General features: G+C 64.5%; 78 protein-coding genes (2 of these 78 cut by a window edge). 47 read left to right on the top strand and 31 right to left on the bottom strand.

What is annotated here, in order from left to right:
* Positions 1 to 788, bottom strand: the 5' portion of a protein-coding gene (locus IVB48_RS26185; RefSeq protein WP_027565590.1) for an ABC transporter substrate-binding protein. The gene continues 301 nt to the left of window position 1, outside the view; 788 of the gene's 1,089 nt are visible here — the first part of the coding sequence; its start codon is at positions 786 to 788; the stop codon falls past the left edge of the window.
* A gap of 290 nt (positions 789 to 1,078) precedes the next feature.
* Between IVB48_RS26185 and IVB48_RS26180 the strand changes: the two genes are divergently transcribed.
* Both IVB48_RS26180 and IVB48_RS26175 read left to right on the top strand, forming a co-directional pair.
* The gene (locus tag IVB48_RS26180; RefSeq protein ID WP_247357819.1) at positions 1,079 to 2,164 is read left to right on the top strand and encodes an NAD-dependent epimerase/dehydratase family protein; all 1,086 of its coding nucleotides are present in this window, start codon (positions 1,079 to 1,081) and stop codon (positions 2,162 to 2,164) included.
* A gap of 120 nt (positions 2,165 to 2,284) precedes the next feature.
* On the top strand, positions 2,285 to 3,262 hold the full coding sequence (locus IVB48_RS26175; protein WP_247404291.1) for a prolyl oligopeptidase family serine peptidase: 978 nt from the start codon (positions 2,285 to 2,287) through the stop codon (positions 3,260 to 3,262).
* Positions 3,263 to 3,728: 466 nt separating this feature from the next.
* On the opposite strand, the gene IVB48_RS26170 is transcribed toward IVB48_RS26175, so the two are convergent.
* From IVB48_RS26170 to IVB48_RS26150, 5 genes are all read right to left on the bottom strand, one after another.
* The gene (locus tag IVB48_RS26170; protein ID WP_247404288.1) at positions 3,729 to 5,057 is read right to left on the bottom strand and encodes a Gfo/Idh/MocA family oxidoreductase; all 1,329 of its coding nucleotides are present in this window, start codon (positions 5,055 to 5,057) and stop codon (positions 3,729 to 3,731) included.
* Between the two features lie 203 nt (positions 5,058 to 5,260).
* Positions 5,261 to 6,061, bottom strand: coding sequence for a phytanoyl-CoA dioxygenase family protein (locus IVB48_RS26165; protein ID WP_247290141.1), 801 nt, complete (start codon positions 6,059 to 6,061; stop codon positions 5,261 to 5,263).
* A 97-nt stretch (positions 6,062 to 6,158) separates the two neighbouring features.
* Positions 6,159 to 6,836 (bottom strand): GntR family transcriptional regulator, encoded by a 678-nt coding sequence (locus tag IVB48_RS26160; RefSeq protein WP_247404285.1) that lies wholly within the window; start codon positions 6,834 to 6,836, stop codon positions 6,159 to 6,161.
* 190 nt (positions 6,837 to 7,026) lie between these two features.
* Positions 7,027 to 7,839 carry an alpha/beta hydrolase gene (locus tag IVB48_RS26155; protein WP_247404282.1) on the bottom strand — a complete coding sequence of 271 codons (813 nt, stop codon included), beginning with the start codon at positions 7,837 to 7,839 and terminating at the stop codon, positions 7,027 to 7,029.
* A gap of 2 nt (positions 7,840 to 7,841) precedes the next feature.
* The gene (locus IVB48_RS26150) at positions 7,842 to 8,660 is read right to left on the bottom strand and encodes an alpha/beta hydrolase (RefSeq protein ID WP_247404280.1); all 819 of its coding nucleotides are present in this window, start codon (positions 8,658 to 8,660) and stop codon (positions 7,842 to 7,844) included.
* Between the two features lie 136 nt (positions 8,661 to 8,796).
* Between IVB48_RS26150 and IVB48_RS26145 the strand changes: the two genes are divergently transcribed.
* Positions 8,797 to 9,339, top strand: a complete 543-nt coding sequence (locus tag IVB48_RS26145) for a methylated-DNA--[protein]-cysteine S-methyltransferase (protein ID WP_027565581.1) — start codon at positions 8,797 to 8,799, stop codon at positions 9,337 to 9,339.
* A gap of 17 nt (positions 9,340 to 9,356) precedes the next feature.
* Here IVB48_RS26145 and IVB48_RS26140 read toward each other — a convergent pair whose 3' ends face one another.
* Both IVB48_RS26140 and IVB48_RS26135 read right to left on the bottom strand, forming a co-directional pair.
* Entirely contained in the window at positions 9,357 to 10,901 is a 1,545-nt protein-coding gene (locus IVB48_RS26140) for an acyl-CoA synthetase (RefSeq protein WP_247404277.1), read from the bottom strand.
* 149 nt (positions 10,902 to 11,050) lie between these two features.
* Positions 11,051 to 12,223 (bottom strand): acetyl-CoA C-acetyltransferase, encoded by a 1,173-nt coding sequence (locus IVB48_RS26135; RefSeq protein ID WP_247404274.1) that lies wholly within the window; start codon positions 12,221 to 12,223, stop codon positions 11,051 to 11,053.
* A 107-nt stretch (positions 12,224 to 12,330) separates the two neighbouring features.
* On the opposite strand from IVB48_RS26135, the gene IVB48_RS26130 reads away from it, so the two are divergent.
* From IVB48_RS26130 to IVB48_RS26095, 8 genes are all read left to right on the top strand, one after another.
* Positions 12,331 to 13,035 carry a TetR family transcriptional regulator gene (locus IVB48_RS26130; protein WP_007615253.1) on the top strand — a complete coding sequence of 235 codons (705 nt, stop codon included), beginning with the start codon at positions 12,331 to 12,333 and terminating at the stop codon, positions 13,033 to 13,035.
* Positions 13,036 to 13,101: 66 nt separating this feature from the next.
* Positions 13,102 to 13,860 carry an SDR family NAD(P)-dependent oxidoreductase gene (locus IVB48_RS26125; RefSeq protein ID WP_007615252.1) on the top strand — a complete coding sequence of 253 codons (759 nt, stop codon included), beginning with the start codon at positions 13,102 to 13,104 and terminating at the stop codon, positions 13,858 to 13,860.
* 186 nt (positions 13,861 to 14,046) lie between these two features.
* On the top strand, positions 14,047 to 14,853 hold the full coding sequence (locus tag IVB48_RS26120; RefSeq protein ID WP_247404271.1) for an enoyl-CoA hydratase/isomerase family protein: 807 nt from the start codon (positions 14,047 to 14,049) through the stop codon (positions 14,851 to 14,853).
* 43 nt (positions 14,854 to 14,896) lie between these two features.
* Positions 14,897 to 16,768, top strand: coding sequence for an AMP-binding protein (locus IVB48_RS26115; RefSeq protein ID WP_247404268.1), 1,872 nt, complete (start codon positions 14,897 to 14,899; stop codon positions 16,766 to 16,768).
* A 110-nt stretch (positions 16,769 to 16,878) separates the two neighbouring features.
* A complete protein-coding gene (locus IVB48_RS26110; RefSeq protein WP_247404265.1) occupies positions 16,879 to 18,006 on the top strand; it encodes an acyl-CoA dehydrogenase family protein in 1,128 nt (375 codons plus the stop codon).
* Positions 18,007 to 18,020: 14 nt separating this feature from the next.
* Positions 18,021 to 19,265: an acyl-CoA dehydrogenase gene (locus IVB48_RS26105; protein WP_247404262.1), complete on the top strand. Its 1,245-nt coding sequence runs from the start codon at positions 18,021 to 18,023 to the stop codon at positions 19,263 to 19,265.
* Positions 19,266 to 19,402: 137 nt separating this feature from the next.
* Entirely contained in the window at positions 19,403 to 20,647 is a 1,245-nt protein-coding gene (locus IVB48_RS26100; protein WP_247404259.1) for an acyl-CoA dehydrogenase, read from the top strand.
* A 139-nt stretch (positions 20,648 to 20,786) separates the two neighbouring features.
* A complete protein-coding gene (locus IVB48_RS26095) occupies positions 20,787 to 21,485 on the top strand; it encodes a nitroreductase (protein WP_247404256.1) in 699 nt (232 codons plus the stop codon).
* Positions 21,486 to 21,604: 119 nt separating this feature from the next.
* On the opposite strand, the gene IVB48_RS26090 is transcribed toward IVB48_RS26095, so the two are convergent.
* Positions 21,605 to 22,153, bottom strand: coding sequence for a sigma-70 family RNA polymerase sigma factor (locus IVB48_RS26090; protein WP_007597240.1), 549 nt, complete (start codon positions 22,151 to 22,153; stop codon positions 21,605 to 21,607).
* Positions 22,153 to 22,383 (bottom strand): NepR family anti-sigma factor, encoded by a 231-nt coding sequence (locus IVB48_RS26085; protein ID WP_027565572.1) that lies wholly within the window; start codon positions 22,381 to 22,383, stop codon positions 22,153 to 22,155. Before IVB48_RS26085 ends, IVB48_RS26090 begins: the two co-directional genes overlap by 1 nt.
* Positions 22,384 to 22,604: 221 nt before the next feature.
* Between IVB48_RS26085 and IVB48_RS26080 the strand changes: the two genes are divergently transcribed.
* The 6 genes from IVB48_RS26080 to IVB48_RS26055 all read left to right on the top strand — a co-directional run bounded on the left by IVB48_RS26080 (position 22,605) and on the right by IVB48_RS26055 (position 27,561).
* Positions 22,605 to 23,411: a response regulator gene (locus IVB48_RS26080; protein WP_027565571.1), complete on the top strand. Its 807-nt coding sequence runs from the start codon at positions 22,605 to 22,607 to the stop codon at positions 23,409 to 23,411.
* A 163-nt stretch (positions 23,412 to 23,574) separates the two neighbouring features.
* Positions 23,575 to 24,174: a nuclear transport factor 2 family protein gene (locus tag IVB48_RS26075; protein ID WP_247404254.1), complete on the top strand. Its 600-nt coding sequence runs from the start codon at positions 23,575 to 23,577 to the stop codon at positions 24,172 to 24,174.
* A gap of 260 nt (positions 24,175 to 24,434) precedes the next feature.
* Positions 24,435 to 24,848 carry a hypothetical protein gene (locus IVB48_RS26070; protein ID WP_027514096.1) on the top strand — a complete coding sequence of 138 codons (414 nt, stop codon included), beginning with the start codon at positions 24,435 to 24,437 and terminating at the stop codon, positions 24,846 to 24,848.
* 122 nt (positions 24,849 to 24,970) lie between these two features.
* Complete coding sequence (htpG, locus tag IVB48_RS26065; protein ID WP_247404251.1) at positions 24,971 to 26,848, top strand: molecular chaperone HtpG; 1,878 nt, start codon at positions 24,971 to 24,973, stop codon at positions 26,846 to 26,848.
* A 128-nt stretch (positions 26,849 to 26,976) separates the two neighbouring features.
* Entirely contained in the window at positions 26,977 to 27,258 is a 282-nt protein-coding gene (locus tag IVB48_RS26060; RefSeq protein WP_247404248.1) for a DUF3551 domain-containing protein, read from the top strand.
* Between the two features lie 33 nt (positions 27,259 to 27,291).
* Entirely contained in the window at positions 27,292 to 27,561 is a 270-nt protein-coding gene (locus IVB48_RS26055) for a DUF3551 domain-containing protein (protein ID WP_247404245.1), read from the top strand.
* A 44-nt stretch (positions 27,562 to 27,605) separates the two neighbouring features.
* On the opposite strand, the gene IVB48_RS26050 is transcribed toward IVB48_RS26055, so the two are convergent.
* Complete coding sequence (locus IVB48_RS26050) at positions 27,606 to 28,313, bottom strand: SGNH/GDSL hydrolase family protein (protein ID WP_247404243.1); 708 nt, start codon at positions 28,311 to 28,313, stop codon at positions 27,606 to 27,608.
* Between the two features lie 261 nt (positions 28,314 to 28,574).
* Here IVB48_RS26050 and IVB48_RS26045 point away from each other — a divergent pair, with 261 nt between their 5' ends.
* From IVB48_RS26045 to IVB48_RS26025, 5 genes are all read left to right on the top strand, one after another.
* Positions 28,575 to 30,389 (top strand): long-chain-acyl-CoA synthetase, encoded by a 1,815-nt coding sequence (locus tag IVB48_RS26045; protein WP_247404239.1) that lies wholly within the window; start codon positions 28,575 to 28,577, stop codon positions 30,387 to 30,389.
* Between the two features lie 139 nt (positions 30,390 to 30,528).
* Positions 30,529 to 30,774, top strand: coding sequence for an acyl carrier protein (locus tag IVB48_RS26040; RefSeq protein WP_007597226.1), 246 nt, complete (start codon positions 30,529 to 30,531; stop codon positions 30,772 to 30,774).
* Positions 30,761 to 32,143, top strand: a complete 1,383-nt coding sequence (locus IVB48_RS26035; protein ID WP_247404236.1) for a fatty acid--CoA ligase family protein — start codon at positions 30,761 to 30,763, stop codon at positions 32,141 to 32,143. Before IVB48_RS26040 ends, IVB48_RS26035 begins: the two co-directional genes overlap by 14 nt.
* The gene (locus IVB48_RS26030) at positions 32,136 to 32,858 is read left to right on the top strand and encodes an SDR family NAD(P)-dependent oxidoreductase (RefSeq protein WP_247404234.1); all 723 of its coding nucleotides are present in this window, start codon (positions 32,136 to 32,138) and stop codon (positions 32,856 to 32,858) included. The genes IVB48_RS26035 and IVB48_RS26030 overlap by 8 nt, the downstream gene beginning before the upstream one ends.
* A 125-nt stretch (positions 32,859 to 32,983) precedes the next feature.
* Complete coding sequence (locus tag IVB48_RS26025; RefSeq protein WP_247404231.1) at positions 32,984 to 33,199, top strand: hypothetical protein; 216 nt, start codon at positions 32,984 to 32,986, stop codon at positions 33,197 to 33,199.
* 4 nt (positions 33,200 to 33,203) lie between these two features.
* Here IVB48_RS26025 and IVB48_RS26020 read toward each other — a convergent pair whose 3' ends face one another.
* A complete protein-coding gene (locus IVB48_RS26020) occupies positions 33,204 to 33,629 on the bottom strand; it encodes a ribbon-helix-helix domain-containing protein (protein ID WP_247404229.1) in 426 nt (141 codons plus the stop codon).
* Between the two features lie 177 nt (positions 33,630 to 33,806).
* On the opposite strand from IVB48_RS26020, the gene IVB48_RS26015 reads away from it, so the two are divergent.
* Positions 33,807 to 34,946: a DUF3095 domain-containing protein gene (locus IVB48_RS26015; protein WP_247404226.1), complete on the top strand. Its 1,140-nt coding sequence runs from the start codon at positions 33,807 to 33,809 to the stop codon at positions 34,944 to 34,946.
* Positions 34,947 to 34,950: 4 nt separating this feature from the next.
* Here IVB48_RS26015 and IVB48_RS26010 read toward each other — a convergent pair whose 3' ends face one another.
* From IVB48_RS26010 to IVB48_RS26000, 3 genes are all read right to left on the bottom strand, one after another.
* A complete protein-coding gene (locus IVB48_RS26010) occupies positions 34,951 to 35,385 on the bottom strand; it encodes a DUF2147 domain-containing protein (RefSeq protein ID WP_247404223.1) in 435 nt (144 codons plus the stop codon).
* Positions 35,386 to 35,490: 105 nt separating this feature from the next.
* On the bottom strand, positions 35,491 to 36,876 hold the full coding sequence (locus IVB48_RS26005; RefSeq protein WP_247404219.1) for an MATE family efflux transporter: 1,386 nt from the start codon (positions 36,874 to 36,876) through the stop codon (positions 35,491 to 35,493).
* Between the two features lie 82 nt (positions 36,877 to 36,958).
* The gene (locus IVB48_RS26000; RefSeq protein WP_247404217.1) at positions 36,959 to 37,486 is read right to left on the bottom strand and encodes a GNAT family N-acetyltransferase; all 528 of its coding nucleotides are present in this window, start codon (positions 37,484 to 37,486) and stop codon (positions 36,959 to 36,961) included.
* 237 nt (positions 37,487 to 37,723) lie between these two features.
* Between IVB48_RS26000 and IVB48_RS25995 the strand changes: the two genes are divergently transcribed.
* From IVB48_RS25995 to IVB48_RS25945, 11 genes are all read left to right on the top strand, one after another.
* Entirely contained in the window at positions 37,724 to 38,320 is a 597-nt protein-coding gene (locus IVB48_RS25995) for a superoxide dismutase (RefSeq protein ID WP_007615200.1), read from the top strand.
* Positions 38,321 to 38,550: 230 nt separating this feature from the next.
* On the top strand, positions 38,551 to 39,162 hold the full coding sequence (locus IVB48_RS25990; RefSeq protein ID WP_247404214.1) for a permease: 612 nt from the start codon (positions 38,551 to 38,553) through the stop codon (positions 39,160 to 39,162).
* Positions 39,159 to 39,659, top strand: a complete 501-nt coding sequence (locus tag IVB48_RS25985) for a hypothetical protein (protein WP_247404211.1) — start codon at positions 39,159 to 39,161, stop codon at positions 39,657 to 39,659. The genes IVB48_RS25990 and IVB48_RS25985 overlap by 4 nt, the downstream gene beginning before the upstream one ends.
* A gap of 43 nt (positions 39,660 to 39,702) precedes the next feature.
* Positions 39,703 to 39,954 (top strand): hypothetical protein, encoded by a 252-nt coding sequence (locus IVB48_RS25980; protein WP_247404209.1) that lies wholly within the window; start codon positions 39,703 to 39,705, stop codon positions 39,952 to 39,954.
* Positions 39,955 to 39,956: 2 nt separating this feature from the next.
* Entirely contained in the window at positions 39,957 to 40,712 is a 756-nt protein-coding gene (locus IVB48_RS25975; RefSeq protein ID WP_027565554.1) for an ABC transporter ATP-binding protein, read from the top strand.
* A 6-nt stretch (positions 40,713 to 40,718) separates the two neighbouring features.
* Positions 40,719 to 41,588: a metal ABC transporter permease gene (locus IVB48_RS25970; protein ID WP_007597190.1), complete on the top strand. Its 870-nt coding sequence runs from the start codon at positions 40,719 to 40,721 to the stop codon at positions 41,586 to 41,588.
* Positions 41,589 to 41,593: 5 nt separating this feature from the next.
* The gene (locus IVB48_RS25965; protein WP_247404206.1) at positions 41,594 to 42,457 is read left to right on the top strand and encodes a metal ABC transporter substrate-binding protein; all 864 of its coding nucleotides are present in this window, start codon (positions 41,594 to 41,596) and stop codon (positions 42,455 to 42,457) included.
* Positions 42,458 to 42,511: 54 nt separating this feature from the next.
* Complete coding sequence (locus tag IVB48_RS25960) at positions 42,512 to 43,567, top strand: GTP-binding protein (RefSeq protein WP_247404203.1); 1,056 nt, start codon at positions 42,512 to 42,514, stop codon at positions 43,565 to 43,567.
* Positions 43,567 to 44,586 carry a WD40 repeat domain-containing protein gene (locus IVB48_RS25955; protein ID WP_247284730.1) on the top strand — a complete coding sequence of 340 codons (1,020 nt, stop codon included), beginning with the start codon at positions 43,567 to 43,569 and terminating at the stop codon, positions 44,584 to 44,586. The genes IVB48_RS25960 and IVB48_RS25955 overlap by 1 nt, the downstream gene beginning before the upstream one ends.
* Positions 44,587 to 44,616: 30 nt before the next feature.
* Positions 44,617 to 45,333: an MgtC/SapB family protein gene (locus IVB48_RS25950; RefSeq protein ID WP_247284729.1), complete on the top strand. Its 717-nt coding sequence runs from the start codon at positions 44,617 to 44,619 to the stop codon at positions 45,331 to 45,333.
* Positions 45,334 to 45,433: 100 nt separating this feature from the next.
* Complete coding sequence (locus IVB48_RS25945) at positions 45,434 to 45,769, top strand: hypothetical protein (protein ID WP_247284728.1); 336 nt, start codon at positions 45,434 to 45,436, stop codon at positions 45,767 to 45,769.
* A 113-nt stretch (positions 45,770 to 45,882) separates the two neighbouring features.
* On the opposite strand, the gene IVB48_RS25940 is transcribed toward IVB48_RS25945, so the two are convergent.
* The 5 genes from IVB48_RS25940 to IVB48_RS25920 form a co-directional block, all read right to left on the bottom strand.
* The gene (locus IVB48_RS25940; RefSeq protein ID WP_247404200.1) at positions 45,883 to 47,325 is read right to left on the bottom strand and encodes a homospermidine synthase; all 1,443 of its coding nucleotides are present in this window, start codon (positions 47,323 to 47,325) and stop codon (positions 45,883 to 45,885) included.
* 48 nt (positions 47,326 to 47,373) lie between these two features.
* A complete protein-coding gene (locus IVB48_RS25935; RefSeq protein ID WP_247284726.1) occupies positions 47,374 to 47,763 on the bottom strand; it encodes a RidA family protein in 390 nt (129 codons plus the stop codon).
* Positions 47,764 to 47,898: 135 nt separating this feature from the next.
* Complete coding sequence (locus IVB48_RS25930; RefSeq protein ID WP_247284725.1) at positions 47,899 to 48,486, bottom strand: N-acetyltransferase; 588 nt, start codon at positions 48,484 to 48,486, stop codon at positions 47,899 to 47,901.
* A gap of 132 nt (positions 48,487 to 48,618) precedes the next feature.
* Complete coding sequence (locus IVB48_RS25925) at positions 48,619 to 49,761, bottom strand: type III PLP-dependent enzyme (protein WP_027565545.1); 1,143 nt, start codon at positions 49,759 to 49,761, stop codon at positions 48,619 to 48,621.
* A 669-nt stretch (positions 49,762 to 50,430) separates the two neighbouring features.
* Positions 50,431 to 50,685 (bottom strand): hypothetical protein, encoded by a 255-nt coding sequence (locus IVB48_RS25920; RefSeq protein ID WP_007597166.1) that lies wholly within the window; start codon positions 50,683 to 50,685, stop codon positions 50,431 to 50,433.
* A 135-nt stretch (positions 50,686 to 50,820) separates the two neighbouring features.
* Here IVB48_RS25920 and IVB48_RS25915 point away from each other — a divergent pair, with 135 nt between their 5' ends.
* The 3 genes from IVB48_RS25915 to IVB48_RS25905 are packed head-to-tail and all read left to right on the top strand — an operon-like array spanning position 50,821 to position 54,621.
* Positions 50,821 to 52,902, top strand: coding sequence for a M3 family metallopeptidase (locus tag IVB48_RS25915; RefSeq protein ID WP_247404197.1), 2,082 nt, complete (start codon positions 50,821 to 50,823; stop codon positions 52,900 to 52,902).
* Between the two features lie 4 nt (positions 52,903 to 52,906).
* A complete protein-coding gene (locus IVB48_RS25910) occupies positions 52,907 to 53,539 on the top strand; it encodes a DUF1007 family protein (protein WP_247404194.1) in 633 nt (210 codons plus the stop codon).
* Complete coding sequence (locus tag IVB48_RS25905) at positions 53,536 to 54,621, top strand: nickel/cobalt transporter (RefSeq protein WP_247404192.1); 1,086 nt, start codon at positions 53,536 to 53,538, stop codon at positions 54,619 to 54,621. The genes IVB48_RS25910 and IVB48_RS25905 overlap by 4 nt, the downstream gene beginning before the upstream one ends.
* A gap of 46 nt (positions 54,622 to 54,667) precedes the next feature.
* On the opposite strand, the gene IVB48_RS25900 is transcribed toward IVB48_RS25905, so the two are convergent.
* Positions 54,668 to 55,066 carry an MAPEG family protein gene (locus tag IVB48_RS25900; protein ID WP_027565541.1) on the bottom strand — a complete coding sequence of 133 codons (399 nt, stop codon included), beginning with the start codon at positions 55,064 to 55,066 and terminating at the stop codon, positions 54,668 to 54,670.
* Between the two features lie 79 nt (positions 55,067 to 55,145).
* On the opposite strand from IVB48_RS25900, the gene hemH reads away from it, so the two are divergent.
* From hemH to IVB48_RS25880, 4 genes are all read left to right on the top strand, one after another.
* Entirely contained in the window at positions 55,146 to 56,183 is a 1,038-nt protein-coding gene (gene hemH / locus IVB48_RS25895; protein ID WP_247404187.1) for a ferrochelatase, read from the top strand.
* 25 nt (positions 56,184 to 56,208) lie between these two features.
* Entirely contained in the window at positions 56,209 to 57,183 is a 975-nt protein-coding gene (locus tag IVB48_RS25890; protein WP_247404184.1) for an ABC transporter substrate-binding protein, read from the top strand.
* 272 nt (positions 57,184 to 57,455) lie between these two features.
* Positions 57,456 to 58,457: an SPFH domain-containing protein gene (locus IVB48_RS25885; RefSeq protein WP_247284718.1), complete on the top strand. Its 1,002-nt coding sequence runs from the start codon at positions 57,456 to 57,458 to the stop codon at positions 58,455 to 58,457.
* Between the two features lie 70 nt (positions 58,458 to 58,527).
* Entirely contained in the window at positions 58,528 to 58,974 is a 447-nt protein-coding gene (locus IVB48_RS25880; RefSeq protein ID WP_007597152.1) for an NfeD family protein, read from the top strand.
* A gap of 111 nt (positions 58,975 to 59,085) precedes the next feature.
* Here IVB48_RS25880 and IVB48_RS25875 read toward each other — a convergent pair whose 3' ends face one another.
* Positions 59,086 to 59,424 carry a helix-turn-helix domain-containing protein gene (locus IVB48_RS25875; RefSeq protein ID WP_247404181.1) on the bottom strand — a complete coding sequence of 113 codons (339 nt, stop codon included), beginning with the start codon at positions 59,422 to 59,424 and terminating at the stop codon, positions 59,086 to 59,088.
* A 72-nt stretch (positions 59,425 to 59,496) separates the two neighbouring features.
* Here IVB48_RS25875 and IVB48_RS25870 point away from each other — a divergent pair, with 72 nt between their 5' ends.
* On the top strand, positions 59,497 to 60,051 hold the full coding sequence (locus IVB48_RS25870; protein WP_247404178.1) for a carboxymuconolactone decarboxylase family protein: 555 nt from the start codon (positions 59,497 to 59,499) through the stop codon (positions 60,049 to 60,051).
* A 109-nt stretch (positions 60,052 to 60,160) separates the two neighbouring features.
* On the opposite strand, the gene IVB48_RS25865 is transcribed toward IVB48_RS25870, so the two are convergent.
* Complete coding sequence (locus IVB48_RS25865) at positions 60,161 to 61,168, bottom strand: KpsF/GutQ family sugar-phosphate isomerase (RefSeq protein WP_027514060.1); 1,008 nt, start codon at positions 61,166 to 61,168, stop codon at positions 60,161 to 60,163.
* A gap of 191 nt (positions 61,169 to 61,359) precedes the next feature.
* Here IVB48_RS25865 and IVB48_RS25860 point away from each other — a divergent pair, with 191 nt between their 5' ends.
* Complete coding sequence (locus IVB48_RS25860; RefSeq protein WP_247404175.1) at positions 61,360 to 63,126, top strand: outer membrane beta-barrel protein; 1,767 nt, start codon at positions 61,360 to 61,362, stop codon at positions 63,124 to 63,126.
* A gap of 202 nt (positions 63,127 to 63,328) precedes the next feature.
* On the opposite strand, the gene IVB48_RS25855 is transcribed toward IVB48_RS25860, so the two are convergent.
* Entirely contained in the window at positions 63,329 to 64,780 is a 1,452-nt protein-coding gene (locus IVB48_RS25855; protein ID WP_247404173.1) for a glutamate synthase subunit beta, read from the bottom strand.
* A gap of 145 nt (positions 64,781 to 64,925) precedes the next feature.
* The gene (gltB, locus tag IVB48_RS25850) at positions 64,926 to 69,659 is read right to left on the bottom strand and encodes a glutamate synthase large subunit (RefSeq protein ID WP_247404171.1); all 4,734 of its coding nucleotides are present in this window, start codon (positions 69,657 to 69,659) and stop codon (positions 64,926 to 64,928) included.
* Between the two features lie 492 nt (positions 69,660 to 70,151).
* On the opposite strand from gltB, the gene IVB48_RS25845 reads away from it, so the two are divergent.
* Positions 70,152 to 70,904, top strand: coding sequence for a hypothetical protein (locus IVB48_RS25845; protein WP_247404169.1), 753 nt, complete (start codon positions 70,152 to 70,154; stop codon positions 70,902 to 70,904).
* Positions 70,905 to 71,146: 242 nt separating this feature from the next.
* Here the strand turns inward: IVB48_RS25845 and IVB48_RS25840 are convergent, their stop codons facing one another.
* Both IVB48_RS25840 and IVB48_RS25835 read right to left on the bottom strand, forming a co-directional pair.
* Positions 71,147 to 71,917 carry an alpha/beta hydrolase gene (locus tag IVB48_RS25840; protein ID WP_247404167.1) on the bottom strand — a complete coding sequence of 257 codons (771 nt, stop codon included), beginning with the start codon at positions 71,915 to 71,917 and terminating at the stop codon, positions 71,147 to 71,149.
* A 309-nt stretch (positions 71,918 to 72,226) separates the two neighbouring features.
* A complete protein-coding gene (locus IVB48_RS25835; RefSeq protein WP_007597127.1) occupies positions 72,227 to 72,688 on the bottom strand; it encodes an Hsp20 family protein in 462 nt (153 codons plus the stop codon).
* Positions 72,689 to 72,908: 220 nt separating this feature from the next.
* Between IVB48_RS25835 and IVB48_RS25830 the strand changes: the two genes are divergently transcribed.
* Positions 72,909 to 73,856 (top strand): alpha/beta hydrolase, encoded by a 948-nt coding sequence (locus tag IVB48_RS25830; RefSeq protein ID WP_247284709.1) that lies wholly within the window; start codon positions 72,909 to 72,911, stop codon positions 73,854 to 73,856.
* A gap of 135 nt (positions 73,857 to 73,991) precedes the next feature.
* Here the strand turns inward: IVB48_RS25830 and IVB48_RS25825 are convergent, their stop codons facing one another.
* Both IVB48_RS25825 and IVB48_RS25820 read right to left on the bottom strand, forming a co-directional pair.
* The gene (locus tag IVB48_RS25825) at positions 73,992 to 76,757 is read right to left on the bottom strand and encodes a di-heme-cytochrome C peroxidase (RefSeq protein WP_247404164.1); all 2,766 of its coding nucleotides are present in this window, start codon (positions 76,755 to 76,757) and stop codon (positions 73,992 to 73,994) included.
* Positions 76,758 to 76,932: 175 nt separating this feature from the next.
* The gene (locus IVB48_RS25820; RefSeq protein WP_247404161.1) at positions 76,933 to 78,729 is read right to left on the bottom strand and encodes a tetratricopeptide repeat protein; all 1,797 of its coding nucleotides are present in this window, start codon (positions 78,727 to 78,729) and stop codon (positions 76,933 to 76,935) included.
* Positions 78,730 to 78,975: 246 nt separating this feature from the next.
* On the opposite strand from IVB48_RS25820, the gene IVB48_RS25815 reads away from it, so the two are divergent.
* On the top strand, positions 78,976 to 79,608 hold the full coding sequence (locus IVB48_RS25815; RefSeq protein ID WP_247404159.1) for a LysE family translocator: 633 nt from the start codon (positions 78,976 to 78,978) through the stop codon (positions 79,606 to 79,608).
* Between the two features lie 6 nt (positions 79,609 to 79,614).
* On the opposite strand, the gene IVB48_RS25810 is transcribed toward IVB48_RS25815, so the two are convergent.
* Complete coding sequence (locus tag IVB48_RS25810) at positions 79,615 to 80,367, bottom strand: sulfite exporter TauE/SafE family protein (protein WP_247404156.1); 753 nt, start codon at positions 80,365 to 80,367, stop codon at positions 79,615 to 79,617.
* An 89-nt stretch (positions 80,368 to 80,456) separates the two neighbouring features.
* On the opposite strand from IVB48_RS25810, the gene IVB48_RS25805 reads away from it, so the two are divergent.
* Positions 80,457 to 81,347, top strand: coding sequence for a LysR substrate-binding domain-containing protein (locus IVB48_RS25805; protein WP_027565523.1), 891 nt, complete (start codon positions 80,457 to 80,459; stop codon positions 81,345 to 81,347).
* 6 nt (positions 81,348 to 81,353) lie between these two features.
* Here IVB48_RS25805 and IVB48_RS25800 read toward each other — a convergent pair whose 3' ends face one another.
* On the bottom strand, positions 81,354 to 81,435 hold the end of the coding sequence (locus IVB48_RS25800) for a tripartite tricarboxylate transporter substrate binding protein (protein ID WP_247404153.1). The gene runs 884 nt beyond the window's last position; only the last 82 of its 966 coding nucleotides appear in the window; the start codon falls outside the window, past its right edge — the gene reads right to left on this strand; its stop codon occupies positions 81,354 to 81,356.

Below are 81,435 nucleotides of genomic sequence, written 5' to 3'. Positions count from 1 at the left end.
GCGGCCTGGTAGTGCTTCGGCAGCGTGTTCCACTTGTCGAGATTGATGATGTTGTGACCCTGGCCGGTGCCTTCCCACCAACCCGGATAGTAATAGTACTTCGCAACCTTCACGAAGCCGAGCTTCTCGTCGTCATAGGGTCCGACCCATTCGGCGGCATCGAGCGTGCCCTTCTCCAGCGCGGGATAGATGTCGCCCGCCGCGATCTGCTGCGGCACGCCGCCGACCTTGGCGATGATCGTGCCGGCAAAACCGCCGACCCGGAATTTCAGTCCCTTGAGATCGTCGATCGACTTGATCTCCTTCCGGAACCAGCCGCCCATCTGCGCGCCGGTCGACCCGGTCGGAATGCCGATGGAGTTGTATTCCTTCAGCAGATTGTTGATCAGGTCCTGGCCGCCGCCCCACTGCAGCCACGAAATGTGCTGGCGCGTGTTCAAGCCGAACGGCAGCGACGTGCCGAACGTGAAGGCGGGGTTCTTGCCCCAATAATAGTACAGCGCGGTGTTGCCCATCTCGACCGTGCCGTTGGCGACGGCGTCGAGCACCTGCAGGCCCGGCACGATCTCACCGGCGGCGAATGCCTGGATCTGGAATCGATTGTCCGTGATCTCGGCGACGCGCTTGGCGAAATACTCGCAGCCGCCGTAGAGCGTATCGAGCGCCTTCGGCCAGCTCGCGGCATATCGCCATTTGATCTCGGGCATCGACTGCGCGATCGCCGGCGCCGCGACGGCACTCGCGGCCAGGCCCAATCCGCCTGCCGTCAGGAATTTACGACGTTCCATGCGCTTCCCTCCGTTAAGTCGATGCTTCGACCTGGGGAACGATCTTGGTGTCGTCTTGTCTTTGTCGACGCTCGACGTTTTCTGTTGAGACGTTGTGGCGTTTCCGAACGGCCCTTGCGGGCACTGGGAGATGGAATTCCGATCGTTGCGGTTCCGCGCGCGAGGATGACCGGGCGCTTCGCCGGAATCAAGCCTCATCGGCGCCTCGCAGCTGCGAAGACCGGCCTGACGCAAGTCGGGCCTGCACGCGATCTGCTATTCAGTCGCGCCAAAACCAGGGAGGCTCGCACATGACGGGCAAGAAAGTCGTGGTCGCCGGAGCGAGCGGTCTCGTCGGCAATGCCGCGTTGCGACACTTCGGCCTGGCGGGAGGGTGCGATGTGATTGCCCTGTCCCGGCGGAAGCCGCGCGACCTCTATGGTGCCCGTCATGTCCCGATCGACCTGACCAGTGCAGCGGATTGCGAGCGCGCCGCATCGGAACTGAGCAGCGCAACGCATCTGATCTACGCCGCGCTCTACGAGGCGCCGCAGCTCGTCGACGGCTGGCGCGACCCGCAGCAGATCAAGACCAACGATTTGATGCTGCGCAATTTGATGGGTGCGCTCGAGCCTGTGGCGCCCCGCCTCAGGCATGTCGCCCTGTTGCAAGGCACCAAGGCCTACGGCGTCCACGTTCGCCCCTTGGCTGTGCCAGCCCGCGAAGGCCGCTCCGAAATGTACGAGCAGCCCAACTTCTATTGGGCGCAGGAAAACTTCCTGCGCGACCTCCAGACCGGCAAGAGCTGGCATTGGAGCATTCTGCGGCCGGTGCTGATCGTCGGCCTCGCCATGGGCGGCGCCATGGATTTGATTCCGCCGCTCGGCGTCTATGCCGCGATGCTGCGCGAGCAGGGCAGGCCGCTCGATTACCCCGGCGGCGCCGCGCGGGTGGGGCAGGCCGTCGATGTCGATCTCCTCGCCCGCGCCATCGCCTGGTCGGGCGAGGCCGAGGCCGCGCGCAACGAGGCCTTCAACGTGACCAATGGCGACGTCTTCACCTGGGAGAACATCTGGCCTGCGGTCGCCGATGCACTGGAGATGAAGCCAGGCAAGCCGGTCCCGCTGTCGCTCGCGAGGGAATTCCCGAGCTGGGTCGCTCCCTGGGACGCGTTGCGCCGCAAGCACGACCTTGCATCGCCTGCGTTGGCCGAATTCGTCGGCCTCTCGTTCCAATACGCCGACTATAGCCTGCGCTACGGCCAGACCGAATCCGGTCCGCCCTCGATCGTCTCAACCGTGAAGATCAACCGCGCCGGCTTCACCGAGATGATGGATACCGAGGATATGTTCCGGAAGTGGTTCAGGCAGGCGAAGCAAGAGCGGCTGCTGCCTTGAGGCAGAACCAAAGCCGATATGTCGGGGATGGTTGCCCAAGTCAGTTTGTGACCCGAAGGCGACATAATCGGCTGGTTCAACTAGCCATTGTGAAGGTCCTCTGCCCGCGCGGAGCCAAGAATGCGTCGCGTTATTTTGTTGTCTGCTCTCTATTTCTTCCTTGAACTGGCGGTGGCGAACGCGGCGGGGGTCAAAAATTTTGACATTCCTGCTGACGGGGCGGGACCGGGGATCAGGCTGCTTGTTTGGACACCTTGTGCGGAGACCCCGCGAGAACTGGATGCCCGTGGCGCCATTTTCCTCGCAGTCCCCGGATGCGCAGTGACAGGCGAAAAGCTTCCCCTCATCGTGATATCGCACGGCAGGCGAGGATGGTTCGGCGGCCACCATGACACTGCGGCGGCCTTGGCCGACGCGGGCTTTGTCGTCGCTGCGCTCAATCATCCCGGTGACACTTGGCGCGACACTAGCCGTACCGATAGCCTTTCTGTGCTGGTGGAGCGGCCTGCGGACATTAAGCGGCTGATTGACTACATGCTCGATAGTTGGCCCGACGCGGCGCGCATCGACGCTCGGCGTATTGGTCTCTACGGATTTTCGTTTGGCGGCTATACGGGTCTTGCTGTCGTCGGTGGTAATCCCGATTTGCGAAAGGGCCTGCCCAGTTGCGCGACGTCCAGCCTGCTGGCCTGTAAGCAGCTTGAAAGCGGTGAGGCACCCAGTCAGCCAGTCACGTCCGATCCGCGCGTGAGGGCCGCTGTCATCGTTGATCCATATCCGGCATTTGTGTTCCCAGAGAAGGACCTGAAGGAAGTAGCGGTCCCGGTGCAGTTGTGGAGTTCCGATGTCGCCCAAAACGCTGACGGCCTGTCTGGATGCTGTGCGGCAGCGATCAAACAACGGCTTCCGATGCTGGATTATCACTTCGTAACAAACGCCAAACACTTCTCTTTCCTTGCCACCTGCAGCCCGAAGGAAGTGCAGGGTAATCCGACGGCTTGCACCGATGCGCCGGGTTTCAACCGCAACGATTTTCATCAACAGCTTCACGCTGAGATGATTGGTTTTTTCCGTAAGCACCTTGGTGAAAACCAGTAGACGTCGCAGTAGGTGGGCCGCGCGGGCCTGCCAATGTCGCTGATTGGCCCATCGCTTCGGTTGACGTGGGGCAGCTACATGTCAGTTCACAGGGGCTGACCGGAAATTTGCGGCTGAGCTCGAAACCAACGCGATTGACCCATTGTGGATTTTTTTTGAACAGGCTTACCCTGCGTCCGTTCGGATACTGAGTCCTTGAAACAATGCGCGGATCGGTGCACTGTTACGGTGCGTGGCGAGAAGATCATGTGGACGTTCTTAACCGGCCTTTGCCTTTTCGTCGGGCTTGCGGCGGCTGCGCTATGGTTTGGGCAAAGGGCCAGACGGCGTTTCCCAAAAGCCTATGGGGCAGTTGACAAAATCGTTTCCAGCATCGAACTTCTTTTCATCGTGGCAGTGTTTTTGTAGTGTTTTACATGACACGTTGACGGGCTGCCGCCATAAGCTTTGATCCACCAATTTCGATTTATGAACGCACGGCCTGATCTGCACTTACGAACGCCGCTTCCATTGCCTTCCGCGTCTTGATCGTCTCGTTGCCTGCGTCGAACTCGACATCGCTCCAGCGCACGATCTCGCCATGGCCGACGTCGTGCTTCAGCTTCAGCCGATGCGCCAGCCCGATCGGCAGCGCGCCGGCCTTGAGGCTCGCGGCCGCCGGCACCAGCTTGCCCCACACCGTGTAGCCGCCTTCGCCGTCCAGCATCTCGCCGGCGCGCAGATTGCGTTTTGCCACGGCGGCGACGTCGCCGCGGAAACCATGGGGCTGCCCGGTCGGCTCGCCCCGCAGGGCTGCCGACAAGACCGAGATGTTCAGCTCAAGGCCGATCAGATGGTAGGGCTTGTACATCGCCGCGTACCGTCCGCTGCCGTCGGTCTTCAGGCCGTACTGCCTGAAGCAGTCGGCCGCGTAGTCGTTCGGCGCCTCGAGCACGACGTAAACGCCCCAGCGCAGATCGCGAAACACCGGCCTTCCGTCGCGCTCGAGCGAGGAGACCACCTCTACGACGCCCGATCGCTCCAGCACGCCGCCTTTGCTGCGCGGCCGCATGATATGCGGGAGGTCGTCGACGCCGCAGGGTGGAAACAGCAGACCCTCTGCAGGCACGTCCAGTCCGCAGGCGTTCGCAATCGCGGCCATCTCGATCGCCGATTTGGTGCCGTCGAGGAAGGAGTTGAACATCTGGGGATTCATCCCGGCCGATTGCGCCTCGCCCGCGGACAACCCGTAATGCTGCCAGACGCTGTCAGGCGTCACGTCGTGATAGGCCGGCAGATATTTCGTGCCTTTGCCGGCGGCGACCACGTGAAAACCGGTGGCGCGAGCCCAATCCACCATCTCCGCGGTCAGCGCCGGCTGGTCGCCATAGGCGAGCGAATAGACCACGCCGGCCTTGCGGGCTTCCTCGGCGAGCAGCGGACCCGCCAGCACATCGGCCTCGACATTGACCATCACGATATGCTTGCCGGCCGCGATCGCCGCGCGGGCGTGCTTGATGCCGACGGCCGGATTGCCGGTCGCCTCCACCACCACGTCCATCGCGCCGCCGGCAATGGCGCGCGCGCCGTCGTCGGTGAAAACAGTGGCGGCGATCCGCGCCGCGTCCCATCCCACGGTGCGGCAGGCCTCGCGCGCGCGGTCGCGATCGATGTCGATGATGATGGGCACCTCCAGTCCCGGCGTGTGGGGCACCTGCGCCAGGAACATCGAGCCGAATTTACCGGCGCCGATCAGCGCCACACGGACGGGCTTGCCGGCGGAAGCGCGGGCCTGGAGGAGGCGGAAGAGGTTCATGGGACGGTCCTGCGAGGCAGAAATTGGTGAGGGGCGTGTTTCTATCAGATCGTCATGGCCGGGCCTGACCCGGCCATCCACGTCTTGCCGGCAGCGATCGTCTCAAGGCGTGGATCCCCGGGCCTTTGCGTCGCCGAAGCGGCTTCGGCCGCGCAGGCGGGACAAGCCCGGCCACGACGACCGAGGATGTTTTGCGAGTAAGTCTACTCCGCCGCCTGCCGCGGCGCACGGGCGAGCCGGACCAGCGCGTCGTCCTTCACCGTCTTGATCGGCGCAAAATCGCGATGCGCGATGTACTCCGGCCGCGTCGGGGTGCGGATGTAATTCGAAACCGCGTTCAGCGTCAGGTACACGATCTTGCGCGGGTAGGGCGTGATGTTGCCCGCCGAGCCATGCACGAGATTGCCGTGGAACATCAGCATGCCGCCCGGCTTGCCGGTCGGCGCCACGATGCCGCCCTGCTTGACGAGGCGCGTCACGGTCTCCTCGTCCAGCGTCCACAGCGGATAGGAGGTCGTCGCGAGGTCGTGCGAGGCCTTGAGGTCGCCGGCGTTCTGGCTCTGCGGCACCAGCATCAGCGGGCCGTTGATCGGCATCACCTCGTCGAGGAAGATCGCGATGTTCATCGCGCGCGGCTCTGGCATGCCGTCGTCGCGCTTCCACGTGCCGTAATCCTGGTGCCATTGCCAGACGTCGCCGGTGAAGGCGGATTTTGCGTTGATCTTGAACTGGTGCATGTAGACCTGCTCGCCGAACAGCTGCTCGACCGGGTCGATCATGCGGGGATGCGCGCCGAGGATGCCGAAGGCCTCGTTGTAGAGATGCGCGGCAAAGGCGGTGCGCGGCGCGCCGCTCTTCTCGCGCCAGACTTCCGGCCGGTTTGCGTCATAGATGGCGACCGCCTCGCGCGCGAGAAGATCGACCTCCTCCGGGCTGAACAATTCGGGCAGGAACAGCCAGCCCTCGCGGTGGAAGAACTCCAATTGCTCCTGGGACAGTTTCACGGCGCATCCTCCTTGGTTTGTTTGTTTTTTTATCGTGCTTCTCTGTCGTCATGGCCGGGCTTGACCCGGCGATCCACGTCTTTGGCGGTGGTGGCTGCTACGCCGCCGCCTCTTCCGTCGCCCTCAATCTCTCCTCGGTCATCCGTCCCGCCGTCTGCGCGTGCGCAAGCGCCGCACGTTCGGCCGCCTTCGCATCGCCCGCGAGAATGTGTCCGGCAATGTCGGCATGCTCGGCCCAGGCACTGCCGCGATAATCGAGCTCGGACAGCACCGTCGCCATCGAGCGGCGCATATGCGGCCATTGCGGTGTAATCGTCTCTTCGATCACGGGATTGCCGGCGAGCCGATAGATCGCGCGATGAAACTCGACGTCGAGCGCGATCAGCTCGGCGAGCGTGGTCTTGCCATCGATCCCGCGCCCGGCGGCGAGCGCCGCCTCCAGCCGCGCGCGTCCCGCCGCATCGCTTGCAGCGCGCTCCCCTGCAAGCCGTGCCGCCAGCGCATCGATCGCGCCGCGCACCTCGTAGAGCTGGCGGATGCGTGCGGGATCGAGCTGGGTGACTTCAAAGCCGCGCCGGCCGCTTTCGGCGACGAGTCCCTGCCGGTGCAATAGGTGCAGCGCATGCGACACCGGCTGGCGCGACACCCCGAGCCTGTCGGCGAGCTCGTTCTGCCGGATGCGCTGGCCGGGCTGCAGCGTGCGGTCGGAGATCGCCTCCAGGATCCGCGCATAGACCTGGTCGATCAAGTTCGGAAGCGGGTCGAGAGGGATCACGCCGGCAGCTCCGAGGATGATGACAGGGAATACGGCATTCCGTATTCGAAGGTACGGCGAGAGGATAGGGGCGTCAAGCGCGGCCAATGCCTCGTCCGACCCTGTTTTGGCGCTTCGCCAAGCCATTGATATTGCTGGGCTCGGCTACTGTGCATGGGGTTGTTTTCAAGGAAAAGAGATGTGAGGCCGCCTACTCCGCGAGGAACGCGTTCACCGCCTCGCCGAACTCCAGCGGCGCCTGCTCGAACATCCAGTGCCCGGCATTGGGGATCACGGCCGTCTTGGCCCCCGCGATGTGCTCGGCCAGCACGCGCCACATCACCGACAGGCTCCCCGTCGTCGCGCCGCCGCCGATCAGCAGCGTCGGGGTCCTGATCGCCTGCGCGTCCGCGAGCGTGTAGGGCCTGCGCTGCTCGTTGATCTGGCCGAGGAAGGTGATCGCGTTGTCGCGCAATTGCTGCTTCGCCGCCGCCGGCACGCGCCGCCATGTGCCGTCGCCTTCGATGCCTTCGTAGAAGTTCTGCAGCGCGCTCTCGATGTCGCCGGCGCGGATCATCTCGACCGAGCGCGCCGTGCGCGCCGCCAGCGGCGGATGCGCGGGCGTGCCTGCGGGCACCGGCAGGCTGGCATCGAGATCGCCGCCGGGCTCGGCCAGCACCAGTTTGCGCAACAGATCCGGCCGCGACTGCGCCACGCGAAACGCGATGTGGCCGCCGCGCGAATGGCCCATCAGATCGACCGGCGCGGGTTCGACCTGCTCGATGAAGGCGATCACGTCAGCGACGTGCTGGGCCATCTTGTAATCGTCGCCGACGGCATCCCAGTGCTCGGGAAAGAAATGCCGCAGGCTGACCGAGATCACGCGATGCGATTTCGACAGCGGACCGAGCACGGAGTACCAAGTGCGGAAATCGCCCAGCGTGCCATGCACGCAGACCAGCGGCGGGCCTCGTCCCACTTCGAGATAGGCCATGTCGTAACCATTGATACGAAATGTCTGCATGATCAGCCCGCCAGGAAATCCAGCACCACTTCGGAGTATTTCTGCGGCGCCTGCTCGAACATCGGGTGCGTTGCGTTCGGGATGACCGCTGTCTTCGAGTACGGCACATGCGCCGCCAGCGCATGCAGCACTTTCGGCAGCAGGCCCTTGGTCCGTGCGCCCAGGATGAACAGCGTCGGCATCGTAATGGACTCCGCGTCCGCCTTCGAGAATGGCGGGCGGTTGTCGCGGACCTGACCGATCAGCGTGAACGCATTGTCGCGCAGGTTCTGCTTCACCAGCGCCGGCAGCCGCGGCCAGGTGCCGGCGCCTTCAAGCGTGTCGACGAAGACGGCGAGGCCGCCATCGACGTCGCCGGCCGCGATCCTCTCGGCCGAGGCCGTGAACCGCGCCAGCAGCGGCGAGGGACCGCCGGCATAATCGGGGTCGAGGCTCGCATCGAGTTCGCCGCCGGGCTCGGCCAACACCAGCCGCCGGAGCAGCTCCGGCCGCCGCTGCGCCACCCGGAAGCAGATGTGCCCGCCCCGGGAATGGCCCATCAAATCGACCGAACCGAGGTCGAGTTCCTCGATGAAGGCGATGACGTCCTCGACATGCTGGGCGATCGAATAGGTGTCGCCGACGCCATCCCATTGCGCCGGGAAGAAGTGCCGCAGGCTGACGCAGATCAGCCGGTGCCGCTGCGACAGCGGCCCGAGCATGCAGCCCCAGACACGAAAGTCGTTGAGCGAGCCATGAACGCAGACCAGCGGCGGCCGGCCTCGGTCTTCGCCCACGTCGAGATAGGGCATGTCGTATCCGTTGACGTGGAGGCTTTGCATTCTGGGCTCGCGAACAGGGGGCGGAACTCCTGTGCAAGATTCCCGGAAACCGGGTGGATCGCAACTATTTCCAAGCCTAGATTTGAGCTCAGTTCACATTGGAGGCATGCGAGGGAACGCAAGCCAGGGACCAAACATGACCGACCAGCATTTTGCCCTGTTCGATAGCAAGATCGGCCTGTGCGCCATTGCCTGGGGTCCGCGCGGCATCAACGGCACGCAACTGCCGATGGGCGGTGAGCAGAAGATCCGCACCCGCATCAGCCAGCGCCATGCCGACGCCAGCGAGGCCGAGCCGACCGTCGAAGTGCAGCAGGCGATCGACCGCATCACAAAACTGCTCGCGGGCGAGCCGGATGACCTCACCGACATCCCGCTCGATCTCGACGGCGTGCCCGACTTCAACCGCGGCGTCTACGCGATCGCCCGCACCATTCCGCCGGGCAAGACCGTCACCTATGGCGACATCGCCAAGCAGCTCGGCGGTGTCGAGCTGTCGCGCGACGTCGGCCAGGCGCTCGGCCGCAACCCGTGCCCGATCGTCGTGCCCTGCCATCGCGTGCTGGCGGCCGGCAACAAGCCCGGCGGCTTCTCCGCCAATGGCGGCGTAGTGACGAAGCTGAAGATGCTGGAGATCGAAGGCGCGCTGGTGAACCACACGCCGAGCTTGTTCGACTGAGGCGATGATGCCGCGGGCTATATCTTCGCCGCCGCCTTCGGCCAATATTTGTCGCGTAAATGCCGCTTCACCAGCTTGCCGGTCGGCGTGCGGGGCAGCTCGGCTTCGAAATCGATCGAGCGTGGGCATTTGATCGTCGAGAGGCGGCTCTTGCAGTAGGCGATCAGGTCGGCCTCGAGCTCCTTGCCGGCGCGCTTGGGATCGTGCGGCTGCACCACCGCCTTGACCTCTTCGCCCATCTCCTCGTTCGGCACACCGAAAACGGCGACGTCGGCGACTTCGGGGTGGGTGATGAGCACGTCCTCGGTCTCCTGCGGGTAGATGTTCACGCCGCCCGAGATGATCATGTAGGACTTGCGGTCGGTCAGAAAAAGAAAGCCGTCTCTGTCGAGATAGCCGACGTCGCCGAGCGTCGACCAGCCTTTTGCGTTGTAGGCCTTCTTCGTCTTCTCGGGATCGTTGTGATAGGTGAAAACCGGCGCATCGGCGAAATAGACCGTGCCGATCTCGCCCGTCGGCTGCTCCTCGTCGTTCTCGTCCAGAATCTTGATCTTGCCGACCACGGCGCGGCCGACGCTGCCGCGGTGCTCCAGCCATTCTTTCGAGTTGCAGACGGTGACGCCGTTGCCTTCGGAGCCCGCGTAATACTCGATCAGGATCGGCCCCCACCATTCGATCATCTTGGCCTTGACCTCGACCGGGCAGGGCGCGGCGGCGTGGATCGCGCCCTTCAGCGTCGAGACGTCGTAGCGGTTGCGGGCCTCGTCCGGCAGCTTCAGCATGCGCACGAACATGGTCGGCACGAGCTGCGCGTGGGTCACCTTGTATTTTTCGACCAGCTTCAGGAAATCTTCGGCGTCAAAGTGCTCCATGATGATGGAAGTGCCGCCGAGCAGGATCGCCATCATGTTGAAGCGCAAGGGAGCCGCGTGATAGAGCGGCGCCGGTGAGAGATAGGTGGTCTCGTCGTTCATGCCGCACATGCTGGCGCAGAGGACGCGCAGAAACGCGTTCGGCTCGTCGATCGGCTTGCCCTCGAACGCCTTCTTGATGCCCTTGGGCCGGCCGGTGGTGCCCGATGAATACAGCATGTCATAGCCGGCGACCTCGTCGTCGATCGGCGTTGTCGGCTGCGTGGCGGCTTCCTTGTCGTAGGAGCGGAAGCCGGCTTGCGGCTCGTCCATCATGTAGAAGACCGGCTCGCCGGCCGCACCCTTGATCAGGGCCTTGATCTGGTCGGCGCATTTCGGCGTGGTGATCACGACCTTGGCGCCGCAATCGGCGATGATGTAGTCGATCTCGTCCTGCTTCAAATAGCGGCTGATCGCGGTGTAATAGAGCCCGCTGCGTTGCGCCGCCCAGCAGATCTCCATGAAGGCGAGGCGGTTCTCCATCAGCAGCGCGATGTGGTCGCCGGCCTTCAGCCCGAGCGAGCGGAACAGGTGCGCGCCCTGGTTCGAAAGCTCGTCGAGCTCGCGACAGGTGATCGCCTTGCCGGTCCCGGCCATCTGATAGGCGATCTTGTCGGGCGTGGCGCGGGCGTGGATGGAGGGGTGAGTCATGTCTCTGTTTACACGGCTAGGAGTAACGTTCCCCGGACGCAACGCAGCGCGTAGCGGTGCGCTGCAGATCTGAGGTCCATTGTGAGGCATGGGTCCCGGCTCTGCGCCGCAGCGTTTCACGCTGCAGCGCGTCCGGGACACGAGAGAGCTTACAGCCGCTCCACGATCGTCACATTCGCCATGCCGCCGCCTTCGCACATGGTCTGGAGCCCGTAACGCTTGCCGCGCTGATGCAGGGCATGCACCAGTGTCGTCATCAGCTTGGTGCCGGAGCCGCCGAGCGGATGGCCGAGCGCGATGGCGCCGCCATTGACGTTGAGACGTTCCGGATCGGCGCCAGTGGTCTTGAGCCACCCCGTCGGCACCGAGGCAAAGGCCTCGTTGACCTCGAACAGGTCGATGTCGTCGATCGTCATGCCGGCCTTCTCCAGCGCGCGCTTGGTGGCGTGCAGCGGAGCATCGAGCATGATCACGGGATCGCCGCCCATCATGGTCATGTGATGGACGCGCGCGAGCGGCTTCACGCCAAGCTGCTTCAGGCCACGCTCGTTCACCACCATCACGCCGGAGGCGCCGTCGCAGATCTGGCTGGCGCTGGCCGCGGAGAGCTTGCCGTTCTCGGCGATCAGCTTGACGCCCTTGATGCCGTCGAGCGTGGCGTCGAAGCGGATACCCTCGTCGACGTGGTGGGTGTCCTTGGAGCCGTCGGCGCGGGTGATCTCGAGCGGCACGATCTCCTTTTTGAAGTGGCCGGCCTGGGTTGCCGCGATCGCGCGCTGATGGCTGTTGTAGGAGTACTCGTCGAGCTCATCCTTCGACAGGCCGTACTTCTCGGCCATCATTTCGGCGCCGGTGAACTGGCTGAACACGATGTTTGGATAACGGTGCTCGATACCCGGGCTCTTGTAATTGCCAAAGCCGTTCTTGGCGGGAAGCTGCGACGACAGGCCCATCGGCACGCGTGTCATCGATTCCACGCCGGCGGCGATCACCACGTCCATCGCGCCGGACATCACGGCCTGGGCTGCGAAGTGCAGCGCCTGCTGCGAGGAGCCGCATTGGCGGTCGATCGAGGTGCCCGGCACGCTCTCCGGCAGTTTCGAGGCCATGATCGCGTTGCGCGCGACATTGTTGGATTGCTCGCCGACCTGCATGACGCAGCCCATGATCACATCCTCGACCAGCGCGGGATCGACCTTGGTGCGGTCAACCAGCTCGTCCAGTACCTTCGCGGCGAGATCGGCCGGATGCCATCCGGCGAGGCGGCCCCCCTTGCGCCCGCCGGCGGTACGCGCGGCGGCGACGATATAAGCCTCGGCCATGTCGGTTTTCTCCCTACATTATTTTGAACGGTTGCTTGTCGGACGGATTTAAGGGGCGACTGGTTGTTTAGTCAATCGATCAATTAACTCTTGTGGGGAGGCGCTGCTTGGGCTTATCTGCGGCCGCTCTCGCGCCAAAATCAGGGATCTCCGTGACTACTAGCGTACCGAACCGGCTCCCCAGCGGAAAGAATTCCACGGCAGAGAAATTGCTCGTGGCCGCGAGCGAGTTGATGATCGAACGCTCCTCGATCGAGATTTCGCTGAGCGACATCGCCCAGAAGTCCGGTGCCAACGCCGCGCTGGTCAAATATCACTTCGGCAACAAGGACGGCCTGCTGCTGGCGCTGCTCGAGCGCGACGCGGGGACGGAACTGTCCAATCTCGAATATCTGCTGGCCCAGCCGATCACGCCGACCGCCAAGTTGAAGCTGCATATCGGCGGCATCATCCGCGCCTATCACCGGTTTCCCTACATGAACCGGCTGATCCACTATCTGCTGCACGAGAGCGTCGCGGGCTCCGCGGACGAAGTCTCGAAATTCTTCGTCGCACCGCTGCTGGATTTCCATCGCCGCCTGCTCGCCGAAGGCGTCAGTCAGGGCGAATTCCGCGCCACCGATCCGGTGCTGTTCTACACCAGCCTGATCGGCGCCTGCGATCATTTGTTCTTCGGCCGGCACGCGATGTCACGCGCGACCGGCGTCGGCCCGGTCACGGACGACGTTTGCCGGCAATACATCAAGCATATGGAAACGCTGATCTGCGGCGGCATTCTCACGAATATCGAGGAAGCTGCCGCGGCCGGATGACCGGCCAGAACGCAGAAGTCTAGAGAAGAAACGCCCAAGGAAAAGGTTCGAGGAAAGGTACAAGCGATGCAGTTGAAAGACGTAGCCGTTCTCATCACGGGCGGCGGGTCCGGCCTTGGTGCCGCGACCGCCCGCGCGATGGCCGCCAAGGGCGCCAAGATCGGCGTGATCGACCAGAGCAAGGAAAACGCCGAGAAGGTCGCCGCCGAAGTGAAGGGCATCGCGCTTCACGCCGATGTCACCAGCGAGGAGCAGATCAAGGCGGCGATCGCCAAGGCGGAAGCCGCGCACGGCGTCGCGCGCGTGCTGATGAACTGCGCCGGTATCGGCGGCTCGCAGCGCATCGTCGGCCGCGATGGCGTCTACCCGCTGGAAAAGTTCGCGCGCATCATCAATGTCAATTTGATCGGCACCTTCAACTGCCTGCGTCTGTTCGCCGAGCGCCTCGTCACGATCGAGCCGGTCGGTGAAGAGCGCGGCGTCATCGTCAACACGGCGTCGGTCGCGGCTTACGAAGGGCAGATCGGTCAGATCGCTTATGCGGCGTCGAAGGGCGGCGTCGTCGGTCTCACGCTGCCGGCGGCGCGCGATCTCGCGAGCCAGAAGATCCGCGTCAACACCATCGCCCCCGGCCTGTTCCTGACGCCGCTGCTGATGGGTTTGAACGAAGAGGCCCGCAAGAGCCTCGGTGCCCAGGTGCCACATCCCGCGCGTCTCGGCGACGCCAATGAATACGGCTCGCTGGCCGTGCACATCGTCGAGAACCCGATGCTCAATGGCGAGACCATCCGTCTCGACGGCGCGATCCGCATGGCGCCGCGGTAGCTCTTCCTCCCTTCTCCCCTTGTGGGAGAAGGTGGCGCGCGTAGCGCGCCGGATGAGGGGTCTCTATCCACGGAGATAGACCCCTCACCCAAGCGAATTCCGGGTTCGCAGCGTACATGCCCTCTCCCACAAGGGGAGAGGGCGTAGCAATCGGCACCGCGAATGGCGGCAAGCACGAGGCGCCTCATGTCCCAACCGCTGCTGATCGAGCAAAATGACGGCGTCGACACAGTGACGCTCAATCGTCCCGAACACCTCAACGCGCTCGATCCTGCGTTGATCGACGCGCTCAACGTCTATTTCCAGGGTCTCCAGCGCAACCGGGATACGCGCGTCGTGGTGCTGAAGGGCGCCGGCAAGAACTTCTGCGCGGGACTCGATCTCAAGGCGGCGATGGCGCGCCGTGCCGGCCAGCAGGAGCCGCCTGATGTCACCGAGTCGCTGGATTCGCAGCGGCGCATCGCCGACATCGTGATGCTGATGCGGCGCTGTCCGCAGCCGATCCTCGCGCTGGTGCAGGGCGCGGCGGCCGGCGGCGGCTTTGCGCTGGCGCTCGCGTCCGACATCCGCATCGCGACGAGATCGGCGCGGATGAACTGCGCCTTCATCAAGCTCGGCCTTGGCGGCTGCGACATCGGCACCAGTTATTTCCTGCCACGCCTTGTCGGTGTCTCTGTGGCCTCGGAGCTGATCCTCACGGGACGCTTCATCGGCGCCGAGCGGGCGCTCGCGGTCGGGCTGGTCTCCGAGGTCGTCGACGAGGACAAGCTCGATGAGGCCGCCGAACCCTATGTCGACGCGATGATCACGGCCTCGCCCGTGGGCCTACGCCTGTCCAAGGAATGTCTCAACATGAGCGTCGATGCCGGATCGCTGGAAGCCGTGATCGCGATGGAGGATCGCAACCAGGTTCTGTGCAGCCGCTCCGAGGAATTTTCGGAAGGCATCAGGGCCTTCCTTGAGAAGCGAAAGCCTGTCTATATCAGGCGCTGACAATGAAGATCCGTAAAGGACGAGAAATTCCGGGAGACGCAAAATGAGTGGAAGCGCGGCGGCGGTGATGACGAAGCCCGCCTTTCGCAAGGTCGAGTGGCTGGCGCGCGACATCGATGTCGAGCGCCGCGACGACGGCACGGTGGTGCTGAAGTCGCGCATCCCGCTGCAGACCTACGAGAAGCATATCCCGGCTTCGCTGGCAAAATGGGCGAAGGAAGCGCCCGAGCGGATCTGGCTTGCCCAGCGCGGCGGCCCTAACCGCGAATGGCGTAAGGTGTCCTATGGGGAGGCCAAGCGCACCGTGGATGCGCTGACGCAAGGCCTGCTCAATCTCGCGCTTGACGGCCGCCCGGTCACGATCCTCTCCGGCAATTCGATCGAGCACGCGCTGATGACGCAGGCGGCGATGCAGGCGCGCGTCCCGGCCGCGCCGGTCTCGCCAGCCTACTCCTTGATGAGCCATGATCACGTCAAGCTGAAATATTTGTTCGACCTGATCAAGCCGGGCGCGGTGATGGTGCAGGACGGCCCGACCTTCGAGAAGGCGCTGAAAGCGCTCGATCTCACAGGCGTCACCGTGGTTCACGTCTTGCGGCCCTGCGAGGGTATCGCGAGCGTCAGCTTTGCCGAGCTCGCGGCGACAGTCGTGACGGCCGATGTCGAAGCGTCGATCGCGAAGATCGCGCCTGAGACCGTCGGCAAGCTGCTGTTCACGTCAGGCTCGACCGGCATGCCCAAGGCCGTCATCAACACGCAAGCGATGATGTGCGCCAATGCGGCGATGATGATGCAGGTGCGACCGCGCGATCCCGGCGGTCCGATCTCGACCATGCTGGACTGGATGCCCTGGAACCACACCATGGGCGGCAATGCGGCGTTCCACCCGATCCTGGTCGACGGCGGCACGCTCTATATCGATGACGGGCGGCCGATGCCGGGCCAGTTCGATGAGACGCTGCGCAATCTGCGCGAGATATCGCCGACCTATTACGCCAACGTCCCCGCGGGCTATGCCGCGCTCGCCGCCGCCATGGAGAAGGACGACGGGCTGTGCCGATCCTTCTTCAAGAACCTCTCGATCATGGCCTATGGCGGCGCGCGACTGCCGGATGATCTCTACGATCGCATGCAGGCTCTCGCCGTGAAGACCACCGGCGAGCGCATCGTGTTCTACACCGGCTGGGGTTCGACCGAGACCGCGCCGACCTCGACCGGCACCTATTGGGACACCGAGCGCGTCGGCCTGATCGGCCTGCCGTTCCCCGGCGTCGAGTTGAAGATGGTGCCCTGCGGCTCGAAATACGAGCTGCGTCTGCGCGGCGTCAACGTCACGCCGGGCTATTTCGGCCAGCCTGACCTGACGAAGAAGATGTTCGACGAGGAAGGTTTTTACTGCATCGGTGACGCCGGCGTCTTCGTCGACGACACTGATCCGGTGAAGGGCATCATCTTTGCCGGGCGCGTGGTGGAAGATTTCAAGCTGACCACCGGCACCTTCGTCCATGTCGGCTCGCTGCGCACGGATGCGATCGCAGCCGCGACGCCGGTCGTGCATGATGCGCTGGTCGCGGGGCAGGATCGCGCTTTCATCGGCCTGCTGGCCTGGCCGAACCTGCACGCCTGCCGCCAGCTCGTCGGCAATCCCGATCTCAGCTTCGATGATGCAGTGAAGCATCCCGAGGTGATCGCTTGCTTCAGGCGCGGGCTGGAGGCTCACAACAAGGAGTGCGAAGGCGCCAGCAGCCGTATCATCGCCCGCGCCATGCTGATGGCGGAACCGCCCTCGATCGACGGTAACGAGCTCACCGACAAGGGCTACATCAACCAGCGCGCCGGCCTGGAGCGCCGTGCCGCGCTGGTCGAGCGGCTTTATGCGGACAAGCCCGACCAGGATGTGATCGTGCTGAAATGAACACCGTAGGATGGGTAGGGCGCAGCGAAACCCATCGCTCGTAGTCAGACACTCGATGGGTATCGCTTTGCTCCACCCACCTACAGAACAACAGTAACGGGATACGCGCCATGAACTTCGATTTCTCTGACGACCAGAAGCAGCTCCGCGATCAGGCGCGCAAATTCCTCACCGAGAAATGCTCGCCAAAGGCGGTGCGCGCAGTTCTCGACGGCAAGGCGCCGTATGACAAGGAGCTGTGGAAGGGGCTCGCCGAGATGGGTTTTCTCGGTGTTGCAATCCCAGAGGACTTTGGTGGCGCCGGCGCCGGTCATCTCGAACTTTGCGTGATCGCTGAAGAGATGGGCCGGTCGAACGCACCGGTGCCGTTTTCCTCTACCGTCTATCTCGCAGCCGAAGCGCTGCTGATCGCCGGCAGTGACGCGCAGAAGAAGAAATGGTTGCCGGCGATTGCCTCGGGCGAGGCGATCGGAACGCTGGCGCTGTTCGAGGGCAAGGGCAATCCGTCACCGAAGAACGTCAAGCTCACGGCTGCCAATGGCATGCTCAACGGTGTCAAGAAGCCGGTCGCCGATGGCGCGATCGCGGACTTCGCGGTGGTCGCGGCACGCACGGGATCGAGCGGACGCGACGGCGACATCTCCTTGTTCATCGTCGATCTCAGGAATGGCGGCGTCGAGGTGAAAAGCCTGACCAATCTCGACCCGACCCGCGGGCAGGCCGAGATTACTTTCAGGGATTGCAAGGCCGAGCCGCTGGGTGCGGCCGGCGAAGGCTGGAGCATCTTGACTCAAGTGCTCGATCGCGCCGCGGTGCTCTGCGCGTTCGAGCAGGTCGGCGGCTCCGACCGCGCGCTGGAGATGGGCCGCGACTACGCGCTCGACCGCATCGCTTTCGGCCGACAGATCGGCTCGTTTCAGGCCGTCAAGCACATGCTGGCGGACATGTACGTGTCGGCGACGCTGGCGCGTTCCAACAGCTATTACGGCGCCTGGGCGCTCTCGACCAATGCAGGCGAACTGCCGGAAGCGGCTGCAGCCGCGCGCATCAGTGCGACGCAGGCGTTCCAGCACTGCGCCAAGAACAACATCCAGGTTCACGGCGGCATGGGTTTCACCTGGGAGTTCGACTGCCACATGTACTACCGCCGCGCCAACGCCATGGCGCTCGGTCTCGGCAGCCTGTCCTATTGGGAAGACCAGTTGATCGACCGCATGCGCAAGAAGAACGCGGCGTAGGCAAAGGCAACGTCATGAACTTCGACGATACCCCGCAGGAAGCCGAATTCCGCGCCACCGCGCGCGCCTGGATCGGTGCGAATGCACCGAAGCAATACGAGGACGAACTCCGCAAATCCTCCCTCGGCCGCACGCAATTGAAGAACGCCAACATCCTCGACGTTGCAAAGGCCTGGCAGAAGAAGAAGGCCGATGCCGGCTGGGCCTGTCTGCACTGGCCGAAGGAGTATGGTGGCCGCGGCTCGTCGCCGATCGAACGTGTGATCTGGCAGCAGGAAGAGGGGCCGTTCGGCCAGCTATCCCGCATGTTCATCATCGGCCACGGCATGTGCGGGCCGACCATGATGGCGTTCGCGCGCGAGGAGCATAAGCGCGCCTATCTGCCGCCGCTCGCCTCCGGCGAAAAGGTCTGGTGCCAGCTGTTTTCCGAGCCCGCCGGCGGCTCCGACGTCGCTGGGTTGCGAACCCGCGCGGAAAAGGACGGCGACGACTGGGTGATCAACGGCCAGAAGATCTGGACGTCGGGCGCGCACTATTCCGACTACGGAATTTTGCTCACCCGCACCGATCCGACCGTGCCCAAGCACAAGGGCCTGACCATGTTCTTCCTGGACATGAAGAGCCCGGGCGTCGAGGTGCGGCCGATCAAGCAGGCGAGCGGCGCTTCCGACTTCAACGAGGTCTATTTCACGAACGTCCGCATTCCCGATCACCAGCGCCTCGGCGAGGTCGGCGACGGCTGGAACGTCTCGCTGACCACGCTGATGAACGAGCGCAGCGCGATAGGCGCGGCCGTCTCGACCGGCTTCCCCGAGCTGTTCGAATATTGCTCCAGCCTGATGCTGGACGATGGCCCTGCCATCGAGGATCGTGCGGTGCGCGCGAAGCTGGCGAACTGGGCAGTGAAGGCGAGCGGGCTGAAATACACCAGCATGCGCGCGATCTCCGCGCTGTCGAAGGGCGAGCGCCCGGGACCGGAAAATTCCATCGGAAAGCTGGTGGCGGGCTCGATGATCCAGGATGTCGCGACTTATGCCCTGGACTTGCAGGGCGCGGGCGGAGTGGTCAGCGGCGAGGATGCCGAACTCGCCGGCCGCTTCCAGGCGATGCTGCTGCGCGCGCCGGGCACCCGTGTCGAAGGCGGCACCGACGAGATCATGCGCAACATCATCGCCGAGCGGGTGTTGGGCCTGCCCGGCGACATCAGGGTCGACAAGGACGTGCCGTTCAACAAGATCCCGACGAAAGGAAGAGGCTGATGATCCTCATCCTGAGGAGCCGCGGAACGCGCCGTCTCGAAGGATGCAGGCCCGACTGAGGCCACATGGTTCGAGACGGCGCTGCGCGCCTCCTCACCATGAGGGACTAAGACAGAGCAAGAACGAAGAGGTCCGCCATGAATTTCGACGACACCCCGCAGGAAGCCGCATTCCGCGAGACCGCGCGCAAATGGGTCGAGGCCAACGCGCCGAAGGAGTTTTTGGCCGAGCTGTCAAAATCCTCGCTCGGCCGCATCCGGCTCGCCAACCACGACATCGTCGATGTCGGCAAGGCCTGGCAGAAGAAGAAGGCCGAAGGCAACTGGGCCTGCCTGCATTGGCCCAAGGAATATGGCGGCCGGGGTGCGACGCCGATCGAGCGGGTGATCTGGCAGCAGGAGGAAGGCGTCTATGGCAAGCTGACGCAGCCGTTCCAGATCGGCGAGGGCATGTGCGGCCCAACCGTGATGGCTTTTGGCAGCGAGGACGCCAAGCGGCGCCATTTGCCGAAGCTGGCCGCGGGCGAGGAGATTTGGTGCCAGCTCTTCTCCGAGCCGTCGGCGGGCTCTGACGTCGCGGGCTTGCGCACGCGCGCGGAGAAGAAGGGCGACAATTGGGTCGTCAACGGCCAGAAGATCTGGACCTCTGGCGCGCACTATTCCGACTACGGTCTTTTGATCGCGCGCACCGATCCCAATGTGCCCAAGCACAAGGGGCTCACCATGTTCTTCCTGGACATGAAGAGCCCCGGCGTCGAGGTGCGTCCGATCAAGCAGGCCAACGGCATGCAGGAGTTCAACGAGGTCTATTTCACCGACGTCGTCATTCCCGACAGCCAGCGCCTCGGTGCCGTGGGCGAGGGCTGGAGCGTGTCGCTGACCACGTTGATGAACGAGCGGATGTCGATCGGCTCGCGGCTTGCGACCGGCGTCCCCGAGATGTTCGAGTTCTGCTCCAATCTGATGCTGGAGGATGGCCTCGCCATCGACGATCCCGCCGTGCGCTCAAAACTCGCGAGCTGGGCGGTAAAGTCGAGCGGGCTGAAATACACCAGCTACCGGGCGATCTCGGCACTGTCCAAGGGTGAACGGCCGGGGCCAGAGAATTCGATCGGCAAGCTCGTGTCCGGCATGATGCTGCAGGACATCGCAACCTACGCCATGGACCTCCAGGGCGCGGCCGGCGTTCTCACAGGCAGCGACGAGGAAACCGTTCAGGGCCAGTTTCAGCAGATGCTGCTGTCCTCGCCCTCGACGCGCATCGCGGGCGGCACAGACGAGATTTTGCGTAACATCATCGCCGAGCGCGTGCTGGGACTGCCGGGCGACATCCGCGTCGACAAGGACGTGCCGTACAACAAGATCCCGACCAAGGGACGGTGATCTAGTCTCTCGCTGTATCTCGTAGGGTGGGCAAAGCGAAGCGTGCCAACCATATTTAGATGCGCCGAGGTAAATCTGTCGGTGGGCACGGCGCTATGCGCCTTTGCCCACCTTACGAAGAGAAGGCGCGAGTTGATCCATGGACGCACAAGTAAAGCAAAACGACCGCATCGGCGTACTCGAAGAGCTACTCAACGAGCGCTACTCGGTGCGAGCCTTTCTGGCCAAGGAGGTCGATCGCGCGACGATCGAACATTTGCTGACGACCGCGCAGCGCACGGCGTCCTGGTGCAACAGCCAGCCCTGGCAGGTCGTCATCGCCAGCGGCGAGGCCAAGGAGCGTTTCCGCAAGCTGATCTACAAGGAGGCTTCGGGCGGTCTCGGGGACGACTATGATTTCCCGCCGCCGCGCGAATATCTCGGCGCCTATCTCGATCGCCGTCGCGAGAGCGGTTTTCAGCTCTACAACACGCTCGGCATCGCGCGCGGAGACAAGATGGCCTATGCGAAGCAGGCGCTAGAGAACTACAATTTCTTCGGCGCGCCGCATGTGGCCATCATCCACACCGACGAGCCGCTCGGCATCTACGGTGCGATCGATTGCGGCGCCTATGTCTCGAACTTCATGCTGGCCGCGCAGGCGCTCGGGCTCGGCGCGATTCCGCAGGCGGCGCTCGCGCGCCACTCCGGCCTGATCCGCCGCCATTTCAATTTGCCTGCTGACCGCCGCATCGTCTGCGGTATCTCGTTCGGCTATGCGGACCACGCCCACAAGGTCAACAGCTACCGCACGTCGCGTGCGAGCGTGGCCGAGACCGTGACCTTCGTGGACGAGTGATCGAGGCGACGCAGGCACGCATCAAGTTTCACGCTTCAGACATGATAACTTCAGACATGCGAAGACGGCCGCGGAAGCGGCCGCCTTCATCGCGGTCTCAGTCCGATTGACGCCGGCGGTCAGCCGCCGCTGCCGCCGATCACGGCGCGAATGGTCTCGTCGGGCCCGAAATCCTCGGCGCCGTCGACATAGAGCAACGCCGCGAGCTTGGAGCGCGCACGGTTGACGCGGCTCTTGATCGTGCCGACTGCGCAGCCGCAGATCGAAGCCGCATCCTCATAGGAGAAGCCGGAGGCGCCGACGAGGATCAGCGCTTCACGCTGGTCCTGCGGAAGCTTGTCGAGCGCCGTGCGGAATTCCTCGAACTCGAGATGGGCGTTCTGCGAGGGCTGCGTCTTCAGCGTCTTGGCATAGTTGCCTTCGGCATCCTCGACTTCCCGCCGCCGCTTGCGATAGTCGGAGCGGAACAGGTTGCGCAGGATCGTGAACAGCCACGCCGGCAGATTGGAGCCGGGCTGGAACGAGTCGATGTTGGCGAGCGCGCGCAACAGCGTCTCCTGGACGAGATCGTCGGCGCGATCGGCATTGCCGCTGAGCGAGATGGCGAACGCGCGCAGACTGGGCACGGCCGCCAGGATGTCGTTACGCAGGGAGTCCGTGAGAGGCATCAATCCCTCCCATTGTTGTCGTTAGAGCCGCCACCATTTTCCACTTGGGGTGCCGCTCCCGGCGCATCAAGTTTCTTGATCAGTTCCGCGAACCGGTCCGGAACCCCCTGCCGCACCACGTCGTCGTACATGGCGCGCAGCTGGTGCCCGATCCGGGACTGTATCTCCGGAGTGAGCCCTCCCTTGCCGGGGGTCGTGCTTTTGCTGGCTTGAGACTTGAGATCTTTCATGACCTGTTCCACGTTTCCCCGAGTTAAGTGACTGTAAAATCGAGAAGTTCTCTCAACCGGGAGCCGTTCCCTGGATAGGCTCAATGCGAGCTGCGAGAAAAAGTTCCGCCCCCATGCGGAACTTTTCTCAGGCTGAGGCGTAATCAGCCCAGCAGGGGAACCCGGGCCCCCCGCCTAACGCCTGCACGTCAAGGTCGGCCCGATGATGATATGGAGTGGGGATGTCCCGTTCACAGCTTGTTGCTGAACACTTGCCGTTGTTGCGCCGGTACGCACGCGCCCTGACGGGCAGCCAGTCCTCCGGTGACGCCTATGTCGCAGCCATGTTGGAAGCCATGCTGGGAGATCCGTCGGTGCTCGACGAGAGCCACGGGCCGCGCGCCGGCCTGTTCCGGCTGTTCACCCAAATCTGGAATTCCGTTTCCGTCAACGACGATTCCGAGGTGACGAACCTGCCGATGCCGCCGGAGCGGCGGCTGTCGAACATCACGCCGTTGCCGCGGCAAGCCTTCCTGCTGCTCTCGCTCGAGGGATTTTCGGAGGAAGAGGTCGGCTACATTCTCGGCACCGACGTCGGCGAGACGCGCCGGCTCGCGGATGCCGCAGGCCGTGAGATGGCCGCCGAGATCGCCACCGACGTGCTGATCATCGAGGATGAGACCTTCATCGCCATGGATCTCGAAAGCCTGGTGAAGAATCTCGGCCACAATGTCGTCGGCGTCGCCCGTACCCACGCCGATGCGGTCGCCTTGGCAAAGAACAGGCGGCCCGGCTTGATCCTTGCCGACATCCAGCTCGCCGACGGCTCGTCGGGCCTCGACGCCGTCAACGAGCTGCTCCGCACCTTCGAGGTGCCGGTGGTGTTCATCACCGCGTACCCCGAACGCTTCCTAACCGGCGAGCGACCCGAGCCGGCGTTCCTGATCTCGAAGCCGTTCCAGCCGGCGATGGTGTCGGCGGTGGCGAGCCAGGCGCTGTTCTTCCAGCGCAATTCGCGCAACCGCGCGCCGAAGGTGCCGGCGGCGTAAGGAAGGCGCCAGCGCCCGGCATTTGACGAAATCTGATCCGGCGTGCCGCAAGGTGCGCCGGATTTTTATTGACCAGGTTGCCACGCTTGACGGCCATCGAATTCGCCGCTCATACCTCCTGCAGCGGCCGCGTTGCAGCCGCGGTGCCATCGGAGACGTGTTCATGGACCAGCAACTCCTCGACCGCCTCGCCATTCGCGACCTCGTCGAGAACTGGGCGGTGTGGCGCGACGCCGGCGATTGGGAGCGCTTTGCCACCGTCTGGCACGAAGAAGGCTGGATGTCCGCCACTTGGTTTCAGGGGCCGGCGCGGGATTTCATGCGCGTCAGCCAGGAGGGGTTCGCCAAGGGTGTGCGCATCCTGCATTTCCTCGGCGGCTGCAGTATCGATCTCGAGGGGGCGCGCGCCATCGCGCAGACCAAGATGACCATCTCGCAGCGCGCGCCGGTGCACGACGTGCCCTGCGACGTCGTCTGTACCGGGCGCTTCTACGATTTCCTGGAGAAGCGGCAGGGAAAATGGGGCATCGTCCGCCGCCAGCCGATCTACGAGAAGGACCGGATCGACCCGGTCGACCCCGCCGCGACACTTCAGCTCGACCAGAAAGCCCTTGCCGCGCTGCCCGAAGGCTATCGCCACCTCGCCTACATGCAGGAGCTGATCGGCTACAAGGTCAAGCGCGACATGCCCGGCCTGACGGGGCCTGAGGTCGAGAAGCTCTATGCGGAGGGACGGGAGTGGCTCGCGGGAAAGGCGCACTGAACGCCAGACAAAAGTAAGGCGCGACTGGCATCACCACAGTCGCGCCCTACGTCGCCGGCTTATGGGGCAGGGGGGAATAGCCGGCTGTTGAGACGACTCCCGTCCGCGAAAGTCGTTCCAGGCGGTTGCGAAATTTCGTGGGAATTTTTCGCGAGGGCGCGCCTTTTTCGCACACGGTTAAGTGATCTTAACCACTGAGAACTCCCGGTCCTCTCCTCGCGTTGTTCCCGCGATCGCCATGGGGCGAGGGACCGACAGCCATGTCACAGATCCAAAAGGTATTTTTAGGCGCCGTCGCGCTCGCCGCGACGCTCGGCGCCGTTCAGGTGGGCGCCGTGCAGCTGGCCTCCGGCCATGATCTGGCCGACCGCTGGCAGGCGGTCGCTGACAAGCCGGGCCACAACGTGAATCGCTCCAGCAAAGCCGACCGGTTGGCCGATATCAAGCAGGCGGAGGTTCCAACCCGTACCGTGTCGATGCGGCTGAACGATCTCGCCGACACGTCGGTGCTGCTGCGGGTCCCCGCGGTGATCGAGACCGGTAACGCCAAGCCGCCGGTGTTGCTCCCGGACCAGAAGCAGAGCCGCAAAAAGCCGACCATCGCCTGCGAGCCGATGGTCAGCTCCCTGACCGAGGTCGCAAAGCTGCTCCAGCCCGGTCGCTGTGTGACCTGATCGGCATTTGCCACGGACACGTCGGCCTCCGCCCCGGGGGGCGGTTGCTGACGTCACTTGATCCCCTGCCCCCTCGCGTTATATCCCGGGTTTCTTTCCCTTTCGATTGACCGGGTAAACGCATGACGACGTCAGACACGGCTGTGCATACGCAGCCCTTCCAAGCCGAGGTTTCCGAGCTTCTGCACCTGATGGTGCACTCCGTCTATTCCGAGACCGATATCTTCCTGCGCGAGCTCGTCTCCAACGCATCGGACGCCTGCGACAAGCTGCGCTATGAGGCGATCGCGAGTCCGGCACTGCTGGGCGAGGGCGACGCGCCCAAGATCCGGATCATTCCGAACAAGACGGCCGGAACGCTTGCGATCGCTGACAATGGCATCGGCATGGAGCGGCAGGAGCTGATCGACCACCTCGGCACAATCGCCCGCTCGGGCACCAAGGCCTTCGTGTCGAAGCTCAAGGAGGCCAAGGATGGTCTCGGCCTGATTGGCCAGTTCGGGGTCGGCTTCTATTCCGCCTTCATGGTCGCCGACAAGATCGTCGTGGTCAGCCGCCGCGCCGGCGAGAGCGACGTCTGGACCTGGACGTCCACAGGCGGGTCGGGCTTCGAGATCGCGCGTGCCAGCGAGGAGGATGCGGCCCGCGTGCAGCGCGGCACCGAGATCGTCCTGCACCTCAAGGACGATGCAAAGAAATATCTCGAAGCTTACGAGATCGAACGTATCGTCGGCGCTTATTCCGACAACATCCTCTTCCCCATCGAGCTCGTGCCTGAAGAGGGCGAACCGCGTCAGATCAATTCTGCAAGCGCGCTGTGGCAGCGCTCGAAATCCGAGCTCACGCCGGAAGACTACAAGAAGGCCTATCAGCAGATCGCCTCCGCCTTCGACGATCCCGCGATGACGCTGCATTATCGCGCGGAGGGGCGTTACTCCTACGCCGTGCTGCTGTTCGCGCCCTCGACCAAGCCGTTCGACCTGTTCGAGCCGAACCGCAAGGGGCGCGTCAAGCTCTATGTCCGCCGCGTCTTCATCACCGACGATGCCGATCTTCTGCCGGGCTACCTCCGCTTCATCCGCGGCGTCGTCGACAGCGAGGATCTCCCGCTCAACATCTCGCGCGAGATGCTTCAGAACAATCCGCAGCTCGCACAGATCCGTAAGGCCGTGGCGACCCGCGTATTGTCCGAGCTCGAAAGCCTTGCGGAGAAGGATCCGGAGAACTTCGCGAAGATCTGGGAGGCCTTCGGCGCGGTGCTGAAGGAAGGCATCTACGAAGATTTCGAACGCCGCGAAAAGCTGCTCGCGCTGTCGCGTTTCACCACGACCTCGGGCGAGAAGCGTTCGCTGAAGGACGTCATCGCCGATTTCAAGCCGAACCAGACCGAGATCTATTATCTGGTCGGCGACAGCATCGATCGGCTGAAGTCGAACCCCCGGCTCGAGGCGGCGACTGCGCGCGGCGTCGAAGTGCTGCTGCTGTCCGATCCCGTCGACGCCTTCTGGACGTCAATGCCATCGGAATTCGACGGCAAGCCGCTGAAGTCGCTGAGCCAGGGCGATCTCAACCTCGACCTGATCCCACGCGTCGACGAGGCGGACGAGACGAAAAAGGACGAGCCGTCCGCCGACGAGGCCGCCACCATTGCGGTGATCAAGGCCGCGCTCGGCGAGCGCGTCAGCGACGTCAAGGCCTCGACGCGCCTTACCAGCTCCGCTTCCTGCCTCGTTGCCGACAGCCAGGGCCCGAGCCGCGAGCTCGAGCGCATCCTGGCCCAGCAGAACCGCGGCCTGCGCACCAAGCCGATCCTCGAGATCAACCTGCGCCATCCGCTGGTCACCGCGATCACGAAGGCTCAGGCCGGCTCGAAGGCGGTCGACGATCTCAGCCTGCTCCTGCTCGAACAGGCGCAGATCCTGGACGGCGAGCTGCCGGAAGACCCTGCCGCGTTTGCGGCAAGGCTGAACCGGCTGGTGTTGCAGGGGCTCGGCGGGTAGCGGGCGCAGTGCACCGCACTCACCTTGCCGTCATCCGCACGCAGGAACGGTCGCCTCTGCTGTGGTGTTATGCCATACGAGGTGGCCGGCATCCGGGCCGCCGACATGACAGATTCGAGGATTTCTCCATGCATTTGCCGATCCTGACCCTCACCGCGGTTGTCACGCTGTTCGTGGCGGCAGACGCCAGCGCCCAGACCTATGATCCGCGTTATCCGGTGTGCATGCACGTCTATACGCCCGGCGGCTTCGGCGGGGGCGGCGGCGATTATTTCGATTGCTCCTTCACCTCGCTGCCGCAGTGCCGCGCCACGGCCTCGGGCCGCTCTGCAAGCTGCGACGTCAATCCCTACTATGCGTTCGACCAACCCACGCCGCCGCCGCGCCGGCGCCACAAGAATGTGCACTAGCGATCCGCAATGCGGCTTTCAGGGGGAATTCTTATGCGTCGCTTATTCGGCCTGATCATGACCGTCGGTGCCCTGCTCACGGCCGCGCCGTCGCATGCGCAGACCTTCGATCCGCGCTATCCCGTCTGCATGCACGTCTATTCCGGTGCGAACGGCGGTGGCGGGGAGTGGTACGATTGCTCCTTCACCTCAGTGCCGCAGTGCCAAGCTACCGCTTCAGGCCGCTCCGCCAGCTGCGATCTCAATCCGTATTATCCGTTCAACGCACCGCCGCCGCGGTTGCGACATAAGCGAGGCGGCTAGCGCTCACCGCCCGTTCGGCCATCAATCCGACGGAGCATGCAGGACTAGCTGCCGTGAGGCGCCTTGTTGGCCGCGGTGACGATCGCGTCGGTCAACTGCCAGGTCATCTTGTCCGTGGTCCAGTCGCTTACGTGCAGCCTGCTATCGTCGCCCGGGTCGACCATGCGGTCGAACGAAATTCTTGCAACATCGTGCCAGCCCTTCATCAGCGCGAAGCGACGAAAGACGTTGACCCCTTTTGCATGTGCGATCTCGCTGATCGCTGCGACCATCGCGTCCGCCTTGTCGGCCTTGGCCGGTGTCAGCAGCGCCGGCACATATTGCAGGTCCATCAGGATCACGTCGATCCGCTTAGCGCCGAGCAGCCGGTCAATGCCCTCACAGATGGCGTGCGTCGTGTCCTTGAACGAGGGCGGATCGGTGGATTGCCACACTGAATTGGTGCCGACCTGCCAGATGACGAGATCGGGGTTGAGATCGAAGACGTCATGGTCGAACCGCTTCAACTCCAAAGGGGCCTCTTCGCCGCCAACGCCCCGGTTGACCACTTCGATCGTGGCATTTGGAAATCGTATCCGAAGGTCCGCCAGCAGCCGCTGCGGATAGGGAGCGATGCCTCCTTCGCCCGCCGTGCTCGACGAGCCGATCGCGACCACCTTGACCTGCCTGTCCTTCAGGCGACTGGCAATATGGGTCAGCGGCTGCTCGAACGGCGCGACCTGGACAGGAAACTCAGACGAGTCGAGAGCCACAGGTCGTCTCCCTTTCGCAATCCGGACAATGCAGGGTCAAAAAGCCTAACCCGTTTGCCCGGAGCCGCATAGCCTCCCGCGCAGCGCGCCCCGGCTCTGCTGTCGCAAGAATTGCCAGGCCGCGCGCACGTCGATCGCATCCGGTTTGGTAAAGGATGACTAGAGTTAGTCGCGCACTAACCCGGTTTTACCCTGTCTCTTAACACCTGGGCAGGGCGTGCGAGCTAAGCTGCCGGGCACCAGCAGACACGTTCCGAAAGAATGAACGACATGACAACCGGCGTCATCGAGCAACCGAAAGCCGCGCGCGCACCTTCGGCTTCGAAAATCTGGCTGAAGGCGATCGAGCTCACCGCACGGATCGAGACGTTGCCGGGCAGGCTGTTCGCCGACGTCGTCGATGATTGGGCGCAGCGCCAGCCCGATCGCATTGCGCTGGCCACCGATGACGCGAGCCTCGACTATGAGGGGCTTTCGAAACGCATCAATCGCTATGCGCGGTGGGCACGCTCGGCCGGTGTGGCCAAGGGCGACACTGTCGCGCTGATCATGCCGAACGGCATCGACTATGTCGCGGCCTGGCTCGGCATCAGCCGGGTCGGCGGCGTGGTCGCGCTGATCAATACCAAGCTCGTCGGCCGGTCGCTCGCGCATTGCATCGGTGTCGCAAGGCCCGCTCACGTCATCGTCGCGCACGAGCTTGCGGAGGCGCTGGACGGGGCGTCGCCGCACCTGAGGACGGACGCAAAGGTCTGGACTCATGGCGATGCCCGCAGCGAACGTGCGATTGATGTCGCGCTTGCCGCACTCGATGACGGGCCGCTTTCGCCGGACGAGCGTGGCGACGTCACCATCGACGACCGGGCCCTGCTGATCTACACGTCCGGGACGACCGGCCTGCCGAAAGCCGCCAGCATCAGCCATCGCCGCATCCTCAATTGGGGCTTTTGGTTCGCCGGCCTCACCGGCGCGACGCCGCAGGATCGGCTCTACGATTGCCTGCCGCTGTTCCACTCGGTCGGCGGCATCGTTGCGCCATGCAGCATGCTCGCCGCCGGCGGCTCGGTGGTGATCGCGCAAAAATTCTCAGCGTCGAATTTCTGGCCCGACATCGTGCGCCACGACTGTACGCTGTTCCAGTATATAGGTGAGCTCTGCCGCTATCTGCTCAAGGCGCCGCCGTCGGAATACGAGAACCGGCATCGCCTGCGACTCGTCTGCGGCAACGGCCTGCGCGGTGACATCTGGGACGATTTTCAGGCGCGTTTCGCCATTCCGCGCATCCTCGAATTCTACGCGGCGACGGAAGGCAATTTCTCGCTGTTCAACGTCGAGGGCCAGCCCGGCGCGGTCGGCCGCGTTCCGCCACTGCTCGCGCATCGTTTCCCTGCCGGTCTCGTCAAGCTCGACCCCGATAATGGTGCGCCGCTGCGCGATGCAGAGGGATTTTGCATCGCCTGCGCGCGCGGCGAGCCCGGCGAAGCCATAGGCCGCATCGGCACGGCGGATGAGGGCGGCGGCCGCTTCGAGGGCTACACCGAGGCGAGCGAGACCGAGAAGAAGATCCTGCGCGATGTCTTTGGCAAGGGAGATTCCTGGTTCCGCACCGGCGATCTGATGCGGCTCGACGAGAAGGGCTTCTTCCACTTCGTCGACCGCATCGGCGACACCTTTCGCTGGAAGGGCGAGAACGTCGCGACTTCGGAGGTCAACGACGCCGTGCGCGATTTCACCGGCGTGGTCGACGCCACCACCTACGGCGTCAGCATCCCCGGCACCGACGGCCGCGCCGGCATGAGCGCGGTCGTGGTGAACGAGGGCTTTGACGTCGAGGCGCTGCCCGCCCATCTCGCTCAGCGCCTGCCGGCCTATGCTCACCCCGTCTTCATACGCATCTCGCGCGAGCTCGATGCGACCGAGACGTTCAAGCAGAAAAAGGGCGAGCTCGCGCGCGAGGGATTTGATCCGGGCGCGGTCTCCGATCCGCTGTTCATGCTGGACCCGAAGACCTGCGCCTATGTTGCGCTCGATTCGGAGCTCTATACACAAATCAACAAGGGGGCGATCCGGCTTTAGCCGCCCGAAAATTCGGAGATAGGTCCAATTTTATCCGAATTGTCCAAGAAGCCATTTACTTCTGTCGGGTAAACAAACGGCCGAGGAGGCGGTCATCAAGAGCCGCCGCAACACGAACGACAACAGAAGCGAGCCAGCCATGTCGGTACGGTCTAAGGTCATTGAAGCGATCCAGCAGATCGCCAAGGAGCAGCACGTGGCGCTTCCCGCGCTCTCGGACGATCTGTCGCTGCACGAGACGGGCTTCGACTCGCTCGCCTTCGCCATCCTGGTGGCGCGCCTCGAGGACGAGACCGGCGTCGATCCCTTCACCATTTCCGAGGACGCAGCGTTTCCCGCCACCGTGGGCGATTTCGTGCGGGCCTACGAAAATGTCCCCGCGTGAGATCTTTGCGCTTCGCGACCATCTCGGCGCGGAGCTGACCGGCCGCACGCTGTCGGACGCGCACGATGTCGTGTCGCTGACGGATATCCGGTCGCAGACGGTGCTGGGTGGCCGCCTGGGCGAGCTGTCCGGCCGCGCGGTGCTGCTGAAATTGTCCGACCAGCTCCGATCGGGCCTTGCCATGATCGAGCTCGACGGTATTGCGCGCCGCATGCTGCTGTGCCCGCCCGATCTTAATCCCGCGCATCTCGATGCGCTGATGGCGGATGCCGGGATCGATGCCGTCGTCACCGATGAGCCCGATCGCTCGGCCGAGACCGGCGTGCCGCTCGTCGTCACCGCACAACTGCCGCCTCAGGCTACCACGCCGGCCAGGACCGAACGCGCCACGGAATGGCTGATGCTCACTTCGGGCACGTCGGGCGTGCCGAAAATCGTCGGCCATACGCTGGAAGCACTCACCGGCGCCATCGTCGCCGAAGGCCCGGCGCGCGGACCCGCGCCGGTATGGGCGACGTTCTACGACATCCGCCGCTATGGCGGCCTGCAGATATTCCTCCGCGCCGTCCTCTCCGGCGGCTCGATGGTGCTGTCCGATCCCCATGAGGCGCTCGGCGATCACGTCACGCGGTTGAACGCGCGCGGCGTCTCCCACATCTCCGGCACGCCCTCGCACTGGCGCAAGCTGTTGATGAGCGGCTCGGCCGCGCAGTTCGCGCCGCGCTATGTCCGCCTCTCCGGCGAGATCGCCGACCAGGCGGTGCTGGACGGCCTGAAAGCGGCGTTCCCGAATTCCTCCGTCGGCCATGCCTATGCATCGACCGAGGCGGGCGTCGGCTTTGCCGTCAATGACGGGCTGGAAGGCTTTCCGGCGGACTATCTCGGCAACCGCAACGGCGTCGAAATGAAGGTCATCGACGGCTCGCTACGCATCCGCTCGACGCGCACGGCGCACGCCTACATCGGCCGCGACGCGGCTGCGCTCACCGATGTAGACGGATTTGTCGACAGCGGGGATATCGTCGAATTGCGTGGCGACCGCTACTATTTCGTCGGCCGCCGCGGCGGCATCATCAATATCGGTGGGCTGAAGGTTCACCCCGAAGAGATCGAGGCGGTGATCAACCGTCATCCCGACGTGCGGATGTCGCGGGCGAAGTCACGCAAGAGCCCGATCACCGGCGGTATCGTCGTTGCCGACGTGATCCTCGCCGACGGCACCGATCCGGCGCGCGCGAAAGAGATCCGCGCCCAGATCCTGGATCAGTGCCGCGCGCAGCTCGCGTCCCATAAGGTGCCGGCGGTGATCCGCTTCGTCGAGGCGCTCGACGTCACCCCGGCCGGCAAACTGGCGCGCACCGATGCGTAATGTTCTCGTCACGGGTGGTAGCCGCGGTATCGGCCTTGCGATCGGCAAGCGGCTTGTCGATGCCGGCTACAACGTGATCGCGGCCGCGCGGCGCGAGAGCGACGAGCTCACGGCGGCGATCGCCGGGTCGGAAGAGCGGCTGCATTTCCGCGCCTGTGACCTCGCCGTGATCGACGCGATCCCGGCCTATGCCAAACTCGTGCGCGATGAATTCGGCCCGATCTACGGCCTCGTCAACAATGCCGGCCTCGGCACCGAAGGCCTGCTGGCGACCATGCACAATTCCGAGATCGAGGCGCTGGTGCAGCTCAACGTGCTGTCGCCGATCATTCTCACCAAATATGTCGCGCGCCAGATGATGGCCGACGGTGCCGGCCGCATCATCAACATCTCCTCGATCATCGCGACCACCGGCTATAACGGCCTCTCGGTTTACGGTGCGACCAAGGCCGCCGCCACCGGCTTCACCCGTTCGCTCGCGCGCGAGGTCGGCAAGCTCGGCATCACCGTGAACGCGATCGCGCCCGGTTTCATCGACACCGAGCTGACGCACAATCTCTCCGACGATAGCCGCAAGCGCATCGCCGGCCGCAGCGCGCTGCGGCGCCTGCCGGAGACCGAGGACGTCGCGCGCATGGTGGAATATCTGCTGGGCGAGGGCGGTCGCAATGTGACGGGTAGCGTGTTCACGGTCGACGCGGGCAACACGGCGTAGGCGGAACTCCATCGCCACAATTGCATTGATCCGGCGCAATGACATCATCCGGATTTGGTCGTAAGGTGCCGCGCAATCGATTGGGTTACGTCAATCGATCTGCCCTAATCGATAGGGAGCAGTCCATGACCGCTTCGAACCCGGGCAAGGCGTCGGTAAAGCTATCTTCCGCACAGCAAAGCGACGTTCACGGCCAGCCCGTTCACTGCGAGCCGATGTCTCATCAGAATTCCGGTGATCACGGTTACGAAATGTATCCGCAGAAATTCGTGCGCCTTGTCGGCTGCCATGACGTTCCCGCCTCTGTGCTGCGCAAGCGTCAGGACGAGAAGCTGCACTAGACATTCAGGTCCGGTGCTTCGGCAGGTCAATCCGTTCGTGTGAGAACTCCGGCGGGCCATCGGTCAGACGGCGGATCCGGCGCTCGCGTTCGTCCTCAGAGAGGGCAGGATCGAGCAACCCCTCGAGTTCATGCACTGCGAGCTCTTCGATCCTGGTGGCATCCGAGGCGAGCGGGTGCCCTGGCGGGAGTGCCGGGGGCGCGACCTTCAGGCCCAGTTCGACCAGCGTGCGGATAGCATCCGAGCGCGACAGGTGATGGGCTTCGGCCCAATTATCGACGGCCGCGGTCAGGCTTTCCGGCATCTTCACCGCGCTGATGGGATCACGCCCGGTGCGCCGGCGTACCGGAGCGATGGAGTCCTTCTCGTTGAAGTCGGACACGTCGATGTTCCCGCGCAACCATGTCAGATCATTGAGACTAGACGCCATTTGCGGCCCGCTGTTTGATGCCGATCAATGACCTGCTGTGGCATTGCAGCGCGCCCTCATCTTGTTGTCCGGGTCCATTTCGGCCAATGGTTGCAAGGGCGCGCCCCCCGGCGAACCCGGATCGATCCTGCTACGTATGTCTTTTGGACGCGCGTCCCAACCATCCGGCATCATCCGATGACATCAGCCTTTTATAGCGGCATTCCGGTCTTTCGCGGCTTCACCAGCCTGATGGACCCCGCTTTGTATTCGCCGCTGCCCGACGACTGGAGCGTCGGCGTTGCCGACATCGTGGATTCGACCAAGGCCATCGCGGCGCAGCGTTACAAGGCGGTGAACATGGCCGGTGCCGCCGTGATCGCGGCGGTGACGAACGCATTGGAGGGACGCGAATTTCCCTTCGTGTTCGGCGGCGACGGCGCGAGTTTTGCGGTCGCTCCCCGCGATCTCGAGCCGGCCCGCGAGGCTTTGGCTGCGACCGCGACCTGGGTGCGGGAAGATCTCGATTTGGGGATGCGCGTCGCGCTGGTGCCGGTGAGCGCCATCCGCGCGCAGGGCCTCGACGTGCGCGTCGCGCGCTTCGGTCCCTCGGCCAATTTGTCCTATGCGATGTTCTCGGGCGGCGGGCTCGCCTGGGCCGACGCCGCGATGAAGCGCGGCGAGTTTGCGATCACCGAAGCGCCCGCGGGCACGCAGCCCGATCTCTCCGGCCTGTCCTGCCGCTTCGAGGTCATTCCGGCGGCGCGCGGCCTGATCCTGTCCGTGCTGGTGATGCCGACCCAGGGCGCCGATCCCTCGGCATTCCGCAAGGTGATCGAGGACATTATCCATCTCGTCGAGCTCAGTCCGGATGCCGGTCGGCCCGTGCCGCCGCAAGGTCCGCCGCTGACATGGCCGCCGCAGGGGCTGGACTATGAGGCGCGCACCAAGCGCGGAGGTCCGTTGCTCGCACGCCGCGCCAGCGTGCTGGCCTATACGCTTTTCGTCTATCTGATCATGCGCTTCAATCTCAAGGTCGGCGGCTTCGTGCCGAAGCTTTATAAGCGGCAGGTCGTGGAGAACTCCGACTTCCGCAAATATGACGACGGCCTGCGCATGATCCTCGACTGTACGCCGGAGCTCGAACGCGCCCTCAGCGATCGCCTCGCGACTGCCGCGCGCGACGGCATCGTGCGTTACGGCCTCCACCAGCAGGACGCAGCGATGATGACCTGCTTCACCCCGTCCGCGCTGCGCAGTGACCACGTCCATTTCATCGACGGTGCGCGGGGCGGCTACGCTTCGGCGGCGACGGCGCTGAAGGCGATGATGGCGTGAAGCGCTAGCGCCCCGCGCGCGTCCACGTTTCGCCGCCGCAGAGCGCGCCAACGCAACCCTCAACCCGCAGCGAATCCGCTGAGGTCACGGTAACGCTGCTCGCATAGGTGCTGCCGTCGTCGGCATTGTAGATCTGACCCGACCATTTGCTCGGCCCTGACGGCTGCATGCCGCTGAACAATGGCAAGCCGATCATCGGGCGCCCGGCGAGGGCGGGATTGGGATTCTTGCTGTCGGTGGCGGGCTGGCCGGTCGCGGTGTCGTGGGGTTCACGCAGCCAGACGACATTGCCGCAGATGCCGCCGCCGCATTTGCTGATCTTGACGCGGGCGTCGCCGGCCTGGGTCAGCCAGGTCCCGTCGGCGCTCTGCGCATGGGCGGCAGTCGCGCCAAGGAGCGCAGCCAGAAGGACGATGAGAGCAGCGAATCTGGAAGTCATGGAGAGCCCCAAAGTGGAGCGCCTCCATAGCAGCCTAGCAGGATAGTGCAACGCTGGATGGAATCACATTCCCGCGTTTATTTGCCTGCGTGCATTGACCTGTGCTCATTTGCCCCAGCGCACCAAGGCGACCGAGGCCGCGGTCGACAGCCCGAACGCCGCCATTGCGCCGCCGACCAGCGCGAACAGGGTCCAGGCCGGAGCCTGCGCCATCATGAGGACGCCGCCGCCGATCGCGACGATCAGCAGCCGCGCGGTGGAGGCGAGCACGGGACCGCCGACCCGCGCCGCGCCCTGCGAGGAGAAATACAGCGACACGCCCATGCCGAAGAACACGAAGGTCGGACCCGCCCAATGGAAATAGCTGTGCGCGGCGGCGGCAACGCCGGGATCCCTGGTGAAGAGCGAAACCCACAGTGACGGATCGAGCGCGATGACGACACCGATCAGGCCGACCGTGATTCCCGAGGCCGCGGCCGCGGCCCAGGCCACGCGCCGCGCGCGCTTCACCTGTCCGGCGCCCATCGCCATGCCGACCATCGGCACCGAGGCGATGCCGAAGGCGAAGGTGATCGGGATCAGCAAGAATTCCAGTCGCGAGCCGATGCCATAACCGGCCAGCATCTCGGTGCCGAAGGTCGCCAGGATCTTGGTGAAGATCAAAATGGTGAGTACCGTCTGGAGCGGCGACAGGCAGGCCACCGCGCCGACCTTGAGGATGTCGAAGAACAACGCGCGATCGAAATGGAAGGCACGGAAATCCAGCGGCAGCCGGCTGCGGCCGGACCAGAGATACCAGAGGAGAAAGATCGCAGCACAGGTGAATGCGATCAACTGACCGGCGGCGACACCGGGCATGCCGAATTGCGGCACACCGAACAGGCCGAGCCCCAGCGTGCCGCCGAGCGCGATCTGGAGCACGCTCGTCCCGATCAGCGCCATCGAGGGCAGGCGCATGTCGCCAGTGCCGCGGATCACCGAGGCCAGCGTGTTGACGAGCCAGATCGCGACCGCGCCGGAGAACAGCATTTGCGAATAGCCGCTGGCTTCCTCGAGCACGCGCTCGCGCCCGCCCAGCAGCGTGAAGAACGAGCGGCCGAAGACGAGCATCGTCACCGTGAAGAAAAGCCCGCCGCAGAGGCCGATGATGGCGGCATGCAGCGCCAGCGTCGCCGCACGGGTCCGATCGCCTGCGCCGAGCGCGCGGCTGATCGCAGACGAGACGCCGCCGCCCATCGCGCCCGCGCTCATCATCTGCGTCAGCATGGCGAACGGAAACACCAGCGCGATCGCTGCAAGCGGGATGGTGCCGAGCCGGCCGATATAGGAGGTCTCGGCGATCGCAACCAGCGTGCTGCCGACCATCGCGATCATGTTGGGGATCGCAAGCCGCAGCAGCGTCGGCAGGATCGGTGCCGTCAAAAGACTGGCGATGGGGGAGGCGACCGGGGCAGGCGGCGGCACGGCGTCCAGGGAGGCGTCGATCGTCATGTGTCACCGCGCGGAATATTGGATGATGATCGACATATTATATGGCGCGCAGCCCCGGCACCAGCCGCGCCTCACGCAGGGCTCACCAGGGCAGGCCGCAGAGGTCGATAGTGCCGAGTGTCGGCGCGCTGACGATGTTGCAGACATAGGGCGCCATGTGAGTGAAGCGGATCCGCCCGTCCGGCTGCTCGCAATAGACCTCGCCCTTGAAGGGGAGCCAGCTGCGGGCCTCGTAGAAGCCGACATTGTGCGGCTCGCAGAACAGCAGCGCGAAGCGGACCGCCTCGTTGGCGCGCATGGTATGCACCGCGGCATCGATCGCCATGGTCGCATAGCCGCGCCCGCGCCGGTCCTCCCGCGTGCAGACGCCGCCGATGCCGCCGATGTGAACCTTCTGCCCATTCCAGGTGACGGTGCGGAAGTAGATGCCGACGTGGCAGACGAGACCATCCTCGGGCGTCTCGATGAGCACGCGCAGGTCGGCATTGGCCCATTTGACGTGAGCCCAGGGCTGCTCCCCGACGATATCAGGTCCGAAGACCGCCCGATGCAGCGGCTCCGCCATCCCCCAGGAGGCGTCGCCGTTCAAAATGTCGATCTCGATGCTCATTGCTCTCTCTTTCGCATCTCCGCGCCGCCGGTGCGTTTCGTCCTGCCATAAGCACCTCAAAGGCAATGATATTTTACGCCTGGTTGAAACGCCGACATCCTTGCGACGATTTTATGCAATCCGGCCAAGCCGCCGCACCACGCCTTTTGGAAAAATTCGCGGTATTTAACGGCCACGGAACCTTCTATAAGGGGTGACCGTTAAGTCTCGTTCCCCCATCAGTCGCGGACAACACCCATGACCTTTACGCTGCCCCCACTCCCCTACGCCTATGACGCCCTCGGACAATTCATGTCGAAGGAAACGCTCGAATTCCACCACGACAAGCATCATCAGGCCTATGTCACCAACGGCAACAACGCGCTCAAGGGCACCGAATGGGAAGGCAAGTCCCTTGAGGAGATCGTCAAGGGCTCGTTCGGCAAGAACCCCGCGGTGTTCAACAATGCCGGCCAGCACTACAACCACATCCATTTCTGGAGCTGGATGAAGCCCAATGGCGGCGGCACCAAGCTGCCGGGCAAGATCGAGAAGAAGATCAACGAGGACCTCGGCGGTTTCGAGAAGTTCAAGACGGACTTCCAGGCGGCCGGCGTCGGCCAGTTCGGCTCCGGCTGGTGCTGGCTCCAGGTCAAGAACGGCAAGCTCGAGATTGCCAAGACCCCGAACGGCGAGAATCCGCTGGTGCACGGCGCCACCCCGATCCTCGGCTGCGACGTCTGGGAGCACTCCTACTACATCGACTATCGCAACCGCCGTCCCGATTATCTGAAGGCGTTTGTCGAGAACCTCGTGAACTGGGAATACGTCGAGTCCCTGTTCGACAAGGCCTGAGCTCGACAAGGCCTGGGGCTTCACGCATTCCGGGGTCGGCTTTGCCGCTCCGGAATGACGGAATTGAAAAGGCGGTCGCAGGCGCGGCCGCCTTTTTGCTGTGCGGAATTCGCACTTCACCTCGCATGGCCCTGCGCGAGGTGCGCATCGCTCCCGTCATCGTACTGTTTGCATCGCATCCGCGGCGCCCTTAATCAGGAGGGGCATCACCCTCGAGCCGAACGCGCCCGTTGTCAGAACCCTCCCCGAAAGACCCGGCGCCCGCCGAGGAGGCGGAATCCGAGCCGCGGCCGGGTCGCGTGCGGAAGCCGATCGGCTGGTCGACCATCATCATCGCAGCGCTGGTGGCGGTGAGCGCGGGGCTGGTCTGGCGGCGTGACGGCACCGACGGTGTTCTCGACATACTGACCCACGATCTCTCGCTGTTCGGCGGCATCCTGCCGCGAGTGCTGGCCGGTTGCCTGCTCGGCGCGTTCATCTCCGAGATCCTGCCGCACGAAAAAGTCTCGCGCGCGCTCGGGCCGAAATCGGGCCTCAAAGGCCTTCTGATCGGCACCGCCTTCGGCGCGATCCTGCCCGGCGGTCCCTTCACCGCCTATCCCGTGGCGAGTGCGCTGCTCGCGGTCGGCGCCGATTTCGGTGCCACCATCGCCATGGTCGTGAGCTGGACCTTGATCGGCTATGGCCGGGCGGTGGCCTGGGAAATCCCGATCATGGGCACCGACTTCACGCTGTGGCGCATTGTCATCTCGCTGCCGTTGCCGGTGCTCGCAGGCGCGCTCGGCCGCTTCGTATATGTCCGGCTCTATCCGAAGCCGGCCGTCAAGGACGACGAGAATTGAGCGCCGCGCTTCTGATCGACATCCTGTTGTGGGGCTCGGCCTTCGGCGTCGGCCTGATCGCCTTTCGCCGCGGTCCACCGGTGTTCAAGGCCTCGCTGCGCGAAGGCTCGATGGACTTCATCAACATCGTGCCGCGGATCGCGCTGGGGGTGATCGGCTCCGGCTACATCGCCGCCATCATCCCGCAGGAAGTGATCAGCGGCTGGCTTGGGCCGGACAGCGGCTGGCTCGGGGTCGCGACCGCCGTGGTCGCCGGGGCCGCGACCCCCGGCGGTCCGGTGATCGGGTTCTCCATCGGTACGGTGGCGCTGAAATCGGGCGGTGGGGTGCCGCAGGTGGTGGCCTATGTCGTCGCCTGGGCGCTGTTTGCCTTCCAGCGGGTGATTTTGTGGGAGATTCCGTTCATGCCGGCCCGTTTCGTCTGGTTCCGCTGCGCGGTTTCGGTGCCGTTCCCGTTCGTCGCCGCCGCCATTGCCATGGTGATCGGCAAGCCTTGAGCCCGGCGTGGACAGGGGTAATGTTATAATATAACGTCCCGGCATGGTTCCCGCCGCGTCCCCAGCCCATCATCACGACCATGCTCATCGCCATTCCCATGATCACGGGCATTCGCACGGACACGATCACAGCCACCCGCTTAACACCCACGCCCATGTCCACGATGCGGCCTCTCCGCATCCGGCTCAGGCGGCGCACTGGTCGATCCTGCGCATGACGATGGCCGCCCGCCTCGCGGCCGCGCTCGCGGTCTGCGCCGTGCTCTGGGGCGTGGTCTTCCTGGCAATGAGGTGACCATGGCGGCGCTGCATTTTCACAACGTTACGCTCGGCTATGACCGCCATCCGGCCGTGCACCATCTCAATGGTGAGGTCGCGCCGGGTGCGTTGCTGGCCGTGATCGGCCCGAACGGCGCCGGCAAGTCGACGCTGCTGCGCGGCATCGTCGGCATCCTCAGGCCGCTCGACGGCAGCATCCATCTCGGCGGGCTCGACAGCCGCGATATCGCCTATCTGCCGCAGAGCGCGGAGATCGACCGCAGCTTCCCGATCTCGGTGCTGGACTTCGTTGCCACCGGTCTGTGGCGTGGGACCGGCCTGTTCGGCGGCATCGGCAAGGCGGCGCGCGAAAAGATCCTCCGCGCCATCGCTTCCGTTGGCCTCAACGGCTTCGAGAACCGCCCGATCGGCACACTCTCGGGCGGCCAGATGCAGCGCGTGCTGTTCGCGCGCGTACTGCTCCAGGACGCGCGGCTGATCGTGCTGGACGAACCCTTCAACGCCATCGACAGCAAGACCACGGCCGATCTGCTGACGCTGGTGAAGCACTGGCATGGCGAGGGCCGCACCGTGCTCGCCGCACTGCACGACATGGAGATGGTGCGCACCCATTTCAGCGAGACGCTGGTGCTGGCGCGCGGCCCTGTGGCGTGGGGGCCGACGGCGGAGGTGCTGACGCCGGAAAACCTGCTGGTCGCGATGCGGATGTGCGAAGCCTTCGACGACAGCGCCGCCGCCTGCTCGGCCGATGATGCCCGCTCACGGGCGGCTTGATATCCGATGCTCTATGACGCGCTGATCGGCCCGTTCACCGAATTCGAGTTCATGCGACGTGCGCTTGCGGCCGTCATCGCGCTGTCGCTCGCGGGTGCGCCGATCGGCGTGTTCCTGATGTTGCGGCGGATGAGCCTGGTCGGCGACGCCATGGCACATGCAATACTTCCCGGCGCCGCTGTCGGTTTTCTGCTCTCAGGTCTCAATCTGTTCGCGATGACGGCCGGAGGCCTGATCGCAGGTTTTGCCGTTGCGATCCTCGCAGGCCTCGTCGCGCGCTCGACCGGGTTGAAGGAAGATGCCTCGCTCGCGACCTTCTATCTGGCATCGCTGGCGCTGGGCGTGACGATCGTCTCGATCAAGGGCACCAATATCGACCTGCTGCACGTGCTGTTCGGCAATATTCTCGCGATGGACGACCAGACGCTGCTGGTCGTCGCCTTCAACGCCACGGTGACGCTGCTGGTGCTCGCGGTGATCTACCGGCCGCTGGTGATCGAAAGTGTCGATCCCTTGTTCTTGCGCACCGTGAGCCGGGCTGGCGGGCCTGCGCATCTCGCTTTCCTCGCGCTGGTCGTGATCAACCTCGTCAACGGCTTTCAGGCGCTCGGCACGCTGCTCGCGGTCGGTCTGATGATCCTGCCGGCCGGCATCGCGCGGTTCTGGTCGCGCGATCTCACCGTCATGATTTGCATCGCGGTCGTCGCTGCCGCCGTCTCCGGCTATGCCGGCCTCGTGCTGTCGTTCCAGACCCGTGTGCCCTCGGGCCCTGCGATCATTCTGGTGGCGAGCGCGCTTTACACCGTCTCCGTCCTGTTCGGCCGGGTCGGCGGCGTCGTCAGGCAGCTGTTTCCCGGCCGGCATCTGGAAGCGTGATAGCGATGCGGCGCATCCTGCTTTGTGTGCTTTTGCTGATTGCCTCGCCGCTGCACGCCGCGGAGCAACTGAAGGTCGTCGCGAGCTTCTCGATCCTCGCCGATTTCGTCCGCAATGTCGGCGGCGACCGGATCAATCTGACGACGCTGGTCGGGGCCGACAGCGACGTCCACGTCTACACGCCCGCGCCAAGCGATGCGAAGCGGATCGCGGACGCAAAGCTCGTCGTCGTCAACGGGCTTGGTCTCGAGGGTTGGCTGCCGCGCCTCGTGCAGTCCTCGGGAAGCAAGGCGCAGGTGGTCACCGCGAGCGCGGGCATCGCGCCGCTCAAGCTCGGCTCTGCCGCAGACCCGCATGGCTGGCAGTCCGTCCCCAACGCCAAAATCTACGTCACCGACATCGCCGATGCGCTGGCTACGGCCGACCCAGATGATGCGGAGTTCTTCCGCGCCCAGGCCAAGGCCTATCTGGAAAAGCTCGAAACGCTCGACCGCGAGGTCCGCGAAGCCGTGGCCAAAATCCCGCAGGAGCGGCGCAAGGTGATCTCGACCCATGACGCCTTCGGGTATTTCGCCGCCGAATACGGCGTCAGGTTCATCGCGCCCTTGGGCGTCTCGACGGAAACCGAGCCCAGCGCGCGGGACATCGCCACCATCATCGGCCAGATCAAGGCCCAAAAAATCCCGGCCGTGTTCCTGGAAAATATCAGCGACGACCGGCTGATCCGGCGGATCGCGGCGGAGACCGGCTCAAAAGTCGGTGGGACCCTGATTTCGGACGGTTTGACCGGCGAAAAGGGGCCTGCACCCACTTACATTGATATGGTCAGGCACAATATAAAGGCCCTGACCAGCGCGCTTGACCACTAGGGCAGGGGCCACCCCGCCTCGCGTCGCGCGAAAAGCCCGAAGTCCGGAGTTGTTATGTCTGAAGCGACCGCCCCAAAAATTCCCGTGACCGTCCTGACCGGCTATCTCGGTGCCGGCAAGACCACGCTGTTGAACCGCATCCTGTCGGAAAACCACGGCAAGAAGTACGCCGTCATCGTCAACGAGTTCGGCGAGATAGGCATCGACAACGACCTCATCATCGGCGCCGATGAGGAAGTGTTCGAGATGAACAACGGCTGCATCTGCTGCACCGTGCGCGGCGATCTCGTGCGCATCATGGAAGGCCTGATGAAGCGCAAGGGCAAGTTCGACGCCATCATCGTCGAGACCACCGGTCTTGCCGATCCGGCACCGGTGGCCCAGACCTTCTTCGTCGACGAGGACGTGCAGAAGAACGCGCGCCTTGACGCGGTCGTCACGGTTGCGGATGCCAAGTGGCTGTCCGACCGTCTCAAGGATGCACCCGAGGCCAAGAACCAGATCGCCTTTGCCGACGTCATCGTGCTGAACAAGACCGATCTCGTCACCAAGGCCGAGCTTGCCGAGGTCGAGGCTCGCATCCGCGCCATCAACCCCTATGCGAAGCTGCACCGCACCGAGCGCTGCTCGGTGGCTTTGGCGGACGTGCTCGACCGCGGCGCTTTCGACCTCGACCGCATCCTCGACATCGAGCCGGACTTCCTGAATGCCGAGGATCATGACCACGACCATGATCATCATCACCACGGTCACGACCATCATCACGATCATGATCATGATCACGGCCACGGCCTGAAGCACTATCACGACGAGGACATGCAATCGCTGTCGCTCAAGACCGACAAGCCGCTTGATCCGAACGTGTTCATGCCCTGGCTCCAGAACCTGGTGCAGGTCGAGGGCGGCAAGATCCTGCGCTCCAAGGGCATCCTCGCTTTCCACGACGACGACGACCGCTACGTCTTCCAGGGCGTCCACATGATGCTGGAGGGCAACCACCAGCGGAAGTGGAAGGACGGCGAACCGCGCGAGAGCCGCCTCGTCTTCATCGGCCGCGAATTGCCGCAAGATCTCATTCGCCAAGGTTTTGAGAGCTGCATCGTCTCGTGATGAAAGAGTTTACGCCGCCCGCCGATTCCGCCTCGATCGTCTCCGTCACCGAGCGCGTCAAACCGCTCGCGCTCGGGATGGTCGTGACCTCCGTGCATTTCCTTGGGCCCCGCGCTGCCTTCGTCGGCGGCGAGGAGAACGTCGCGTTCGTGGATGGCCAGGGCGAGATCAGCAAGGTCGCCGTGCACAGCGGCGGCATTCTCTCGGCCGCCTCCGACGGCAAGCGCCTCATGATGGGCGGCGACGATGGAAAAGTCGTATCGCTCGACGCCAAGGGCGAAGTGACGCTGCTTGCCACCGACCCGAAGCGGCGCTGGATCGATGCGGTAGCGCTGCATCCGGACGGTGCCTACGCCTGGTCGGCCGGCAAGACTGCTTTCTTCAACAGCGGCAAGAGCGAGGAGAAGTCGCTCGAGGTGCCCTCGACCGTCGGCGGCCTCGCGTTTGCGCCGAAGGGCCAGCGTCTCGCGATTGCTCATTACAACGGCGCGACGCTGTGGTTTCCCAACATGGCGGGATCGGCGGAATTCCTGCCCTGGGCCGGCTCGCATCTCGGCGTCACCTTCAGCCCGGACAACAAATTCCTGGTCACCACGATGCACGAATCGGCGCTGCACGGCTGGCGGCTTGCCGACAACAGGCACATGCGCATGACCGGCTATCCCGGCCGCGTCCGCTCGATGTCGTGGAGCGCGGGCGGCAAGGGGCTCGCGACTTCGGGCGCCGACACCGTCATCATATGGCCGTTCGCCAGCAAGGACGGCCCGATGGGCAAGGAGCCTGCGATGCTCGCGCCGCTCCAGGCGCGCGTGTCGGTCGTTGCCTGCCATCCCAGGAACGACATCTTCGCCGCCGGCTATAGCGACGGCACCGTGCTGATGGTGCGTCTGGAGGACGGCGCCGAGATCCTCGTCCGCCGCAATGGCACCCCGCCGGTGGCCGCGCTCGCCTGGAATGCCAAGGGGACGCTGCTGGCGTTTGCCGACGAAAATGGCGACGGCGGCCTGCTCGAGCTTTAATCTGTCATCGTTCCGACCGTAGATGGGGCCATGCGGTTTCTGACGACCTTCCAGCTCGCTGACTTCGCGGACACGCTGGTCAGCCTGTTCACGGCCTTCGTGCTGGGCACGCTGATCGGTGCCGAGCGGCAATACCGGCAGCGCACCGCGGGCCTGCGTACCAACGTGCTGGTCGCGGTCGGCGCCGCCGCCTTCGTCGATCTCGCCATGCACCTGACCGGCGCCGACGGCGCGGTGCGGGTGATCTCCTACGTTGTCTCGGGCATCGGCTTCCTCGGCGCCGGCGTCATCATGAAGCAGGGCATGGACGTGCGCGGGCTCAATACCGCGGCGACGCTGTGGGCTTCGGCCGCGGTCGGCTCCTGCGCCGGCGCCGACATGGTCGCGCAGGCCGCGGCGCTCACCGTCTTCGTCATTGCCGGCAACACCATGCTGCGGCCGCTGGTCAACGCCATCAACCGCATCCCTCTCAACGAGAAGACCTCCGAGGCGACCTATTACTTCAAGCTCGCGGTCGCACCGGACGCCTTGCCCGAAATGCGTGACCGGCTCGTTGAGAAGCTCGAGGGCGCAAAATATCTGGTGGCCGATATCGAAATGGTCGAAACCGGGGATGATCTGATCGAGATCGTGGCAAAGCTGGTCGCGAGCGCCGTCGATCCAAACGAGCTGAATGCAGTGGCCACCGATCTCCAGCACCTGCCCGGCGTCCGCCACGCCACCTGGGAAGTCAGCACCACGGACTGAGCGCGGCGATTGGGCGCGCAGCCGCCGAGTTCCCGCACCACGGGCAGGGAACCGCGGACCGGCGATTTCGTTGATCCCACGGACAAAGGCGGTGATCGACATGCCCGGCCAATATGACAAGCGCAGACTGAAGCTCGACCTGATGGTTGCCTGCTCGCTGTTCGCAGCAGGAGTTGTGGTCTCGGGCATGTCGCTGGCGCAAATCCGCGCCGAGACCCGGATGCAGACGGCCCAGGCGACGCAGCCCCTTCAGGGCACGCCGTCTGACGATCAGAACAAGCCCGCGGAAGCCAAGCCCGGCGGCGACCGGCCGACCACGCCCGCCCCAGAGCCGGCGCGACCCGACCCGCAGACGCAGGGCGCTGCCGGTGCGCCTAAACCAGCATTGCCGCCGGCGCCAGCCGAGAAGATCGCGCCGCCGATCGAGAGGAAGTAGCTAACTGCCAGTTGTGGCGTCATGGCCGGGCTTGTCCCGGCCATCCACGTTCTTGGAATCGCGAGAAAGAAAGTGCGCGGATGCCCGGGACAAGTCCTGGCATGACGGCATGATCACCGCACCAAAACGTTCCGAAACTGCCAGGGATCGCTGGTGTCGATATCTTCCGGAAACAGTCCAGGACGATCCGTCAGCGGGGTCCAGTCGGTGTAGAAACCCTTGACCGGCCCGAGATACGGCAACTGAATTTCCAGCAGACGGTCGAAATCCATCTCGTCGGCTTCGACGATGCCCTCGTTCGGGTTTTCCAGCGCCCACACCATGCCGCCGAGCACGGCGGAGGTCACCTGCAGGCCGGTGGCGTTCTGATAGGGCGCGAGCTTGCGGGTCTCCTCGATGGAGAGCTGCGAGCCGAACCAATAGGCATTGTTGTCATGGCCGAACAGCAGCACGCCGAGTTCGTCGATGCCGTCGACGATTTCGTTCTCGTCGAGGATGTGGTGCTTTTCCTGCATCTTAGCGGCGCGGCCGAACATTTCATGCAGCGACAGCACGGCATCGTCAGCCGGATGATAGGCATAGTGGCAGGTCGGACGATAGACCGCCGTGCCCGATGCGTCGCGCACCGTGAAATAGTCCGCGATCGAGATCGACTCGTTGTGGGTGACAAGGAAGCCATACTGCGCGCCGCGGGTCGGGCACCAGGTGCGCACGCGGGTATTGGCGCCGGGCTGCATCAGATAGATGGCGGCGCCGCAGCCGGATTCGTGGGTGCGCGCATTCTCGGGCATCCATTTTTCGTGGGTGCCCCAGCCGAGTTCTGATGGCTGCACGCCTTCCGACAGGAAACCTTCCACCGACCAGGTGTTGACGAAGACATCGGGCTCTTTCGGCTTCTTGGAGCGCTGGGTGTCGCGTTCGGCGATGTGGATGCCCTTGATGCCGGCCTGTCGCATCAAGTCCGCCCATTCGGCTTTGGTCTTCGGCTTGGGGGCATTGAGCTTCAGGTCAGCGGCGACGTTGAGCAGCGCCTGCTTGACGAAAAACGAGACCATGCCGGGATTGGCGCCACAGCAGGAGACCGCTGTCGTCGAGCCTGCAGGGCGCGCCTTCTTGGCGGCCAGCGTTGCTTCGCGAAGGGCGTAATTGGAGCGCGCTTCCGGGCCTTTCGAGGAGTCGAAATAGAAGCCGAGCCAGGGCTCGTTGACGGTGTCGATATAGAGAGCGCCGAGCTCGTTGCAGAGCTCCATGATGTCGGTTGAACCGGTGTCGACCGAGAGATTGACGCAAAAGCCCTGGCCGCCGCCCTCAGTGAGCAGCGGGGTCAGCAACTCCCGATAATTGTCCTTGGTCACGCCCTTCTGGATGAAGCGCACATTGTGCTTCTCGCAATGAGCCTTGCGACCCTCGTCCTTCGGATCGATCACGGTAACGCGCGACTTGTCGTAATCGAGATGCCGCTCGATCAGCGGCAACGTGCCTTTGCCGATGGAGCCGAAGCCGACCATGACGATGGGACCAGTGATCTTCGCGTAGATCTGCGAGGCGGGGCTCATGGGATGGTTTCTCCGGAACGTGCGGGCGAACAAATGGTGAGGGATGGCTCAGGCGCTGCGGCGCTTGGCAGTGGCTTCGATTTCGACCTTCATCTCGGGCCTGTAGAGCGCCGAGACGACGAGAAGCGTGGCGGCCGGGCGGATCTCGCCGAGGACTTCGCCGCAGACCGCGAAATGCGCGTCCGCATCCTTGATGTCGGTGAGGTAGTAGGTCACGCGGACGATGTCGGCCATCTCGAAGCCACCCTCCTTCAGGGCAGCTTCGATGGTCTTGAAGCAGTTGCGTGACTGGTTCGTGACATCGGCCGGCATTGTCATCGTGGTGTAGTCGTAACCGGTGGTCCCCGCGACGAAGGCGAACTCGCCGTCGATCACGGCGCGGCTGTAGCCGGCGGTCTTCTCGAACGGGGAGCCGGTGGAAATCAGGCGGCGGGACATTGGTCGTGGGCCTCGACTGAAGGGGGCGTTTGGCGGGTTAAAGGGCGTTTCTCAGGCCCGCGCAACCCTAAAGCAAAGGGCACGCGCGAGCATCTCCGCTCGGCGCGGCTTCGGTATCGCCATCATGGCAATCCCTTACGCCGCGCGCGCCTCGAGGCCGCGAACTACCCTCCGTTTGGGTAGGGCCGCGCCAGTCGGGACGATCATCCCCTCGGCGCCATCCAGCGCACCGGCATGGAATTCGATCGCCAGCAGGCGGTCGCGCTCGAACGGACCGGGCAGCGACAGCTCGCCGGTGTTGGCGGCGGAGAAGCCGAAGCGGGCGTAATAAGGGGCATCGCCGAGCAGGATCACGGCGGCATGCCCGCGCGCCCGGGCGGCAGCCAGCGCTTGTTGCATCAGCGCGGCGCCGATCCCGAGCTCGCGGCAGGCAGGGTCCACCGCCAGCGGTCCGAGGACCAGAGCGGGCCTGCCTCCGGCGCTGACGTGCCACAGCCGCACGGTTCCCACGAGCTTCCCCTCGCGCATCGCGGTCAGCGCGAGGCCGGCTGCGGGTGCGCGTCCGTCACGCAGGCGCTGGCAGGTGCGGCCATGGCGGTTCTCGCCAAAGGACGCATCGAGCAGCGCTTCACGCATCGCAACGTCGGCCGCACGCTCCGCACGGATCGCGAACGGAGCGGCTTTCGAGGTGGGATCAACCTGTGTCTTTCGAAGAGCAGTCATGGCGCGTCAGTCCCCGCTTGAAACGGACGTGCCCAAAGCACGCCGGTCCAAGGCGTCGTCAGAAATCGAAATGTCAGGGAGGGAGCCGGCAAGCCGGCTCCCGGGTTCGTCAGGCCTCGGAAAGAGAGGCGATCAGATATGGTAGGTCTTCAGCGGCGGGATGCCGTTGAACGCCACCGCCGAGTAGGTCGACGTATAGGCCCCGGTGCCTTCGATCAACAGCTTGTCGCCGATCTCGAGCGTCACCGGAAGCGGATACGGGTTCTTCTCGTACAGCACGTCGGCGCTGTCGCAGGTCGGGCCCGCGAGCACGCACGGCGTCATGTCCGCACCGTCATGCGGGGTGCGGATGGCGTAACGGATCGACTCGTCCATGGTCTCGGCGAGACCGCCGAACTTGCCGATGTCCAGATAGACCCAGCGCACCTCGTCTTCGTCGCTCTTCTTCGAGATGAGCACGACTTCGGACTCGATGATGCCGGCGTTGCCCACCATGCCGCGGCCCGGCTCGATGATGGTCTCCGGAATCTGGTTGCCGAAGTGCTTGCGCAGCGCGCGGAAGATCGAGCGCCCGTAGGTCACCACCGGCGGCACGTCCTTCAGGTACTTGGTCGGGAAACCGCCGCCCATGTTGACCATGGTCAGGTTGATGCCGCGCTCGGCGCAGTCGCGGAACACCTGCGAGGCCATCGCCAGCGCACGGTCCCACGCCTTCACCTTGCGCTGCTGCGAGCCGACATGGAAGGAGATGCCGCACGGCTCCAGGCCCAGACGCTTGGCAACGTCGAGTACGTCGACGGCCATCTCCGGGTCGCAGCCGAACTTGCGCGACAGCGGCCATTCGGCGCCGGCGCAGTCGTAGAGGATGCGGCAGAACACCTTTGCGCCGGGCGCGGCACGGGCGATCTTCTCGACCTCGGCGGTGCAATCGACCGCGAACAGCCGAATGCCGAGCGCGAAGGCGCGAGCGATGTCGCGCTCCTTCTTGATCGTGTTGCCGAAGGAGATGCGGTCGGGCGTCGCACCGGCGGCCAGCGCCATCTCGATCTCGGCGACCGTCGCGGTGTCGAAGCAGGAGCCCATGGAGGCGAGCAAAGTCAGCACTTCCGGCGCCGGGTTCGCCTTGACGGCATAGAACACGCGGCTGTCGGGCAGCGCCTTGGCAAAGGTCTGGTAATTGTCGCGCACGACTTCGAGGTCGACGACGAGGCACGGTTCGGTGTCGAGGCCCTCGCTGCGGCGGTTGCGCAGGAATTCCTGGATACGGTCGGTCATAGCACTCTCCCAAACGGCCCAGCGACGGGGATCCGTTCAAAAAATGACGTCGGATAAGAGCGCTCCGGCCAGATCGCGCGATGGAGGCGCGACGAGCCAAAGACTCACATCAGACTGTGCTGCCGTGGATTGGTTGGGAATGTTCCCGCCCGCACACCTGGCAATGAAGGACAAGCCTTTTCAGTAGCCCGCGCCGGCGTTGGACTGCCGGTAGAGACCAAAAAAGCCCGATCCGTCGTTGCTTTAAGTCGCGTCCCCCGTTGAGAGCGGGGTGCGCCGGTTCGCCTCCGGCTGCCAGTCACGGTTGCAAAGAGCAAAGTCACCTTCGACAAGGCATCTCTTTGAGAGAGATGCTGGACGCTCCGGGTTTGCTTTCGTCTTCCGGCTATGAGCCTTCCGACTTCCACACTTCCGAAGAGCCCCTCGGCTTCTTCACCCCTTGGCGGCTGTCCGGCCTCTTGTCCGGATACCTACCGACTGACACACGACCACAGGCACGTGCGAAATTGGGCAATCCGCACATAAGTGTTTTGACTCTGCTTCGCAAGAGATTTTTTAGACTGCGAACAGAATTGCCTAACATCTGCTTGCGCAGTGTTGCGCGAGCGACGCGGAAGATGAACGCGCGTTAAGTTTTCTGCGCGCGTGTCTCTCGCACGCGAGGAAGTGTCAGCCGCGCTTCGTGAACGGCTCGACGCGCTGAGCGGCGCGGATGAAGGCAGTCATCACGAGCACGCCGAGTGCAAACAGTGCGGCCTGAAGGATGTGCGTGCCCTGCTCGCCCAGCCCGAACAGGATCGCGAGCGCCCAGCCGCCGGCAAACGCCGCGCCGAACACCTCGGCGCCGATCAGGATGGCGGCGCTGATGACGGTGATGACGCTCGGCCAGACGATCCGACGGGAAGACGAGGAGGTCGCGTTCATGAGCTCAGGGGTCCTAGGCTTGGAGGGCCGCAATCTCCCCGAAAAGGCAGCCGGGAGCAAGGGCAAATGGCCCAAAAAAGCCCCATCGCGTGCTATAGCTGGCCGCAACAATCGAGCCACAAATCGGGACTTGTAATGTCAGAACCCCGCCAAACTACGGACTCCGAGACCAACCCGCTGCTGAAGGCGTGGGTGACGCCGTTTGCGACCCCGCCCTTCGACGAGATCAAGCCGGAGCACTTCCTCCCGGCCTTCGAGCAGGCCTTCGCCGACCACTCCGCCGAGATCGCAGCGATCACCAACGACCCGACCGCGGCCGACTTCGCCAACACCATCACGGCGCTGGAGCGCTCGGGCAAGCTGCTGAGCAAGGTCGCGTCGGTCTTCTACGACCTCGTCTCGGCGCATTCCAACCCGGCCATCCTGGAGATCGACAAGGAGGTTTCCTTGCGAATGGCGCGGCACTGGAATCCGATCATGATGAACGCCGTGCTGTTTGGCCGCATCGCCCAGCTGCACGAGAACCGCGCCAATCTCGGTCTGACGCCGGAACAGCTCCGCCTGCTCGAGCGCACCTACACCCGTTTCCACCGCTCCGGCGCCGGCCTCTCCGAAGAGGCCAAGACGCGGATGGCGGAGATCAACGAGAGACTCGCCCAGCTCGGCACCAGCTTCAGTCATCATCTGCTCGGCGACGAGCAGGAATGGTTCATGGAGCTCGGCGAAGCCGACCGCCAGGGCCTGCCGGAGAGTTTTGTCGCCAGCGCCAAGGCTGCGGCAGAAGAACGCGGCATGGCCGGCAAGGCCATCGTCACCCTGTCGCGCTCCTCGGTCGAACAGTTCCTGAAGAGCTCGGCCCGGCGTGACCTGCGCGAGAAGGTCTACAAGGCTTTCACCGCGCGGGGCGACAACGGCAATTCCAACGACAACAACGCGACCATCGTCGAGGTCCTGAAGCTGCGCGAGGAAAGCGCCAATCTCCTGGGTTACCCGACCTTCGCGGCCTACCGGCTCGAGGATTCCATGGCCAAGACGCCCGAAGCGGTGCGCGGCCTTCTGGAGCGGGTCTGGAAGCCCGCCCGGGCGCGGGCGCTCGCCGACCGCGACGACATGCAGGCGCTGATCACCGAGGAGGGCGGCAATTTCAAGCTCGCCTCCTGGGACTGGCGCTTCTATGCCGAAAAGCTGCGCCTTCAGCGCGCCAATCTCGACGACGCCGCGATCAAGCCGTATCTCGCGCTCGACCACATGATCGCCGCCGCCTTCGACTGCGCCACGCGCCTGTTCGGCGTCACCTTCGAGGAGCGCAAGGACGTGCCGGTCTGGCATCCGGACGTCCGGGTTTGGGAGATGAAGGGGCGGGACGGCAAGCACAAGGCGCTGTTCTATGGCGACTACTTCGCCCGGCCATCGAAACGCTCTGGCGCCTGGATGACCTCGCTGCGGGACCAGCAGAAGCTCGACGGCGAGGTCGCGCCGCTGATCCTCAACATCTGCAACTTCTCTAAGGGCGCGGATGGGGAACCCTCGCTGCTGTCGCCCGACGACGCCCGCACCCTGTTCCACGAGTTCGGCCACGGCCTGCACGGCATGCTCTCCAACGTGACCTATCCGTCGCTGTCGGGCACCTCCGTATTCACCGACTTCGTCGAATTGCCCTCGCAGCTCTACGAGCACTGGCAGGAGCGACCGGAGGTGCTGCAGCAGTTCGCCCGCCACTACCAGACCGGCGAGCCGCTGCCGGACGATCTGCTGCAACGGTTCCTGGCCGCGCGAAAATTCAACCAGGGTTTCGCCACCGTCGAGTTCGTCTCCTCGGCGCTGATCGATCTCGAATTCCACACCCAGCCGGCCTCCGCCGCGCAGGATGTCCGCGCCTTCGAGAGACGCGAGCTGGAAAAGATCGGCATGCCCGAGGAGATCTCGCTGCGTCATCGGCCGACGCAATTCGGTCACATCTTCACCGGCGATCATTATGCCGCCGGCTATTACAGCTACATGTGGTCTGAGGTGATGGACGCCGACGCCTTCGGTGCATTCGAGGAAGCCGGCGACATCTTCGATCCGGCCGTCGCAAAACGTCTGCACGACGACATCTACTCGAGCGGCGGATCGGTCGATCCGGAAGCCGCCTATGAGGCCTTCCGCGGCCGGCCGCCGGAGCCGGACGCGCTGCTGCGCCGCCGCGGCCTGCTCGACGCTCCGAAGGCGGCCTGAGGGCATGCGCGCCCTGTTCGGGCTGCTGCTCGCTGTCGCCCTGTCGCTCGCGGCAGGCGCGGCGCAGGCGCATCCGCATGTCTGGATCACCGCGACCAGCGAGCTGCTCTACGCCGAGGACGGCACCATCACCGGCGTGCGCCACGCCTGGACGTTTGACGACATGTTCTCGGCCTATGCGGTGCAGGGGCTCGAGAGCAAGGCCAAGGGCGCCTACACCCGCGAGGAGCTGGGTCCACTGGCGCAGACCAATGTCGAATCGCTGAAGGAATATGCCTACTTCACCTTCGCGCGAGCCGACGGCAAGAAGGAGCGATTCCAGGAGCCGGTCGACTACTTCCTCGACTACAAGGATACGGTCCTGACCCTGCACTTCACGCTGCCCCTGAAGAACCCGGTCAAGTCCAAGCAATTGGTGCTCGAAGTGTTCGACCGCTCCTTCTTCATCGACTTCCAGATGGCCAAGGACAATCCGGTCAAGCTGGTCGGCGCGCCCGCCGGCTGCCAGATGAAACTTGACCGGCCGAGCGACGGCACCGCGAGTGCTCAGAAGCTCAACGAGCAGACTTTTATGAACGGCGAGAATTCCAATTTCGGCATGATGTTCGCCAACAAGATCACGGTGGATTGCCCTTGAAGCCGCAACTCACGCCCATGGCACGCGGGCTCGCTGTCTGCGCCGGCGTTCTTCTCGTCGTGGGCGTGACCGATGCTGCGCTCCACGATCTCCTCGCGCAGAACCCGTTCGGCGCGCCGCGTTCGCCACAAGCTGCCCAGCCCGAGGCCGGCGGCTTGATCGGCTGGCTGTTGGCAAAACAGTCGGAATTCTATCGCCAGATGTCGGCGACCATCCGCGCGGCGAAGTCCGATGGCTCCGCGGTGTGGACGCTGCTCTTCATCTCGTTTGCCTATGGCATCTTCCACGCGGCTGGTCCCGGGCACGGCAAGGCGGTGATCGCCTCCTATCTCGTCGCCAATCGCGAGACCGCCCGGCGCGGCATCGTGCTGTCGTTTGCCTCCGCGTTGATGCAGTCGCTGGTGGCCATCCTGATCGTCGGCATCTCGGCCTGGGTGCTGAATGCGACCGCCAAGACCATGTGCAAGGCGGAAGGCGCGATCGAGATCGCAAGCTACGCGCTGATCGCGCTGTTCGGCCTGCGCCTGGTCTGGGTCAAAGGCCGCACTTTCATCCGTACGCTGCAGGCGGTTCAGCCGGTGCCGGCGATCGCGGGCGTGCCGCATGATCACCACCATCACGATGCGCACGATCATCATGGCCACGATCACGCCCAGGCCCATCATCACCACGAGCATGACCACGTTCACGACGAGCATTGCGGCCATTCCCACGGCCCCACGCCGAGCGAACTCGCCGGCCCCGGTGGCTGGGGACGCGGCTTTGCCGCGATCCTGACCGTCGGCATCCGCCCCTGTTCGGGCGCGATCCTGGTGCTGGTGTTCGCGCTGGCCCAGGGCCTGTTCTGGGCCGGCATTGCCGCGACCCTGCTGATGGGGCTCGGCACCGCGATCACGGTCGCGGCCATCGCTGTGGTCGCCGTCTCCGCCAAGGACATCGCCGCCCGCCTGAGCGCCGGACGCGACGGCAGCCGCGCACTGTTCATGCGCGGCATCGAATTCGCCGCCGCCGGCGTCGTGCTGCTGTTCGGCGCGGGTCTGTTGTTGGGCTACATCGCGGCCGAACGGACGACGTGTTTCTGAGTTTTTCCCTCACCTTCTCCCGCAAGGGGAGAAGGAAGGAAAGGTGTCACACCGGCAAGAACTGCTTCAACGCTGGCATGAAGAAGATCCCGAGATTGATCGCAAAGCCGATGCTCCAGAGAATGGAGCGCAGCGTCGGGCGGTTGCCGAGATAGGTCAGCACATAGGCGATCCGTACGATCAGGAACAGCACCGCGAGCTCGTCGATCAGGCGCTGCGGCGAATCCCTGTATTCGGCGAGCAGCACCGCAAAGGCGAAGAACGGAAAGGTCTCGATGCCGTTCTGATGCGCGCCGAGCGCGCGCTGAGCGATGGCGTCCTCGAAGAAGGCTGGATCGCGCGGCCGCGAATTGTCGAAGCCGCGAAATCTGATCCATTTGATCGAGACGATCGTTAAGAGATAGAGCAGAAGCGCCCCGAAAACGCACCATTCCGCCAGCGTCATGGTTCTCCCCCTGTGTACTGACCCTAGCGAAACCGCCCCAATCTTGACAAGTTCAGAACAACGCGCGACGCAACGGATCATGATGACAATCGCTCCCAGCCAGGCCGCGATGCCGGCCACGCAGACCGCCCCCTCGCGCGTCGGTGTGCTCCTGGTCAATCTCGGCACGCCCGATACCGCCGACGCGCGCGGCGTGCGGGTCTATCTGAAGGAGTTCCTCTCGGACGCCCGCGTCATCGAGAATCAAGGCTTGATCTGGAAGGCGGTGCTGAACGGCATCATCCTGCGCACCCGCCCCCGCGCCAAGGCACGCGACTATCTCAAGATCTGGAACACCGAGAAGAACGAGTCGCCGCTCAAGACCATCACGCGCTCGCAGAGCGACAGGCTCGCGGCCATGCTTTTGGACCGCGACCAGGTCACGGTGGAGTGGGCGATGCGCTATGGTAATCCTTCGATCAAGTCGGGCATCGATGCCCTGATTGCGAAGGGCTGCGATCGCATCCTTGCCGTACCGCTCTATCCGCAATATTCGGCTGCGACATCCGCCACCGTCTGCGACGAGGTGTTTCGCGTGCTTGCGCGGCTGCGCGCGCAGCCGACGCTGCGGGTGACGCCGCCTTACTACGAGGATGAAGCCTATATCGAGGCGCTCGCCACCTCCATCGAGACGCATCTGGCGAGCCTGCCCTTCAAGCCGGAGCTGATCGTCGCCTCATTCCACGGCATGCCGAAGGCCTATGTCGACAAGGGCGATCCCTATCAGAGCCAATGCGTCGCGACCACCGAGGCGCTGCGCCGCCGGCTCGGCATGGATGAGACAAAGCTGCTGCTGACCTTCCAGTCGCGGTTCGGATTCGACGAGTGGCTGCAGCCCTACACCGACAAGACCATGGAGCGTCTGGCGAAAGAGGGCGTGCGCCGCATCGCGGTGATCACGCCGGGTTTTTCCGCCGACTGCCTCGAGACGCTGGAGGAGATCGCGCAGGAGAATGCCGAGATCTTCAAGCACAATGGCGGCGAGCAGTTTTCCGCGATCCCCTGCCTCAACGACAGCGACCCCGGCATGGATGTGATCCGAACGCTGGTGCTGCGCGAGCTCCAGGGCTGGATCTAGTGAGCCTGGATCCGAGGAGCGCCCCATGAACCGCCGCGAGGTTCTGGCGCTTCTTGGGGTGATTGCGGCGCTGCCGGCCTCGGTGCTGGCGCAAACGAATGCGGCGCGCCGGCTCGGCGTGCTCTCGGTGACTGCGGCCGACGATGCGATCGGTCAGACGCGTAGCGCGGTCCTGGTCGAGGCGCTTGCCGGCCATGGCTGGAAGGAGCACGACAGCCTCAAGATTGATTGGCGCAACGGCGGCGGCGACCGCGCACGGATCGCGCAATTCGCCGACGAACTCGTGGCGCTCAAGCCCGACATCCTGCTTGCGGTCGGCACGCCCTCGGTCGAGGAGCTGCGCCGGCGCACGACGACCATCCCGATCGTTTTCGCCGTCGTCACAGATCCTGTCAGCCAGGGCTTTGTCCAGAATCTCGCCCATCCCGGCGGCAATGTCACCGGCTTCACCGATTACGACGGCCCGCTGGCCGGCAAATGGCTGGAGATGCTGACGCAGGTCACGCCAAAACCGTCCCGTGTCTTGGTCGTCTACAATCCCGCCACCGCGCCGTTCGCGCCGCTGATGCTGCGTACGATCGAGGACGCCGGCCGCGCGCTCGATGTGACGGTGGAGCCCGTGCCGGTCCATGACACGGCCTCGATCGCCGCCCTGGCCCTACGGAAAGACGGCGGCCTACTGGTGCTGCCGGACTTCTTCACCATGTCCAACCGTGCGCTTCTGCTGGCGGCGATCAATGAAGCGCGCGTGCCGGCGGTGTTCTGGAGCCGCACCTTCGTCGACGAGGGTGGCTTGATGTCCTACAGTACCGATAGCGCCGAGCAGCTCCGCCGCGCCGCCTCCTATATCGATCGCATCCTGAAGGGTGCGCGAGCGGCCGACTTGCCGGTCCAGAATCCCACCACGTTCGAGCTCGCGATCAACTTGAAGACGGCCAGGGCGATCGGCGTCACACTTCCGCCGAGCCTGCTCGCAACCGCGAACGAGGTCATCGAGTAGGATTCGGCTGCGACCGCCGGCGTGGCTGGATTCGTTAACGTCGTCGCTAGGTTTGCGCCAGCACGCTTTCAAGAGCCCCTCGCAAATACATAATCGCGACCATTCCCTCTCCCGGCGTCTTGTGTAGAATCCTGCCGATGCCGAGATCATCCACGACTGCTGAACACTGAATCCTTTACTGAACGCTTTACTGAACCCCTGGGGTCGTGATCCCGACCAATGACAGCGCGGAAAAGGCCTTTCCCGACGATCCTTTCCGCCTTGGAGGAAATATGAGCGGTTTCGACATTTTCGCAATTGTGCTGGTCTTGCTGGTCATCGTCACGCTGGTGGCCGGCGTGAAGACGGTACCGCAGGGCTATGACTGGACCATCGAGCGGTTCGGCAAATACACCCAGACGCTGAGCCCCGGGCTCAATCTGATCGTGCCCTATTTCGATCGCGTCGGGCGCAAGATCAACATGATGGAGCAGGTGATCGACATCCCCGAGCAGGAGGTGATCACCAAGGACAACGCCACCGTCACGGTCGACGGCGTCGCCTTCTTTCAGGTGTTCGATGCCGCCAAGGCGAGCTACGAGGTTTCCAACCTGACGCAGGCCGTTACCGTGCTGACCATGACCAACATCCGTTCGGTGATGGGTTCGATGGATCTCGACCAGGTGTTGTCGCACCGTGACGAAATCAACGAGCGCCTGCTGCGTGTGGTCGATGCCGCTGTCTCGCCCTGGGGCCTCAAGGTCAATCGTATCGAGATCAAGGACATCGTGCCGCCGGCAGACCTCGTCGAAGCCATGGGCCGACAGATGAAGGCCGAGCGCGTCAAACGCGCCGATATCCTCCAGGCCGAAGGTGCACGCCAGTCCGAGATCCTGCGCGCCGAGGGTGCCAAGCAGGGCCAGATTCTCCAGGCGGAAGGTCGCCGCGAGGCCGCCTTCCGCGACGCAGAAGCACGCGAGCGGTCGGCGGAAGCCGAGGCCAAGGCGACGCAGATGGTCAGTGAAGCCATTGCCAAGGGCGACGTCGCGGCGCTGAACTATTTTATCGCCGACAAGTATATCAAGGCGTTCGGCCAGTTCGCGGACTCTCCGAACCAGAAGATCATCATGCTGCCGATCGAAGCCACCAGCATGCTCGGCTCGCTCGCCGGCATCGGCGAGATCGCGAAAGCCACGTTCGGCGAGAGCGCGGCATCCGCGGTTGCCGCCGCTCGTCGCGGGGCGGTGCCGACGACCGGCAGCACGCCGCCAGCGGTGCCGCCGCGGCAGGGGTAAAGCGCATGCCCCGGAAAAGTGGACACCGGTTTTCCGACAAGGGCATGCGCCATTTCAAAGAGGTCGTGTCATGACCGACATGTTCGTATCGCTCGGCACCTGGAATTGGCTGATCTTCGGCTTCATCCTGATGGCGCTGGAGGTGCTGGCGCCGGGCGTGTTCCTGTTCTGGCTCGGGCTCGCCGCGCTGCTGGTCGGGCTGATCTCGTTCGGAGTAGCGATATCCTGGCAGATCCAGCTCGTGATGTTCGCGATCTTCGCCGCCGCCGCCGTGCCGGTATGGCGCCGGCTCGCCCGGCCGAAGCCGGATGCAATTGCCGCCAGCCCCTTCCTCAACAAGCGCGCGGATGCGCTCCTCGGCCGCGAGTTCACGCTGGAGAAGCCGATTGTCGACGGCAACGGCACCATGCGCATCGGCGACACCGTCTGGCGCGTCGCAGGTCCTGATACGCCGGCGGGCACGCGTGTGAAGGTGGTGCAGGTCGACGGTGCGAATCTGACGGTGGCGGCGGCTTAGGTCGCCGTCATTGCGAGCGAAGCGAAGCAATCCAGAATTTTTCCGCGGCGACAGTCTGGATTGCTTCGCTTCGCTCGCAATGACAAGCTTGTCGGGACGGCATCGCCAGACTTACGCGCCGCTCTTGCTTCGCCACCGCTCCGCGAACCTATGCAGCGGCATGAACGTCTCGCACAATTCCCGCCCCAGCGCCGTCAGCCCGTAACCGCTGGCTTCGCCGAGCTCCACGAACCCGGCCTCGCGCAAATCGTCCAGCCGCGCCTGCAGCACCGTCGGCGAGGCCTCGTCGCAGGCCCCTCGCAATGCGCGCGAGGTGAGGGGGGCGTCGCGCAATTCCCACAGGATTCGCAGGCTCCAGCGTCGTCCCAGGAGGTCAAGCAGCACCATGACCGGCCGCCCGGTGCGCGAGCTACGGACGCCGCGCGATCTCGAAGTGGTCTGTTTCGCCATCGCCGCCCTCTTGCGTGATGCTACAAATAGTGTAGCGTAATGCTACAATAAATGTAGCAAGAGAGGCGGCCGATGTCCCAGGCCATACCGCGTATTGCCCCGCTCACCCCGCCTTATCCCCCAGAGATTCAGGCGCAGTTCGACCGCATCATGCGCGGTGCGCCGCCGCTGCTGCTGTTCCGGATGATGGCGGGCCACACCCGCGCCTGGGACAAGTTTCGCGCCGGCGGCCTGCTCGATCCCGGCCCGCTCTCGTTGCGCCAGCGCGAGATCGTGATCGACCGTACCTGCGCGCTGAACCAATGCGAATATGAATGGGGCGTGCACGTCGCGATTTTCGCCGCCCCGGCGGCTCTCAGCGCGGCGGAGGTGCGGGCGACCGTGCAGGGCGATGCGTCGTCGTCGTGCTGGTCCCCGGCCGAGCAGGCGCTGATCGCCGCCGTCGACGCGCTGCATCACCGCGCGACCTTTGATGACGCCGAGTTCGCCGCGCTGTCGGCGCATTACGACGAGGCGCAGATCCTGGAGATCATGCTGCTGTGCGGCTTCTATCGCATGGTGTCGTATCTGGCGAATGGGCTGCGGCTGCCGCTGGAGGACACGGCGGCAAGATTTCCGCAGCTCTAACCACACGTCATCGCGAGGAGCTCTTGCGACGAAGCAATCCAGGCTGTCTCCGCGGTGACAGTCTGGATTGCTTCGCTGCGCTCGCAATGACGAGCGGAGAGAGCGTGTCTTAAGCCACGCCCGCCCGCAGCAGATCGTGCAGGTGCACGATGCCCACCACCTTGTCCGCCTCGGTCACGACCAGCGTCGTGATCTTGCGGGTGTTAAGCACCTCGATCATCTCGGTGGCCAGCATCGAGGGCGGCACGGTCTTTGGCTGCCTGGTCATGATGTCGTCGACCGACGCCGCCAGCAGGTCCGGCCGCATCTGGCGGCGTAGATCGCCGTCAGTGATGATGCCGACGGCCTCTGCCGCATCGTTGACGATGCAGACGCAGCCGAGACCCTTGGCCGACATCTCCATCACCGCGTCCGACATCTTGGTGCCGAGCGGCTTGACTGGGATCTCCGCACCGGTGCGCATGTAGTCGCGGACGAATTTCAGCATCGCCCCTAACTTGCCGCCGGGGTGGAAATGCGCGAACTCCAGCGCGGTGAAGCCGCGGCCTTCGAGCAGCGCGATCGCAATGGCATCGCCGATCGCGGCCTGCATCAGGGTCGAGGTGGTCGGCGCCAGATTGTGCGGGCAGGCCTCGCGCGCCTTCGGCAGCTCGATCACGATGTCGGCGGCTTGTCCCAGCGAGGACGCCGCGTTCGACGTCACCGCGATCATGGGAATGGCGAACCGTGCCGAATAGTTCACCAGCGTCTTCATCTCCGGCTGCTCGCCGGACCAGGACAGCGCCATGATGACATCGTCGGGCGTGATCATGCCGAGGTCGCCATGACCGGCTTCGGCGGCATGGACGAAGAAGGCGGGCGTGCCGGTCGAGGCCAGCGTTGCCGCGATCTTGCGACCCATATGGCCCGACTTGCCGAGCCCGGTGACGATGACGCGGCCCTTTGCGTTGCGGATCAGATCGACCGCCTTGGCGAAGCTCGCGCCAAGCGGGCCGCGCAGGGCGGCGGCGAGCGCGTTGATACCGCCGCTCTCCGTTTCCAGGGTGCGGAGTGCGGATTCGACGCTGTCGGGAATGGGGCCGGATGATTGGGTCATCAGCGGTTTCGAACTCGGCATGTTCTGGTCCAGGGAGGAGGGGCGTTTGCCCGTTGGCGTCTGCTTAGCACGCCAGGGCCTTCGAGGCGACGAGGGCTCCCCAGCCCTCAACCGGTCGTTAACCATAATTGTTTTAACTCCATTAACGATGGTTCCCGCCGATCGGTGGGGACAATCGCGAAAGTGTTTGATTTCGTTGGAGTTCTTCCATCGTGGGGTCGTCTCCAGGCACGAGCCGGAGCAAACGCGCGCATTTCCTGCGCGCGGCTTTGCCGTGCTTTGCGCTGACGGTCCTTGGAAGCGCCCCCATGGCCGCCCAGAGCCTCACCCCCGACCTGTTCAGTCCTAACCGCGGTGGCTTCGCCTCGCCCGACACGCTGCCGACGCGCCGTACCGCGGGCGTGCCGCAGGCACCGTCGGATGCGCTGCCGACACTGCCCGATCCCAACGCCGATTTGCGCAAACGCCAACAGACGCCGGCGCGCGCGGGCCAAAACCCGACCAGCCAGAACCCGACCAGCCAGGTCCCCATCTACGGGCTGCCCGCCGCCAACGGCGCCAGCGCCTCCGGCTACGATTCGCTCAACCGCAAGCGACAGCAGCCCAAGCTCTATCCCGGACAGCCGAAGCCGAAGCGTCCGGTCGGCCCCGGCTCGCCGGTGCCGCCGGCAACGCCGGAGCGAACGCTCGGCCCGCCACGCATCGCGCCGCCGCCCTCCGAGACGGCGCACAAGACTCCGGTCGCCCCGGCGATGGCCGGCAACGTGCCCGGCCAGCCGCTGCGCCGCCGCCTCAAGATCGATGACGATGCATTCGGCGCGGTCGGCGACTATGCTGGCAGCTTCTTGATCAAGGGCGGGCTCGAGCTCTCCACCGGCTACGACACCAATCCGGCGCGTCTGAGCAAGCCGGTCGGCTCGCCGGTTTATGTGGTCGCGCCCGATCTCCTCGTGGCGTCCGACTGGGAGCGCCACGCGCTGGTCGCGGATCTGCGCGGCTCGTTCTCGGGCTACACCAACAACATGCCGGCGACGATCGACGGCTTTGCCTCGCCCTCGCCGGTCGAGGTGGACCGCCCCGACTTCAACGGCCATGTCGACGGCCGCATCGACGTCAATCGCGATCTCAAGCTGACCACGCAACTGCGCCTGCGGCTCGCCACCGATAATCCCGGCAGCCCGAACGTGCAGGCCGGTCTGCAGAAATATCCTGTTTACGCGACCTATGGCACGACCGTCGGCTTCGACCAGGCCTTCAACCGCTTCCAGGTCGCGGCCGGCGCCACCGCGGATCGCACCGCCTACACCAACTCAAAACTCACCGACGGCTCGACCTTCAGCAACGATGACCGCGACTTCAACCAATATGGCGGCGTGGGGCGCTTCTCCTACGATCTCAAGCCGGGCCTGAAGCCGTTCGTCGAGATCCAGGGCGACACACGCGTCCACGACCAGGCCGCCGACCGCAATGGCTTCTTCCGCGATTCGAACGGCGGCTACGCCAAGGTCGGCACGTCCTTCGAGTTCTCGCGGATCCTCACCGGCGAGGTCTCGGTCGGCTATTCCGCGCGCAACTATGTCGATCCGCGCCTGAGCCAGCTCGCGGGCTTCCTGACCTCGGGCTCGCTGATCTGGAATGCAAGCGGCCTGACCACGGTGAAATTCGCCACCGACACGCAGATCGCCGAGACCACCATCCCCGGCTCCTCCGGCGTGCTGGTGCACACCTACGCCGCCGAAGTCGATCACGACTTCCGCCGCTGGCTTACGGCAGTGGGCAAGTTCACCTACGGCACCTACGACTACCAGGGCCAGAATCGCAACGACAAGACCTACTCGTTCGAAAGCAATCTGATCTACAAGCTCAATCGCAACATCTGGATCAAGGGCACGCTCCGCCACGACATCCTGGATTCGAACCAGGCGGGGTCAAGCTCGCAGGGGACGGTGGTGATGGTCGGGGTAAGGTTGCAGAATTAGAGGGCGTGGCGGGTGCCATTGGCGAAGCCAAGCCCGAGGTGTCGTCCTGGCGAAAGCCAAGACCCATTAGCCCAGGCAGTAGTTTGGCGAAGACTCGTCGCTTGGTATTGCGGCCGGTCAACGATCGAGGAATCACGCGGTATGGGTCCTGGCTTTCGCCAGGACGACAGCGGATTGTTTGTCTGCCTTAAGCCGCGGCGGCTCAGCGCGGCAGATCCGTCTTCCCCATCAGGAACGTATCGATCGACCGGGCGCACAGCCGGCCCTCGCGGATCGCCCAGACCACCAGCGATTGGCCGCGGCGCATGTCGCCGGCCGTGAACACGTTCGGGCGCGAAGTCTGGTAGTCGAGCGTGTTGGCCTTGACGTTGCCGCGGGGGTCGAGCTCGACCGAGAGCATCTTGAGCAGGCCCTCGTGCACCGGGTGGACGAAACCCATCGCGAGCAGGACGAGATCGGCGTCGAGTTCGAACTCGGTGCCGGCGATCGGCTTGAACTTGTCGTCGACGCGCACGCAGAGCAGCTTCTTGACCTGGCCGTTCTCGCCGGTGAACTTCTGCGTCAGCACGGCGAATTCGCGGACCGCGCCTTCGGCCTGGCTGGAGGACGTCCGCATCTTGAGCGGCCAGTTCGGCCAGGTGAGGCCCTTGTTTTCGTGCTCCGGCGGGGCGGGCATGATCTCGAGCTGGGTCACGGAGAGCGCGCCCTGGCGCAGCGAGGTGCCGATGCAATCGGATCCGGTGTCGCCGCCGCCGATGACGACGACATGCTTGCCACCGGCCAAAATCTCCTGGACGCCGTTCAACGGTTCCTCGGACACGCGGCGGTTCTGCTGCGGCAGGAAGTCCATGGCGTAGTGGATGCCGGCGAGATCGCGGCCGGGGATCGGCAGGTCGCGCGGGGCTTCGGCGCCGCCGGTCAGCGCCACGGCGTCGTACTCGTTGAGCATCTCGCGCGGGTCGACATTGCCGTCGACGCCGACATGGCTGTTGTAGTGGAAGGTGACGCCTTCGCCCTCCATCTGCGTGACCCGGCGGTCGATGACGTTCTTTTCCATCTTGAAGTCGGGAATGCCATAGCGGAGCAGGCCGCCGGCCTTGGCGAACTTCTCGAACAGATGCACGTCGTGGCCGGCGCGTGCGAGCTGCTGCGCGCAGGCCATGCCGGCCGGACCCGAGCCGATCACCGCGATCTTCTTGCCGGTCTTCACGGCCGCCACTTCCGGCTTCAGCCAGCCATTGTCCCAGGCGCGGTCGACGATCGCGCATTCGATGGTCTTGATGGTGACGGGGTTGTCGTCGATGTTGAGCGTGCAGGAAGCTTCGCACGGCGCCGGACAGATGCGCCCCGTGAACTCCGGGAAATTATTGGTCGAGTGCAGATTGCGCGAGGCTTCTTCCCAGTTGCCCTGATAGACGAGGTCGTTCCAGTCCGGGATCTGGTTGTTGACCGGGCAACCGGGCGTGCCGGGCGAGACCGAGCCGGTGCCGTGGCAATAGGGGATGCCGCAGTTCATGCAGCGCGCGGCCTGGTCGCGCGTTTCCTTCTCGGAGAGGGGAACGACGAACTCGTGGAAATGCTTCACGCGCTCGGCGACCGGGGTGTACTTGCGGTCATGCCGTTCGATTTCGAGAAAACCCGTGATCTTGCCCATTAAACCCGAAGTCCCTGCCGCTTAAATTCGTTGTGTTTCTCTCTCGTCGTCATTGCGAGGAGCGTGAGCTTCGAAGCAATCCAGTCCGCATCGGAGGAGAAAGTCTGGATTGCTTCGCTACGCTCGCAATGACGGGGTGTGATGCTCAGGCCCCGATCGCGATTTTCGGCTCGGCGTCCGCGTTGGCGGCCATCTCGCGCAGCGCGCGCCGGTATTCGACCGGCATCACCTTGCGGAATTTTGGCAGCCAGTCCTTCCAGTTGGCCAGGATGTCGGCGGCACGCCTGGAGCCGGTCGCCTTGGCATGGCGCGTGATCAGGACGTGGAGCCGCTCGACATCGGAGGCGAGCAGGTCCTTGAACACGTCGACCCGGCCGTGCGCCTCGAGGTCACCGGAGTGGTGATAGGTGCCGGCGTTGATCAGCTCTTCCGACAGCACCGGCTCGAGCTCGACCATCGCCATGTTGCACAGCCTGTCGAAGTCGCCGGTCTCGTCCAGCACATAGGCGATGCCGCCCGACATGCCGGCCGCGAAGTTGCGCCCGGTCTTGCCGAGCACGACCACGATGCCGCCGGTCATGTATTCGCAGCAATGGTCGCCCGCGCCCTCGACCACCGCCACGGCGCCGGAATTGCGCACGGCAAAACGCTCGCCGGCGATGCCGCGGAAGTAGCACTCGCCTTGAATGGCGCCGTACATCACGGTGTTGCCGACGATGATGCTCTCTTCCGGCACGATGCCGCTGTTGGCCGGCGGCTTGACGATGATCTTGCCGCCCGAGAGGCCCTTGCCGACATAGTCGTTGGCTTCGCCTTCGAGCTCGAAGGTGACGCCTTGCGCCAGCCACGCGCCGAAGGCCTGGCCCGCGGTGCCCTTGAGGCTGACATGGATGGTCTCATGCGGCAGACCCGCATGGCCGTAGATCTTGGCGACCGCACCCGACAGCATCGCGCCCGCGGAGCGGTTGGTGCTGTTGATCTTGGCCTCGATCTTCACCGGCGCACCGCGGTCGAGCGCAGGCGTCGCCTGCTCGATCAGCGTGCGATCGAGCACCGCTTCCAGATGATGGTTCTGGCGCTCGGAGTGATAGATCTTCTGGCCCTTCTCTTCCTTCTGCTTGACGAAGAGCTTGGAGAAGTCGAGCCCCTTGGCCTTCCAGTGCGCGACCAGCTTGGTCTGGTCGAGCAGTTGCACCTGGCCGATCATCTCGTTGAAGCTGCGGAAGCCGAGCGAGGCCATGATCTCGCGGACCTCTTCGGCGACGAAGAAGAAGTAGTTGATCACATGCTCGGGCTGGCCGGTGAAGCGCTTGCGCAGGACGGGGTCCTGGGTCGCGACGCCGACCGGGCAGGTGTTGAGATGGCACTTGCGCATCATGATGCAGCCGGCCGCGATCAAGGGCGCGGTGGCGAAGCCGAACTCGTCGGCGCCGAGCAGCGCGCCGATCACGACGTCACGGCCGGTGCGGAAGCCGCCGTCGACCTGCACCACGATGCGGCTGCGCAGCCGCTCGCGCACCAGCGTCTGGTGGGTTTCGGCGAGACCGATCTCCCACGGCGAGCCGGCGTGCTTGATCGAGGTCAGCGGCGAAGCGCCGGTGCCGCCCTCGAAGCCGGCGATGGTGACATGGTCGGCGCGCGCTTTGGCGACGCCCGCGGCCACGGTGCCGACGCCGATCTCGGAGACGAGCTTGACCGAGACTGCGCCATCCGGGTTGACGTTCTTGAGGTCGTAGATGAGCTGCGCCAGATCCTCGATCGAGTAGATATCGTGGTGCGGCGGCGGCGAGATCAGGCCGACGCCCGGCGTCGAATGCCGGACCTTGGCGATGGTCGCGTCGACCTTGTGGCCGGGCAATTGGCCGCCTTCGCCGGGCTTTGCGCCCTGCGCCATCTTGATCTGCATCATGTCGGAGTTGACGAGATACTCCGTGGTGACGCCGAAGCGGCCGGAGGCGACCTGCTTGATCGCCGAGCGCATGCTGTCGCCGTTCGGCATCGGCTTGAAGCGGTCGGCTTCCTCGCCGCCTTCGCCGGTGTTCGACTTGCCGCCGATCCGGTTCATGGCGATCGCGAGCGTGGTGTGCGCCTCGCGCGAGATCGAGCCGAACGACATGGCTCCCGTGGCGAAACGCTTGACGATGTCCTTGGCCGGCTCGACCTGGTCGAGCGGTATCGGCTTGCGCTTCTCTTCGTCCGCATTCTTGATCCGGAACAGGCCGCGCAGCGTCAAGAGACGCTCCGACTGCTCGTTGAGGATCTTCGCGAAAGCGCGGTAGCGTTCCAGCGAATTGCCGCGCGCGGCGTGCTGCAGCAGCCCCACCGACTCGGCGGTCCATGCATGGTCCTCGCCGCGGCTGCGATAGGCGTATTCGCCGCCGACATCGAGCGAGGTCTTGTACACGAGCGCGTCGCCGAACGCGTCGGCATGACGGCGCACCGCCTCTTCGGCGATCTCGCCAAGACCGACGCCCTCGACGCGGGTGTGGGTGCCGGCGAAGAATTTGCCGACGAATTCCGCCTTGAGGCCGATGGCGTCAAAGATCTGCGCCCCGCAATAGGACTGGTAGGTCGAGATGCCCATCTTGGACATCACCTTGAGCAGGCCCTTGCCGATCGACTTGATGTAGCGCTTGACGATCTCGTAGTCGTCGAGCGAGCCGGGCAGGCGGTCCTTCATCGCGATGATGGTCTCGAACGCCAGATACGGATTGATCGCTTCCGCGCCGTAGCCGGCGAGACAGGCGAAATGATGCACTTCGCGCGGCTCGCCGGATTCGACGACGAGGCCGACCGAGGTGCGCAATCCGGTGCGGATCAGATGATGATGCACGGCGGCGCAGGCCAGCAGCGACGGGATCGGAACCCGGTCGGTGCCGACCATGCGGTCGGACAGGATGATGATGTTGACGCCCTCGCGCACCGCGCTCTCCGCGCGTGCGCAGAGCTCGTCCAGCACCTGGTCCATGCCGGCCGCGCCGAGGCCGGCGTGGAAGGTGGTGTCCAGCGTGCGCGACTTGAAGTGCGACTCGGCGACCTCGGAGATCGAGCGGATCTTTTCGAGGTCCGCGTCGGTCAGGATCGGCTGACGCGCTTCGAGGCGCTTGGTCGTGGCAAGGCCTTGCAGGTCGAACAGGTTCGGCCGCGGTCCGATGATGGAGACGAGGCTCATCACCAGCTCCTCGCGGATCGGGTCGATCGGCGGATTGGTGACCTGCGCAAAGTTCTGCTTGAAGTAGGTGAACAGCGGCTTGGCCTTGGCCGACAGCGCCGAGATCGGCGTGTCGTTGCCCATCGAACCTGCGGCTTCCTCGCCGGTGGAGGCCATCGGCGTCATCAGGATGGTGATATCTTCCTGGCTGTAGCCGAACGCCTGTTGGCGATCGAGCAGCGACAGGTTGGAGCGCACGCCGGTGGTCGGCACCTTCGGCAGATCTTCCAGCACGATCTGGGTCCGCTCCAGCCACTCCGTGTAGGGATGGCTTCTGGCGAGCTCGGCTTTGATCTCGTCGTCGGGGATCAGGCGGCCCTGCTCGAGATCGACCAGCAGCATCTTGCCGGGCTGCAAGCGCCACTTGGTGATGATCTGGTCCTCGGGAATCGTCAGCACGCCCATCTCGGACGCCATCACGATGCGGTCGTCCTTGGTGACGAGATAGCGCGCCGGCCGAAGGCCGTTGCGGTCGAGCGTGGCACCGATCTGGCGGCCGTCGGTGAAGGCGATCGCGGCAGGGCCGTCCCACGGCTCCATCAGGGCTGCATGATATTCGTAGAAGGCGCGGCGCTTCTCATCCATCAAGGGATTGCCGGCCCACGCCTCCGGAATCATCATCATGACGGCGTGCGGCAGCGAGTAGCCGCCCTGCACCAGGAATTCGAGCGCGTTGTCGAAGCAGGCGGTGTCCGACTGGCCCTCGTAGGAGATCGGCCAGAGCCGGTTGATGTCCTTGCCGTACAGCTCGGAGCTCACCGAGGCCTGGCGCGCCGCCATCCAGTTGACGTTGCCGCGCAGCGTGTTGATCTCGCCGTTATGCGCGATCATGCGGTAGGGATGCGCCAGCGACCACGCCGGGAAGGTGTTGGTCGAGAAACGCTGGTGCACGAGCGCCAGCGCGCTCTCGAAATCCTTCTCGTGCAAATCGGGATAGTACTTGCCGAGCTGGTCGGCGAGGAACATGCCCTTGTAGATCACGGTGCGGCAGGACATCGAGCAGGGATAATAGCCGGCGAGGCCGCGGTCGCGGCGCTGATAGATCGCCTGCGAGATCGACTTGCGCAGGATGTAGAGCCGGCGTTCGAAATCGTCCTCGGTCTTGGCGGTGCCGTTGCGGCCGATGAACACCTGCATGCAGGCGGGTTCGGTCGGCTTCACGGTGACGCCGAGCGAGGAATTGTCGGTCGGCACGTCGCGCCAGCCGAGCAGCGTCAGGCCCTCTTCCTTGATCTGGTCGGCGATGATGCTCTTGATGACGTTGCGCCACGCGGTGTCGCGCGGCATGAACAACGCGCCGATGGCGTATTCGCCCGGATTGGGCAGCGCGAAGCCGAGCTCCTTCGCCTTGCGGCTGAAGAAAGCATGCGGGATCTGCACCAGAATGCCGGCGCCGTCACCGGCGCGCGGGTCGGCGCCGACGGCGCCGCGGTGCTCGAGGTTGCAGAGGATGCTGAGCGCGTCCGCAACGATCTCGTGCGACTTCTGGCCCTTGATGTTGGCGATGAAGCCGACGCCGCAGGAATCTTTTTCCAGGCTCGGATCGTAGAGGCCTACGGCCGGCGGCCGTGAATTGTGTTCCTGAATCGGATCGGCCGTTTTCGAGGCGACCGTCGCCGACAGTTGTTCTGCCACGATGTTTCCGCGCTCGACTTGCGACCCGTTCATGTTCTCGTCCTCTCCATGGGGCAAGCTGCCTCACCGCCGTCTTCGGCGCACCTTGGGCGTCCCGCGGCACCCGCTTCTGGGTCACCGCTCGTCCGCTCGCGAGCCGCATTTTCTTAAATTCAGGCCAAGGCGTTCTTCGTCCCCGAGAACGGCTTTGCCTGTTGCCTTCTTGGCGCTCGAAAGCACCGACTTTCGTTGCAATCCCTATGCCGGAACCGCAAGCAAAATTGAGACAGTCTTCCTGTCCTAACCGTCACCTTGCCAAATTTTTGTCTATCACACAAGCGCGCGCAAGTCCCGATTCCCCATAGATCAATCAATCGCTTTCCAAAAGTTGCGCGGCCCCGGTTTAGAAGCAAACAAGCCCTGATCCGGCCCTGCCGACGCCGGAATCCCCAATGAAGCTTCGGATCAACCCTCTGGGAGACGCGCCACGCCACAAGAAGCGAAAGAGCGCGATCCATCCGGGGGCCTGACAGGAGCGTCTCGACCATGAAGTTTTTCACAGGATGTGTGGCCGCCGCCACGCTGGCGCTGGCCGCGACCGCGGCTCAAGCGCAGGTTCCAGGGCGAGGGGCGATGATCGCGGTCTCGGATTTCGAGGGCCCCTATGCGCCGCAGGAGGCCGCGCCGCCGCCGCCGCGGTACGGCTATGGCTACGAAGAACGCGGGCCGGCCCCGGTGCTACTGCCGTCGACCGAGGTCTACGCGGTGCTGCGCGAGAACGGCTTCTCGCCGCTCGGCATCCCGCGCCTGCGCGGCAGCGTCTACACCATCGCGGTGATCGACCGTCGCGGCGAGGACGGCCGGCTGGTGCTCGATGCCCGCGACGGACGGATCTTGCGCTTCATGCCGGCTGCCGACGCCTACGGCATGGCGCCGGGCTACGAGCAGCCTGCGGTTGCACCTTACCGCCCGCAAAGCGCGCTGCCGCCGCCGACGATGGTCCGCAGTGGTCCGCCCCGCCCACCGGCCCCGATCCCGCATGTCGCCAGCCGCTCCGTGCCGCTGCCGAAGGCCGCCCCGCCGCGCGAGGCACCGGTCGTCGCCGCCAAGCCGGCCGAGCCTGCGACGCCGCAGGCCCAGGTGCCGCAGGCACAACCTGTGACGCAGACCGCGGCCGCCGTGCCGTCCAAGCCCGCTGAGGTCGCACCGCAAGCCGCCGCGCCAACCGTAGGTCAGGTCAAGCCTGCCGCGACGATCCTGCCTACGCAGGAGATGCCGGCGGCACAGGGACTGGACTAAGCGCGGGCGTTTGATGCGATGGCCCGCATCACACCCAACGGTGTCGTCCTGGCGAAGGCCAGGACCCATACCGCGAGGTCTATCGAGCGATTGAGGTGCGAGTACCGGACGACGAGTCTTCGCCAAAACATCCCCTTGGGGTAATGGGTCCTGGCTTTCGCCAGGACGACGTTGGGGAGAGAGCGGAGCAAAACAAAAGGCGCCTGAGCACTCAGGCGCCTTTGCACCATGACAAGCGCCGCTCAGCTCCGCCCATACCCCGCCGCTTCCAGGATCAAATTCGCCACCTCCTTCGGATGAGACACCAGCGAGAGGTGGCCGGCGTCGAGCTCGATCGTGGTGGCGTTCATGCGCTTGGCGAGGAAGCGTTCGAAATCGGGATTGATGGTGTAGTCGCTCTTCGACACTGCGTACCAGCTCGGTTTGGAATGCCATGCCGCCTCTGTGGTGCGACCGGCGAAGATCGAGGCGGCCGTCGGCCATTGCACCGCGTAGAGCGCCTTCGCCTGCTCCGGCTTCACGCCATTGGCGAAATACTTCAGGAAGGCGTCTTCCGAGAGCCTGGTGTAACCGTCGCGCTCGACGACGCCGGTGCGCACCGGTCCCGCGGGGAATTGCTTGGACAGGGCGACGAAATCCTCGTTGGCATCGGGTGCGCGGGCGGCGACATAGACGAGGCCAGTGACCTTCGGGTCGTTGCCGACCTGGCTGATGACGGTGCCGCCCCAGGAATGCGCGACCAGCACGGTTGGACCATCCTGCTCGGCCAGCGCGCGCTTGGTCGCCTCGACGGAGTCCGACAGCGACGACAGTGGATTCTGCACGGCAGTTACGTTGAGGCCTGCGGCCTGGAGGATCGGGATCACCTCCGACCAGCTCGAGCCGTCGGCCCAGGCGCCGTGCACCAGCACGATGTTCTTGGCCTTCACCGTTTGCGGGGTCTGTGCGTGAGCAAGGCTGATGGGGGCCGCCAGCAGGCTCGCGGCGACGAAAAGGCTGCGCCAAAGTGTCATGATCGTTCTCCGTCTCATTTGTGTTCGATATCCAAAGGACGGTGTGCGGAGCGGCGGCGTTACGCTTGGTCACTCACCTGTGACAACCGCCTTGGTCGGGCGCGTACGAGACACGCAGGCGAGCTCATGCGGTGTGTGGGTAACGTAGAACAACAGACCCAAACCTGTATTTCGATTTCAACCGAAAACCAGCTGCCGGCCGCAGGATTTGCGGCTACTTGCAGCTTTCGCGAGCCAACGACTGAACACGCAAAAAAAACGCCCCGGGGCACCGGGGCGTTTTCGCAACCTGGAAGTGGCGTCCGTGATTTACGCGGCTACCGAGTTCTCGATCACCTGTGCGCCCTGCGCACCGGTGTTGATCGCGATCTGGCGCGGCTTCTTCGCCTCGGGAATCTCGCGGACGAGGTCGACGTGAAGCAGCCCGTTCTCGAGCGAGGCGTTCTTCACCTGCACGAAATCGGCAAGCTGGAATGCGCGCTCGAAAGCACGCGCGGCGATGCCGCGGTACAGCACTTCGGCCTTCGAGTTCTCGTTGGCGACTTTTTCGCCCTTGATCGTCAGCGTGTTTTCCTTCGCGACGATGGAGAGCTCATCCTTGGCAAAGCCCGAGACCGCAACGGTGATGCGGTAGTCGTTCTCGCCGGTGCGCTCGATATTGTAGGGGGGATAACCGGGGCTGCCGTCCGAACCGGCCTGGTCGAGCAGGTTGAAGAGGCGGTCGAAGCCGACGGTGGAACGGTAGAAGGGAGTCAGGTCGTACGTACGCATGGTCAAGTCCTCCATTGAGCGACTGTTGAGTAACCCGCCCGCCAATCGGGCCGGGCTTTCGTCTGTGTGCAGCCTGATGTTCCGGTTCCGAAACACTGGTAGCGGCCTGCACCAAGGTGATATGGGTTGACGAGAACGGCGTTCAAGAGGGCGGATACTTAGCCTTTTCGGCGCTCCCGCCCCCTGATTTGCAGCACTTCGTGCCCAAGCCCTCCCCATCATGACGCTGGTCTCGATACCATCCAATCCCGTTCCCGAAGACGTCGTCAGCGGCACCATCAAAACCCCTGATGGCGTCGAGCTGCGCTTTGCGCGCTGGGCGCCGCCGGCGAACCGCAAGGGCACCGTCTGCGTCTTCACCGGACGCAGCGAGCAGATCGAGAAATATTTTGAGACCGTGCGCGACCTGCGCGACCGCGGTTTTGCGGTGGCGATGATCGACTGGCGCGGGCAGGGCCACTCCTCGCGCCGCCTGCGCGATCCGCGCAAGGGCTATGTTCGCGACTTCGCCGATTTCGAGATCGACGTCGAGACCTTCGTGCAGCAGGTGGTGCTGCCGGATTGCCCGCCGCCCTTCTTCGCGCTCGCCCACTCCATGGGCGGCACGGTGATGCTGCGGGTGGCGCATGCGGGCAAGCGCTGGTTCGACCGCATGGTGCTGTCGGCGCCGATGATCGACCTGCCCGGCCGCGCCACCTCGTTTCCGGCGCGGGCGCTGCTGAAGACGATGCGCGTGTTGGGGATGGGCGGCCGTTATGTCCCCGGCGGCACCGACCAGATCACCGGGCTCAATCCCTTCATCAACAATCCGCTGACCAGCGATCCCGTGCGCTATGCGCGCAATGCCGCGATCCTGGAGGAGGATCCGACCCTCGGGCTCGCGTCACCGACGGTCGCCTGGGCCGATACCGCCTTCCGCGCGATGAACACCTTCAAGGGCAAAAACTACCCGTCCGATATCCGTCAACCGATCCTGATGCTGGCGGCCTCCAGCGACACCGTGGTCTCGATCGCGGCGATCGAGGAGTTCGCCTATCATTTGCGCGCCGGCTCCCATCTCGTGATCGCCGGTGCCAAGCACGAGATACTCCAGGAGCAGGACCGCTACCGTTCCCAATTCTGGGCGGCCTTCGACGCCTTCGTGCCGGGCACGCCGCTGTTCAAGTGAGGGGGAGCGATGCTTCCCTGCGACCACACGACGTCATGCCCGGGCTTGTCCCGGGCATCCACGTTCTTAGCGCCGTGAGGCAGATCATGGATGGCCGGGACAAGCCCGGCCATGACGAGGAAGTAGAATCACTCGCTACAGCGTCTTCAGATACTCGATCAGATCGTAGCGCTCGTTGTCGTCCTTGAACACGCGGCCGATCACGCCGGGACGTTTTTGCTCGCCCGGCTTGCGCTCGAAGGAATGGCCGAGCACGCTGTTGCCCTGGATCGGATCCTTGTCCGACCCGGCCGAGAACTCGGTTTCACCCGTCTTGCACTTCTCGTCGGCGGTGACCGCAAAGCCGACGGTCACCGGATCATAGTCGCGGCGGCCCATGCAGAATTTTTGCGGGCGCTCGCTTGCAGGCTTCAGCAACCAGTAGAGAGACGGCACCGAGCCGTTGTGCAGATAGGGCGCCGTGGCCCAGATGCCGTTCAGCGGCCGTGCCCGATAGCGTGCTCCCCCCACCGGATTGAGGCAGTTCTTGCGCGCGAGATTCCACAATTTCGCCCGCTCGGCGTCCGGAGTCTTCTCGTCGTCCATCCATTTGCGGGCGACGAGATCCACCACCGTCATCAGCCCGAGCGCATACACCATCTCGGTCGGGGAGCTTGCGGTCGAGACGTCACATTGCCACCATTTCTGGAGGTCGGCCGTATTCACCTTCAGGAAGCCGGGCAGATCGACGATCCTGTTGCTGAGCACGAGCGACTGTTCGGGATCCGTCTTGATCTCGTCGAGGGGGATCGTCACCGCGTTCAGCACCTTGTTGTCGCCGCTGGGCTCCCAATGTCCCGAAGACCAGAAAGCCGGGGTGTCGATCGCCGGCAGATGGCATCCGGAACACATCTCGGCGTAGATCTTGCGGCCATTGTCGACCTTCTTCTGATCGAGCCTCCAATTGTCGCCGAGGATCTGAGAGGGCCATTTCGGCGCCAGCAGGCCGCCGAACTTCGGACCGGTGGAGGGATCGGCCGTCTTGAACGGATCGGGCCCCCTGAGCATGTCCTCGATCCAGCCGAGCGTGTTGATATGAACGGAGGACCGCCATAGCCTGTCCTCAGGGTAGGCGTCGGACAGATTGAGCAGCGCCGTCACGCCGAGGGCTTCGCCGGCGTTGCGGATCAGCGGCTGCTCGATCGAGGCGTCGTACTGGGCGAACTTGAACCAGGGCACGGTCCAGATCGGGGGATAGCTGACCGGGGCGTCCTGGGCGTGCAGGTTCTTCTCGAATCCCTTGATCCCGCTCAGCGCGAGATCCTGCGAAAAAACCTGATTGCCGATGCGATTGAGAGCGTCGAGGCGACCGAACCCTTCCTCGGTGTCCTGCTGCTGCCTGCCGTTCCAGGTCTTCTTGCCTTCAATCGTCTTTTGCTGGGTTTGCGCCCAGTCGATCAGGAAGTTGCCGATCGCGCTGAGCTTCTGCTTGAGCGCGGCGCGGTCAGCCTTGCTGGCATCGGAGCCGAGTACGCGATCGGCGAAGCGCTGGAAGCGGAACGGCACGTAAAGCGTGTAGGCGATCGACAGGCCGGTGGAGAGCTCGAGCTTCTTCAGATCGGTCATGGCCGGGCCGCCGTCGAAACGCACGTCCACGCCCTGGTAGTGGATCTGGCCGGTATGGCAGCCCGCGCAGGTCAGTCCGATCTTGTCCTCTTCGCGACGGCCCGTCGCGGGATCGATGACACCGGTCATCCGTGCGAAACCGACCGGCAGGCCGTCGACGTTCTCCGCCGGCGTCCACCTGGTCGACCAGTCCGGCGCCTGCGTCGTCTCGTAGACATTGGCGTAGCCGAAGTGGCGTAGTGACGTCGCATCGGTCTGGATCGACTGCGGGCTCGGGATGAACCCGAAGCGCTCGAGATAGGCGCTGTCCGTCATCATGCCCGGCCGCGAGAACAAATGCAGGCGCGGCTGCTCCAGCGCCATGAACCATTCGTAAGGCACCGGGAAGGTCGCGGTGCCCTGGCTGGCATGGTGAAACCAGTGCCTGTCCTTCAGCGACCAGTTCTGTTCGAGCCAAAAGGCCGCCTTCGTCTCGGGGACCGTGGGCAAGGGCGGCGGCAGGAGATTCACGAGAATTCCCTTTTGCGGCAGCATGGCGCGCACCTGGTCGGGGAATTCGGCGACCGCAACGAGCAAGGCGAGACCGAGGGCGACGAGCAGGGCCGCAACCTTGAGGGCGCCCCGCACCACGCGCTGGCAGGTCGACAGCACCGGCTGCGATACGAGCCGCTGGTTGATGCGAGCAGGGAATTGCCGCTCGTTGAACAGAGTGCGCACGTCGGCCACGCTGAGATAGCGGTCCTCACCCGCGCCCTTGCCCGCGATCTTCAGGAGGATCGGCCACTCGAACTTCATCAGCAGGGGGTAGTACCAGCGCGCGGCGCTGCCGGCGCGCTTGAGGTTGTCGCGCATGAAGACGCCGATTTCCGAGGCGTTGAGACCCGGCTCGGAGCCGCCGCCGTTCGGATCCTGGTAGGTCCGGCCGAAGCTCGCAAACCGCGCAAGCTCGTCCTCATCGACCTTGCCGTCGACGCCGAGGACGCGCGAGCCGGCACCGCGCTTGTCGAGGGGACCGCCACGCAACGCGTCGAGCTGCGCGCCCGAAAATATGCTCTTCAGGATGTGACCCAGACCGTTGGCGATAAGCGCGACGCCGCGGACCTGGATGCGGGCCGAGACCTTCTTCAGCCCGGTCTCGCCGCTCGCATTCGCGATCGTTTGCGACAGCGTGCCGAGCGGGACGGCTCCGCCGTCAACAAACCCCTCGCCGACGAGGCCGCGGAGGAATGGACAGGGATTGTTCGGCGAGACCTGGATCGAGGGGTCGAAGGGGGGCTTCGGAGCGGAGTCATGCATGGCCCAAAATCCTGAAAACGGCGAATCGTGAAATACAGACGCGGCGATAGAGCGCGGAAAGTCCTGACAAACCGACAACACATTATACTACTTCAGCGTGTACCGGAGTGTGGCTGAATTCACTGTCGTGTCAATAAAGGCGGAGGGGACATTGCCGCGTGGCCGCGGCTGGCCCTCAGGATTCGGCGACGCGTTTGACGTCGCTCGAAACCAGGGTCAGTTTGCCGAGCGGCACACCCGCATTCAAGAGTCCGGCGCGGTAATGGGCGAGGTCCTCGGGCCGCTTCCAGTGGAAATTGCGCAAATGACGGTCGACATTCAGGGTCGGGTAGTTAGCCACGAGCACGCGGGTCGCCTCGACCGCCTCGTCGCCCCGCCCCAATTGCGCCAGCGCCGCGGCGCGGATTGCCAGCGCCTGCAAATGGTTCGGGTTGATGTAGAGCTGTTCTCGAGCCCATGACAGGGTCGCGTCATATTGGCCCAGCAGATAATGGCTGAAGGCGTTCAGCGCGGCCCATTGGTAGCGCGGATCGCTGTTGTCGCGCTGTGCGGCCAGCGAGAACAGCTCGATCGCCTCGCGGTGCTCGCCGATGGCGAAATGGCAGATGCCGAGCACGCCGCGCGCGCCGTTGTCGTAGGGGTTGAGCGCGACGGCGCGCTTGGCGGCGTCCATCGCGGCCTCGTAATGGCCCTCCAGCGCGTGGGTCCAGGACAGGATCGAGAACGCAAATGACGAGCGCGGATCGAGCCGGACGCTGGTTTCGGCAAGCTTCATCGCCTCGGCCCACATCTCGCGCGTGCCCTTGACCCAGCCGAACTGGATGCTCTGGATCTGGATCGTGGCGAGATAGGCGTGCGCAATCGACAGCTTGGGCTCGAGCCTGATGGCCTCCCGGAACAGATCGACGGCGACGGCAAGGTCTTCCTTGGTTTGCCGATAATAGTGCGACAGCCCCTTGAGGAAGCGGTCCCAGGCGGTGACGTCGGTCGAGAGCCGCGCCGGCGCCGAGGCCTCGGCCCGGACGATCTCGGTGGCGATGGCGGCGGACAGGTTGGTGGTGATCTCGTCCTGCATCGCGAAGAGATCGCCCATGTCGCGGTCGTAGCGGCCTGTCCAGAGCTGCTCGCCGGTCTCCGGCGCGATCAGCTCGGCGGTGACGCGGATCTTGGCTCCGGCACGCCGCACCGAACCCTGGATCAGATAGCTAGCGTCGATCTCCCGCGCGATCAGGCGGGTGCTGACGTTGTTGCCCTTGAACACGAAAGTCGAGTTGCGGCTCAGCACGCGGTAGAAGGATTGCAGCGACAGCGCGTGGATCAGATCCTCGGTCAGGCCGTCGGAGAAATACTCGTCCTGTGCGTCGCTGAGATTGGCAAAGGGCAGCACGCCGACGATCGCCGTGCGGTACTGCTGCGAGAGGGCGGATGCCTCCCTCAGCGCGGGCGCAAGCGCCGGTGCACCCTCAGGTGTCCAAGTCCAGACCCCGATCGGATCCTTGATGTTCTTGAAGCGGTGGTTGCCGGCATCGACCAGCGGCACGGTGAGATGCTTGCTGGCCTCCTTGTAGGCCTTGGCCGAGATCGCGAAGCCGCCGGGGCTCGCCACGGCTTCGAGGCGGACGGCAATGTTGACATCGTCACCGAAGACCTCGTCCTCGTCGGCGATGACGTCACCCATATGGATCCCGAGGCGGAATTGCATGGCGCGATCGGCGGGCAGATGGTGATTGCGCTCCGCCATCAGCGTCTGCATCGCGATCGCGGCCTCGGTGGCGCCGACGATCGAGGGGAATTCCAGCAGGAAGCCGTCGCCGGTGTTTTTGACGACGCGGCCGCCGTGATTGAGGATGATGGGGTGGATCGCGCTGCGATGGGCCTTGAAGGCGGCATGGGTGCCGGCCTCATCGGTGCCCATCATGCGCGAATAGCCGGCGACATCGGCGCAGACAATGGCAGCCAGACGTCTTTCCATATTCCGGAGCTCCAAGAGACTTGCAAGAGACTTGGAAGAAATCGAGGACCGGCCACGGCGTCGCAGTCGCCTCGAATCCCGCGATCAAAGAACCCGTTCCTTATAGAGCAGATGAGGCTGAGCGAAAGTACGAACCGCATTGCAAATTCGAGGTAAATCCCCGGCAATCCCGGCAGTGGACGGGGACGAGCGAACCCACTAAGCCGGCCTCTTGGGCCATGGTTGGGCGACGGAGGCACGTCACACATGCTGGGCATTCACGAAATCTGGCTCTTCGTCCTGTCAGGCGTGCTGCTCAACATCACGCCGGGGCCTGATACGGTCTATGTGATCGGCCGCAGCATGCAGCTGGGCTGGCGAGGTGGCGCCGCGGCCGCGCTGGGCATCAGTTGCGGCTGCTTTTTCCACGTCGCGGGCGCGGCAATCGGCCTTTCGGCCCTGCTGATGGCCTCGTCGACCGCGTTCTCGATCCTGAAGCTGGTCGGAGCGGCCTATCTCGTCGTGACCGGGCTTCAGATGCTGTGGTCGCGCCCGGTGCTGGCCTCGGCCATCGACGAGCCGGTGCAGAGCTCGCTGCGGCGGGTTTTCCTCCAGGGCGTCTTCACCAACGCGCTCAATCCCAAGGTCGCGCTGTTCTTCCTGGCCTTCCTGCCGCAATTCGTCGCAGCCGACTCGGCGCACAAGCCGCTCGCCTTCCTGACGCTCGGCCTGATCTTCATCTGCACGGGAACGCTGTGGTGCCTGGTGCTGGCGGCGTTCGCGGCAAAGGCCGCCCACCGCTTGCGGAGCTCCGAAGGCGCGGTCGCCTGGGTCAACCGTGCCCTCGGCGGCCTCTTCATCTATCTCGGCATCCGAGTCGCCATGCTGGAGACGCGGTAACGTCCTTTACGCGAATTCCTTCAGCACCGCGCTGCCGGCGAGATAGAGGCCGAGCAGGATCATCGCGATCAGGAACCAGCGGCGAAACGCTTCCGCCGGCATCCGCGCCCGCACCGTTTGGCCGATATACATGCCGGCAAACGCGCAGGCCATGCCGACGGCGCCCGGCACCGCGTTGGCCGGCGTCAGCAATCCGCCGGCGGTGAGGTTGAAGGCGAGCGCCAGTGTCGCTGTCGTGAAAAACACGCCGAGCGCCTGCACCAGCTCGTCCTTCTCCATGCCGATCGCCTGCATGAACGGCATCGAGGGGATCACCTGCACGCCGGTCGAGGCCGAGATCACGCCGGTGACCAAGCCGACCACGCCGCCGACCCATTTCTCGTTCTTTGGCGCCACGTGAAACTGGAATTTGTTCAGCCCGATGATTGCGTAGATGACCAGGAGTGCGCCGAGCACGATCGTGCCGTAGCGCGCATGCGGACCGGTGAGCGCGCCGGCATTGAGCCAGCACCCGATCACGGTGCCGATCATCAGTGGCCACAGCCGCCTCAGGATGTCGCGCAAATGGGGGCCGACGAAAGTCTGCCAGATGTTGGTGAGGATGGCGGGTACGATCACGATGGCGATCGCGCGGCTTGGCGTCATGCTCACCGCGAGCAGGCCCATGGACACGGTCGGCAGGCCGAGTCCGACCACGCCCTTGACGAATCCGGCAATCAGGAAAACGGCGGCGATGAGAACGAGGAGCGGGTCGATCATATCTGCACATTGACCGATGCCGCGCTTCGGCACAATCTGTAGCTTACGGAGAAAACCTTCGTCTGGAACGAAGGCTGAAGGGACCCGGGATGCGCTTCGACCTCGTCGACCTCCAGCTGTTCATCGCGGTCGCCGACCAGCGCAGCATCACCCGCGGCGCGGAGCGGTCGCATCTGGCCCTGGCCTCGGCCAGCGCGCGCATCAAGGGGCTGGAGGATGCACTCGGCGTCGCGCTGCTCAAGCGCGGGCGCCGCGGCGTCGAATTGACCGCGGCCGGCGAGAGCCTGCTCGATCACGCCCGTCTCGTCATCCACCAGATCGACGCCATGCGCGGCGATCTCGCCGGCTTTGCCAGCGGCGTGCGCGCGAGCGTGCATTTCCTCGCCAATACCTCCGGCCTCTCGGAGCATCTGCCGAAGGCGCTTGCCGGCTTCCTGCGCGAGCACCGCGACGTCGCCATCGACATCGAGGAGCGCGAGAGCACCGACATCGCGGCCGCGATCACTGCGGGCGCGGCCGATCTCGGCTTTGCCGCCGAGCACGCGCTGCCCGATCATATCGAGCGATTCGCCTTCAGCGAGGATCGCCTGACGCTGGTAACGTCCAGGCGCGGCCCGTTCGCGGGCCGCCGCGCGATCGATTTCCAGGAGGCGGGCGCTTGCGAGTTCGTCGGGCTGACCAGCGCCACCGCGCTTCAGGTGCATATATCGAAGCACGCGGCGCGGCTCGGCATGCGGCCGCATTACCGCGCGCGCCTGCGCGACTTCGACGCGATCTGCCAGATGGTCGCCGCCGATGTCGGCGTCGCGCTGGTGCCCGAAGCCGCGGCCCGCCGCTGCGCAAAACTGATGCCGCTCGCCATGGTCCGCCTGCGCGATAGCTGGGCCAACCGCAAACTCGTGATCTGCGCGCGAAGCTTCAAGACGCTGCCGCGCCCGGCCAAGATGCTGGTGGAGCATTTGCGGGCTGCGGCGGTGTGAGCTGCGCTACTTCGCGGTCTCCACGCCGGCGTCCTTGATCACTTTCGCCCATTTCTTGGTCTCGTCCGCGATGAAGCTGCGAAAATGC

This window comes from Bradyrhizobium sp. 76 (genome assembly GCF_023073025.1).
GTDB lineage: Bacteria > Pseudomonadota > Alphaproteobacteria > Rhizobiales > Xanthobacteraceae > Bradyrhizobium.
This window is presented reverse-complemented; position numbering and strand designations above follow the sequence as displayed.

What these genes read in the sequence shown, in the direction of transcription:
- IVB48_RS26150 (WP_247404280.1), bottom strand. Translation starts at nt 8,660, where the DNA reads ATGCAAAGCCTCCACGTCAACGGATACGACATGCCCTATCTCGACGTG.
- IVB48_RS25900 (WP_027565541.1), bottom strand. Translation starts at nt 55,066, where the DNA reads ATGACGCTGGCGGAATGGTGCGTTTTCGGGGCGCTTCTGCTCTATCTC.
- IVB48_RS26105 (WP_247404262.1), top strand. Translation starts at nt 18,021, where the DNA reads ATGAACTTCGACGATACCCCGCAGGAAGCCGAATTCCGCGCCACCGCG.
- IVB48_RS25845 (WP_247404169.1), top strand. Translation starts at nt 70,152, where the DNA reads ATGAAGTTTTTCACAGGATGTGTGGCCGCCGCCACGCTGGCGCTGGCC.
- IVB48_RS25975 (WP_027565554.1), top strand. Translation starts at nt 39,957, where the DNA reads ATGGCGGCGCTGCATTTTCACAACGTTACGCTCGGCTATGACCGCCAT.
- IVB48_RS26175 (WP_247404291.1), top strand. Translation starts at nt 2,285, where the DNA reads ATGCGTCGCGTTATTTTGTTGTCTGCTCTCTATTTCTTCCTTGAACTG.
- IVB48_RS25950 (WP_247284729.1), top strand. Translation starts at nt 44,617, where the DNA reads ATGCGGTTTCTGACGACCTTCCAGCTCGCTGACTTCGCGGACACGCTG.
- IVB48_RS26115 (WP_247404268.1), top strand. Translation starts at nt 14,897, where the DNA reads ATGAGTGGAAGCGCGGCGGCGGTGATGACGAAGCCCGCCTTTCGCAAG.
- IVB48_RS26015 (WP_247404226.1), top strand. Translation starts at nt 33,807, where the DNA reads ATGACATCAGCCTTTTATAGCGGCATTCCGGTCTTTCGCGGCTTCACC.
- IVB48_RS25890 (WP_247404184.1), top strand. Translation starts at nt 56,209, where the DNA reads ATGAACCGCCGCGAGGTTCTGGCGCTTCTTGGGGTGATTGCGGCGCTG.
- IVB48_RS26120 (WP_247404271.1), top strand. Translation starts at nt 14,047, where the DNA reads ATGTCCCAACCGCTGCTGATCGAGCAAAATGACGGCGTCGACACAGTG.
- IVB48_RS26145 (WP_027565581.1), top strand. Translation starts at nt 8,797, where the DNA reads ATGACCGACCAGCATTTTGCCCTGTTCGATAGCAAGATCGGCCTGTGC.
- IVB48_RS25810 (WP_247404156.1), bottom strand. Translation starts at nt 80,367, where the DNA reads ATGATCGACCCGCTCCTCGTTCTCATCGCCGCCGTTTTCCTGATTGCC.
- IVB48_RS26070 (WP_027514096.1), top strand. Translation starts at nt 24,435, where the DNA reads ATGTCACAGATCCAAAAGGTATTTTTAGGCGCCGTCGCGCTCGCCGCG.
- IVB48_RS25925 (WP_027565545.1), bottom strand. Translation starts at nt 49,761, where the DNA reads ATGACCGACCGTATCCAGGAATTCCTGCGCAACCGCCGCAGCGAGGGC.
- IVB48_RS26005 (WP_247404219.1), bottom strand. Translation starts at nt 36,876, where the DNA reads ATGACGATCGACGCCTCCCTGGACGCCGTGCCGCCGCCTGCCCCGGTC.
- IVB48_RS26010 (WP_247404223.1), bottom strand. Translation starts at nt 35,385, where the DNA reads ATGACTTCCAGATTCGCTGCTCTCATCGTCCTTCTGGCTGCGCTCCTT.
- IVB48_RS25960 (WP_247404203.1), top strand. Translation starts at nt 42,512, where the DNA reads ATGTCTGAAGCGACCGCCCCAAAAATTCCCGTGACCGTCCTGACCGGC.
- IVB48_RS25955 (WP_247284730.1), top strand. Translation starts at nt 43,567, where the DNA reads ATGAAAGAGTTTACGCCGCCCGCCGATTCCGCCTCGATCGTCTCCGTC.
- IVB48_RS25805 (WP_027565523.1), top strand. Translation starts at nt 80,457, where the DNA reads ATGCGCTTCGACCTCGTCGACCTCCAGCTGTTCATCGCGGTCGCCGAC.
- IVB48_RS25875 (WP_247404181.1), bottom strand. Translation starts at nt 59,424, where the DNA reads ATGGCGAAACAGACCACTTCGAGATCGCGCGGCGTCCGTAGCTCGCGC.
- IVB48_RS25965 (WP_247404206.1), top strand. Translation starts at nt 41,594, where the DNA reads ATGCGGCGCATCCTGCTTTGTGTGCTTTTGCTGATTGCCTCGCCGCTG.
- IVB48_RS25930 (WP_247284725.1), bottom strand. Translation starts at nt 48,486, where the DNA reads ATGACTGCTCTTCGAAAGACACAGGTTGATCCCACCTCGAAAGCCGCT.
- IVB48_RS26140 (WP_247404277.1), bottom strand. Translation starts at nt 10,901, where the DNA reads ATGACTCACCCCTCCATCCACGCCCGCGCCACGCCCGACAAGATCGCC.
- IVB48_RS25880 (WP_007597152.1), top strand. Translation starts at nt 58,528, where the DNA reads ATGACCGACATGTTCGTATCGCTCGGCACCTGGAATTGGCTGATCTTC.
- IVB48_RS25830 (WP_247284709.1), top strand. Translation starts at nt 72,909, where the DNA reads ATGACGCTGGTCTCGATACCATCCAATCCCGTTCCCGAAGACGTCGTC.
- IVB48_RS26030 (WP_247404234.1), top strand. Translation starts at nt 32,136, where the DNA reads ATGCGTAATGTTCTCGTCACGGGTGGTAGCCGCGGTATCGGCCTTGCG.
- IVB48_RS26180 (WP_247357819.1), top strand. Translation starts at nt 1,079, where the DNA reads ATGACGGGCAAGAAAGTCGTGGTCGCCGGAGCGAGCGGTCTCGTCGGC.
- IVB48_RS26000 (WP_247404217.1), bottom strand. Translation starts at nt 37,486, where the DNA reads ATGAGCATCGAGATCGACATTTTGAACGGCGACGCCTCCTGGGGGATG.
- IVB48_RS25840 (WP_247404167.1), bottom strand. Translation starts at nt 71,917, where the DNA reads ATGACACTTTGGCGCAGCCTTTTCGTCGCCGCGAGCCTGCTGGCGGCC.
- IVB48_RS26035 (WP_247404236.1), top strand. Translation starts at nt 30,761, where the DNA reads ATGTCCCCGCGTGAGATCTTTGCGCTTCGCGACCATCTCGGCGCGGAG.
- IVB48_RS26040 (WP_007597226.1), top strand. Translation starts at nt 30,529, where the DNA reads ATGTCGGTACGGTCTAAGGTCATTGAAGCGATCCAGCAGATCGCCAAG.
- IVB48_RS26135 (WP_247404274.1), bottom strand. Translation starts at nt 12,223, where the DNA reads ATGGCCGAGGCTTATATCGTCGCCGCCGCGCGTACCGCCGGCGGGCGC.
- IVB48_RS25915 (WP_247404197.1), top strand. Translation starts at nt 50,821, where the DNA reads ATGTCAGAACCCCGCCAAACTACGGACTCCGAGACCAACCCGCTGCTG.
- IVB48_RS25935 (WP_247284726.1), bottom strand. Translation starts at nt 47,763, where the DNA reads ATGTCCCGCCGCCTGATTTCCACCGGCTCCCCGTTCGAGAAGACCGCC.
- IVB48_RS25835 (WP_007597127.1), bottom strand. Translation starts at nt 72,688, where the DNA reads ATGCGTACGTACGACCTGACTCCCTTCTACCGTTCCACCGTCGGCTTC.
- IVB48_RS26155 (WP_247404282.1), bottom strand. Translation starts at nt 7,839, where the DNA reads ATGCAGACATTTCGTATCAATGGTTACGACATGGCCTATCTCGAAGTG.
- IVB48_RS26020 (WP_247404229.1), bottom strand. Translation starts at nt 33,629, where the DNA reads ATGGCGTCTAGTCTCAATGATCTGACATGGTTGCGCGGGAACATCGAC.
- IVB48_RS26100 (WP_247404259.1), top strand. Translation starts at nt 19,403, where the DNA reads ATGAATTTCGACGACACCCCGCAGGAAGCCGCATTCCGCGAGACCGCG.
- IVB48_RS25885 (WP_247284718.1), top strand. Translation starts at nt 57,456, where the DNA reads ATGAGCGGTTTCGACATTTTCGCAATTGTGCTGGTCTTGCTGGTCATC.
- IVB48_RS26075 (WP_247404254.1), top strand. Translation starts at nt 23,575, where the DNA reads ATGGACCAGCAACTCCTCGACCGCCTCGCCATTCGCGACCTCGTCGAG.
- htpG (WP_247404251.1), top strand. Translation starts at nt 24,971, where the DNA reads ATGACGACGTCAGACACGGCTGTGCATACGCAGCCCTTCCAAGCCGAG.
- IVB48_RS26110 (WP_247404265.1), top strand. Translation starts at nt 16,879, where the DNA reads ATGAACTTCGATTTCTCTGACGACCAGAAGCAGCTCCGCGATCAGGCG.
- IVB48_RS25825 (WP_247404164.1), bottom strand. Translation starts at nt 76,757, where the DNA reads ATGCATGACTCCGCTCCGAAGCCCCCCTTCGACCCCTCGATCCAGGTC.
- IVB48_RS25945 (WP_247284728.1), top strand. Translation starts at nt 45,434, where the DNA reads ATGCCCGGCCAATATGACAAGCGCAGACTGAAGCTCGACCTGATGGTT.
- IVB48_RS25940 (WP_247404200.1), bottom strand. Translation starts at nt 47,325, where the DNA reads ATGAGCCCCGCCTCGCAGATCTACGCGAAGATCACTGGTCCCATCGTC.
- IVB48_RS25970 (WP_007597190.1), top strand. Translation starts at nt 40,719, where the DNA reads ATGCTCTATGACGCGCTGATCGGCCCGTTCACCGAATTCGAGTTCATG.
- IVB48_RS26080 (WP_027565571.1), top strand. Translation starts at nt 22,605, where the DNA reads ATGTCCCGTTCACAGCTTGTTGCTGAACACTTGCCGTTGTTGCGCCGG.
- IVB48_RS26060 (WP_247404248.1), top strand. Translation starts at nt 26,977, where the DNA reads ATGCATTTGCCGATCCTGACCCTCACCGCGGTTGTCACGCTGTTCGTG.
- IVB48_RS26045 (WP_247404239.1), top strand. Translation starts at nt 28,575, where the DNA reads ATGAACGACATGACAACCGGCGTCATCGAGCAACCGAAAGCCGCGCGC.
- IVB48_RS26085 (WP_027565572.1), bottom strand. Translation starts at nt 22,383, where the DNA reads ATGAAAGATCTCAAGTCTCAAGCCAGCAAAAGCACGACCCCCGGCAAG.
- hemH (WP_247404187.1), top strand. Translation starts at nt 55,146, where the DNA reads ATGATGACAATCGCTCCCAGCCAGGCCGCGATGCCGGCCACGCAGACC.
- IVB48_RS25815 (WP_247404159.1), top strand. Translation starts at nt 78,976, where the DNA reads ATGCTGGGCATTCACGAAATCTGGCTCTTCGTCCTGTCAGGCGTGCTG.
- IVB48_RS25910 (WP_247404194.1), top strand. Translation starts at nt 52,907, where the DNA reads ATGCGCGCCCTGTTCGGGCTGCTGCTCGCTGTCGCCCTGTCGCTCGCG.
- IVB48_RS26055 (WP_247404245.1), top strand. Translation starts at nt 27,292, where the DNA reads ATGCGTCGCTTATTCGGCCTGATCATGACCGTCGGTGCCCTGCTCACG.
- IVB48_RS26125 (WP_007615252.1), top strand. Translation starts at nt 13,102, where the DNA reads ATGCAGTTGAAAGACGTAGCCGTTCTCATCACGGGCGGCGGGTCCGGC.
- IVB48_RS25995 (WP_007615200.1), top strand. Translation starts at nt 37,724, where the DNA reads ATGACCTTTACGCTGCCCCCACTCCCCTACGCCTATGACGCCCTCGGA.
- IVB48_RS26025 (WP_247404231.1), top strand. Translation starts at nt 32,984, where the DNA reads ATGACCGCTTCGAACCCGGGCAAGGCGTCGGTAAAGCTATCTTCCGCA.
- IVB48_RS26170 (WP_247404288.1), bottom strand. Translation starts at nt 5,057, where the DNA reads ATGAACCTCTTCCGCCTCCTCCAGGCCCGCGCTTCCGCCGGCAAGCCC.
- gltB (WP_247404171.1), bottom strand. Translation starts at nt 69,659, where the DNA reads ATGAACGGGTCGCAAGTCGAGCGCGGAAACATCGTGGCAGAACAACTG.
- IVB48_RS26090 (WP_007597240.1), bottom strand. Translation starts at nt 22,153, where the DNA reads ATGCCTCTCACGGACTCCCTGCGTAACGACATCCTGGCGGCCGTGCCC.
- IVB48_RS25920 (WP_007597166.1), bottom strand. Translation starts at nt 50,685, where the DNA reads ATGAACGCGACCTCCTCGTCTTCCCGTCGGATCGTCTGGCCGAGCGTC.
- IVB48_RS25820 (WP_247404161.1), bottom strand. Translation starts at nt 78,729, where the DNA reads ATGGAAAGACGTCTGGCTGCCATTGTCTGCGCCGATGTCGCCGGCTAT.
- IVB48_RS26095 (WP_247404256.1), top strand. Translation starts at nt 20,787, where the DNA reads ATGGACGCACAAGTAAAGCAAAACGACCGCATCGGCGTACTCGAAGAG.
- IVB48_RS25865 (WP_027514060.1), bottom strand. Translation starts at nt 61,168, where the DNA reads ATGCCGAGTTCGAAACCGCTGATGACCCAATCATCCGGCCCCATTCCC.
- IVB48_RS25855 (WP_247404173.1), bottom strand. Translation starts at nt 64,780, where the DNA reads ATGGGCAAGATCACGGGTTTTCTCGAAATCGAACGGCATGACCGCAAG.
- IVB48_RS25980 (WP_247404209.1), top strand. Translation starts at nt 39,703, where the DNA reads ATGGTTCCCGCCGCGTCCCCAGCCCATCATCACGACCATGCTCATCGC.
- IVB48_RS25870 (WP_247404178.1), top strand. Translation starts at nt 59,497, where the DNA reads ATGTCCCAGGCCATACCGCGTATTGCCCCGCTCACCCCGCCTTATCCC.